Here is a 114,295-nt window from a genome sequence, read left to right on the forward strand (position 1 = left end):
AAAGGATGGGGAAAACATGAGCGAAAAGCGTGCCGAATTAAAAAAAGAGCTATTAAAGCTGTTTTTCAAACCGCTTAGTCATGCGTTAACAGTTAATCTCGAAGAAGGAGGAGTTCAAGTGGAAGAAAAATTGAACGATTTATTTAGTGAGGTAGCTGCTGAAGCATCACCTTCAGATTCTGCTACAACACTCGACGTATCTCAACCAGCAAGATGGATTTTCGCAAGACTTGCACCTGGAACAGTCATTAGCATTGTCATGGACTCAGGTGACTTAATCGGACCCGTTCAATTCGTATCATTCGATGCTTCAACAGGTGTTGTTTTCGTCACACAAGAAAGCTCTGTGACACCTACGGGCTCTGCAACGACTCTATTAGATGTAGATAAAGTAGAAAGTGTTACGTTCACATCTTAATGTGAGAGGGCCATCATGAAGCTTCTTTATATCAGCTCTGGCTACGGTGGAATCTATCGGATGTTCGATCAATGGATAGAAGATAGCTTCATTGATTCCCCCTTTTCATGCGTCAAGGTGGAAAGGGAAACTCTACCCGCTCATATGCACAAAATCCGGACATTTTCTCCGGATTTTGTTTTCATGATGATCGGTGATCATATTCCAACAGAACTGCTTCATCAATTCAAACAAGAAAAGATCCCCGTTGTACTGTGGATGACAGAAGACCCTTTTTATATAGATGTGTCAGCTGCATGTGTAAGTGATGCACAGCTGATCTTAACGATTGACGAAGGTGCTTTGTCATTTTACAAACAACTGGGCGCTGATCACACGCACTACTTTCCCATTCCAACCAATACACACGTATTTCAGAAAAAAAAATCACCACATGAGTCGTGCATCTATGACATTGCACTCATTGGCTACCCTTATCCAAACCGCATCAAAGCCATCAATACACTCTTACATCAAAACAAATGGCGCATTCTCGTAGCAGGAAAAGAGTGGCATCGCGTGTTGAATAAATCACGCAGACGATATCGTGATCTCTCACTGATGACCCACTGGCTGAGTCCCGAGCAGATGGCAAACATCTATCAAACATCAGCCATTGTTCTGAATCCGCACAGGCCCGCGCAATTTGCCTATAATCAAAACAAAGCCAATGTTCAAAATATGAGCCTCAACAACAGAGCATTTGATATCGCTGCAAGCGGAGGCTTTCAGTTGACAGATCTACAACCGTCACAGGCATTTTCAAGCTTCGCTTTTTACACACATGAAAACGATTTGATTAAGCAGGTCGAGCACTATGTAACAAACCCTCAACAAAGACAGTCGGTTGCAGAGAACAATTACGAGCAAGTCGTTCGCTGGAACACATTTGATACGCTGCCTTACAGACTTTATGAAATAGTCAAAAGCGCCCTATGACCGGGCGCTTTTTCTAATTGCCATCATCTTATGCCGTTCCTTCTGCATCTTGCCGAGCCAATAAATTCTTCTCTGCCTTTTTCCGATCTTCCTCACTTTTCACAACAAGCGATTGCGCATGATCCATCATATATGCACCAACAGATCCTTCTAAAAAGGAATGAATGCATTCTTTTGCATATGGAACATGAAACGCATAGACAGCTCCATTTAAACGTCCATACGTATAAGGGTGCTCCTGAGTTGGTACAAAAAAATAATGATTGTCCTTATACAGGCTGGCTTCATTGGTGTCATGAAGTGTCCAAGTTTCATTTGGATTTTCTAACGCCTCTGTAAAAGAAGCCGCACAATCATATCCACCCTCTACTAGAAGCTGTAAGCAGTTCTCAATATCTGCCGTCTGCCTTAGTGGTGATGATGGATGCAAATACAAAACAATATCAAACGTCTTTCCCTCTCGTTCTAAATAAGCAAGTGCATGCTTCACAGCTACTAAAGAAGGTGTTTGTTCCGTCACATGTGTGCTTGGCAGTTCAATCACATTTGCTCCGTAGTGAGATGAAATGATTTGAGTATTCACATCCTCTGAAGATACGATGACTTCATCTAATTCAATCATTTGTAATAATGGCTGAATGGTCCAATAGATCAGCGGCCGCTCCGCCAATACGCGAATGTGTTCAGCATGATGTTCCTGCTTGCTGCTAAAAGCTGGTATCATAGCTAAAATACGATTTCCCCTATACATGTATGATCTTCTCCCCTCGCGCAGCTCAGTATCAGAGAATAAATTCTGAGAGCTGAACTGATCACCGTACTGAAGTTCTTCAGGTGCCTCGCTATTCTACTTAATCTTCTATCTCTACATATTCTATTAAGTCGTCAAGCAGATGGTTATAATTGGTTCACCTAATTTATGCATGAAGTGGTTCTTTTCCTCAAACGTCTTCCACTCTTTCACATATGATGCAAAGTAGAGAAATGAGAGTTGGGGGATTAGATATGTCCAAACAAATAGAAACGAGTTTGAAGACCTTTTTTCGTGACAAAATCATCTTGGTCACAGGCGGTACGGGTTCGATTGGCCGGCAGATTGTGAAAAAATTAACAGCCTGCTCTCCTAAAAAGGTCATTGTCTTCAGTAAAGATGACAGTAAACAATACATGATGAAAAATGAATATGCGGCAAATCCAGAGGTTGTATTTGCACTTGGAGATGTGAGGGATGCCAGCCGCGTCAGGCAGCTTGCCAAAGGGGTAGATATCATCTTCCATGCAGCTGCACTCAAACAAGTACCCACCTGCGAAGATAATCCGTTTGAAGCTGTCCAAACCAACATCATCGGCGGACAGCATGTCATTGAAGCAGCACTTGAACATGAAGTTTGTCATGTTGTCAACATTTCAACCGACAAAGCGGTTTCTCCGACAAATGCCATGGGAGCTACAAAATTAATTTCAGAAAAATTGTTTTTTCAAGCGAATGAAAGTATTTCAAATCAGAAAACGAGGTTTTGCTCTGTCCGGTTTGGCAATGTGCTTGGATCAAGGGGTTCCGTCATCCCCATCATGCTTCAACAGTTGTTAAATGAACAACCTCTAACTGTAACTGATCCTAAGATGACACGCTTTTTTATGTCTATCGAAGAAGCTGTATCTCTCACGCTTGAAGCAGCTATCATGATGAAAGGCGGCGAAACATTCATCCTCAAGATGGAGTCATTACAGCTGGCTGATCTATTGAAAGCATTTCATGAATATGCCGGTCTGATCAATGTTCCTTCTCCTGATATTCTCGTTGTCGGAAAAAGACCTGGAGAAAAACTTCACGAGGAGCTCACATTCCCTCACGAGGCAGATGCACTGTTTGAACATGAACAATTTTATGCCATTTTACCAAGACCACATCTTCACCCTCATTTTCAAAAAGTTCATTTGACCCATTACACATCAAACGAAGCACCGCTCATTACAAAAGAGAAGCTGTTTCACATCATTGAACAATTACATCATACCCACCATAAAAAATAAAAAAATCGTCACACGGAAGCAGCTGACTTCCATGTGACGATTTTTAAAATCAATTATTGAAAGATGTGTTTCAAATGACCATAGCCTTCTTTTTCAAGATCATCCTTCGGGATAAACTTTAAAGCGGCAGAATTAATACAATACCTTAGACCGTTTGGCCCTGGGCCGTCAGGGAATACATGACCAAGGTGAGAGTCGGCCGTCTTACTGCGAACTTCAGTCCGCACCATGCCATGGCTCGTATCTACTTTCTCTTCTACCTCTTGATCTTCAATCGGCTTTGTAAAACTTGGCCAGCCGCAATGGGCATCAAATTTATCTAAAGAAGAAAACAATGGCTTGCCTGAAATGATATCTACATAAATGCCCTCTTCCTTATGATCCCAAAATTCATTTTGAAATGGCGGCTCAGTGCCATTATTTTGCGTCACTTCGTACTGCATTCGGTTTAATTCTTTGATGCGCTGCTCTTTTTCGTTAGCCATTATTTATCACTCCAATGAGATTGAATAAAACCTGCTCTGCCCGAACCGACATGGTATCGTTCGTAGTGCATTTTGTTCTTTTTATAATAATGCTGATGATATTCCTCAGCAGGATAAAAAGGACCAGCTTCTAAAATTTCTGTCACGATTGGCTTTTGGAAAATTCCGCTTTGGCTCAGCTGCTCTTTTGATGTTTCTGCAAGTTGCCTTTGTTTTTCATTGTGGACATAAATCCCTGTACGGTAGGACTCTCCTCTATCACCAAATTGTCCTCCATCATCTGTTGGGTCTATTTGCTGCCAATATAGTTCTAATAGCTTCTCATACGGAAAAACGTCTGGATCAAAGGTAATTTGAACGGCTTCTCTATGGCCTGTCGTATTTGTACATACTTCTTCATAGGTTGGATTCACTGTATGTCCGCCAGTATACCCTGATTCAACTTTGATAATGCCTGGCTGTTCATCAAAAGGTTTAACCATACACCAGAAACAGCCTCCAGCAAATGTGGCTAATTCTTGTTTTTCAGACATATTAGTGCCCCCTTCATTTAAAAAATGGTATCATCATATTATAACATGATAAAAAATAATGAAAATGATACGACTTGTATACCTAAAAACAAATGAAAGCATTCTGTCGTATCTTAAAATATAATGGGGGTTTAATGATTGGAACAAAGAAAACAAATGATGTATGAAATGGATACTTTACTGAGAACCGTATTTAAGCAAATACGTTATGAAATTAACAGCTTGCTTGAAAACGAATTATCTCGGAATGAATTTCTCATTTTAAATCTGCTGCGTGAACAAGGCGCAAAAAAAGTAACGGAATTCGCCTCAATTCTCGGTGTATCAGCAAGCCATATTACAGCTGTAACCGACACGCTTGTAGAAAAAGGCTGGATCACTCGTATCCGTTCAAAAGAGGATCGACGCATCATCAAAATCCACTTAACCGATAAGGGTAAGGAAATTACTGAGCATTTTGAGAAAAAGAAAACAGAATACTTCATGGAACGATTTGAATCATTTGATGATGAAGAACTGAAAACGATGATCAAATTATTTAAAAAGCTGGATAAAAGTCAAAAGGATTAAGCATAGATTTTAGCGTGGAGGACATGCTACGGATAAAAAGGTGGAATGAACCATGACAAGTCCATATCTTTGTCCGAACTGCAAAACCAACAGAACGCGTTTTAATCTCATCGAGCAGCATTCAGAACCTGTGAAACTTGATCCAGCAACTGGAGCTATTGTCGAAACATATGAAGGAGATCAGCTTTCTCCTTTTCACATGGACTATCAAGGACCGAAAATCAAAGTCCAGTGCGGCGTTTGCGGATTAATCGAGGATGAAAAAACGTTCATTAAGTTGGCTGAATATCATCAATATTCATCTCCTTCTTAATACGAGAGCCTGACACTTTTTGTCAGGCTTTTTTCTATGTTTCTTTTGCCTATACAGATCGTCCCTTTCTTGCATACGCTACAAAAAACACATTGCAGAGAAAGAAGGGATAAAGACGTGCAGCAGCTCTACGAGATGAATCAATTTCTATATCGTCCATTAGCTACCTTTCCCCCATACCATCCGAGAAACACCATTTCCAAAGCTGTTATTCGATTATTTCACGCTGCACCGGATTTAAGTGAGCTTGCTGTATTTGTAAATCAGCAGCCAATCCAAAAAAAGCTGCCATACGGTCAGCTGTCTGCTTATATGGAATGGGATGAGGGTGTTTATGAGATAGAAGTATTCAAGCTGGCTACAAAAGAAAGAATTCTTTCTTCTCGTATGATGATTAATGGAAACGAGACTTACACGCTATGTATCACAGGAGCTCGTACCGGCTTTGCGCTGCTCACAGAAAAGCAAGACTCGCTGATTAAGCAAGAAGAGCTATCAGCACTCACGTTTATCCAGCTGTCACCAGACCTCCCTTTCATTGATATATATGAACGAGATCAAGGCATGTTATCAAAGGAACTCGGATATGTGAACGGCACCCAAACCCACCACTTCTCTCCGAATAAGTATCACTTTGAATTAAAAGCTGCCGGTACTCAAAGTGTACTGCTTGATATTCCGAAAGTTCACCTGCAAACAAAGCGGGCCTATCTTATTTTACTTCATGGATTTGCAAACGGAGAGCCAGAGCTAATGGCAAAAGTCGTCTTGTCTCACCAAATGTAAAAAGAGCCTTTCCAAATGGAAAAGGCTATTTACGAGACATCTTCAGCTTTTTCTTGTTTTTGAAAATCAAAAGCAAGAATCATGGTACCTAAAAATAATGCACAATAGGCGATATTTAAGTAAAACTGGTCGATATTTTCTGCTTTTAAATGAGAGGCAGCTGTCATGCCAAAGTATGCAGCAAATAAGAGCGACAGTAAACTAAAATATTGATAGACTCGCTTCATAGTTTCACTCCTGACTTACACGTTCTATTGCTTTGGATGATAATATGAGAATTCAATTTCATCATTCTCAAGATCAATTTTGTTCGCTTTGACATACATATCATTCGTCAGCGGCATTTCTGAAAGGCGCACTTCCACCGTTTTTTGGTCTGGTTTCACATGAACGAAATCAGGCAGTTCATAGAATTGACCCATGTAGCTTAAAACAAAACTGATTGGGATGCTTAATTGTCCAATTGAAAAGTCATCTACTTTCAGCAGAACATCCCCATTATCTTCAACAGATGGTGTAAATGATACATTTGCATTAATCGTTGAAGAAAACGCTTTGATTGCACCTGTTACTTTCACATCTTGGTCAATCGCAACATGAAAGTCGGGCATATCGCTTGATCCTTGGTTTTTCAAATAATCATTGACAAAGCTGGTAAGCGACTCTTTTGAACTAGAAATGTTAAAAGCATACTCGCTGTTCACTTCTTTTTTCGAAGCGGATTGATCGCTCGGCAGCAGCATAAAAATACCGCATACAAGAACAATCAATAGATTAATTGACAGTAAAATAAAAAATAAACTCTTCCATTTTTTCATCTTTTCACCCTATTCCTTCGGCAGTCCTTCTTTTTTCACTTCTGAGAATAAACGATTTGCCATAAGAGAGTACCCCTTTTGGTTTGGGTGGAAATCATCATCTGCCAGTAATTTTTCATCTTTATCATCTTCAAATAAATCTGCTACATCGATCATATCAGCATTGCCGTCTTTTTTTAGTTCTTTTTCGGCAGCAGCATTCCAGTCTTTGACGACCTCATCAATATCTCTCAGCTCAGACAAGCTGAATTTAAAAGGATTGTACATACTGACATACATGATCTTTGCATGGTCATTATGCTCTCTTAATTGAGCAAGAATGGTCTTAAAACGCTCTTCAAAAGGACCTTGCTCTTTTTGAAAAGGAGCAAATGTCAAGTTGAGCACATTTTGTCGGACGACATGCATTAAGTCATTTCCGCCGATCGTAAAGAAAATATAATCAGCGTCTTTCAGTCCATCCTGCACTTTTTTTTCTTTTAATCTTTTTAATAAATCTACCGTTCTACTGCCTTTAATGGCATAGTTTTTTAATGTAACAGACTGTACACCGTCCACCGCTTCTATCTTGTCACGGGTGATGCCGGCATACCCTTTTTTATTTTGATCTCCGATTCCTTCTGTTAAGGAATCTCCAACCGCTGCGATCGTAATATGTTCTTTTACGTTTTGTGTGTCTTCTAGTTTATCCTTTATGCCAGCCTCTTGCGCGGAACATGCAGAAAGAACAAAAGCTAGAGACATCACAATCAAAATCAAACGAGCCTTCAAACGATGATGTCCCTCCTTTTTCTGATTAAAAAAGTGTATCATGTTTTCGCTCATTTGAACATCCTTATGCTAGCTTCGATTCAGTGTTTTGATGTCCTTGATGATTTCATCATATGGCGTATTTTGAACACCATCATAGTTTTTCATCACTTTTCCTTCTTGATCAACGAGGAAAAACAGAGATTGGTGTATCACTTGGTCTTCGTCTTCAGGTTTTTTCACAATCGTCTTAAAGCTTTTCATTGCAAATTTTTCAATCGCTGACTGCGAGTAACCAGTGAGAAAATCCCAATTTTTAAAGGATAATGGATATGCTTTTGCAAATTCCTTTAGCTTTTTCGGTGAATCCACCTCTGGGTCGACGCTAAATGAAATGATGTGCGCATCCAATTTTTCCTCTTTTAACCGTTTTTGTAGCTCTGTCATATGTGCGGTCATCGGCGGGCAAATCGTTTCACAGCTTGTGAAAATAAAATCTGCCACCCAGACTTTCCCCTTTAAATCGTCGAGCGACACCTTTTGACCATCCTGGTTTTGATACTCAAACGGCTGGATTTGATAATTTAACGCATCCTTGATTTGTCCATTTGAACATGAGACTAAAAGAAGCACGCTTATGATCGTAAGCGCACCAAATAAGGCTCCCCTTTTTGTATACATGACAATTACATCCCCTTTTCAATCAATCGGTATAAAAAGTAAAGCCTATAGCGCCCTTACCAGTATGACAGGAAATAATCGGTGTTGTATAAGCGATGTCAACTAGTGCATCAGGTGTGTGATCAAGCAGTGCTACTTTAAGCTTTTCTGCAAGTTCTAATGCGTCTGCATGTGCAATCCCAATTGCCTGAACGGTTTTCCCTTTCACCGCCTGTACATACTGTTTTGTCAAATAGCGGACAAGAGCGGAGTAACTTCTCACATTCGCTTCTGGTGTGTATATGCCGTCTGTTAAGCTGGCAATTGGTTTAATATGAAGAAGTGAACCGATCAGCGCCTTTCCTCTTCCAATTCGTCCACCTTTCACGAGATTTTCTAATGTATCGATTGTGACAAATAGCTTTGTTTTAAGACGAATTTTGTCCATTTCTTTGAGGATGTCATCACGGCTTGCCCCTTTTTTTGCAAGCTCTGCTGCTTTGGTGACTTGAAACCCTAAACCATAGGAAATAAAATTCGAATCGATGACAGTGATATTTCCGTCTACCATTTTAGAAGCGCTTTCAGCAGTTTGAACCGTACCACTCATCCCACCAGTTAAATGGATACTAATAACTTCGCTTCCATCTGCCGTCAGTTTTTCATATAATTCGACGAATTGACCGATCGCAGGTTGAGACGTTTTCGGCAGTTCCTCAGCGGCCTCCATTTTTTCAATAAATTCATCTGGTTGTATGTTCACTCGGTCAATATAATCAACCCCAGAAATGGAGATATTGAGCGGAATGACATGAATGGAAAGATCATTGATTTTTTCTTGCGGAAGGTCCACAGTTGAATCTGTTACAATTTTAATTTGTTTCACTATCGTCTCATCCTTGCTGTCTTAGTCTTTACATATGATATTACCTTATTTCGTGCATACTTGAAAACAACTGTCAGAACGTTTTTGAAATTGTCACATTTTCTTCTTTTCATGTAAAAAATCCTTGCCAAGATGAGTAGCCGCCATTTGAAAATGGCCGCTCACTCTCTTTGGCAAAGATTCCAATTTACGCATTGTGTTTTAGTGTAGGCTCTTGGTAGATCTGTTCATATGTGCTCCACTTGACGTTACGTTTCACATCCTCCCTGAAAGAGTACACATGCCTCTTTCCCTTAGATACATAGACTTTTTTCAAGAAAGCTTCAAGTCTAAAGGTGAGCATGAAACCATAGGATTCATCTCCCTTTAAAACAGGGACTTCTGTTACCTTGATCTGAGCTCCATCCATCCGTCTAAAACATATTGTTTTGAGCAGCACAAACGATCAATCCTCTTTTCCAATTATCTGTTAAGCCTAAATAAATAGGTGGAATAAATCTTGATCTTTATTCACTTCAACATAGTGGAAGCCTTTTTTATTCATTCGGTCAATCAGCGCTGCATAGTCATCTCTTTCTTTCAATTCGATCCCAACAAGCGCAGGTCCTTTGCTTCGGTTATTCTTTTTCGTATATTCAAAGCGTGAGATATCATCATTTGGCCCTAACACTTCATCTAAAAATTCCCTGAGAGCACCTGCTCTTTGCGGAAAATTAACGATGAAATAATGCTGGAGTCCTTCATAAATCATGGAGCGTTCTTTGATTTCTTGCATTCGGCCAATGTCATTATTGCCTCCGCTGACAATACAAACGACATTTTTGCCTTTAATCTCCTCGCGATGGGCATCTAAAGCCGCGATCGGTAACGCACCCGCTGGCTCAGCTACAATTGCACATTGATTATACAGCTCTAAAATGGTTGTACATACTTTTCCTTCTGGTACAAGACTAATCTTATCGACAACAGACTGAAGCGACGTAAACGTCTTTTCGCCAATCCGCTGAACCGCTGCTCCATCTACAAACTTATCTATTGAATCAAGTGTGACAACCTCGCCTTTCTCGTGGGAAGCATGAAGTGAGGCGGCACCAAGCGGCTCGACTGCAATAATTTCTGTTTCTGGTGCGATATTTTTCATATACGTGCCAACGCCAGATAACAAACCTCCGCCCCCAACACTTGCAAATAAAAAGTGAGGCTCCACTTCGATATCATTTAATATTTCTACAGCAGTTGTTCCTTGTCCTGCCATGACATCTAAATCATCAAACGGATGGATAAATTCCCGCTTTTCCTTATCTCCGCATTTGACTGCTTCATGATACGAATCATCAAAGGTATCTCCGGTTAAGATAATGTCAACATATTCTTTTCCGAAAAGCTCCACTTGCGATACTTTTTGCCTTGGTGTGGTAGCAGGCATAAAGATTTTCCCGTGGATACCTAAATATTTGCAAGAATAGGCAACGCCTTGTGCGTGATTTCCTGCACTGGCACAAACAATGCCGTTTTCTAGTTTTTCTTTTGGCAACTGGCTCATTTTATTAAAAGCGCCTCTTAATTTAAAAGAACGAACAACTTGCAGGTCCTCTCTTTTTAAGTAGACATTACATTCATATCGTTCAGAAAGTCGCTCATTTTTTTGAAGTGGTGTATGAATCACTACATCCTTCAAATTTTGATGGGCTTTTAAGATGTCTTTCACTTGAATTAGCGTGTTTTCTTTGAGCAACGGTTTCATGTACAAGATCCTTTCTCTTTAACCTTATTTAATTTGTCATTATAACATGAATATTCAAAAAATAAACCAATAGATCATGGATCGGAGATAAATTTCATGAACTTTTTCGTTTTTCTATACATTTGTTCTAATTGGGTGTTATAATAAAACCAATTAGAACCAAAAGAAAGGAATCGCTCGATGACCACACATCCGTTTGCTAATATATATGGAGAACACCAAGATATAAAACACGCCATTCATTTGGCAAAACAATTCACGAAAAACGATCAGCCTGTGTTGATCACAGGTGAAATTGGAACAGGCAAATCACGCTTTGCACAAGAAATGGCCCATTCATTTGCTGCGCAGGCTTCGATGAAATATATCTATTGCCCCATTGTAGATGAAGTGACTTTGCAGGAAGCATTTACTCATGCGGCAAATCATGTGCTTTATTTAGACGAAGTCAGCGCACTCAGTATTCCTATGCAGCATCAGGTCATTCGTTTTCTCGAAGATTCTCCTGCAACAAAAATCATTGCTTCTTCGTCTTTATCATTAGAGGCGATGAGCGTTTCGTCCAGTTTTTTACCTGAGCTGTTTTATCGGCTCAATGTGCTTCATATCCCTCTCCCGCCTTTAGAAGATCGAAAAACAGATATTCCTATTTTAACCGCTGCTTTCTTTCAAGAACTGAACATGACGCCTGATATCGACTCAAGTGTGTGGGAAGTCTTACAGCAATATTCGTTTGAAGGGAATGTCCAGGAGCTCAAAAATATCGTTCATTATGCAGCTGCGATCCTCGAAGGGCAAACAGTTTTCTTGCATCACTTGCCACCTTTTGTATTATTACCTCAACAAACAGCTGGTAAAGGAAAAAAAGAAGAACACCAGCTCACGCTTATGGAGAAACAAGAATTTGTTTTCTTACTCGAAGCCATTAAGTCTCTAAATGAAAAAGGAGAAGCAGCCAGCAGGCGTATCTTGTCTGAGTTAAGCAAACAAGGCGACATCCCGCTGACCCCTCAGCAAGTCAGGAGTCGATTAGATGATCTTGAGAAAAAAGCCTATGTGACGAAAGGGAAAGGCAGAGCTGGAACGAAGATTACACTTGAAGGTCTCTCATTTCTGAAGTCGCTTGATGGTTATATACCGGTTCAATAAAGGAGGACATCCATTGTTTACTGTAAAAGAAGAAATTGCCAACGCAATTACACATGGCATTGGCGTCATTTTATCCATTCCCGCCATTGTTTTTCTCGTTTTATTCGCTGTTCAATACGGTACTGTCACTGACATTATTAGCTTTTCGATATTTGGCGCGTCGATGCTGCTGCTTTATTTAAGCTCTACTTTGCTTCATAGCATTCGGCACAAAAAAACAAAAGATGTATTCGAAATCCTTGATCACTCTGCGATTTATGTATTGATTGCTGGTACATATACGCCATTTTTGCTTGGCCCATTAAAAGGCGCACTTGGCTATACTCTTCTTGCAATCGTATGGGCGCTTGCTGCAGGCGGTATCGTTTTTAAAATCTTTTTCGTCAAACGGTTTATCATTGTATCCACCCTTGTTTATTTATTAATGGGCTGGATGATTATTATCGCAATTAAACCTCTGTACGTTCAATTAACAGGAGCTGGATTCAGCCTCTTACTATTAGGCGGTATTTTGTATTCAGTCGGAACGATCTTTTATATTTGGCGGAAAATTCCCTATCATCATGCGATTTGGCACAGCTTTGTTCTCGGCGGAAGTGCATCCATGTTCTTCTGCATTCTATTTTATTGTGTCAACATCCCAGCATGATCAAAAAACCAGCATCCACATTCGGATGCTGGTTTTTTCTATGCGCGCTTTTGTGCGTAATCACTCATCTTGACCGGTGCTTTTATATGGATATCGACATTAACTGGACGAAGTCTTTTGACGATCTTCCCTGTTAAAAGACGGTCTGTGCCGCTTGTTTCAACCGGAACAAGTGAGCAGTTACATTCTTCAGCAAGCGTTTCTGCCATGACACGATACTGTTCAGAAAGCAACAGACTCTGGCCAGATAGAACTCTTTCTCTTGCTTCTTCTAATAACGCCTCATCAGATTGATTCTGCTTGATCACCGCCATCTTCTTCAACCATTGTTTTAAGATGGGATAGCGAAACAGATTCGGTTTTGCCATAAAAGCAAATGGCTTCTCTAAGTGACCAATCAGCAATGTCGTCGTCACTGGGTGATGTGCTTCTGTGACATAAATAACAGGACCATCTGGCAGCTTTTTTTGCTGATGAATGGTCATGACCGATCCTGATTGATCAATACACCCTCTGGCAAACCTTTTTGCATGCTCATGGATGAGATGCATTCGTTTCGTATAGGAAATGCGTGGATCTGTTAATTCATGATCATACAAATGCCTTATACTTTTAAAAAAGGATACAACAACATAAATCGTTAAAAACCAATAACGAAACAACCGTACTCCTCCTACTCACTTATCCTTCTTTTCTGTCATAGACGACAAATTCATAATTGTAGGGGTTCTTTTCGTCACGATGGCCTTTTTCACGTGATACAATCGTCCAATTCTCTTCATCGTAATAAGGGAAGAAACGGTCGCCTTCAAATGAATGATGGATGTGCGTGATATATAGACGATCTGCGTATGGCATCATTTCCTCATACAGCTTAGACCCGCCAATGATCAATAATTCTTCCTCGGTCTTCGCAATGTTTAAAATATCATCGATTGAATGAACTACCTCGCATCCTTCAGCTTGAAAAGAAGAACTTGTGGTTAACACGATATTCCGGCGGTTAGGCAGTGCTCGTCCAATTGATTCAAACGTTTTTCTGCCCATGACAATGGTATGGCCACTTGTGACTTTTTTAAAATACGCTAAATCAGCGGGTAAATGCCAAGGCATTTGATTATCTTTGCCAATGACTCTGTCTTTTCCTGTCGCCACTATCATGGAAATCATACACTGACTTCTCCTTTAATATGCGGATGTGGATCATAGTTCTCAAGCACAAAATCATCAAACGTAAAATCAAAAATACTTTTGACATCTCTAGTGATGCGAAGCTGCGGAAGTGTGCGCTCCTCACGCTCTAACTGCATTTTGACCTGCGGAAGATGATTTTGATAAATATGAGCATCTCCTAGCGTATGAATAAACTCTCCTGGCTCAAGGTTTGTCACTTTGGCAATCATCATCGTTAGAAGTGCATACGAAGCAATATTGAAAGGCACACCTAAAAAGATATCTGCCGAACGTTGATAGAGCTGGCACGATAATTTACCGTTTGATACGTAAAATTGAAACAAGCAATGACAAGGAGGCAGCGCCATCTGATCAATTTCTCCTGGATTCCACGCACTGACAATCAATCTTCTCGAATTAGGATGATTCTCAATATCATGGATCAGCTTGCTGATCTGATCTACTGTCTCTCCGTCTCCACTCGCCCATGATCTCCACTGCGCACCATACACACGCCCTAGCTCTCCATTTTCATCTGCCCATTCATTCCAAATACGGACACCATTTTCTTGAAGATATTTGACATTTGTATCACCTTTTAAAAACCACAGTAACTCATGAATGATTGATTTCAGGTGTAATTTCTTTGTTGTTAATAAAGGAAACCCTTCCTGTAAATCAAATCTCATTTGGTAACCGAACGTGCTGATAGTGCCTGTTCCTGTTCTGTCACCTTTTTCATCCCCGTGCTGTAATACATGACGGCATAACTCTTTGTATTGTTTCATTTTTTTCATCCTTTATTTATGTTCTTGTTGTAGTTTACCTTATTTCTGCTTTTGTTGAAACCAAAAAAACATGTCTGCAAGATGAGCAGACATGTTTTTTTTATGCTTGATTCACTCGATCCTGCTCTTCGTCCTTAATATCTTGGTGAGAGTGAGCTATGCGACTTGCTGCTGCAGCGGCAAGCGCAGCGACAAGGTCATCGAGGAAGGTGTGTACTTCACCAGGACGACCTTCATCTAATTCTCTAATAATACCAAATTTCTCTTTGTCTAGATAACCGAAGTTGGTCAAACCGATTGATCCATATACATTGACAATGGAAAGCGGAATAATCTCATCAATTCCATATAGCGGTTCATCTGTTTCAACTAAATGCTGCAAAGGTTCTGGCAAAAGCTTTTTTTCTGCCAGCTGATCAAGAGCAAGTCCTGTCAAAACTGCGTGGACAATTTCCCTTTTATTCAGCACTTTTTCAACATTTTCAATGCAGACACTAAGTGGAAGATTTGGGTTGTATTTCTCTTGGAGTTTCAGCACAATGTGTGCAATATCTTCTATTTTTACTCCACGCTCGTTTAACATCTGTTTTGTAATGCGAACCATTTCGTTCATTGTATACTTTTTCAATTGGCATGACATCTCCTTCTAGTGGCTCATCCAGCTCGGCGGGGTGTTTTTATCCCAGTAAATATTACCGAGTTCATGATGCGTCTGGAATCCATCTTCTGCTGTATGGTAGTGAAAGTTAAACCAATATCCGCTGTGAGGCGGCTGATCTCTCCTGACATGAAAACGAAGCAAATCTTCTCCAGTCTTTCTATTATAAATGTGGAAGATTTTTTCCCCATTTCCGCTTGAAGGCTGATCAGTTAAAACAACATCTTGAAATTTTTCGTCATCTTTGAAATTTGTTAAAAAGTCGGTTAACACTTGTTCAATTTTTGGTTGAATCTCTTCTCTATACTCGTCCTCAATGACAGGTGTGATTTTACGACCAAATTTGAGAAAGGATTGGTTTTCTGCACTTGATAGAACCTCTTGCTTATATTGCTCAAAGGGGTCTACCCGCTCTTTGTTGTCTTCTTGCGATAATTCCCAGCTGCGCGTATCATCTGATGTATCATAAACTGCTGTATAAGGTGATTTATCAGATGAAGAAAGTTCAGATGGCTTGTCTGTCATCAAAGCTGATGGAGGAGAGATTAAACCAAAAGTCGCAATCGTAAAGAGTGCAACGAGCGTTTTTCTCATCCACATTTTCATGATATCTAATTCCTTCCATAAGTTATCATACTGCTATTCTAGCATATAATGAATTTTCAGTCATTCAATTCGGTCATTGAGTTGAGACTTTCTTTTTCATGATAAAACGTTTACAATGACAGTAACGACGACTAAAATTTGGGAGGAATGGATATGCTTGAAGGGTTTTTCATCACAGCTTCCTTGCTGACGTTATTTTATTTTGTCTATATGGAGATCACCGATTAAAAGCCCTGAAATAGGGCTTTTTTAATTGTTAAGAGTGATTAAATTTTTGTTGATTTGTCTTCTTCTATTGAGATATATCCGTAATGGAATTGGGCGGTTTTACGTTTCATCACCTGAAATTGATAGGAATCAGTGGTAAATCGTGTGCTTTTCCAATGATCTTTTAAAACCACTCTTTTTCTAGCCACTCTCATTGCTTCTTTCACAGCGGTTTCATGGTCAAAATGATGCTCAGCTGCATGACGAAGCGGCATCATACTAGCAGACTCTTGTATGGTTTCTTCAAACATTGGGTCAAAATAGACGATATCATAGGATCGATCAGGGAGCTTCTTTAACTGCTCAATACTATCCCCGCTGATGACAGATATCCGTTTCATCGCTTCGTCTGCCTCTTTCACACCCGTTTCCCATGTGCTGAGTCCTTCTCGAACAAGCAATGCCGTCATTGGATTTTTTTCAATACCGGCCACTTTTCCATTGGCTCCTGTAGCGCAGCTTGCGGTAATCGCATCAGATCCTAAGCCAAGCGTACAATCTAAAAAGGAATCGCCCGGCTTTAATTGTGCTGCTTCTATTAATGGATCTTTTTCCCCTCGCAGAACCCGCTTCACCCTAAACATCGCTGAGCTTGGATGGAAAAAGAACTTTTCACCATTTGGCTGATACCATTCAAATCGTTCTTTCCCAACAACCAGTACATCCCCCCGCTTGATCGCAAGCTGTTTGACAGATTGTTTGCGCCGCTCGATATACTCACCATGCAAGTCCTTTGCAAGGGCCTTTGCCGTTTCAATTGTTTGTTCATTTGCTCTAAAGCTTGTTGTAATGAGCATGACGTTCCTCCATCATAATCAAGAAAAAATGCCCTGATGGATCACAGGACATTTCAACATTTGTATTAGCAATGTTTTTCAAATGCAGATAAGACGTTCTTCATAATATCTTCCATTTCATGACCTTCAATTTCGTCACGCGGGATAAAATGAACGAGTTCATTTCCTTTTAAAAGTGCCATAGATGGAGAAGATGGCTCCTCACCTGTGAAGTATTCTCTCATTTTAGCCGTTGCTTCCCGGTCCTGACCAGCAAAGACCGTCACCATTCGATCTGGTGCTTTTTCTGCTTTCATAACAGCTTGAGTAGCAGCAGGGCGTGCTAAACCGGCAGCACATCCGCATACGGAATTGACGACAACAAATGTTGTTCCTTCTGCTTCCTGCATCGTTTTTTCTACTTCTTCTTCAGTCGTCAATTCTTGAAACCCTGCACTTGTCAGTTCTTGGCGCATTGGTACGACGAGCTGACGCATATATTCTTCATATGCCATTGACATAAAAAAGCCCCCTCTATAATCCTTATGTTGTGAATAAAGGATACTATAGAGAGAGCCAATTTTCAAATGTTCAATTTCACATTAAATTTTCATGATTCCGCCTGTATTGGCTGATGTCACAAGTTTTGAGTATCTGGCAAGGTAACCTGTTTTTACTTTTGGCTCAAAGCCTTTCCAGTTTGCTTTTCTTTTTTCCCATTCTTCTTCCGGGACATCTACGCTTAAAATGCGTTTTTCGATATCGACAACGACATGATCACCATTTTCAACAAAGGCAAGCGGGCCGCCTTCTGCTGCCTCTGGAGAGACGTGTCCAATAGACAATCCGCGAGAAGCACCGGAGAATCGTCCGTCTGTAATTAAAGCAACCTTTGGACCAAGTCCCATTCCAACAATTTGTGAAGTTGGTGCAAGCATTTCAGGCATGCCTGGACCGCCTTTAGGTCCTTCATAACGAATAATGACAACATGTCCTGCTTCTACTTTTCGATTAATGATTCCTTCAAGTGCTTCCTCTTGGGATTCAAATACGATCGCAGGTCCTTCATGACGTGTGATGCCGTCTTGTACACCGCCTGTTTTAATGATCGCTCCATCTGGCGCAAGGTTTCCAAATAAAACGGCTAAACCGCCCTTTTCAGTAAATGGCTTGTCAATTGGATAAATGACGTTATAATCTTTTACCTCATGCCCCGCGATGTTCTCGCCTAACGTTTTCGCTGTGACGGTCATGGTATCTAAATGAAGAGCCCCCTCTTTTTTGGACAATTCATTTAGTGCAGCGGTCACTCCGCCAGCTTCATGTAAATCTTCAATATAAACATCTGAAGCTGGAGCAAGTTTCGATAAATGAGGCACACGTTCTGCGACTTCATTGATACGCTCAAGTGAATATTCAACGCCTGCTTCATTTGCAATCGCCAATGTATGAAGAACTGTATTGGTTGAACCACCAAGTGCCATATCTAAAGCAAATGCGTTATCAATCGCTTTTTCAGTGACAATATCACGTGGTTTAATGTCTTTTTTGATCAGCTCCATCAATTGTTTTGCTGACTTCTTCGCAAATTCTCTTCGTTCTGGTGAAGTCGCCAAAATGGTTCCATTTCCAGGAAGAGCAATCCCTAGCGCCTCTGCTAAACAGTTCATTGAGTTTGCTGTAAACATACCAGAGCAAGATCCGCATGTTGGACAGCCAAATTGCTCTAATTCGTTTAATTCCTCTTCATTAATTTTCCCTGATTGGTATGCGCCTACGCCTTCAAAGACAGAAGAAAGAGAAATTTTTCTGCCATCACTTGTTCTACCAGCTTCCATCGGTCCACCACTGACAAATACAGTTGGGATATTCACACGCATGGCAGCCATCATCATACCTGGCGTGATTTTATCACAGTTAGGAATACAAACCATGCCATCAAACCAGTGTGCAGACACCACGGTCTCTACTGAATCAGCAATGATTTCACGGCTTGGCAATGAATATCTCATCCCAATATGCCCCATCGCAATACCATCATCTACCCCAATTGTATTGAATTCAAATGGAACACCGCCAGCTTCACGAATGGCTTCTTTCACAATTTTTCCGAATTCCTGAAGATGGACATGCCCTGGGACAATATCAATATAGGAATTACATACGGCAATAAACGGTTTGCCAAAATCCTCATCTTTTACCCCAGCTGCTCTTAGTAAGCTTCGGTGAGGTGCTCTGTCAATTCCTTGTTTAATCATATTACTGCGAAGTTCTGCCATCTGTTTAAAAAGCCTCCTATACTACTAGTCTTGTTGACTGTATGATTTTGAGTTCATTTTATTTTACAAATTTTCTGTTTATTTAGCCACCTATAATAGATAGTGACTGATTTCTCTGCTGAAGCAAGTGCTCAGCAAGGATTGTGTCATAAAATCTGACCTCCAATATTCTATATTGGTACTACTATATAGAGTTTTTTCTCATATTTCAACAATATTCAAAATAATTTTTCTAAAAAAATTTTTCTGCCAATAAAAAAGCCATTTTCAGAAAACAAGCTGCCTTTTATTGGCAGCCTGCTCGTCTTTCTTATGATTCTGATGCATTTTTTCTACTTTCTGTCATTTGCTTCCACACAGAGCCTTTTGCTTCTTCTCCGTGCTCAATTCGTTCGATGGCCATTTTTACTTGAAGACTGACTTCAAATTCAGGGTCCTGCTCCGCTTCTTTTAAAGCTTCTAGTGCTGTTTCGTCACCTTCTTCATAAAGGAACATGGCCGCACGCCAGCGGACAAGCTTACTTGGGTCCTTTAAGGCTTGGATCATCGCTTCAATCGCACTAGGATCACCAAGATCCGAAATACAATCTCCTGCAGTTCTTCTAACTGTCACTGTTTTATCTTCAAGCCCTTTATACAAAATAGGCAAAATGGCTGGATCTTCAATCATGCCAGCATTCACAACAGCTTGTCTGCGAATCGATGTTTTTGGATCCTCCATCGCTTTCATTAAAACAGGTATATCTTTTTTCTCTGGCTGCATTTGCTCTAAATGAGCAAAACGTTTCTTCCAATCTTCATCGCGCAGCATCTCTTCTGTCACATCATATGCTTTTCGGTTCACTTGTTTATCTACAGCCTCTTGACCTTCCTTCACTGCCTCTGTTAAACGGGATAAACGCTCGTCGTCATATGCAGCTTGCAGCTCTTCTGTGACTTCTTGACCGATATCAGCGAATTCTCCAAAACGTACGCCATGTTCTTTCCACACACGTTCAAATACAACATTATCTGAACTGCTTCTTAGCTTTAAAATCGCTGCCTGGAAACGTTCAGGCATTCCAAATCGTTCTTCTCTTTCACCGTCTGTCAGCTTCACCTGCATCGGAATCCCATTAAACATTTGAACAAACACTTTGACTTCTCCAAATGTGTCATCACCTGACTGCGATTCTCCCTGAAGCCCTTCTGTTTCTTGTCCAAAGGCTTCTCTGACTTGCTGTAAAATACCTTGCCAGTCAAATTTCGCATTGCGCTCAACCGCTAAGAAATCAGCTACATGGTAAACACCTTTTACACCTTCAATGGTTAAAATGCGCTTAATCATCTCTGGCGCTTCGTCTTTTTGATCTTTTTTGTAGTTATTGCTTTTACCGCCTGCAAGCGCTTCTGTCAAAATGACTTTCATTGTATTCGGGCTTGGCGTTGGTTCTATGGCAGTTATTTTCATCTATACATCCTCCTTACACACATAAAGACCCTACTCATCTGTAAGGCCGCATTCTTCTTTCCATGTCTTAATAAATAGACACATAAACTCATGTCGCTCATGAGCCAGCTGCTTTCCAGCACGTGTGTTCATCAAGTCTTTTAATTGAAGCAGCTTTTCTTGCATATGCAAAAGTACTGTGCCTTGGTGAGCACCCTCTGTATAGTGAGGCTCCCCTTTTGCACCGGCATATGTAAACACCCTTGCAATCCCAGTTGCACCTATCGCATCCAGTCGATCTGCATCTTGAACAATGGCCCCTTCTAATGTCACTGGCTTATGCTGCATATGCCGGTGACGAAAAGACATCGTTGTAATGATATCCATGATATAGCGAATATCTCGCGTGTCCACTTCCCACAAAAGGAGCTGCTGCTTGAGATCATGCGGTGAAAGCTTCCATTCACTAGACAGCTTGTCATCAATTACATCATGGACAATCGCTGCCATTTCAATGACAAAAAGCGCCCCGCCCTCCTGTTGTGCAATATGGACGGCAAGCTGGCGAACACGATTGATATGAGCTTCATCGTGTCCAGTCGGTTCATTCTTTAGCTGTTTTGAAACAAAGGAGGCAGCTGCCTCCAATTGTTCTTGCTGCTTACTCGAATACATGCTTATTTCTCCAAAAGAGCGATAATGGAGCTTTCTAATTCTTTTGGTGGTGTTTTAGGAGAGAATCGTTCAGTCACTTCTCCGTTTTGGTCAACGATAAATTTTGTAAAATTCCATTTCACCGTTTTTGTACCAAGCACACCTTTCGCATGACTCGTTAAGTATTTGAAAAGCGGATGCGCATTGTCACCATTGACATCTACTTTTGCAAACATCGGGAAGGTCACACCATAGTTTAACGAACAGAATTCTTGAATTGCTTCTTCCCCTTCTGGCTCTTGATTCATAAATTGATTGCACGGAAATCCTAAAATTTCAAGGCCCTTTTCATGATATTGATCGTATAACTCTTGTAATTGTTTAAATTGAGGGGTCAGTCCACATTTGCTCGCTGTGTTCACGATGATCAGTACTTTCCCTTTGTAATCTGCCATTGATTTTTCCTGACCGTTAATGGTCTTGACCTGAATATCATAAATTGACATCTCATAGCCTCCTAGGATTCACTTTTTCCTATCGTAACATGCTTCTTTTAGAAAATCGCTTTTTATGCTTCCTGCTAAAAGAGTCCAGTCACACTGCCGTCTTCTAATAAATCCATCTCAAGTGCCGCAGGTTTTTTAGGGAGACCTGGCATGGTCAGGATGCTTCCCGTTAGTGCAATGATAAAACCTGCTCCTACAGATGGTTTTAACTCCCGAATCGTAACGGTGAAGCCTTTTGGTCTGCCGATTAAAGCCGGATCATCCGATAGTGAATATTGCGTTTTTGCCATACAAACCGGCAAATGGGCCCAGCCATTTTTCTCAATTGCAGCTAGCTGCTTTCTTGCTTTTGATGTAAGGTTGATGCCGTCTGCACCATAAACCACTTTGGCGACTTTTGACAACTTTTCTTCAATGGAATCTTGCTCCTCATATAAATAAGAAAAGCTGTTTTCATTCTTTTCAATGAGTGTCGTGAGCTCTTCGGCAAGTGCTACGCCGCCAGCTCCCCCTTCTTCCCATACATTGACGGCTTTGACTGGATGTCCATTCGTTTCGCACCAGTTTTCTATTGCTTGAATTTCTTCTTTTGTATCGGTAATAAAACGGTTCACTGCAACGATGTATGGTAGACCGAAGGCTTGCACTGTTTCAATATGCTTCTCTAAATTATGTATACCTTCTAATACAGCCTGTGCATTTGCTTCCTTGAGCTCTGTTTTCTGCATTCCGCCATGCATTTTTAGCGCCCTGACAGTTGCTACAATGACAACAGCGCCTGGTTTAAAATCACCGGCTCTTGTTTTGATGTGAAGAAATTTTTCCGCGCCGAGGTCTGCACCAAATCCCGCTTCTGTTACAACGTAATCTGCTAGTTTTGCCGCCATTTTTGTGGCAATTAAACTATTGCATCCATGTGCAATATTGGCAAAAGGACCACCATGAACAAGGGCTGGAGTTCCTTCAATCGTTTGAACAAGGTTTGGTTTCAGCGCATCTTTTAAAAGCAAGGTTAATACGCCTTCATATCCTAGATTTCCAACTGTGACCGGTTCACCTTCTTGATTGTAGGCAACAACAATAGAAGAAAGACGTTTTTTTAGATCGTTTAAGTCGTCTGCTAAACAGAGGATGGCCATCATTTCGGATGCAACCGTAATATCAAACCCATCTTCTCTAGGGTACCCATTTAATTGACCGCCAAGTCCTACAACCACTTGTCTTAGAGCACGATCGTTTAAATCTAACACTCGTTTCCATACAATTCGGCGTGCGTCGATCCCAAGCTCATTTCCGTGATGGATATGATTATCAATAAAAGCAGATAAAGCGTTATGTGCAGATGTAATCGCATGAAAATCCCCTGTGAAATGAAGATTGATTTCTTCCATAGGCAACACCTGTGAATATCCGCCGCCAGCTGCACCGCCTTTAATACCCATTGTGGGACCTAGTGAAGGTTCACGCATGGCAATGATCGCTTTTTTCCCAATTTTCTCGAAGGCTTGACCGAGGCCAACTGTTACGGTGGACTTCCCCTCACCTGCTGGCGTTGGGTTGATCGAAGTCACAAGAATCACATTTCCTTCTTTTTGTTCCTTTAAACGGTCAAAAATAGTCAAAGATATTTTCGCTTTTGTGAAACCATAGCATTCTAATTCTTCGTCATGTATTTGTAATTTTGCTGCGATGTCTTGAATCGGTCTCAGCTTTGCCTTTTGGGCAATGTCAATATCTGATAAATGCTTTGTGATCATGATTAATGGCCTCCTTTTTTGACAGAAACAGCTTTCTTTTTTGCTCTATTTTTCATTGTAACATAATTGAAACATTGAAATATCGCCAGAAAGTTCCTATAATGAAGTGAAATTAGCTTTGGTTCAGGGGGTGGCGAGTTGCCTATTAACATACCAGTTCATCTGCCGGCAAAACAAATACTAGAGAGCGAAAACATTTTCGTCATGGATGAGACAAGGGCATTCAAACAAGATATCCGTCCTTTGAATATCGTGATCTTAAATTTAATGCCAAAAAAAATACAAACTGAAACGCAGCTGCTGAGAATGCTCGGAAATTCTCCTTTGCAAGTGTATTTTACATTTTTGATTCCAAGTACACATACACCGAAGAATACATCGAGAGAGCATCTAGATGAATTTTATACGACCTTTGACTCGATTCGCCATAAAAAATTTGATGGCATGATCATTACAGGTGCACCAATTGAGCATTTAGCTTTCGAAGAAGTTTCCTATTGGAAAGAACTGCAGGACATTTTGGACTGGAGTAAAACGAATGTGACGTCTACTCTCCATATATGCTGGGGGGCACAGGCTGGTCTTTATCATCATTATGACATTGAAAAAATCAAGCTTCCAGAGAAAAAATTCGGTGTTTTTGAGCATCTTGTCAAAGAGAAAAAAGAAAGATTAGTAAGAGGTTTCGATGAAGTATACTATGTCCCACATTCTAGGCATACAGATATTAATACAGAACAATTAAAAAACACGCCGAATCTAAAAGTATTGAGCACGTCTGAGGAAGCTGGTGTTTGTTTAATTGTTTCAGATGATGATAAACAAGTATTTTTAACTGGACATCCTGAATACGATACAGATACATTGAAGCAGGAATATGAAAGAGATTTGTTGAAACATGATACAGTCAAAAAACCCGTCCACTATTTTATAGAAGATGGAGACACATTAGTCCCAGTGAACCGCTGGAAAGCCCATGCCACTTTGCTGTTTATGAATTGGCTTAATTACTATGTTTATCAAGAAACACCATATGTGTGGGAATAAAATAGACTGTAGTCTGATGATAAATGCTTAAAATGTGTTAAAATACAAATGGCTCTGTCTTCCATTATCAATTTAGTCTGTTTGTTTTTTAAAATTAGTTTAATTCTTTCGTAACGAATGATATGCTCTCGCTGTTTATATGTTATCTTTATGTATATGTAGACCTATGAGATTTATAGTTTCGTACGAAGTTTTGTTGTTGTTGATTACATTTGAGGTGAATATTCTTGAATACCAATAAAAAAATATTAATCTTGACCGCAAATTATGGAAATGGACATATGCAGGTTGCAAAAACACTGTATGATGAATGCAAATCCCAAGGGTTTGAACATGTGATAGTTTCTAATTTGTATCAAGAATCAAATCCCATTGTGTCCGAAGTGACTCAATATTTATATTTAAAGAGCTTCTCCATTGGGAAACAATTTTATCGCTTGTTTTATTACGGTGTAGATAAAATTTACAATAAACGCAAATTTAACATTTATTTAAAGATGGGAAATAAGCGTCTTGATGAATTAATTCAATTACACAATCCGGATATCATCATCATTACATTCCCGATGATTGTTGTACCTGAATACCGAAACAAAACAGGTAAAGTCATTCCAACATTTAATGTGATGACAGACTTTTGTCTTCATAAAATTTGGGTACATGAAAACATTGACCGATACTATGTTGCAACCGATTATGTGAAACAAAAGCTAGTAGAAATCGGCACACATCCAAGCGATGTCAAGGTAACAGGCATTCCGATTAGACCACAATTTGAAGTAGACGTGCCTAAATCGATCATCTATAAAAAATATGGATTATCATCAGACAAAAAAGTCCTTCTCATTATGGCGGGTGCCCATGGTGTACTAAAAAATGTGAAGGAACTGTGTGAAGCACTACTTCTTGACAGTGAAGTACAAATTGTTGTTGTGTGCGGTAAGAATGCAGCGCTGAAGCAATCGCTTAGCGAACTTGAACAAGCACACCCAAATCAATTGAAGGCGCTTGGATATGTGGAACAAATTGATGAATTGTTCAGAGTAACGGACTGTATGATTACAAAACCGGGCGGAATTACATTAACAGAAGCAACAGCAATTGGTGTCCCAGTTATTCTTTACAAACCTGTTCCAGGACAAGAAAAAGAAAATGCTCTTTTCTTTGAAGATTACGGCGCTGCCATTGTCATCAACAGACACGAAGACATTTTAGAATCTGTCACCAACTTGCTGCAAGACGAAGAAAAATTAGAATCCATGAAACAAAACATCAAAAAATTACACTTAAAACAGTCTTCTCAAACCATTTTAGAAGATATCGTCGAACAATCAGATCTGATCATGAGCAACAAATCGTATGCTCAAGCATTATCATAAAAGGTGTCCGTCATTGACGGACACCTTTCTTCTTTTAACCTTGATTCCCATTCGTTGTATACACTTCTTCAAACGGCTGCACGACAACAAAGCCACTTCCGCTAAACTTCATTTGAATGGACTCTCCGCTTCCCCTGCCAATAAACGTTTTGAACGATACATCTGTCACAAATTCAGTCTGCAAATCTCCTGACCATGCGACCGTCGCATTCGGATCTGTATAAACAGAATCACCTGGCTGAACAATCAGCGTCAGCGGTTCGTAATGACTTGTGATTGCCACAAGACCTGGTCCTTCAAGTTTGACATTAAATAATCCGCCTGCAAGCATGCCAGACACCTTTTTCATTAATTTAATATCCCACCGAACAGACGGTTCAAATGCGAGCAAGTCGTTTCCATTAACGAAAATAGACTCCCCTTGAGCCAATCGAAGAATCGAAATTTTTTTCCCTTGGTCTGCTACATATAATTTCCCATCACCTGTGGCCTTCATCAAAGAAGTTCCTTCTCCTGATAACATTTTTTTGAACATCTTTGACACACCGTGTTCAAACACACCTTCACGTTCAAACTTTATTTTCCCCCGATATGAAACCATGGAGCCTGTTTTTGCCCAAATGGTATCCGTTAAATTAATTTCTAACAATCTTGGTGTTTCAAGTTCAAAAACCCCTTCCCCTTTGTCTTCTTGCTGCGTATTCTGAACAAACTCCTCAATTGTGTAACGATTCATGACGCACCTCTTTCTGTATTTTTACTATATACGGACAAGTTATACGTTAGGTTTCATGAGATTAGGACGTTTTATAGATAAATGTCATTCACTAAAAAAACAAAAAAATCAAACATTCTGCTCAAAATTTGGCTTGCCTGCTTGACGCTTTACTTTTGATGGTGTATAGTGGAACCATCATTTAACAACTTCTTAAGTCGTTAGGTGATGAAAAATTTTTTTTAGTATGCCGAAAGGTGTGCTACAGTACTAGGAGGAAAAAGCAATATGCAAAACGGTAAAGTTAAATGGTTCAATAATGAAAAAGGTTTCGGCTTCATTGAAGTTGAAGGCGGAGACGACGTATTCGTTCACTTCACAGCTATCGAAGGTGACGGTTACAAATCTCTAGAAGAAGGACAAGAAGTTTCTTTTGAAATCGTTGAAGGTAATCGTGGACCTCAAGCTGCAAACGTAACAAAAATCTAATCAACTCAATCAATGATGAAACGACAAAATAAAGAGAGGCGTATGCCTCTCTTATTTGATTTTCAGCTGAATTTCAATCGCTAAAATATTTTGCTTTAATCTTTGTTCAATTTCAGAGATATCTTTTTCGAGAAAAGGTCTTCCCTTCTTTGCTACATCTACCAGTTGCTCTAGATCACTGTACACCTCTTGAAATGTCCGATGTAATACCGTTTCAAAATCCTTATTATCCATGCCGGCCTTCCCCTTTTCCTCTATTATCCGTCACTTAGTCAAAAAGTAACTCAACCAAAACTTTCTATAGTTATATCGGCTCATTTTTCAGAATATGTTCTTTTTTTACACATTCTATTCGTTTTTTTTTTCGTGAACGCGTGATACATCTAGGGGAAAACCGGAGTGTACGCTTATTTTTTGAGTAATTCATTCCCGTATTGTTTGATCTTCTCTCCTACCGTGCATTGCTGTATACAAAAGGAGTGCGCGTATTTTTTGCCAAATTCTTTACGAAAGTGCTTCTTAATCAAGCAATCTGAACAATACGTGTCTTGAAGATCTGTTAATTCTTTTACTGCTGTTTTTTTATCCACTTTATTCAGCTCCGTCTGCTTCTAATTTCAACTTACTTTCGATAGGGACGTCTGCAAGTATCTGTCTGGCAAGCTGATCTGCTTCTGCATTTTGTTTACGATCGATGACTTCATATGTTGGCGTGAGCTTCAGCTCTTTGATCGCAGCCTCAATTCGGTCGAGCCATTTGTTATGTATATCATCATAACAAGGCCATTCCCCTTTGAGCTGATTCATCACAACAAGAGAATCTCCTCTAATCGTAACAGAGTTTCTGCTGGCTCCCAGTTCTTTTAAAGCTTTTACCGCTTCAAATAAAGCCGCATACTCTGCCTCATTGTTCGTGGTGCTCTGAAAAGGGTGATTCTTCCTTAACCGGTATGCATCCTGTCCGAGCTGATAATACACGACAATTCCAAGCCCAGCATCACCTGTTTCTTTGCGAAAACTCGCATCAAAATAGACCTGAAGCTGATCGGGTTCAAGCCTAAGTTCTTCGTTTAGCTTTTCAAGTTCTTTCATCGACCACACCGCACCCTTTTCATCTTCAAATGATAGAAGTGACTGCGGTTCTTTTTTGTCTATATGTTTTGCTAAAAGCAAGGCCTCTTTGAGCTCCATCCAATCTTCTTGGAAAAAAGCAATGGACCCAATCGATTTCACTTTCATTGTATAGTGCGCTCTTAGTTTCATTGATCACATCGCCTTCCCATACTTTTAAGGTAAACGTTCGTTATGCTATAATCAAAAAGTTACATTTTACATTTAGAAAGGAAGTTCATGTCACTTGTTTAATGAAGGTATTTGGATCTTATTTGCGATCATTAATTTTATCATTGTTCTTCTATTTTATAAAGGATTTGGCAAGATGGGGCTTTTCGTATGGATTGGTTTTGCAACAGTTGCTGCCAATTTACAAGTGGTCAAAACCGTTGAATTATTTGGCTTAACAGCAACACTTGGCAACATTTTATATGGCAGTGTGTTCTTTGCAACGGACGTCCTAAATGAAAAATATGGACAAACCGAAGCGAAAAAAGCTGTCTGGATTGGCTTTGCCACCCTTTTAACATTAACTGTTGTCATGCAGGAGGCTTTGCTTTTCCATCCCGCTCCATCTGACATTTCCCAATCATCATTAGAAACGATATTTGGCTTTATGCCAAGGGTCGCTCTTGGTAGTCTTGCTGCTTATATCATCAGTCAAATGTTAGATGTTTATGTATATTCGTTTATTCGCCGGATATTTCCTTCAGACGGTGCGCTCTGGCTGCGAAATGCGGGGAGTACAATGATTAGCCAGCTACTTGATACACTCGTTTTCACAACCATTGCCTTTCTTGGGACCTACCCATTCCATATATGGATCGAAATTTTCATCACGACTTATGTGATTAAATTTATCGTCGCTGCCATTGGCACACCTTATGCCTATGCGGCGAAAAAAATGGTTCCGATTGATGAAAGGGGGAAATAAATTGCCAGCTGAAATATATATTGACGGTGCTAGTGCCGGAAACCCAGGTCCATCTGGCATCGGCATATTCTTGAAATATGACGGAAAAGCTGAGTCTTTCTCCATTCCTCTTGGCATCATGAGCAATCATGAAGCAGAGTTTTCCGCGCTCATTGAAGGCATGAAAATTTGCGTAGAAAAAGGATTACGGACCGTTTCATTCCGCACTGATTCACAAGTAGTGGATCGTGCAGCCAATGCAGGATTTGCTAAAAATCCATCTTTTCGTCATTTTATCGAAGAAATGCTGCAGCTTCAAAGCGAATTTGATTTATTTTTCATTAAGTGGATTCCGAGCAAGGAAAATCAAGTGGCTGATCAGCTCGCTAGAAAAGCGATTCACCTTTCAAAAGGATGAATCGCTTTTCTTTTGGTTATGCTAATGTGTGAGGTGATACGAATTGGATAAAGAGAACAGAGGCCGCGTGACAAACGGAACGACTCCTCAAGGTGATGCGCAGACAAAAGATAAACAGCCAATATCGCAATTAGAAAATAAGGCGAAAAAAAGCAACACAAAGGGCTAAAATGAACTTGATTTTAGTCCTTTCTTTTTTTTCTAAACTTAACTGATTCCTAATTGACTTAAGCGGTTAACCATTGGTTCGATCCCTTTAATTTGATGCAAGCGAAGCATTGCCGCTGCCCGCTCTGGGTCCATTTTTATTTTTGTTTCGTCAATCGGACAGCTGAGTGGTACATCACATTTAATTTCTGCCAGTATACGAGAAAGCTTCAGATCTTCTAATCCTGCTTGCATTTTCTTTTGCTGAGCTGCCGTTAATGCATGAACATTTTCTAACAGTCGATCAATCGTTTGATACGTTTGGATAAATTTCAATGCTGTTTTTTCGCCGATTCCTTTTACACCAGGGTAATTATCGCTAGCATCACCCATCAGCGCTTTCATATCAATCAGCGCCTTTGGAGATATGCCCATTTCCTCTTCAAAAAGGGCTTTTGTATAATGCTTATAATTCCCGATGCCTTTTTGCATTAAAGCCACGGTCACTTGTTCATTCAAGATCTGCAGCAAATCTTTATCTCCTGTTAAGACGGTCACATGTGCTTCGTTTTGATAGATTGATGCAAGCGTTCCAATACAATCATCTGCTTCAAAACCTTTCACACCAATGTTCATGATCCCCAGTTCTTCTGTCGCCTCTTTTGCTAAATCAAACTGCGGGATAAGCTCAACAGGCGCCTCGCCTCGATTGGCTTTATAATCTTGAAACAATTCGTTCCGGTATGTCTGGCTCCCCATATCCCAGCAGCATACGATATGAGTCGGCTCAAATGTTTGGACAGCTGTTAACAAATGCTTCAAATAACCATTCACTCCATTTGTCGGCACACCACGATCATTTATCATAAAATTGCGATGGACAGCCGTCGCATAAAACGACCTAAAAAGAAGTGCCATGCCATCTACAAGTAAGACGTGTTTATTCATTCATCTAAACTCCCTTTTTATAAACAATACTCCTATTCTATCATAGAACATCGAAACGAACATAAAAAAGGCGCCTTCTTCTTTTGATAAAGAAGAGGCAGCCCGATTACTTTTTACCATATTGCATTTTTTTCGTTTCCGCTTCTGCGTAGGATGGCATGCCTTTTTCCTTCGGCATGCGCTCCTCCTGCTGCTTTACGTTTTGCTTTTTTGCCATGATCATTCCCCTTTCTGGTTCATTTGTTAAGATGACCAAAAATGAGAAAGTTACTCTTTACTTCTGTTTACGCTGGGTGTATTCCTCCACCATCTCAATCGTGACATGTTTACGAAGGGGAACAATTCCGCCTCGGGCAAGCTCATTCATTTTAGACGTAATGGCGTTGATCTCATCTGTTGAAAATGGTTCATTGTGTTCACATTTTTTCACAGCCGATTCAATCGCCTGCTCTCTTTTTTGTTCAAGTGCAAGAAAAGATTGGATGTGGGCATGTTGTTTCTGTGAATGTGCAGAAATTTCTTCGTGTACGCTCGTCATCGTCTATCAACTGCTTTCTTTTTTATATAGTCTACCATGAATCATATCGTTTTCAACTGGTTCTTCCATTCATTTGTTTGTTCATAAACTTGTTCAATGACCGCCTGTTTTTCAGCATCTGTTGTAAGGCTCGTCATAAATGTCTGTTTTTGCTCATTGAGCTGTTGGAGAGCATCTTGTTCGTACCTTTCCGTATAGGTCTTCACTAGCTTTTCATATCTGCTCAGCAACTCTTCTTTTTCGTTATCTGCCCAACGTGTTGTCATTTGATGTAGAACATCTCGAATGGCTTCAATAAACGTAGCCTTTTCATTTTGTTCAAAGAAGGCTTTCGCTGATTTTTGTTTCTTTAAAAGCGGCTCAAATGGTGTAATCTCTGCTTCGACTTCAATTTGTTTTAGCTCAGCATTTTTCTCCTCAGGGGCTGACAGGCTGAGAGAAAAGTAAGGATCTTCCGCACATGCAGCCTGCATCCCTTTTTCCCACTCCTCCTGGAAATAATGGTGGATAAACGATTCCATTCGGATATCAAGTGCCTTGAGCTCCTGCACAAATTCAAATTCATACTCCTTTAACGCTTTCTCAAGTGCCATTTTTAACTGCTGACCAAAATTCCCTTGAGATATGCCAGGATAAAAAGCCGACTTTAATAGATCATTCGCAAATAATGAAAGCCGCTGTACAATATGATAGAGCTGTTCATGCACGTCTTTTTTTACGCTTTCGGTCACAAGTTTAGACCGTTTCACATCTTGCATTTTTTCGAGAATGGCTTCATAGGATGTCTTGATGTTTTTCTTTTCAGCTTCTTTCTCATCTTCTGATTGATGCAAGGTCGCACGTAGTCTATCGACCGTTGTACATAATGTACTAGCTTCAAAATGCAAAAGTTCATTGGCATCTTTCGTTAATTCTTCCTCAATAAAATAGTCGAGCTGTTTTCTCAGTGTTGCATATTGATTATAAGATGTCGGCTCTTTCCCTTCGATCTCTTCCTTACTAGACACATGATGCAGGTTTGGATTGCGGATGCCTTCTTTTGTGAGCTCGCTTCGTACATAGTCAAATACGGTTTCAAGCTCTGCTTGATCCTTAGCCAAATCAGCTGCATTGATGATAAAGAACATTTTATCCATGCTAAAGGAATCTTTTACGAGTCCAAGCTTCCGTAAAAATGAGCGATCAGCTTTTGAGAAAGAATGCTGATAATACGTTAAATAAAGAAGGGCGTCTGCATCCTTCATATACTGGAAGGCGATTTCTGTATGACGCTTATTCATACTGCTTGCACCTGGTGTATCGACAATCGTCAGCCCTTTATCTGTCAGAGGTGTACTTAAATACACCGTCACTTCCTTCACCACACAAGAAACAGATTCTTCCGCTACATAAGGCTTTAATTCTTGAAGTGTGACATGTAAATTGGTTTGGTTGTCAATGTCATCATGAAACTTGGCATAGGCTTGTAGAAAATGTTCTACAATGATTCGGTGATCCTGTTCGAGCTGCCGTTTTTTCAGCACTCTTTCCAGCTTTGCCTTAAACGAATCTCCTTTTTCTGTTGTGATCGAAAACCCAAGAATCTGATCGAGTTCCTCTAGAATGTCCTGCTTCGTTTTAAACACCACTTTGACACTTTCATGAGGATGATCTTCCGTAGGTCGTGTCAGTTTGTTAATTGTTGCAGTTGTTGGCGTAGGAGATGATGGTAACACCTTCCGTCCAACAAGCGCATTGGCAAAAGAAGATTTTCCAGAACTAAAAGCGCCAAATAAAGCGAGTGTAAATTCTTTTGCCTGCAGCCGTTCTGTTCGTTTTTCAAAGGAATCTCTTTGAGACTTTAGAATATCTAAAGGCGATAAAATGCGGGAAAGCTCTTTAAATTGTGCAATTGATTGTGCTGTTGTTAAATGCTGCGATTGGCGGTATTGATCGCGCTCTGTCCGTTCAGCAGCTTGATCGCTCTCATCAACATGAATTGATGCGCGATTCTTCTCCAGCTGGTCGTGCTGCATCCATTGCTTTTTCGCATAAAACCAGTCACCTGGGATAGGCTCATCCGTTCCGTTTTGCCAAATATCCCATAAATGCTGAATATCCTGTCTTATTTGTTCATTTTTTTCGTTATACTCCTCAAGGCTCTGAAGCTCTTGTTTCGCTTGCTCCCATTTTTCCTCTTGCTTCTCCTGTTCATTTTTGAGCTGGTCTTTCAAGGTTTCAATCATCTGTTCAATCAATTGAAGCGCTTGCTGTTTCGCCTGTCTTTTCAATGCTTCACCAGCATCTTTCGCATATTGAAGAACATATTCGTTAGAAAAAGTTGCCCCTTGGTGAATGACCTTTTCAAGCAAGGATTCTTCAATAGGTGTCTCAAATGCCATGGCTTTGTCTAATAACGCTTCCCCAAGCTGATGCTGTTTTATTTCTTTTTTGAGGAGCTCGGCAATGTGCCAGTCAACTTCCGCTTTCATTCTCTTTTTTACATCTGCTAAGAAATCATTTGCCCGCTTTTCCTTTTCCTGCTCGGTTTTATTTTTGGCAAAAAGTAAACCCACTTTAAAGCCAGGTGCTTTCGATTCGATATAGTCACTTGCAAGCTCTCGCATCTTAAATGGCGTGAGGTTTGCATTTTTTAAGATGTTCTCTACTTCAGAAGACACTTCATCTTCTACCTGCTTTGCACCATTTTCAATAAATCGGCGTTTCTCTTCTAGTTCTTTCACTTCATTCCTTTTTTCTTGAAGCTGCTTATCAAGGTCCTCTTCATGCAGTTCTTCTTTTAACGAGTCTATATGTTCTTTTAAAACATGTTCGATTTTCTGCTCTGTATAGGCTCGAAGTGATGCTTTAGGCATGGTTTGTAATTCTTGTAGTTTCTTCACTAAACGGATCATTTCGTTTTTTGGGTGTGCCTCATCCGTCACAGAAGTAAAATATAGATGTTCTTCTTCAATGCCTTCTTTTAAAAGCATCTCAACGACTTGTTTTTTGTAGTTTTCAAAAGTTGTCTCTTGTTCATCATGCCGATCCACTTGATTGACGATGAAATAAAGATTGGGCACTTTCTCTTTAATCGAGCGAATGAAGCGAATGTTTTCTTCAGAATGGACATGGTTATAATGAACGACATAAAAAAGAGCATCCGCTTGATGAAGAATAGAAGCAGCGGATAAAAAGTGCGCATGATCCGTTGAATCAATTCCCGGTGTATCAATGAGTGCCACTTTTTCTTCAAGTCCACTATAATCACCGCTAATTTCCACCATCTCAATTTGTTCCCCATCTTTACAAAAACGCTGCACCGCTTCTTTATCATAAGAACCGCTCATTTTTGCAAAACGTCCATCAGACGTATGGAGCTGAACTTCACTGACCCCTTTCCTGACAACAACCAAGTTTGCACTCGTTGGAATTGGGCTTGTGGGCAGGATGTGATCATGAAGAAGATGATTCACTAGTGATGACTTACCAGCAGAATAGTGGCCGGTAAATGCGATATATACTTCTTCTTCAGCTTCCTTTTTCATAATAGATGCAAGTTTGGCTGCGCGCTCGTGATCATCCCTTTTCAGAAGGCTTTGATATAAAGCACCTGTAGTTTGAACGAGCGAATCTCGAATAGACAAGTCTTTCATGACGATAAACCCCTTTGTTTTTAGAAAAGTCAGTTATGTATGTGTACCATTTTACACAAAATAAAGAGATTTTTCTTCTGATCTGAGGAAATAAAAAAATCTGCTACCCGATCAGTCACAATGGACTGCAATCAGGAAGCAGATTTTTTTGAAACACCTTTTAATACGAAGCCAATCAATAAGCTATATACACAGACCGTACCGAGTAAGAAAATCATTGTCATGTGATCACCGTCCATCCTTCATGATTGAGAATGTTTATCATTAATGAAAGTGTAGCACAATTGATAATGATTTTCAATATTAATTTAGTAAATACTGATTCAGTGCTTTTTCCTCTGTTTGTATTCTGACCATCATCATCCATCCATTTAAACACGTAAACAAAATGGCAGTAATAAATGCGTTAAATAACAGCGGAATGAACATCAGTTCAATCGCCACCACCATATAGTTAGGATGCTTTAACCAGCGATACGGCCCCTTTTTCACAATCATCGCATTTGGAACGACTAAGATTTTTGTATTCCAAAACGTTCCAAGTGAACATAGTGCCCAGTACCGAATCACCTGGGTCGCAAACAGAAACACAAGCAGCAATAGGAAAAAACGAGACGGTTGACGATGCAGCAGCCATGTCTCTCCAATAAGCGAGAGGAAAAAAGCTGCATGCATAGCGACCATATAAGGATAATGGCTTGCACCAAATTCAATCGCTCCGAGCGCCTTCACCTTCTTTTCATTTCTTTTCGCCACAAGCACTTCAATGAGGCGCTGACAAATGTAAATGCCAATCACTATCCAGAAAATCATCACGAGAGCCCCTCCCATTTCATGAGCAATAATTCTGACGAAAAGCCTGGACCAAGTGCTCCGCAAAGCCCCACCTGTCCTGCATCTAGTGACTGATGTTCAAGAAAATGCTTCATGACATATAAAACGGTGGCAGAGGACATGTTTCCATGCTGTTTCAGAACCTCTTTTGAAGAAAATAGCTGATGCTCTTGTAAAGATAGGCTTTCAAGATAAGCATCAATCACTTTTTTTCCTCCAGGGTGAGCAAGAAATACGGATACATCCTCTGTTGAAAATCCTAGCTGATGTAAAAATTGATCCACTTGCTCTTTTAACCATCCAGAAATGATGGACGGAATGTCACGTGAGAAGATGACCCGAAATCCGTCAGCGGTAAAATCCCATCCCATCACATCCTCAGAATCTTTCATGGTCACTGACTGCGTGCCAAGCACTTTAGGTACTGTTTTTAACCGCGTATACTTAGAGGCCGCCTTTTCTCCAGTTAAAAGAACGGCCGCAGTCCCGTCACCAAACAGCGAGGTTCCAATTAAATTGCTTTTTGATTGATCTTGCGGCTGAAAAGTGAGGCTGCAAAGCTCGCAGGCAACAACGAGCACTTTCGCTTCTGGATACGCCCTGATGTATTCATAAGCTCGGGATAAGCCTGCCGCCCCGCCCCCGCATCCTAACCCCCAAATTGGCACTCGTTTCGTATAAGGAGAAAATGGAAGAACATTCATCAGCTTTGCATCAAGACTTGGCGTTGATAACCCTGTACTGGAGATGAAAAACAAAGCATCAATCTCATCAAAAGGAACTGGCTTTGTAAGGAACGCTGTTTCATGCAGACAGTGAAAAACGGCTTCTTTCGCATGTGCCAATGCTTTTTCGATATAGAGGTTGTTTTTCTCTTCAAAAGAGTGATGTTCTTGATACCAATCAATAGGTTGTACAAACTGCCTGCTCTCTATTTCGCCATTATTAAAAGCTTTTAATAGCCGATCAATATCTTTAAACGATCGTTTAAATTGAGACCTTGCAAATTGAGCAGCTGCTTGCTGATCCACATGATGTTTTGGCAGACTTGTTCCAACTGAAAGAATGTATGCCATCGGCTTCACCTCTTTTTTCGGTTAATATCCCCAATCAAAAAAAGGATATACATGCCAAAACGACACAATTCAGTCAAAATATTTTCCTCCGTCTAACTTTTTGTCTTGACGACAATTGATAAATATTGGATAATATAGGTGAAAACATGATGTAGTTTTCCTCCTTCACAGGTTCGTTCCAAGCCAAGCGAACCTGCTTTTTTTTATGCAATTTATGTTCAAAAATAATGGTGATTTAATGAAAAAAAAGAACTCCGTTAATTGGGAGTTCCTCTGTGAATGACCTCTCTTATGAACATCTAAATAGCAAACCCTCACCTAAACCTTTTCAAGGATGGACTTAATAAAATAAGTTTTTTCATGTGCGTATTTGTGTTTGTCATTTCCATGTAATCTTGATAATTTAAGTTTAAGCTGTTGGTACTCACTTCTAGCTTGCTCATTATTTCTCAAGTAATCTCTGAAATTTAACTGTTCAAGTAAATACTTATTATGTCTTTGGTACATATGGATTTGATGTGTTCGTGGTTCTCCTTTATTAAAGTAGTGTCTTTCAGGTAATACGTTTGTTCCTTTATATGAGTAACCGAGTCCTTCCAACGCTATTACACATTTTTCTCCATCAAAAAAATGTTCTATTTCAATTGCAATATCAATAATTGGCTTAGCGCTTAAACCTTTTACTGCTGTACTTCCAATATGGTGTACATTGATTATGTATTGACCAATATCACCTATTATCTTTCGCTTTTCACTTTCAAATTCTTTTGTCCACTCAATAGACCAAGGAACTAAAAAGACTTCCCCTCTTGGTAATCCTAACATTTACTTATCCCACCTTTTAACACCCATTTGGAGAATGTTAATAAACCAACTTTATCATAAGTCCCATATGGAGAGAGCAGACAGATTTCAATAATCATCCTATTCGTTTAGATCTATTTCTTGGTTGATGTCATTCAATACGATTCTTAACCATTCACTCTCATCTTAGTTTTATATCTAAAGAACAAAAATGATTATTAATAGAGTTATTTAACATAGCTTTATGCAAAAAAACACCTCTCAAATGAGAAGGGCCTTAGACAAACCCCACCTTTACTTCAAGTAAAAGTGCTGTATGAAAGGAATAAGCAAATGACTTTTCACGTTCACCTTTTACATAGTAGCCAATCTCTGATTCAGTTGTACTGACTTTGCTTTCTTTTGTTTCTTCTTTATTTTGTAGGGTAAGAGCTTTTCTCTATGTATTTCGCGTTTGATAGCCTCTATCTCCAATATCCACATGAGCATCCTTTTTTCAATGAAATCGTCATTTTACAACACTTTCATACGGAATCTCCTTTCACTTCGCATTAATGGTTAAATCTGTTGCTATCTTAGCGTATAAATATCAACGTTTCGATCATTATTCAGAATTATTTCATTTAAACATGAATGGATCACCTTTTTTCTGATCAACACAAATAAATAACCATAAAATGCTAATTTATTTGATGATTATATATGAAAAGGTGTTTTTTTCCTGTATACTTAATCAATATGAACACCATGAAAAACAGTGAAAAAAGACAGAATCTACTACATGATTCGGCACAAAATTTAATTGACTGGAGTGATTGTCATGAAAAAGGTGTCCAAAAAACAGACACCCTACAACACGATATTTCTCTCGAAGATAATTGGTTTAGTGCTTCTTACACTGTTTCTCGTTTTTATCTGGGATATGTCTAAACCCCATTTGCAGGCGACAAATGGGCAAGCAAAAATTGTTACTAGCAGTGACTTCCGAGACACAAGTATCAGTCTGAAAGCAAAAGATCAGTCTACAAGAACATTGGATCAACAATTTAGGACAAATCCAAACCAACAGACAACGAATAAAACGGTCTTTTTAACATTTGATGATGGCCCTTCTGCTACATCAAATCAGCTGTTAAATGTCTTAAAAGCACATCAAGTGAAGGCGACATTCTTCATGCTTGGACCGCAAATCCAAGCTCACCAAGCAGCTGTGAAAAGACTTTATCAAGAAGGACATCAATTAGGGCTTCATGGCATGACGCATGATATAAACCGCTTTTATCAGAACAGTGAGTCTCCCGCAAATGAAATGAGAGAAGCTCAGCTCATTCTTGCTTCTGTTACAGGCGTTTACACCCGTCTTGTGAGAACACCTTATGGCAGTGTTCCAAATTTAACATATGATCAAAAAGTACGTTTAAACCAAAATGGCTTTATTTACTGGGATTGGACGATTGATAGCCTTGACTGGAGATATAAAAATTCACAATATGTTCCAGAGGTATTGAATCAACTGCAAATGTTTGAGAAAAATAAACCATGGGAACCAAAAGTTATTTTAATGCATGATCAACCCTCTACCACGAACTATTTAGATAGCCTGATTACACAACTAAAAGCAAGGGGCTATACATTTGCAGTCATTAACGAAACAATGCCGCCGGTACAACATTAATAGCACTAATCACAACAAGCCCGTATCCAAAGGATGCGGGCTTTCAGCTCTCCAAAGAGAAGTGATTACATAACAGATTGCTTAGGTTCTTCCATTAGCTCCTGCTCTGTTTCTTTTTTAAAAGGAATCATGTGATAAATAATATGAAGCAAAATAGCGGTAAAGCTTCCGGCGACAATTCCGTTACTTGTTAACAATTTAATCGATTCTGGCAAATGCTCAAACATTTGCGGCACAACCGTTACTCCGAGCCCGATGCCAACTGAGCATGCGACAATGAGTAAGTTTTCCTGTTTTGCAAAATCGACGCGTGAGAGCATTTTAATCCCATACGCAATGACCATGCCAAACATGGCGACCATTGCACCGCCTAGAACGGATTTTGGAATAATTGTTGTAAATGCCGCGATTTTAGGAAAAAGGCCAAATACCATTAATAATACACCTGTCACCACAATGACCTGATTTTTCTTCACACCTGTTAATTGGATCAATCCAACGTTTTGAGAGTAAGCTGTGTATGGAAAAGCGTTGAAGATACCGCCTAATAAGACGGCAATTCCCTCTGCACGATATCCTTTTGCTAAATCCTTCTCTTTTAATGAACGATTCGTTAAATCTCCGAGCGCAAAGTATACACCCGTTGATTCGACTAATGACACAATGGCCACTAATGTCATTGTCATGATTGGTGCAAATTCAAAAGTAGGCAACCCAAAGTAAAAAGGCTCAATGATGCGGAAAACTTGTGCATTCGCCACTTCTGCCGTCTCCACCTTCCCTAAGAAAGCAGCAACTGCTGTCCCAAGTAGAATGCCGATTAAGATGGCAATGGCTTTCATGAATCCCTTTGTAAATCGATAGAGAAGGACAATGATAAACAATACAAGAAAAGCAAGTCCAAGATTCTCAAAAGAACCATAGTCTGCACTTCCTTCACCACCTGCCATATTGTTCATGGCTACCGGAATTAAGGTAATTCCAATGATCGTGACGACGGAACCTGTGACAACGGGCGGGAAGAATTTCACAAGCTTCCCAAAGAAAAATGAAAGAGCAATGACAATACACCCTGCGGCGATAATACTTCCATATATAGACGAAATTCCATATTTAGAGCCAATCGCAATCATAGGAGAGACCGCAGTAAATGTACAGCCTAGTACAACAGGCAAACCGATGCCAAAAAAGCGGTTTTTCCATACTTGAAGCAGTGTGGCGGCACCGCACATGAAAATATCTGCCGAAATTAAGTACGTCAGCTGGGCTGGCGTGAGCCCAAGCGCATCTCCAACAATGAGCGGGACAAGAACCGCACCTGCATACATCGCCAGTACATGCTGTATCCCTAGCGAAAGGGTTTTGGCTTTTTTAGCGGCACTCATGATTGTACCTCGCGTACAAACGTGACTTTTCCTTCCTCGAGCGATTCGATACGTGCGAGTGACTCGACTCTATAGCCCATTTGCACAAGCTCTTTTCTTCCAGGCTGGAATGATTTCTCGATAACAATTCCAAAACCAGCTACTTTTGCTTTCGCTTGCTTTGCGATTGCGGCTAGTCCCTTAGCGGCTTCTCCATTTGCTAAAAAGTCGTCGATGATTAACACACAATCATCCTCACTAAGGTGCGTGTTAGAGACAGCGATCGTACTTTCTACTTTTTTGGTAAAAGAATACACACTTGCTGTCAAAAGGTTATCCGTTAAAGTCAGTGATTGCCGCTTTCGGGCAAAAACAACTGGCACATGAAGGGCAAGCCCAGCCATGACAGCAGGTGCAATACCAGAAGATTCGATTGTGATAATTTTAGTAATTCCATCATGCTTAAATAATCTAGCAAACTCTTGACCGATCTCATGCATTAACACAGGATCAATTTGATGATTTAAAAAAGCATCTACCTTTAGCACTTGATTTGACAGAACGATTCCTTCGTTCTCGATCTTTTGACGTAACAATTCCATCATTCTTCCTCCCAGCATATTAGCAACTTTCATTTTTTTGCATAAAAAAAGCATTGCTGTCCATTAAGGAGCAAGCAATGCGAAAACGATCCACGGGATCTTCAGCTCATACAAAAGCTGTTTCATTTTGCTCACTCATAGTCGGACGGTATCGGTGTCCGGTAGAAACTTGCGTGCCTTCATCACGCGATTATATGAGTGTTTCATAGTGTTCAAATTATAACAAGATTTCAGACGCTTGGAAAGCACTTTTCTAGAAAAATACCGAACTTAAATAATCATTAAGCTTTAAACGTTCGTTTTTAGAATATTCAAGCAGCAAAAAAGCACCCTTCTGATTAAAGGGTGCCTCAGATTGTTGACAAAGGGCTAAAATGAACTTTATTTTAGCCCTTTGTCTTCTTTTCAGCGTGATAGAAAACCTTTGCAGTCTAGGAGGGGCGAGCACCGGAGCAGAGCGAATTTAACATTCGTGAGCACCGGCGCGCAGACCCTGACAACGAATGCGAGGGTTTGTCTACACGCTGAAGCACCCTTCTGATCAAAGGGTGCCTTTCATTTATGATAAATACAGTTTCGTGTACTTATCTGTTAAATAATCAATTAAGTATTGAACATTTAATTCTTCACCAGTTGCGTCTTGAATGATTTCAGATGGCTTTTTCCGTTTTCCATGCTTGTGGACATGTTCCGTTAGCCATTCTTTTATCGGTGCAAAAGACCCATTTTGAATCAGTTCATCAAAATTCGGTAAATCTTTGATCATTTGCTGCTTTAATTGCGCCGCATACATATAACCAAGTGCATATGAAGGGAAATATCCAAAACTACCATCTGACCAGTGAACATCCTGCAAAATACCAAGCGCATCGTTAGGCGGCGTAATGCCAAGATATGCTTGGTATTTTTCATTCCATAACGCTGGCAAGTCTTCAACGGCTACTTCTTCATTGAAAATGGCTTTTTCAATTTCATAGCGAATAATAATGTGAAGTGGATACGTGAGTTCATCTGCTTCAATTCGAATGTAAGTCGGCTTCGATTCATTCACCGCATGCACAAATTCTTCTAAAGTGACATCTTTAAATTGTTCAGGAGATGCCTCTTGCAGCTTTTGATAATACGTTTTCCAGAAATCTTCATGTCTGCCGATAAAGTTCTCAAAGAAAAGAGACTGTGATTCATGAATACCCATTGATGTGCCGTCACATAAGAGCGTTCCGCTCAGTGCCTCATCAATATTTTGTTCATAAATGGCGTGGCCGCATTCGTGAATGGTGCCAAAGATCGCCATGCGAAAATCGTGCTCATCATAACGCGTCGTCACACGTACATCCCCTCTGCTTAATGTCACAGCAAATGGATGAACCGTTGTATCAAGTCGTCCTGCGTCAAAGTCATACCCTAACTCTTTTAAGAAAAAGAGACTCAGCTCTTTTTGTTTGTCGATCGGGAAGCTTTTCGATAAAAACGAAGTATCCGGTTTATTTGGCGAAGCTTCAATTTTTTTCACGAGAGGAACGATGGCGTCTCGAAGTGCACCGAATTTTTGATCGAGTTGTTCAACCGTCATATCCGGCTCGTAATTATTGAGCAGCACATCATATGGTGTTTTTTTCACGCCCCAGTACTGAATGAAACGCTTGTTAAAATTAATCAGCTGTTTTAAATAGGGTGCAAAGAGTGAAAAATCTGATTTCTCCCTTGCTTCTACCCAAACATGTTCAGCTTTTGATTGAAGAATGGAGTATTCTTTAAATTCTTCTTTTGGAATTTTACTGTTTTCATCATATTCTTTTTGCGATAATTCGAGTGCCTTCTGCGTGTCTTTTGACAGCTTTTCTTTCTCTTTATTTAATGCATCAAGAAGATCTCTCATTTCATCAGAAGTCTTCATATTAAAGATATCGCTGGATAATTGACCGATGGTTTCTGCTCTGAAATCAGCGCTTTTTTTAGGTGCTTGTGTTCGAGAGTCCCAATAAAGTAAATGAAGCGCCTCTGTATAATGGGCGATTTTTCCTAGTAATTGATAAAACGCTTTCTCTTTTGATTCAAGACTCATGCGTTCGTTCCCCCAATCATTAAAATATGTATGTACGTTTCAAGGCTACTTCAATAAATGTTCTTTTGTCAATGAAAAAGGAGGATACGCTGATCGTATCCTCCTCTTATTGAATGGTTTTCTATCATTAAGAGATCACTGGCCTTACTGGAAGAACGGATTCAATTTTACTTTGCAGCTCAATATCTTTCTGACTGCCAAAGTAAATATGAATGCTGCCAGCATCTTGGCTTGTCCGAATCAGTCTACCAATGCCCTGCCTTAGACGAAGCAACATGTACGGAAGATCCACTTCAGTAAATGCATCTTTCGCTTCATTCCGTTTTGCTTCAAATACTGGGTCATGCGGTGGATATGGAAGTCCCCAAATGACCACATTTGTTAGAGACTGTCCTGGAATATCCAGCCCTTCCCACAAGTGAACGGAACATAACACAGATGTTTCATCCGCTTGGAACTTTTGAACAATGGTACTGATCTCCTCGTCTCCTTCAAAATACACATGGAAAGGCAGTGATTCATTTGATGCATCAAGCTGCTTTCTAAATACATGCAGTTCATCAAATGAAGGGAATAAAATAAGAGATCGACCGCCATTTTCTTTTACCTGAGATAGCACGTGCTGACCTTTTACAGCTGACTCTGTCATTGGCTGCTGAATTCCGTGGAAATACATTTGCATTTGCTCCTCATAATCATACGGCGAAGCCACACTCATGGATAAATAATCTTTGATCCCAAGACTTTCAGCTAAATAATCAAATGATTGATTTTCAGACAACGTAGCAGATGAGAAAATATAAGGGATTTTTTGCGAAAATACCTTTTCACCGAGAACTTCTGCTACCGTTTTTGGCATGACGACAAAGGTTGTATCTAATTCCTGCTTCTCCAGCCAGCTAATGGCATTTTTCTGATAAAGCGACAAAGAATACGCCATCTGTTCAATGTACTCTTCCACAACAGACAATTCGTATTGATCAATTGTGTACATCTCTGATTCAAATACGAGCGCTTCTCCAATCTTCTCAAGCAAATCACATAATTCACTTGCTGAACGCTTTACCTCATCTACACGACCAATTTCAAGACGGTGTGATCCTTTGATTTCTTTGGCATTCGTTTTTAAGAGATAAAAGAACTGATCGTTTGTTGCAAGTGCATCTTCAACAAGCTCTGCAAACTCTTCACGAATATCATTTTGCAAAAGACGCTCCAAAAACGTCTCAAGTGTTGATTGTTTCACTCGGTATGTTAGCGCTTTTTGTGCTGCAAACTCAAGAAGATGCCCTTCATCAAATACAACAGAGCTATGCTCAGGAAGGAGCGGCAGCTGTCCTTCACGTTTACGTGACTCCTTTGTCCATACATGCTCCATGTAAAAGTCATGAGAACAAATGATGAGGTCTGTTGCTTTTCGGTAATGGTCTCTTGATAAATTCAAGCCACAGCGGTGCCGCATGTCGCACGTTAAGCAGTCCTGAAAAGAGTCATAACCAATTCTTGACCACTCATCATTTGTTAATTCTGGATACTCTTTTCGATCACCATACGGATAAAATGTCTGCATCCCATGAGATTCATGAACAAATGAAGGAAGCGATTCATAAATGTCGAGCCACTTCTCATCATCTTCACGTTGCATCGTTTTCTCTAGTTTCTTTAAGCATAAATATTGATCATGCGATTTACTTAATCTCGCATCTATTTGAATATCAAGGTGATTGGCAATTTTATAGATATCACCTTCTTGTTTGACCAGCTGTTCAATTAACGTTTCGTCTGCACATGCAATGATCGCAGGTTTCCCTGTATATCTTGCATATGTGACCGCAAATAAAAGATAAACGATTGTTTTGCCTGTGCCTACCCCAGCTTCGGCAAACATCACACTTTTTTCTTTAAAGGCCCTTTCTAACTGAAAAGCCATGAATATTTGTTCATCTCGAAGATCAAAGCCCTTTTCTGGCAAAATGTCATAAAACACATCACCAATCCAGTTGCCCAGTTCTTCGTAAAAATTATGTTCTTTTGTTAATGAAAAAGGCAAACGAGATGCTGTCACCTGCTTCAACCCCCAACTTTTGAATCATTCAGACATTCAATAGTAACATTTATGCTGGGGTATGACAATCTTTTTTTAAGAGCGCAGGCGATGCTGGTAGCTTTCCTTCATTAAAAATGCGTGCTCTGAATGGTCTATGTAGTTTTGAGCCATTGCTAAGTTCTCGATGGCTGCCGTAAGTTTAGCAGATTGTCCCGTTTCAATCCCTTCTATTTCTCGGGCTGTTGAAGCGAGTGCTTTTTGAATTAACTGAAATTGATCATAATGAATCATGAAGACACCTCTTTTTTTAAAATCAAGTTCAGTTTATTCCGTCCCGTCAAGACTTATACCTTTTTAGCATAAAAAAATCCACACCTTCTCGTGGTGTGGACATTTGTTACGATTCAGTTGTTTGCTTCCTAGGCCGGCGTTTTCCCCAGTATTGATAATAGTCTGTTTTAATAAATCCATTAAACAGTTTTCTCTTTTTCGTCGCTTTTCTTCCGAAACACTCTTCGAATTTTTCATGTGACGTTAAAATGTAAATGGACCACGTATCTAGGTTTTTCAATGCTTCGCCCATGCCTTGATACATTTTTTCCACAGCTGGCTTATCGCTCAGACGTTCACCGTAAGGCGGATTTCCGACAATCACACCATACTCATCTTTTGTTTGAAAGTCTTTCACTTGCATTTGCTTAAATTGAATCAGTTCACTAAGTCCAGCTTCTTCTGCGTTCAGTTTCGCAATCTCTACCATGCGATGATCAATATCGCTCGCGATAATGCGAAGCGGCTGATCATAGTTCGCCTTTTCTTCTACTTCAAGGCGTGCTTTGTTCCAAACGTCCTCACCGATCCATTCCCATGATTCAGATGCGAACTCACGGTTAAATCCAGGGGCAATGTTTTGTCCAATCATCGCTGCTTCGATGGCAATTGTTCCTGATCCGCAAAAAGGATCGACAAACGGACGGTCAGGTGTCCAGTTCGTTAATAAGACAAGCGCCGCTGCAAGGGTTTCTTTAATCGGCGCCCCGCCTTGATCTGCACGGTATCCACGTTTATGAAGACCCACACCAGACGTATCGAGCGTCAGCAATACTTTATCTTTTAAAAGCGCTACCTCGATTTTGTATTCAGGGCCTGTCTCTTCTAGCCATTCAGACTGTATGTTGTAAGATGATCTAAGCTTTTGCGCGATAGCCTTTTTGACGATGCGCTGACAATCCGGCACACTGGCAAGCTGAGATTTAACAGATTTACCAATGACGGGAAATGTGCTATTTTTCGGTAAAAATGCGGCCCAGTCAATGGCTTTAGTCTGCTCAAAAAGCTCGTCGAATGTTCTAGCCGAAAATTCAGCAACTTGGACCTTGATCCGGTCTGCTGTACGCAGCCATAGATTCGCACGGCAAATGGCAAGTGCATCTCCATGAAAAATGACTTTTCCGTTATCTACAGTGCACTCATACCCGAGGTCTCTTACTTCTTTTGCAACAATCGCTTCAATTCCCATTGGCGCTGTTGCGATGAGTGTATAGGTTTTCATTTGTTTATCACCTGTTTTCTCGTTCTTTTCTTAATCAAGATAAAAGCTCTCCATATGTAGAAATAGGAGAGCTTTGATTTCATCATGTTTATGATAACGGATATAACGTTCTGTAAGCCATGTTTTGTTCCATCGTACTGCAAACGGCAAAAGCCTCGTACTCAGGTGGTAATCATCTATCTACAGAATTCTCTGTCCTTCTCTCCGTTTGGTTCCTTTGAGAAAGTTCCCCTACCAAGTTTGGGTTTCTCGCTCGAGGGGTTTACCGCGTTCCACTCTCACCATTTCTAGTGAGACTTCGTCACTGTGGCACTTTCAAGGATACTTTGCCATATCCTAAAAGGACGTAGGCATTTTTCCTGCCGTCAGCCTTTCCCAGGCTGCCCTGGCTTATTTTTTCGCCAGGCACGAACACTACGGGCATCTCAGCACCGTGCGAGCATGGACTTTCCTCTGCAATGTCAAAGCATTACAGCGATTACCCGAACGTTAATCAACATGCGTTATTATAAACGACAATGTCATCTGACACAAGCTTTTTTGGTATTACTCAATCATAAAGTTTGCTGCCGAAAACGTGTTTCTCAAGATTAGATAGTCTTTTTAAAATATCAAAGTTTGTTGTATTGGACTGTGCAGGCTGTCTTTTCCCTTGCTCAACCGCTTCTTCAAGCTGTTTTGACAAGTGAAGGTTTTCTTGTTGGAGTTTTTCAATTTCTTGATGGAATGTCTCATAGTCTTTAATAACCATATCTAGAAATTTATCGACTTCTTCTTGTTTATACCCTCGGACACCTGTTTTAAATTCTTTTTCTAAAATTTCTTTCGCAGAAAGCTTTACTTTATCAGCAAGCATCTTTTTCACCTCATATCGTGAATTCATAGTATATTTTTTCAGAAATACGTGACGTTGTCAAATTTTCTCTTGCTTTTAGTCAAAAAACGGATCTTCCGCCTCAACCTGTGCTCTTAAATCATCCATTGTGATATACATAATTGGGTAGTCGGTATAGGTTTCAGCTTCTTTGATCATATATTTTGGCGAGCCTTCGTGCTCGGAATCATATAAGACGAGAAGGCCGTCCGTTTTTTCAATAAAAAAGCGGTTCTTTTGTTTAAATTGTGCCGGACTTTCATACGGTCTATGCGTGACACTTTCTACAAAATCAGCTTGTGCAAGAACGCCTTCATACAGCTCTTTATTTTGTTCATTCCAGCGCTCTTCCTGTTCATAAAATGGTGTAATGACAGCAAGTTTTAAATCTGGAAACTCCTCTTGAAGCTCAAAGACCACTTCAGCTGTCCATATTTCTGCCCCTAACTGACCTGAAATGAGCACCCATTCCAGCCCGTCTTCAATGAGTGCCGTCAGCCTTTTCCGAAGTTCCGCTTTTATGTATTGAAGTGCAGGCTCGTCTTGTTTGAAGATCCCAAGCTCAAATGGCTTGTACCCTGTGACAGCAATAATTTTCATTTTTTCACCTGCTTTTAAAAAAAGGGACTTATAAAAGTCCCATTTCACTTTATCTGTTACAGCAAGGTCCACCGCAGTTAAAGTGTTGATGTGTTGCCGGGTCCACCTGAGAAAACGTATGCGGGAAGTAGTGAACATGTTGGAAATTTTGGTGATGAACATTTGTTACATGCTGCGGGTGGATGTGCGGCACAATTGTAGTTGACTCACTGTGCGTACAGCAGTGATTCGTTGGATGTACAATTGGCTGTGTAACATTTGGATTGCAATGATGATGATGGTACATGTAGCATTCCCCTCTCCTTGATTTTCTTACATTAATAATGTATGAATCAAGAGGTGTACATGTACTAATGCATTAACCTATTTTAAAAGTTTGCAAGAAAAACATCTTTATAGTTTGAAAACACAAAAGCGACCAATATGACAACAAGAAAAAACAAGTAGAAAAGACCCTTATACATGCTCTACGCTCCTCATTCAATATCTAACGTTATTTTACAGGATTCGTGACTTTTCTACAATAAAAGTGCTAAACAATTTTTATTTTCGGCCGAGAGCCGAACGTTGTCATTTTTTGCGCTTTCCCAGGCAATAATTTCATTTCCCAGCTTTTCTTAAGAGCCTCTTTTCTCGCTTGTCAAGTTCCACAATGTCTCGTTCACTTAAAGACGATCGTGATAACAATGTTTGGGTAATGGAAAGGGCTGCTTTTGGATCTTTTTGACGGTGTTCTTCATACTTTGCAAGCTCTACACCCGCTTTTAATCTTAAATGAACATCACTTGATTCAAATAGACGTCTCCATATGCATGCCGCTTCATCCCATTGTTTTAATCGCTTGTACTGTAACGATAGAGCATAAGCTGCTTGATCCGCATGCTCAAACGCTGCTCCCGTTAATTCTTGCAGGTGCTTTGTTGCTTCCTGCACATCACGGTGAGCAAGATGCCACTTAGCTAATGCATATTTCTCATCGTCTTCCTTCACCGCATCTTTGGATAAGATTTTTTTAGACAAATGAATGTAGAGACTGATTAACGATAAGACATCAAGTTCATTGTGAGTCAAAATTCCTTCAATCAGTTTCGGGTTTTGTTCCTTTAAAAAGTGAAAATAGATCATTGGTGCGAGGAACCCCGGTGTATCTCCCTCTCGATTGACGTGCAGTTCCTTTTTTTCTACAACCGAAAGAGCCATACGCTCATATTTATGTTTCCACAATCTCCTTGACCCATGCAGAAGGTCAAAATGACCAAATTCAGGTAGAGCAGGTAACTGATCGCGTAATAATGTATGCCTCGTTTTGACTTGAGGCCAGTCAAATGATTTTCCATTATATGTCACGAGTGATTCAACATCCACCTCACTAAGAAAGCTTTTGTAAAGTGCCGCTTCATTTCCTGGATTTGTGAGCAAATGTTGCTTTACCACTACTTTATCTGAATAAACTCTCGCATGCCCAAGCAGAAAAATCATATTTCCCGTTCCGCCAGATAGTCCTGTTGTTTCTGTATCGAAGAAAAATAGCTCGTGAGGCTTGTAGCCTTTTGCAGAAAGAGAATGCTGAATCTCACTTTTGTTCCATGCACTCACCATCTCCGGCAGTTCTGCAAATGAATATCGCCCATGCTGATGGTCAAGTGGATAGGTCACTTCCCGAATGAGGCAGAAAGAGTCTTCAAAGTAGTAAGGAGCTGCACCTAATTCCCCCCACTCTTTTAGAAATGGAATGGTTTCAGCCGTCACAGTGGGCGTTTGTCCCTTTTTTACTGCCCCACGCTTTTCATCTGACTGATTGTGCGACAGGTGTTTTTTCATTCTGTTTAATTTTCCTTTTAATGACATGAGTACGTCTTTTCCCCCTTTCCTTAAAATCCTGCCATCAATTGAATGATACTGCTTTTTCCATCGATCTCTTTCATTTCCATGCCAATACAAGATGGACAGCCGTTCTCGCAGCTGCATCGCTCAATCAGCTGAGTGGCTGCACGGGCAATTTCATCAAAGCGAGCCTGGACCTCTTTACTTAAACCGATTCCACCTGGGTAATGATCATATAAAAATACAGTCGGTTTCCCGGTATGGGCTGCCTTTATTTGAGAAATGACATGAATGTCTGAACGGTCACACATGACAAACGCCGGAACAATATGCTGAAGAACATTGGCAATACCGAGCAAGAGCTGTTCAAGTGTTTTTTCTTCAAATGTCCGCTCTGCTTCATGTAATTCAAACCAAGCAGCACTCGTATGAATCTCTTCTTCAGGTAAGTGAATCGGGCCGGAACCGATATTTTCCCCGGTTGATAATCGAATTTTTTTGAAAATGGTCGGCATTGCATTGACGGTCACATCACCGTAGTGAACAGATACCGCCTCTTTCTCTGTTGTTTGATCAATTTCAAGCACCTTGAGCTGAACTGCTAAATTCGCATCTGTATAATATTCTACATCGACTTGTTTCACATAAGCCTTAAGATGCTCATAATCTAGCTTTTCCACTTGATACTGAACCCCTTCATGTAAATAAATCGCTTCATCATGAAGTAAAGTCATCGCACTGAATCGATCCATCTCCCCGATAATTCGAACGTTCGCTACATCGGATTGATCGACAATGACGACATTTTCCTGACTTGCAGATCTCAGACTGATGCCATGAGCCGGGAACGATTGATCTGACCAATAATAACGGTTCCCGCTGAAATGAAGAACCCCTTCTTCATGTAAGTATTGCAAGATTTCTTCTACTTCCATACCGCCAAACTGTTCATCTTCTCGAAACGGTAGCTCGTAGGACGCACATTTTAGATGATCGACTAGGATGATAAGGTTCTCAGGATTGATTCTTGCCGATTCAGGTGGTCTGTTAAAGAAGTATTCAGGGTGTCTGACAATATATTGGTCAAGTGGCGATGAGCTTGCGACCATGATAATGAGTGCTTCCTCATGACGCCTTCCAGCTCGTCCAGCCTGCTGCCATGTACTCGCTACACTGCCAGGATATCCGGTCATGATACAGACTTTTAGCTGTCCAATATCTACTCCTAATTCTAGTGCGTTTGTGCTGACAACACCGAGAATGTCTCCTTCCCTTAAGCCTTTTTCAATCATGCGCCGCTCTTTCGGCAAATAGCCCCCGCGATAACCACGGATCGATTTAGGACCAATTTCTTTTTTCACTAGTTCTTGAATATGACTTAGGATGACTTCAACTCTTACCCTACTTCTAGCAAAAACAATCGTTTGAATTTTTTCTTTTAAAAATGTTTTAGCGAGCTGATTCACAACAGTGGCCGCACTTTGTCTAATATTTAAAGGCTTATTGACGACTGGCGGGTTGTAAAAGACAAAATTCTTTTTACCGCTAGGTGCTCCGTTTCGTTCAATGAGATGCACCTTGCTTCCGGTCAGCTGCTCTGCAAGCTCTTTCGGATTCGCAATGGTCGCTGATGTACAAATAAAGGTCGGGTCACTTCCGTAAAATGCACAAATTCGCTTTAGTCTTCGAATGACATTGGCGACATGACTGCCAAACACGCCTCGGTATGTATGAAGTTCATCAATGACAATATACTTTAAGTTCTCAAATAAACTGACCCATTTCGTATGATGAGGCAAAATCGCTGAGTGCAGCATATCTGGATTTGTGATGACAATATGTCCTGCCTGTCTGACGCGCTGGCGAATCGCTGGGGAGGTGTCCCCGTCATAGGTTTCACTGTGAATTGGAACATCCATCTCATGAATGATTTCGTTTAATTCACTTTTTTGATCTTGCGCAAGTGCTTTTGTTGGAAATAAATAGAGGGAGCGGCTTGTCTGATCTTCTGCGATCGACTGAAGAACTGGCAGATTATAACAAAGCGTTTTACCTGAAGCTGTAGGTGTCACAGTCACCACATTCTCACCATCCATCACACGTTCAAAGGCTTCCTTTTGATGAATGTACAGTTCGCTCACACCTCTTTTTTCAAGCGCCACTTTGAGCCTGTCATTTACTCTTTCAGGAATTGGAGAAGTCAGTGCAGGCTTCGCTTCAATTTTATGCCAATGCTCGACCTGTTCGTCTTTTTTTAATTCTTCTATGAGTTCGTTCATTGTTTTCTTCTTCATCTGGTATCCACCTCTCATTCTAGTGTACCGAATATTTGTTTGCATGACTAGGCGGCAATTTTTTGATGCACCGCTTGTGAGCAAATATTTTGATGTGTTGTAACAATATCTATTACACTTCTATAGTGAAATGATTTTATCAAGGAAGAAGATGATCAGATTGAAAAACGAATTTAAGCCTTTATTTGAACCTTTTACATTCCCAGGGGGTGCCTCTATTGATGGCCGTTTAGTCGTTGCACCAATGACACACTTCGGTTCTCATGAGGATGGCACGATCTCAAAGGAAGAAATTGATTTTATTACCGCTAGATCAAGCGAAATGGGCATGGTCATCACCGCATGTGCAAACGTGACGCCAGATGGTAAGGCGTTTGAAGGACAGCCTTCTATTGCAAGGGATGAAGATATACCTGGCCTTCAAAAGCTTGCTTCTGCGATTCAAGCGAAAGGAACAAAAGCCATTATGCAAATTCATCATGGTGGCTCTCAGGCTCTCCCTCATTTAGTCCCAAACGGTGATGTCGTTGCGCCAAGTGATGTATTTAAAGATGGAAAACAAATTGCGAGAGCTTTGACAGAAGAAGAAATTCCTCACATCATCGACTCATTTAAAGAAGCAGCAAGGCGCGCAATCCAAGCAGGATTTGATGGGATCGAAATCCATGGAGCGAACGGATATTTATTACAGCAATTCTACTCCCCGCATAGTAATCAGCGTACAGATCAATGGGGCGGAAGCGAAGAAAAACGTCTCGCATTTCCAATTGCAGTTGTAGATGCGGTGAAAGAAGCAATCAAAGAGCATGTAACAAAACCATTTATCTTTGGGTATCGATTATCACCTGAAGAACCAGAAACACCTGGTTTAACCATGACAGAAACATTTACTTTAGTGGACGTACTTAAGACGAAAAACCTTGATTACTTGCATATTTCTTTAATGGAGATTGACGCTAAGGCAAGACGTGGTGCTGATACAAGTAAGACGCGGATGGAGTTATTAAAAGAGCGCTGTGGTGACACGCTTCCACTCATCGGCGTCGGTAGCGTCATTACAGCTGAGGATGCACTGAATGCATACAATCAAGGGATTCCACTCATCGCTGTTGCAAGAGAAGTCATTGTTGATCCCGATTGGGCAGTAAAGATTAAAGAAGGCAGAGAAAACGAGATTGAGACCGTCATTAAACGCAGTCAAAAAGACAAGTACATGATTCCAGAGGGTTTATGGACTGTCATGGAAGCAAGTAAAGGCTGGGTTCCAATGGAGGATTAATCCCCTCAATAAAAAAACTACCCTATCAACTCAGGGTAGTTTTTTTGGATTATTTCATTTTCACTGTAAAAAGCTTGGACGTCTGCTTTTCTACAGAGCCCTTAGGTTCTTTGTCAAGATGTTCTACTAAATCACCATTCATGATGACAATTGGTGTCACTGTGCTTGCCGCTTTTTCTTCAATCAGCGCTAAATCACATGTAATGAGAGGATCACCTGCTTTCACTTTATCCCCTTCTTTTATGTGTGCTTCAAAGCCTTCACCATTTAATCCAACCGTTTCAAGTCCGATATGAATCAGAAGCTCAAGCCCCGAGAGTGTTCGAATCCCAATTGCATGTTTTGTATGGAAGAGTTGAATAACTTCACCATCTACTGGCGACACAATGGTTCCGTTTTTTGGTTTTACAGCTACGCCGTCTCCCATCATCTTTTGAGAAAAAACGGGATCTGGTACATCGGTCATATCCATTAACTCTCCATCAACTGGAGAATAAATGACTTCTTCCTTTACATCATCTTGGTTTTTTCCGAAACCGAATAATTTTTTCAGCAATGTTCATTTGCTCCCTTCAAGCTTTGCTTCTAGATCTATTCAGCGTATAAACTTTCACGCCCATACACCTTGCTTCATTCAACACTATTTAATCATAATTTTTTCCTCTCATCAATTGATAACCGCCTGAGCCCCTTTTGCATAGGCTGTAGATGAGAGGTGATTCAAATGAAACATGAAAGTGAAAAGAAACACGAGTTGTTAGCAAATGAAGACATTCTATATGAAGCAATTGAACAATTTTTTGCATCATCGCCGTTTCACGACATTTTAAATAGTGCAGAGGCGCTGATGACCACGAGCCATTCACTTGCATCCATTACAACTGATGTGACAGAAGATGATCAATATGTATATATTGAGATTCGATTTCCAGACCATTTTGTCGAAGGTGATATCGCACTCGAAGTGAAAGCGCAATATTTACACTTATCGGTACAGGAAAAAATCAAAACAGACACGACTTCCTCCTATTCGAGCTTTACCAAAACCATTTTAATGCCTGCAAAAATAGATGAAACCAATATGAAGAGCGTTTGGAAAGATCAATCACTTCGTGTGACTGCGCCAAAACAAACAACCCAATAGATGTATATCTATTGGGTTTTGCTATGCTTTAAAAATACTAGTAAATCCTTTCGCCAATGAGCCCACTTGATTCATTGTACTCATCATTTGTCCAGCAGTATCAAACATTTTATTAAAATCGTATTGCCCATTCGTTTTTTTAAATTGTGACAGCACACTTTTAAATTGAGATGATTGCTGTTTTTGCGGCCTTGGCAAAGGATAAGGATTCATAGGCTGCTGCATAGGCATCATGCCCGGCGGCTGCATTTGCGGCTGATTCATTGCTTCAGGCTGCGGCTGATAAGGCTGGAAGTTTTCCTGATATCCAAAAGGCGGCTGATAGCCTGCAGACGGCGGCTGGTTCATTTCACCTTGATATGGGGGCATGAAATATTCTGGAGGCTGCGGAGGTTGCTGCATATCTGGATACGGAAAAGGCCGTTGCTGAAATTGATTCATTTCATAAGATGGTTGGTTTGAATAAGGGAACATGCATCTCGCTCCTCTCGCTCTGAAAACATATTGAAGTCAATGATATATTATGTTCAGGAAGCAGAAGATGTGCCTACAGCAGCCATAAGAAAAACGCAGCCTGTTTCATCAGCTGCGTTTGTTGATTTCTTCTATTAAAAGGTTCAGTGTATAAATCACTGACTCAACTAAATTTTTCACACGAGGTGCATGCTGTTTGCCAAAATAAGATTGCAGCACAACCTCTTTTCCATTTTCTTGGACGGCTTCAAGCTGTTCTTGATGTAAGTATCTAGGTTTGGCCTGATGAATAAATGAGGTAGCAGCAGTAAGCCACTCTTCCATTTGCTGATCAAATTTGACAACGGCCGGTTGAATATCGTTGTAAAAATCATAAACTGGGTATTCCTCTTCTGCCTTTCCCTTTAGGTACTGCTCGTATGCTTCTTCTATCCACGTGATCAACTCTTGTGTATGTTTAAGTAATGTTTGATTATCCAAAGTGTTCACCTCTATGAACCATCCTATCAAACGTTTACTTATTGCTCAAATAGAAAAGCTATCCGGCGTGATATGCGGGTCTTGCCTGCAGCTTATACTCTGCTGCATGAATTTTCAATTCACATTCCTTCACTTCAGATTCAAGACGGTCAATGATTTGTTCTTGCTCCTCTACGGCAGCGTTTTTTGTTTTTTTGACAGCTAAAGACAGTTCTTCTTCCACTGCATCAATCTTTCGCTCAATTTCCTCTAACAACTGCATAATGGATTCTTTTGATACAAATTCGCTCATCATCAGATTCCTCCTTTATCATCTCTCGTTACATTCTCTTTTCTTTTGCTCCCTCCTTCATACATGACAAAACTAGAACTAAATCGCCAATCTAAGTGAAGATAAGCGCAATTTCTTCCATTTCGACACGTGCTTGTCCTTCTTTGTATGATCGCGTCCGATTGTGTAAATTCTAAGGACAAAGGAGGTAGATGTCATGAAAAAGCAGCAAGCACCAAAAGAGCAAAAAACAAAAGGGAAAGAAAACAGTACAGATCAGCTTGATAAAAAGCTCGGCGGCCCTAACCGTCCATCCACGTAAAAAAAGCAGGTACCCCCTGCTTTTTATTTATGCAAAAAATAGTGTTCTAATGAGAAAAGAAAACGAAGCTGCCTTTTTTTATGAAAATACCAGTCGGTCAGCTCAATTTGTTTTGGTAAACGCTCTACTTCAAACAAGGATGGACTCAATTTCTTTTGAAACCAATCTTCCCTTTGATCGTCTAATGAATGTGTCATGACTGGATACACCGTTCTGAGGAAAGGGCTTGACCTTCGCGCAATCCCTAAAAACGGTTCAAAATCAAATCGAGATCCCGTATGCGGCACGGTATGCAAAAAGTGATAAAAATCCGAAAACAAATCGGCTCGAAACAATAGTTTTGCTAGCTTTTTCCCTAACGTAATGCGCTCTTTTACTTGGGAAAACTTTCGTATGGTTAACCCATACAAATGCCCGTCTACTGTCGGAAAAACGACGGTTTGAAAATGTGCCCACTCGCTGAAAAGATATTGAATCGAGTGAAAAACATTCTTTTTCAGGAGAGGATTTTGTATAATAGGAGATTGTATAGTATATTGTTCATTTATGATGAGTGCATGCAGCAGTCGCTCTGTGTCACGCGTTTGCCAAAATCGTTCCCACTCAGCGCTCATAAAACGAGACACACCGAAATGGGGCAGCAGATGAAATAAAGGTTTACGGCACCTTTTTGACCATTCATACAAGAGAAGCTGCGGGTAAGCATCTGAAAAGATCAACCAATTCGCTCTTTCATATGCTGTAAAGAACAGATGCCCTTGCTGATCCGTTAAACCCGGATGGAAGAGCTCGCCTTTTAAATCTGTCATCGACCATCCAGCATTTCTGGAGACAAAAGAAGCAAGCAGAGACCATTTCATCTCTGGATGACGGTCATAAAAGCGCTTGTACGCATTTGTCCTTGTCAGGTTATCCTTATTTTTCGCTTTCGTTTCATGTAAAATATGCTGGGTAATCATGTGCTCTTGTTGTGACAACATGGTGATCTCTCCAATACAAAATGCATTAAAAGGAGGCTGAAACTTGATGATTCGGTATCCTAACGGAAAATCGTATCAGCCCATTCAACAAATTGGGACAAAAAAAAGAATCAGCGGCGAATCATCTTATAGTAACCGCGGGATGACGCTTGAAGCTGACTTAAATGAAACGAACCAGTACTATTTGGTCAACGGGATCGCAGTCATTCATAAAAAGCCTACCCCTGTTCAAATTGTCAATGTGGATTATCCAAAAAGAAGCGCTGCTGTCATTAAAGAAGCCTATTTTAAACAATCCTCCACAACAGACTACAACGGGGTATACAAAGGGCGTTATATCGATTTTGAAGCAAAGGAAACCAAAAGCACCACCTCGTTTCCGCTCAAAAATTTCCACGACCATCAAATTGAGCATATGAAACAGGTTGAAAAGCAAGGCGGTATTTGTTTTGTTATTATATCCGCATTTGGTTCCGTTTATTATTTGTCCGCTACTGACCTCTTCTTCTTTTGGGAGCGGCAGCAGCAAAACGGCCGTAAATCCATTAGCAAAGATGAATTAATGGAAGCAGGTCACCTCATGACACTTGGATATTCGCCAAGAATTGATTATATTAAAGTAGTGGAGACACTTCATTTTTCGGATGACAGCAAGCAACATTTACGTTCGAAAAAGGTTTAACACGAAAGGTTGAGATGTGATGTCTGATCAATTTACAAGTCGTGAACAGCGACGTAAAGCAAGTCAAGAAAACAATAAGAAGCAAAAGAACAAAAAAGGCAAAAAGAAAGCAGGTCTATTTAAAAAAATATTTTTATCTTTACTCGTGATCGGTCTTCTTTGTTTAGTAGCCGGAATCACAACTTTTGCCGTTTTTGCATCAAGCGCTCCTTCTATTGATGATAGCAAGCTAAAAACGCCGTATTCTTCAAAACTTTACGATAAAGACAAAAAAGTCTTTGCAGAAGTCGGGGCAGAAAAAAGAACGTATGTCTCGATTAAAGATATACCCGATGTGGTAAAAGACGCGTTTATTGCAACTGAAGATGCACGTTTTTATAAACACCACGGGATTGATCCTATCCGTATTGGCGGTGCTCTTGTCGCAAACGTCGAGGACGGTTTTGGAGCAGAAGGTGGAAGTACGATTACACAGCAGGTTGTGAAGAACTCCCTGCTTAACAATCAAAAGACGTTAAAACGTAAAGTACAGGAAGTGTGGCTCTCGATTCAGCTTGAGCAAAAATACTCTAAAGATGAAATTTTAGAAATGTATTTAAACCGTATTTTCTTCTCTCCTTATGCTTATGGTGTTGGGAAAGCGGCTGAACAATTTTTCGGAGTGACAGATTTAAATAAACTAACTGTTGCACAGGCTGCCACACTTGCAGGTATGCCGCAAAGTCCATCTGCCTATAACCCAGTGAAACATCCAGAGGCAGCGGAAAAACGCCGTAATATCGTTTTAGGCCTAATGAAAAAACAAGGCTATATTTCAGAGAAAGAGTATGAGGAAGCAAAAGCAACACCTGTCAGCAAAACCGTTGTTTCAGCTGATAAATATAAGAGTCAAAACTCAAGTAAGTACTCTGCTTATATTGAAGAAGTCATGGAAGAAGTACAGAAAAAAGCCAAAGTAGATGTTTCAACAGATGGATTAAAAATCTATACTTCTCTTGATCGAAAAGCTCAGGATCATCTGGATGACATCATCAATGGGGATTCAGCCGGATTTACGAAAGGTATGCAAGCTGGAGTCACCCTGCTGGATACAAAAAATGGTGAAATTCGTGCCATTGGTGGTGGTCGTGATGTACCAGCCGGCGGCTTTAACTATGCCACTGATGCAAAACGCCAGCCGGGATCTACAATTAAACCAATTTTAGATTACGGTCCTGTAATTGAAAACAAAAAATGGTCAACATATCAGCAAATTGATGATGCGCCTTATACGTACTCTAACGGTACACCTATTAACAACTTTGACAGAAGACACTTAGGGAAAATGTCGATGAGAAGTGCTTTGGCACAATCACGAAACATCCCTGCTTTAAAAGCTTTCCAAGAAGCTGGTACAGATAATGCTGTTCAATTCGCCAATAACTTAGGTTTGGACTTACCTTCTGACATTCCTGAGTCTTACTCAATCGGCGGATTTGACGAAGGTGTCTCATCTCTTAAAATGGCTGGTGCATTTAGTGCATTCGGTAACAACGGATACTATAATGAACCGCATGCCGTAACGTCTGTTGAATTTAATGACGGGACGAAGCTTGACTTAACGCCAGACTCTAAAGCAGCCATGAGTGATTACACTGCATTTATGATCACAGATATGCTGAAAACTGCTGTACAATCTGGAACAGGTACACTCGCACAAGTACCGAATGTTCAAGTAGCTGGTAAAACAGGTACAACAAACTTTACACAAGATGATATTAATAAATACAACATCCCTTCTGGCGGGGCGAAAGATTCATGGTTTGTCGGTTACACGCCGCAATACACAGCAGCTGTGTGGACCGGAATCGGTAACTCAAAAGATGCAGACGGCAAAATGTGGCTCACGGATTATGAACAACGTGTTGCCAAAGTTGTCTTCCAGAAATTAATTTCTCAAATTGATGATGGAAGCGGCTCATTTGAAAAGCCAGACAGTGTCGTTGAAGCAACGGTTGAAAAAGGATCAGATCCAGCGAAGTTAGCTGGACCAAACACACCAAGTGATAAGAAGACAACGGAATACTTCGTCAAAGGAACTGTCCCAACAAAAGTTTCTGACACATATGAAAAGAAAGAAGCTGACAAACCATCTGACTTAAAAGCGGTGTATGATGAAGAGAAAAAGTCGATTACACTCACTTGGGGTTATGATGACGATGCAGATGCAACATTTAATGTGAAGCAAGCGGTCGATGATGGCGGCTATAAAGACATTCAAAACAGCTCTTCTAAAGAAGCCGTCATCTCTGATGTGAAGCCAGGATCCACCTATAAATTCCAAGTGACAGCGACTGTAGACGATGTCACAAGTAAAGCTGCTTCTACCTTCCTCACCATTAAAGATGACGAAGAAGAGGAAGAAAAAGCAGATGATGAGAACAAAGAAGAAGAAGAGCCACAGCAACCTGATGATGAGCAAACAGATCAAACAGATGATAATCAAAACCAAGGTGGCACTGATGAGCAGAAGCCTGATGATAAAAAAGATCAAGATCAAGGCGGAAATACCGAAAACGGCAATGGCGATTCAAGTGATGGCTCAGACAGTACAAATGGAAACAGCAACTCACAGAGCGATGCCAATAAAGATAAAAAGAAAGACGACGAGAAAGCCAATTCTCAAAGCTCAAATACTCAGTCAAATTCTACTTCTCGCAAAGAAGACGAATAACAAAAAAGCACTTGCCCTATGTGGCAAGTGCTTTTTTAACGATTTTGTTTTAACTTTCTGAGTGCTTCATATTTTCCATACTGCTTTTTGAGCTCTGTGTATAACTCGTCCAATTGAATAAAGCAATGATATTGAGTAGGTTTAAGCAAAATAAACTCTAATCGTTCTGTCCAGTTAATGGGGGCTACTGGAAACGTCTGTTGTTTAATTTCCTCCCAATCAATGGTTTGAAGCTTCTTTCCTTTGATCCAGTAAAACATTGCAATCATACTGACAATGCCTTGCAGCATATCATCCTCTTCACACCGAGATTTTCTCGTTTGAAAGCGAGGAAGCATGTTGTCTTTTAATTCATTCCACAGATCAAACATCAAAGGAACAAATTCTTCCGTTTTCTGCCACGGTTGCTCATCTAGTAAAGGTTCTGAAGATAGATCAAATGCGAGTGGATTGATTCTTAATATATCCTTTTTTTCGCCGCTTATCTCTACCTTTTTCTCTTTTAGCTTTTCGACATATGAGGTGAAAACAGCTGCTCCGCTCATGCCAGCTTCACCAGCCCTTTTTTCAGCCTCTTCTGCCCTTCTCTGCACATATCAAGAAGTGGACAAGATTCACACTGTGGCCGCTGCGCCTTACAGTGATATCTGCCGAAAAAGATGAGACGATGATGGGTCACGGACCAATCCTCTTTTGGCACCTTCTTCATTAAGGTTTGCTCTACCTCAAGAACAGAATCCTTCCAGCGGCAAATCCCAAGTCGTTTGCTGACGCGCTCGACATGTGTATCTACTGCAATGGCGGGAATTCCAAAAGCGACAGATACAACGACATTTGCTGTTTTCCGTCCAACCCCTGGGAGCTTGATTAGCTCATCTCGATCTCTTGGCACTTCACCGCCATAATCTTCAATCAGCATTTGGCTTAATTTTTGAATGTTTTTTGCCTTATTACGATAAAGACCGATCGAACGAATATCCTGCTGCAACTCTTCAAGCGGCACACTTAAATAGTCTTCTGGTGTTTTATATTTTTGAAATAGATGTTTGGTCACTTTGTTCACTAAAACATCTGTACATTGCGCTGAGAGTGCGACAGCAATCACTAGTTCAAAGGGATTGGAATGAACAAGCTCACACTCAGCCTCTGGAAACATATCCCCTATAATATCTAAACATTCATTGATTTGTTTTTTTGATAACATGCCTTCTCCTTTATTGGTTATTGTTCCAGCCAATTATAAAAAGGAACTTGTCTTTTATATGAAGATGTTTCTTCTTTTGAAGGTGGGGCTTTTTGCTGCGAACGGAAATGCTGGCTATGCTCTTTTGCTTCTTCTGCTGTTTTCAGCCCTTTCTTTTTCCACTCAAACAATATTCGATCGATATAGCGAAAATTTAATTTCCCTGATAAAACGGCTTCTCTTAGAGCAAGACGAATCATTTCAGCATCATGATGGTCTTGGTCCATCCAGATCGAGAGTGTTTCCCCTTCAAGAGGAGAAAGTGGTCTGCCAAACTCATCTTCAAATAGCGCATATAAAGATTTTTCAGCCTGCACATGATTCTTTTGCAGGTCTTTCGCCTGTTTTGCTTCTAAAAAGTCATACAGCACACCCCATAAGGGTTCTACCGAGTACCGGTCATGCTGAATACCAGACCTGTCTTCAAACGGCTGGATCGAAATAAACCCTTTTTGAATCAAATACTGCACCATATAAGCACATTCTTCGGCTGAAATGGTCATACCATGTGAAAGCTCTTCAAATGTCTGAAAAAAGACGCCTTGTTCTTCATTCATTTTAATCTTTAACATGACCATCATTTGTGATTCATTCAGTCCTAACTGCTCATAATGGGCAATCAGCAAATTAGGCAAACTGGTCGAACCCATTTTCTGCATATCTATAAATTGCTGCCTTTTCATCGGATACACCTCTTCACTTTCAGTATATCACGTTTTCTCATACGTGCTGCCCTTAAGACGTTTGAAAAAGCCTCCATATGTTGGAGGCTTTCACGTCTTAAGGATATAAACGGTTTAATAATCTTGGGAATGGAATGGTTTCACGCACATGCGGCGCTCCGCTAATCCAAGCAACTGTTCGTTCAAGTCCAAGACCAAAACCTGAATGTGGTACAGAACCATACTGTCTTAATTCTGTGTACCATTTGTACGTTTCTTGATCTAACCCATGTTCTTTTAGTCTTGCTTCAAGCAGATCTAAATCATGAACACGTTCAGAACCGCCGATAATCTCTCCATAGCCTTCTGGCGCAATTAAATCTGCACAAAGGACGACATCATCACGGTCTGGTGCAGGCTGCATATAAAATGGTTTTAATGAGGTTGGGTAATGAGTGATAAAGACTGGTTTATCATAGCTTTCGGCGATCGCTGTTTCATGCGGCGCACCGAAATCATCTCCCCATTCGATGTCATCAAATCCTTTATCCTGCAAGAATTTAATCGCTTCATCATATGTGATGCGCGGGAATGGTGCTTTGATGTTTTCTAATTTTGCTGTATCACGGCCAAGTGTGTGCAGTTCTACTTTACAATTTTCAAGTACACTTTGAACAACGTGAGACACATAATTTTCTTGGTACTCAAGGTTTTCATTAAATTCAACAAATGCCATCTCAGGCTCGATCATCCAGAACTCGATTAAATGACGTTTTGTTTTCGATTTTTCTGCTCTAAATGTTGGACCGAATGAGAATACTTTTCCGAGTGCCATCGCAGCAGCTTCCATGTAAAGCTGTCCACTTTGAGAAAGGTATGCATCTTCATCAAAATATTTAGTAGCAAACAGCTCTGTTGTTCCTTCAGGAGCACTTCCTGTTAAGATTGGCGGATCCACTTTCACGAAGCCTTCTTGATGGAAAAACTCATATGTAGCACGAATAATTTCATTACGGATTTTCATAATGGCATGCTGTTTTTTAGAACGCAGCCATAAATGACGGTGATCCATTAAGAATTCTGTTCCATGTTCTTTTGGTGTAATTGGGTAATCTGTTGCTTCGTGAATCACTTCAATGGATTTCACTTGTAATTCAAAACCAAGTGGTGAACGTTCGTCTTTTGTTACTTGTCCTGTGACATAGACCGATGTCTCTTGTGTCACTGATTTCGCAAGCTTAAAGACTTCCTCTTCCACCTCTGCTTTTACAACGACTCCTTGAATAAAGCCTGTCCCGTCGCGAAGCTGCAAGAATGCAATTTTTCCGCTTGAACGTTTATTGGCAATCCATGCGCCGATTGTTACTTCTTCATCGACGTGTTTGAACACTTGATTAATAGTTGTTTTCAACATATTTCCCTCCAAAGCCAGAAAGAAACTCACCTTGTTAAATAGGTGTGATTCTTTTTCATACATTTTATTATAACCGTTCTAAATCAGCATGGTCAACGCAAGACAGAAGAAACTACGGTGTTAAATTTTTTTCCACTCGTCCTGTCGTAAAATCAACATAGCTGAAACTATATTGGTTGTTCTCATTTAAGTACGTTACTTCCCAAAGGAGGACATCACCTTCTCGTGCTAATTGAACATTTTTTAGCTTAGAAATGGTGTTCTCCTTTTGAACGGCTTGTACTGCTTGGGTTGAAGTAATGCCTTCTTTTGCTTTTTTAGCAATGACTTTTTCTTTTTTGCTGGCAGGTACCCACACATAGACCGCTTCGTTTTGTTTGTTTTTACCTTCCACAATAAATTGCTTTTCTTTCCCAACAAAGGTATCCACTTGCTCTACTTGTGCTAATGATGCTTGCTTTTTTGCTCGTTCAATCGCTGCCTCATGACCTTCTTCTTTTTGACCCATGGCAATTTGATAAATCCACGAAAAGCTAATGATGCCAATGAGTAAAACGAGCGCAGCAATGGATGAAATAATCCAAACTATTTTTTTCATGTCAAGCTTCCCCTATGTGCGATATATGGTAAATATCGCTTGATTTTGATCTTCTTGATCTAATGCTAATCCAAACATAAGATCTTCCCTTTTAAGCGTTCTGTTCAGCAAATCGACGATTTTGTATAGGTCTTCTGAATGCTTAATTTGAACAGTTGAAAGTACCTCTATTTTACTTTCCACTTCTAATTCCTCCTCGGTACGTAAATATTGTTAGTCATACTTTTCAATGTGAGAACCGATACTATTTTTACAACGGAACATAAAAAGCCGTTACGATAAATTAACTCCAAACCCACACCAGTGAAAGGCCGCTTATGACAGCGGCTTTTCGTTGTTAAGCTTTTCTATATACGCCTCAAGCGACTCTTTGGACATCTCGTGAACTGGCGCATGATGAAGTGATTCTAAAAATAGTTTTCCATACGAAGCGGTTTTCACTCGGCGGTCTAAAATCAGCAATGTTCCGATGTCTTTTTCCGAGCGCAGCAAGCGGCCGGCTCCTTGCTTAAAAGTTAACACAGCTTCCGGGAGAGCGACGGCTTTAAACGGATTCTTCCCCTGTTTTTTTGCCGCTTCGCATTTTGCTTCAATGAGCGGTGAATCGGGCGGGCGGAAAGGAAGCCTTGCCATAATGACAGTCGTTAGCTCTGAGCCAGGAAAATCCACACCTTCCCAGAAACTCCCTGTTCCTAGCAAGATGGCCTGCTTCGCCAACTTGAACATTTTTGTCAATTTTACAGGGCTCCCGCCTGTCAAACCTTGAGCAAACAAGGCCGATTGCATACCTTCTGATTTCAGCTCTTCATACACTGCTTTTAACATCTCATGTGAATTAAATAACACCAATATTTTCGCTTGATCCTGCTTTTCCATGATCTTAATATATGTTGCAGCTTGCTTCACATATTCGCGTTCATCACGGTTTGTGATCGGCGGCATGTCAGCCGGTAGAACGACCTTAAGCTGTTTTTCAAGTTCAAAAGGTGAATCAATTTGGACAAGGTGTGGGTAAAAATCTTGCAGACCAAATCGTTCCAAGCAATAATCAAAGCGTTGATTGATGGTAAGCGTCCCTGATGTGAGGACAACGCTTTTTTTGTTCATGAAGAACCGATCAGCTAGCAGCTCCCCTGTATCCAGCGGCTGCGCGTGCATAAAGACAGCATTCTTGGCACCCTTTGCATCAATCTCAATCCAAACTGTTTCATCATTGTTTGGTTCAAAGATAAACCGGTACAGCGTACTGCAGAATGTCTGCATAAATGACATCACTTGATCGTATTCTTCTGCTTCAAATGCAAAGTGTTCTATGAACTGATCACTTTTGTGAAGTAACTCATTTTTTTGCTGCTCATACAGTTTCTCACAAGCAATCAATAATGAACAAAGCTTACTCGCTGATTCTTTAATTCGGACCCACTGAGCATGTTTTGAATGATGACGGACTCTATGAATGAGACGATTGATGTCCGCTTTTGGTTTTGTCCTTTTGACAAAAGAATGTACGGTACTAAAAAATGCGTCACTTTCCATCTGAAGCTGCTGAAGATACTCGTCCATTTCAATAAAGGTGTCAGTTGATAAACCTGCCCCATGAAATCTCTTTTTCAATTTCTTAAGCAGCCCGCCTTGCAAAGAGCCAAGCTGCGTTAATTTCGCATGAAGCTGGATATAAGACGCACTGTCACCTAGCGTTTCATTGGCTGTTTTTTCAAATTGGTGGGCCTCATCAATCACATAGACATCTGCATGTTGAAAGATAGAAGCTCCTTCCGTTTGAGATAAAAGCAGACGATGATTCGTCAAAATTAAATCAGCGGTTTGAGCCTTTCGTTTAGCCCGTTCATAAAAACAATGTTCTTTAAAACGGCGTTTTTTCGATGTAAATGGCATGTGCACACAAGAGATACGGTCTTTTATATTTGCAGCTCCTGACGGTAAATTCAGTTCAGACAAATCACCTGTTTCAGTGACAAGAAGCCACATTAAAATTTGCGCTTTTGTTAAGACAACATCATAGTTATCATCTTCCTCATGCAGGACATGCTCAAACTTATCTAAACAAATATAATGTGCCCGCCCTTTAAACACACAGGCGGCTGGCTCAAATGGGAGCAATTGCTTGAGTAGCGGAACATCACGCTGAAGCATTTGCTGCTGCAGTAAAATTGAATATGTACTGATAATGACAGGTTTTCCTGATTTCTTTGCTTCTAAAGCAGCTGGTATAAGATAAGCGAGTGTTTTCCCGATTCCTGGCGCCGCTTCAATTAACGCATAAGCTCTTTCATGGAACGCATCTCTTACTTTGTTCATCATCGTGAGCTGGCCTTCTCTTACTTCATAGCCTTCTAATGTTTGAGGAAGCTTCTCTTTTATCTCCTCAAACAGTTGCTCGTCGTCAGCGCCTACTGCATATGTCGATTCAGTGATAGGATTGGTCACATCTTTCACAGCAAAAGATCCTACTTCTACAAGCGAATCATCCTGACTAGAGTGATTGGTTTCAAGCTGCTTAATTAAAAGTCCTATATCACTTAGAAGATAAGAGGATAATCTGCGCAGCTGTTTTAACACATTTGGCGGTGTATTCCTTAATTGATGTAATAAGGTTAAAAATAACATGGCAGTAACTTCCGCATCACTATCCGCCCTGTGCGGGTGGTCATGTGGAAGCATGAGCTCTTCGCTTAATTCAGTTAGCTTATAACCTTCAAGCTCAGGATAAAGAATTCTAGAAATTTCAACCGTATCAATCGCTAGCACATCCAGCTCATTTTTCCCGCATGCTTTTAGTTCATCGTTTAAAAAGTTCAAATCAAAATGAACATTGTGCGCAACAAAATAAGCGCCCTGTATGAGATCATACACCTCTTGGGCAATGTCCTCAAAAAACACCGCGTCATCAACCATGTGCTGCTTAATACCTGTCAGCTGTTCAATAAATCCAGGAATCGTTTTCCCTGGGTTCACATATTTTGAATACCGTTCGACAATTTGTCCATTTTCAATGACCACCGCAGCAATTTGAATGATTTTATCACCTTTTTTTGGTGAATTCCCGGTGGTTTCAATATCAACGACAACAAACCTTTGATCGGTCATAAAATGGACACCTCAATTCCTCGTTCCACTCATAGTGAAACACACTCTGGGCAATATAGCTGAAACAGAACAGCTTCCTTATGATGAAACTGTTCTGTTTCCATGTGAGCGTGCGTTATAAAATCGTTCTCGCAGGCTCTTGCCCAATCATTTGTTCAATTTGATTTTGTTTATTTAACACGACCACTTTAGGTGTGTGCGATTTCGCTTCTTCCTCTGACAACATCCCATAAGCGATAATAATGACTTCATCTCCTGGCTGAACCAATCTTGCTGCCGCACCATTTAAACAAATGACACCGCTCTTTCTTTCTCCAGGGATGATATATGTTTCAAGTCTAGCACCATTGTGATTATTAACAATTTGCACTTTCTCATTTGCCATCATGCCTGCCGCATCAAGCAAATCTTCGTCGATGGTAATACTACCTACATAGTGTAAGTTTGCTTCAGTCACTGTCGCTTTATGAAGTTTCGAGGTCATAAAAGTTCTATACATGCTTTTCACCGCTTTCAGGAACCTGGAAAATCACATTATCAATCAGTCTTGCCCGGGAGAACTTCACAGCAGTGGCAATGATCACTTGGCCCGTTAAGTGCTGAAGAGGTTCAAGCTCTGGGTAGGAGTAAATGTCAATATAATCGATTTCTCCACTCGTTTGAAGAATCTCCTCTTCCACTAATTGATAAATACGATTTACATCATGTTCACCATTTTCTACAGCTGTCTGTCCTTTTTTTAATGCCCGGTATAAAGCAGGTGCTTCTTGCCTTTCTGTTTCAGACAGATACACGTTCCTTGAACTTTTCGCTAAACCGTCTTCTTCTCGAACAGTAGGAACAGACACAAGGTGAAGATCAAAAAAGAAATCCTTGATCATCGCATCGATAACAGCGACTTGCTGTGCATCCTTTAGCCCAAAGTATACATTGGTTGGTGCGACAAGGTGAAACAGCTTTGTCAGCACCGTGACAACGCCGTCAAAGTGTCCTGGGCGTTTCTTCCCGCATAAGACGTCTGTACGCTTTTGGACAGTCATCGTAATCGATGGCTCATCTTTGTACATTTCCTTCACATCAGGTGTAAATAATATATCTACTCCAGTTTCTTCGGCAAGACGCTGGTCTCTTTTCATATCTCTTGGATAGGATTCAAAGTCTTCATTCGGTCCAAATTGCAATGGATTAACAAAGATGCTCATCACCACAATGTCATTTTGATCTCTTGCTTCTTTTGCAAGCGTAAGATGTCCTTCATGAAGGAAACCCATTGTAGGGACAAATCCAATGGAATGCTGCTTCTTTTGATGCTGCTTGATCATTTCTTTTAATTCATGAATATGGGAGACAACCTTCATTCCTTGATCCCCCCATATAAACCATCAAGGACTTCTTCTTTCATATGAAAGGTATGAGCATCCTCTGGGAATGTGCGTGCTTTTACTTCTTTTGTATATTGTATGAGCGCTTCTTCTAATACAGCATCGATTTGCGCGTATTGTTTCACAAATTTAGGTGTTCTAGACACGCCGTACCCTACCACATCATGGTAAACAAGAACTTGTCCATCTGCTTCAGCCCCTGCCCCAATTCCGATCACAGGAATCTTTAGCATGTCAGTAATCCGTTTTGTCAGTTCACCAGGTACACACTCTAACACAAGAGCGATGGCGCCTGCTTCCTCACATTTCAGACTATCTTCAATCAATTTCTGTGCACTCTCTTTGTCTTTTCCTTGCACTTTATAGCCGCCAAGGACACCGACTGATTGGGGGGTGAGCCCTAAATGGCTTACAACAGGAATACCGCCTCTTGTAAGTGCTTGGATGGATTCAAATACTCCGTCTCCACCTTCAAGCTTTAAGGCATCAGCACCGCTTTCTTGCATAATGCGTGCTGCATTTTTCATCGTTTCTTCTAATGAATAATGATAAGACATAAATGGCATATCCGTCACAACAAATGTGTCTTTTGCGCCTCTTTTGACTGCTTTTGTGTGATGAATCATATCATCCATCGTCACTTGCACTGTGGAATCAAGTCCAAGGACAACCATCCCAAGTGAGTCACCAACTAAGATCATGTCGACTTCCGCTTTTTCCGCTTGCTTTGCAGCTGGATAGTCGTATGCTGTCAGCATCACAATAGGTTCGTTTTGTTCTTTCATTTTGAAAAAATCTAACTTTGTCTTCATTTGTTCCTCCTCATTCTGGAGAGGAGATGGCTTGTCTGATCTCACACGCTTTTATCTCTCATGTGCAGACGAATCATCCCTCTGTCCAAGTCCCTTAGGATCAAGGCAGAAATTTATCGAATTTTTCTTCCTAACAGGTACAGTTCTTTTTCAGATACTGCCCACACGAAGTATATCAAAAATGTGCCGGGTGTTCCACTTAAGTTGACTTGATCTCGATGTCAGCGGAGTAGATGTTTTGGATTCCGCCCTCCGTTTCGAGTAAGAGGACCCCTTCATCATTAATCCCAAGCGCCGTTCCAGCATATTGTCCATTGACGGTGCGTGCGATGATACGCTTTCCAATGGTCATCGCATACGATTCCCATAATTGTTTGATCGGAGCAAAACCATAAGTCATATATTCATCATACCTTTTTTCAAAGGTGGACATGATGGTTTGAATCAATGCCGCTCTGTCTACCTTTTCACCCAGCTCCATTTGCAAACTCGTCGCAACATCCTTTAATTCTTCAGGAAAATCATTTGCCGTCTGATTCACGTTAATGCCTGGACCAATAATGACTGCGTGAACTTGGTCAGCTTCTGCTTTTAATTCAGTCAAAATACCAACGACCTTTTTTCCGTTTAGCAAAATATCGTTTGGCCATTTGATTGATGGACTGAGACCCGTTTGCTGCGCTATGGCTTCAGCGATGGCGACAGATGCTAAAAGCGTCATTTGCGGCGCTTTGTGCAGCGGTATTTCCGGCCGGAGAATCAAACTCATCCAAATGCCTGTCCCATTTGGTGAATGCCACGTTCTTTGAAGGCGGCCTTTTCCGTTTGTCTGATGATCACTGACAACAAGCGAGCCGTGCGGGGCTCCTTTATTGACGAGGTCATGGGCAATGAGCTGAGTTGAGGTGACTTCTTCTTGAAAATAAATATGCCTGCCAAACAGCTCTGTTTCCAAACCAAACAGAATTTCGTCTTCACTAATTTTGTCCGGTTTACGAAGCAGCCGGTATCCTTTTCTTCTGACCGCTTCGACCTCATATCCCTCTTTTCGCAAATCCTCTATATGCTTCCATACTGCCGTTCGGGAGCAGCCAAGCTCATCACATATTTGCTGGCTTGAGACAAAATCTTGCTCAGATGCTGTAAATAGTTCAATTAATCGTTTTCTAATCGCTGATCGCACGCTATGAGCCACTCCTCTATGGCTTCTTTTCGGTTTTCAAGCTGGTTTTGCAAAACGGCTTTTTTTACAGAAGAAAGCTCTTCTGCAATCCATTTACCAGCTGGCTTTTGCCGAAAGGCCATTAAATCTTTTCCTGACACTGCAAGGTCTTGAAGCTGTTTAATCGGCAACGCATCATATGAACGTTTCGCCGCCTCCAGCTCATCAAAGAAAATGCGGCGCTCATGTTTGAGCTGCGTGATTTTCATACTAGAAAGCAGGACATGTTCACCAGCTTCAAACATTTTTTCCGCATCCCAGTCACAATCAACATATTTGCTAATGGCAACGGCTTCTTTTAAAAGTTTCGTTGATAACTTCCATTCTTTTAAAAAGGACACCGCCTCCGCCTCATCTAGACCAAGTAAATGGATAAAGGCTCCCCACACCTCATCTAACCCATCCAATAAATAATACGGGAAAGCTTGGAACGTTTCATTCAGCTGATCCTTTTTGAGGCCGGGCAATTCTTCATACAATTTGGTGGAGATGAGCACCTTGATGGCTTGCTCACAGTAGCGTCCTTTTAAAAGTTTTTCCATTTCGATTTTTTTGCGTTCAACAGATATATTAGCAAGCAGATGTTTATCTTTTTTCATTGCTTCTTCCGTCTCTTTAGAAAGCTCAAACCCGAGCTGGCTTAAAAACCGCACCGCTCTCATCATCCGAAGCGCATCTTCTTGAAAGCGGCATGCAGGATCTCCAACCGTTTGAATTCGTCTCCGCTTCATATCCCGCTTGCCGCCCACATGGTCAATGATGTCACCATGAATATCCATGGCCACTGCATTGATCGTTAAATCTCTTCTTAAAAGATCTTCTTTTAGTGATGAAATAAACGCCACTTCTTTAGGCCGGCGAAAGTCTTCATATTCTGATTCAGTCCGAAACGTAGTGACCTCATAGCTGACCCCGTCAAGTAACACAATAACAGTGCCATGCTCTTTGCCGACATCTACTGTTTTATCAAATAAAGACTCCACCACATCAGGTGTGGCATCTGTCGCAATATCGATATCCCCAATTTCCCTGCCTAAAAGGACATCTCTCACCGCACCGCCGACAAAATAAGCTTGATACCCATGTTCATGCAGTGTATGTAAAATAGGGATCGCATGTGTGAATGGTTCATTCATCTTCAACATCACCTTCGATCAATTCTAAGTAAAGCTCTTCATACTCTCTCACAATTTTGTCAGAAGAGAAATTGGCTTCAACACTAGACTTGGCTGCCATCGATATTTGCTTATGGAGCGCATTGTCTTTCAGAATAGAGATGGCATGTTTTGCTGCTCCATCTACATCACCAAGCGGAACAAGGAATCCTGTCTCTCCATGTGCAATCACCTCTGGAATTCCTCCAACGTCTGTTCCTATACAAGGTACTCCGCATGCCATTGCTTCAAGTAGTACAAGACCAAAACTCTCTTTCTCAGAAAGCAGCAGCTTCAAATCACTAATCGAATAGAGCTCCTCCACCTTCTCTTGCTTTCCTAAAAATAACACGCGGTCCGTTAATCCAAGCTTTTTCACAAGCTCGCAAACAACCGATTTTTCAGGTCCGTCCCCAATCAGTAGCAGTTTTGCATTCACCTGTTCAGAAATCTGTTTAAACACATGGATTACGTCATGCACCCGCTTCACTTTACGGAAATTTGATACATGGATGACGACCTTCTCATCCTGCAGAAGACCATAATGCGTCTTCAGCACTTCGTGATCTTCACGCAAATATACACGCTCATCGACGAAATTATGGATCGTATCAATTTTTTTATTCGGTTTAATCAGATCGTATGTCTGCGCAGCTAATGAATGTGATACAGCCGTTACGCGGTCAGATGATTCGATCGCAAACCGGATAACTTCCTTTAAAGATGGATCATAGCCTAAAACCGTAATATCCGTCCCGTGAAGGGTGGTGACGACTTTGACAGACTGTCCAGTCATTTGTTTGGCTAAGAACGCACAGACAGCGTGAGGGACCGCATAATGCGCATGAATAATATCAAGCTTCTCTCGTTTTGCGACTTCTGCGAGTTTACTTGCCAGTGCAAGGTCATAAGGCGGATATTGAAACACAGCATATTGAGTGACATCCACCTCATGAAAATAGATATTCGGATACACTTTATTGAGTCTAAACGGAATACTTGAGGTAATGAAATGAACATCGTGCCCTTTTTCAGCTAAACGTTTTCCAAGCTCTGTGGCAATAATGCCCGAACCGCCAACACTCGGATAACAAGTGATTCCGATCTTCAATTTTTTCATAATTACCCCCCAAGTAAGTCATCGTCCATCAAAAGTGGCTTCTTTGTCAAAAACCCTTCTGCAAAAGGTTTATTGACTTCCCTTCCATACATCGACTCTCTCATTTTGACAAAATCGATATAACCATTTACAAGCGGTGTCTCCACTGAACTCTCTGTTTTGACAAATTGGCTTTTATACGCATGTAAGCTATCAATTTTTTGCTTCATCTCGTCTGAAATATCGATCACAAAATCTGGACGATGGTGGCCATTAATCATGTAATAATACATCTGGCTTATTTTATGCGCTGGCTGCTTGTATGAATCTTCAAATTTATGTATACCTGCAGAAAAAGCGGCCTCTTCTACAAGTGAACCCGCATGACCATGATCAGGATGCCGATCTTGGTGGTGCGGGGCAAAAATAAGTCTCGGTTTGTATGTTCGGATGACACCTGCAATTTCTTTCATCGCTTCGTCATTCAGATAAAGTCCTCTATCTGGCAGCGTGAGCTGGATTCGAGTCGTGACGCCTAAAATGGCAGCGGCTGCTCTGGCCTCTTCTTTTCGGCTTTCAACCGTTCCATTTGAAGATAATTCAGCCTGAGTCAAGTCACAAATCCCAACACGTGCCCCTTTTTTTACGTATTTTGCAATCGTTCCACCCATACCGATCTCTACATCATCGCTATGGGCACCGAATGCAAGGATATCAAGTGGTTTCATGCGTTCCTCCGTTTTTTGCTACATCTCGAAAATCAAACGTACCTTTATTTAAATTCCTGACTAAAATTTCGGCGGTCCCCATATTGGTTGCTAATGGGATGGCATACACATCGCAAAGCCGGATGAGTGCAGATACATCCGGTTCATGCGGCTGTGCAGTGAGAGGGTCTCTAAAAAAGAGCACAAGATCCATTGCATTATCAGCAATCATAGCACCGATCTGCTGATCTCCTCCAAGTGGTCCTGATTGGAAACGATGAATGGGCAGCCCAGTCGCTTCTTTCACTCTTAAACCTGTGGTTCCTGTTGCATAAAGTGTATGATCTGCCAAAAGATCTCGATACGCAATGGCGAATTGAATCATGTCACTTTTTTTCTTATCGTGAGCGATTAAAGCAATGTTCATCAGGGATCCACTCCTTATTAGTCGATAATATTTTCTAAGCCATAGACGAGTTGATCAATATGCATCACCTGTTCAACAGAAAGCTTCACACCTGACATAAAGGATGCACGGTTATAAGAATCATGACGAATCGTGAGCGTCTGCCCGTCCATTCCAAACAGCACTTCTTGATGAGCAATCATGCCTGGAAGCCTTACGCTGTGAAGACGGATGCCATCATAATCTGCTCCTCGAGCACCTTCGATTAGTTCTTTTTCTTCAGGGTGCCCCTGCTTTTTGCTTTCTCTTACTTCAGCAATCATTTCAGCCGTTTTTAGTCCTGTACCGCTCGGAGCGTCCAATTTTTTATCATGATGAAGCTCAATGATTTCAACATCAGGAAAATAATTTGCTGCCATTTTGGCAAACTTCATCATTAAAACAGCACCAACAGCAAAGTTAGGCGCAATAATACAGCCTATCCCTTTTTCTTCTGTTAATTGCTGAAGTTCTTTTAGGTCGTCTTCTGAAAAACCTGTTGTGCCTACGACTGGACGCACGCCATGTTCAAGGGCTTTTTTTGTATGTACTTTCCCGATTTCTGGGGTCGTCAAATCAATTAATACATCCGGTGCTGTTTCTGAAAGACACACGTCAATATCCGTATAAATGGGCGCATCAGATGTTGTATGAAGCACATCTGATAGCTTCTTCCCCTCATGTGTGTGATCAAGTGCTGCTACTAGTTCAAAATGGCTTGTTTCTTCTGCCAGCTTGACAGCCTCTATCCCCATTCTTCCTCTTGCTCCAGCGATTACAACTTTGATGGTTTGATTCGTCATCTTCTCTACTTCCCTTCTTTTTTTGTCCAGCGGTCTTTGTCTCTTGTATTGAATTTATGCATCACACGATCATGGGCTTCTTCAAGTGATATATTGAGTGAATTGGCAAGGCATGTTAACACAAACAGCACATCGCCAATTTCTTCTTCCATGCTTTTTTCTGTTTCTGTTGTTTTTTTCGGCTTTTCTCCATAGTAATGGTTGACCTCTCTTGCCAGCTCACCTAATTCTTCTGTCAGACGGGCCATCATGGCAAGCGGGCTGAAATAGCCTTCTTTAAATTGTCCTATGTAATCATCGACTTCTTGCTGCACGTGACGCAGCGTTTTTTCATTCGTCATGAAGCTCATCCTCCTATCCATCTCTTACATGTTAGCGAAATCATAAATATTTGACAAATGTTTAAAACTCAGTTTGCTTGTTTCTCTTCCATACCATATAATATTATCGCTGTCTAAGCAAAAAAAGGAGTGATCTTTTGCTAAAAGAAATTCGTCTTAAAAATATCGTATTTATTTTAATAGGATCTGCGATTTTTTCTTTCGGCCTTGTTCATTTTAATATGCAGAACAACTTGGCGGAAGGCGGATTTACAGGTATCACACTGCTTTTATATTTTCTATTTCACATTGACCCATCTATTTCAAACCTTGTTTTAAACATTCCGATCTTTTTTATCGGCTGGAAAATGCTTGGCAGAACCATGTTTACATATACAATTGTCGGAACCGTCAGTCTTTCTGTCTTTCTAGCCATCTTCCAGCGCTTTCAAATACATATGCCTCTTCAGCACGATTTAGCCTTAGCCGCACTCTTTGCAGGTGTATTTATCGGAACAGGCCTCGGAATCATCTTTAAATTCGGCGGGACAACAGGCGGCGTGGACATTATTGCAAGACTGATCAACAAACATTATCAAGTCGCAATGGGAAGAACGATGTTTATCTTCGACGCATGCGTCATTACCATCTCTCTCACCTATTTAAATTACAAAGAAGCCATGTATACACTTGTTGCCGTATTTGTTGCTGCAAAAGTCATCGACTTCATGCAAGAAGGCGCTTACGCTGCCAAAGGAGCGATGATTATTTCTGAAAAGGATGACATCATTCAAAAGAAAATCACAGAGGAAATGGAGCGCGGAGTGACCATTTTAAAGGGTGTCGGCTCCTATACGAAACAGGAACGCAACGTCCTTTACTGCGTCGTTCCAAAAAATGAGCTTGTCCACCTCAAGAGCGTCGTAACTTCCGTCGATCCTCATGCCTTTGTATCAGTGAGTGACGTGCATGACGTACTTGGTGAAGGCTTCACATTAGATGAACATAAAAAGCCGCTCAATCCCCACTAAAAAAAGAAGCCCGATAACGGTGCTTCTTTTTTTATGATTTTGGATAATCGGCTTGTCGCTTTTGCTTTTTTTCTTTTTCAGCACGGTATTTCCTAAACCCAACATACGTTAGAGTGAGTAAAATCATACTTCCTGTTGTTAAGATGACCCATAAAAGCGATGGATCCGCTTCATCTTGATCAACGTTCGCAAACACACTTGATAAATCTTCTTCAAGTTTCGTGAGACGCTCAAGCTTTGTCCCACTCGATGCTTTTAAAAATTCACCTTGTTCAATTACTTCCATGTGCTGCTTAATTGTCTGCAGCTTTTCAGGCGAGATATCAATGGTTAAACTCGGATAAATCATATCATACAATGAAACCAGCTCATTCCAAGTTTCATAGAACGTCGTCGATTCTGGATCTTTTACTTCTTTCTTTAATGTCGGAAAAGACCCCATAATCGGCTTCTCGAGCGAACCCCAAAGAGGTTCCGAATTTGATTGTATCGCATCAAGAAGCATTCTAAACTGAGAGGCATACCGAAGTTTTTCGCGCTCATTTAAGTCTTCCTGCGGGAGTCCTTTAATGATATCTTGATAGCCAAGTGTAATTTGCCGAACCTGCGTATTCGTCAGAGTTCCACGCCAATTCTCAGCTTTAAATGTCTTTTCAGCATATAATGCGACTTGTAATGCCTCATCATATTTAGCTTGTCTCGTTAATTGAAAGATTGAATCTGATAGTTCCGTTAATTCTTGCAGCGCTTTAGCAGCTGTTGTTTCCTCACCTTTTGCAGCAGCTGGATGCAAGACGAGAAATAATAATAGAATCATCGCGATTGACTTTCGTTTCATGCAAGTCCCTCCTAGCCTTTCTCCATACAGCGTATGAAGAAAAGGACAAGGTTAGACCAACATTGTTAAGGGAGTTCAAGCTTGACCGATTTTTTCGAGAGGACAAGATAATACGAAACAAGAAGAACGGCAATACTTAACCAAAACGTCACGTAGCCGATCTCATTTGAATAGGCAGAAAGCATAGAATAACGCGGCATCATTCCAAACACATAATCAATCACATCATTATGTAAAATCCATATGCCTGCTACAACCAAATGACGCATGTGAAAACGATAATACGGCGCAAATAACACAGCCTGTACCGCCATCGCAAAGTGCGAACCAATTAACATATATCCTTCCCACGGAAAATCATCAACAGAAACGAGCACGAAAAGATTCATCCCTACAGCCCATAATCCATATTTGATCAAGGTGACAAGGGCCAGTGCTTCAAAATAAGGAGCGTGGCGTTTCATTAGAAAGGCTAGTAATACAAATAAAAAGAAAAAACTTGCCGTCGGACTGTCCGGTACAAAAGGTAAAAAGACAGCCGGCGTCTCTACGAGCTGCGGAATATACCAGTAATAGCCGTACGCAGTGCCAAGAAAGTTGACAATGAGCACGAGCACAAGCATGTAGCGTGTGGCTAGCAGATATTGAATCCATCTCATATTTCTCTTCACTCACGATCTGTTAAAATCAGAAAAAAGCTGACAGCGCCAGCTTTTTTCTCCTTTTGAGTATATCCTTGTACTTGCATTTAAACAACTGAATTATTTAGATTTGACCTCAGATAAATATTTCGAGAGCTTTTCAAGTTCTTCATCGCTGCCTTTAAAAATGCCCTTAGGCATGTTGCCTTTTCCTTCTACAGCGATTTTCGCAATTTCCTCTGGTGCTAAGCCATTGTCAACAAGTGACGGTCCAGCTGCCCCGCCTTGCATATTATCTCCGTGACAGGAGATACATGTCTGCTCTTGATAAATTTTATACTCTTCAGCTGAGGTATCAATCTCTGCTTCTTTCTTGATTTCACCTTGCTTCGCTGCTGCTTCCCAGTCATGAGTAGCAACAGACTCCCATGTTAAATAGGTTGCTGCACCAACTGCAAGAATCATCATCCCAACTGCAATTGGTCTTCGATATGGCCTGCGTTCAGGACCAGAATCAAGAAATGGTGCGAGTAAAAGAGCACCAAACGCAATTCCAGGCATAATCATTGCGCCAACTACCGTATAGCTCCCTGCAGCAAACTCATATTTTAACAACTGGTATAAAAATAAGAAATACCAGTCTGGCAGCGGAATATAGCCCGTATCTGTCGGATCAGCCATCCGCTCAAGCGGAGGTGCATGAACAACAGTTAGGACAAGAAATCCAATTAAAAAAACAGCACCTACAAGCCATTCCTTTAAAAGAAAGTTCGGCCAAAAGGCTTCGGTTTTTCCCGGATATTCGGAATAGTCTTTAGGTATGTTAGGTTTTCTTTCTGCCGGTATTCTGGAATCTCCGACAAACTTCATCCCTTTTCCCCTATGCAAAGTCATCCCCTCCTCATTGAACATTCATCAAACGCAAAATTTTACAGCGGTCCAGAAATTCCTTGCTTACGAATCATAATAAAGTGGGCAGCCATCAGCCCAAATAATGCCGCTGGCAAGAAAAAGACATGGATAGCGAAAAATCTCGTCAGCGTTTGTGCACCTACAATGTCAGGATGACCTGCAAGCAGCGTTTTAATCTCTTTCCCAATGAAAGGTGTCGCCTCTGCAATTTGAAGACCAACCTTCGTCGCAAATAGCGCCTTCATATCCCACGGTAAAAGATATCCTGTAAAACCAAGTCCAAGCATCACAAAGAAAATGAGCACACCGACAATCCAGTTTAGCTCTCTAGGCTTTTTATACGCCCCTTGGAAAAAGACCCTCAGCGTATGTAAAAACATCATAACAATGACTAGACTCGCACCCCAGTGGTGCATCCCTCTTACAATCTGTCCGAATGCCACTTCATTTTGCAAATAATAGACAGATTCCCATGCGTTTTTAATATCCGGTACATAATACATCGTTAAAAACATGCCCGAAAGGACTTGAATGACCGTCACAAAAAACGTTAAACCGCCAAAACAATACACAAAAGCAGAGAAATGATGTGCTGGATTGACGTGCTCTGGCACTTCATGATCCGCAATGTCTCTCCATATCGGTGTGATGTCCAGCCGCTCATCTACCCAATCGTAAATCTTGTTAAGCATCGTTACCCTTCCCCTTTCGGCACAGCTTTTCCAAGATAGAGGTATCCGTCCTTCACTTGCTGCTTATAATGGTCAAGCGGAGCAAGCGGCGGAGTTCCGGGTACGTTTGTACCATCCTTGTCGTACAGCCCATAATGGCATGGGCAGAAAAATTTGTTTGGATTTTTCGGATCACTGTTCCAGTTCACTGTACATCCTAAATGTTTACAGATTGGCGATAAAGCGACAATTTCATCCCCTTCTTTGTACACCCATGCAGACCTAGATTCCTTTGACTCATACCATGCATCTACTTGATCAATTTTAAAGTCAAAGCGCTTCGGTTCTTTTGTCAGTTCATCTACACTGACAACTTGAACCATATCCTGATCCTCTGTTCCTTTTAGCACAGGGTCAAGCGCAAAGCGAACCATAGGCATGAGCATTCCAGCGGCCATAAATCCCCCCACGCCGGTCAACGTGTAATTCAAAAATTGACGCCTGGACACTCCATGTCTCTTCTCGCTCATTTTTTTCTCCCCCCCTCAGGTCGTCAGCTACTTTATAACTGAATTAGAAAAAATTTCATAAAACTAGGACACCCTCATAATATATCAATCTATTCACAAGGTCAACAGCCTAAAAAGCTATGTACAATGCAAATGTAAGGGTTTTTATGACGGGTTCCATTTTTGTAACAAAAAGTTCAAAATTTGTTCTACACTGTCTTGAATGACTTTTTGCTTTAAATTGACCTTTAAATGCTCAAGCGGAACAGACTGCAATATAAATGCCGATTCGCTCACTTCTAGCTGTTCTTTCCATTTGTTATCAGATGTGATAAACACAACATGCTGAAAATGTTCTTGCAATGATTGTTTTAGTGCAAGTATGTCTTCTTGCTTCCGATTATTTACTTCTAAATATGTATATGGAGGAAAAAGAAACACTCTGCCTTTCAGTTGCCTTTCAAGATCCTCTGCCACAAGCATTGTAAACTCACCTAAAGACACGGTTTGTTTGATATGGCTTGCATTTATCCCAACTAATGGAATGATAGCAGTATCAATGTAATCTTTAGATTGTAAAAAGAGATCCGCGTCCTCCGCCTGAAACTTCATCTAGTTCCCCTCTTTCATCACATAAGCCCTGCCTGTATAGGGCAAGGCTTATTGGCTTGGTTTATGATAATAGGCTTAATTCTTTTGCTAACTTATTAAATGTTTCTTGATCATGACGGTCAAGCGCTTCATCGATTTCTTTCATCAGCCGTTCTTTTTGGAAAGTAGCGATAGAATGCTCTAGCACTTTCTCAGCAAGATCTTTATCTTTTTCATTTTCAAAAAGATCTTTAGGAATATGAGGGTTTGTTTCAAGTACAGCGGCATATTCCGGCGAACGATATGCAGAACGGAAATTCAATTGAATAAACAAATCTTGCTGTTTATTCAAACGAATATCATGAAATGATTTTTCTGCATCTGTCGTCATGATATTTTCTTTATAAAATCTAAAGGGAACTTCATCCACACAGTGTGTTGACATAATAATTCCCCTTGGGCAAAATTCTGCTTGCTCTACAAAATGAACCTTTTCCATCAAAGAGTCGTGACTCATTAAATAATTTAATATCCAAACACACTCTCTTCGCTTTAACTGATAATGGTTTAAGAACCACCGGATAAATTCCTTCTTTTCATTGACAGAAACAGGGGTCTGCATGTTATTCCCTCCTCTATCGTAAATTAAATTGCTATACATGAATTATTCAACAAACCAGTTCTTCATTCCTGCAAACTATAAGGAAATTTCGTCTTCAATTCTTAAAATCGTTTCTTCAATTTCTTCATTCGTGCCATCTTTCTGAAGAACTTTTCGTAATAACGGCAAGGCTTCTTTTTGTCTGCCTTCTTCTAAAAGGAACGAAGCATATTCATATAAAAAGTCACGTTCCTCATCAAAATCAGGCAGAGCAAGTTTGAAATACTCAGCGGCTTCATCGTATTCTTCTCGTCCGACAGAAGCAGAAGCAGCATACCAATTCCATTTTGGATCTTCTTCCCCAAAGCTTTTAACCTCTTTAATCACATCCAGAATTTCATCAAACAGCTCTTCATTTAAATAGATCGCAAGCAGCGTTTGAATCGCTTCAATATATCCTGGATCAAGAGCAAGTGCTTCTTGAAGCAATTTTTTCGCATCTTCCGAATGGCCATTTTTCAAATCAATCTTTGCCCCATATAAATATAACTCTTTGTTATACTCATCCACTTTAATTCCTTCTTTTACTATCTCTAAAGCTTCATGATATAGCCCTTCTTCCTCATAGCTTTTGGCTAAAGGCATATAAAGTGACGAATACGAAGGATCAATATCTTTTAGTTCAGAGAGCTGCTGAATAGCCGTTTTCGTTCTGCCAGCCCTCATCGCTGTAAATCCGTAGCCAAAAAGTGTATTTGGATCCACTTGATCCTTTACAGCCTTTTCATACCATTCAAGGGCATCTTCAAATTCTCCAGCTGTGCTTAATGATTCAGCGAGCCGCTGATATACATTGACACCACCAATTTCATTTTGTTGATCGGCCACTTTGTAGAAATAGTCGGCTGCTTTCTTTGAAAGACCTTGAGAAAAATACAATTCCCCTAAAGCAAAATCAATGACGGCTTCATGAGGTAGTAACTCTTTCGCTTTTAAAAGCTTTTGTTCACTAACTTCAAATAGTCCTTGCATTTGATACAAATCTGCCATTAACAATAAACTCTCTGGATACGCATCGTCATCTTCAGGAATCGTTTCAAGAACTGCTATTGCCTTCTCTTCTTCATCAGAGTCTATTAACAGCTCTGCATAAAAACAGGTTAATCCTGTTTCTTCTGGATATAAATCATGTAAATCACTAATGAGATTCCGTGCTTTATCAATATCTCCCCAGTCATAATATAATTGAGCTGCCTGCGCTTTTTCTTCATCATGAAGATGCTTCTCTGCTTGAGCAAGTGTTTGGAGTCCCTTTTCAGTCTCACCCGCCTCAACTAATTTTATGGCTTCTTGTAATGAACTATTCAAATCAAACCGTTCCTTTCTGTTTCCAAAAACCTAAACTGTTGTTACTTCATATCATAATCGACAGCTGCATATCCAGCAAATATGTTGCTCTTTTAACATGAAGCCATTTTTGTGTTTTGAAGACTCTTTTTCAATCAATACTTTACTAAACTGATGATTTGTAAACCGAATACGCTAAAAAATTGTTTTTGAATCAGCAAAATGCTCTTTTTCAAGGTTTCACCTTGAGACAAGCTATGCTATAGTTCTTTCAAATATGCAAAAGGAAAGAAAAAGCCTGAGGAAATCCTCAGACTGTTTGCGTTAAGTATTCAATGTGTTCAAAGAAATTTGGGTAAGATACACGTACTGCATCTGTATCTTCAATCTCGATTGCTTGCTCTGTTATACATGCCGCAATTCCTAACATCATACCAATTCGATGATCTCCGTAGCTTGAGACGAATGCACCGCCTTTAAGGCTCGTTTTACCATGAATCTTCATTCCATCATCTGTTGCTTCAATATGAGCACCTAGTTTTTTAAGTTCTGAAACGACTGTATCAATCCGATTGGTTTCTTTCACTTTTAATTCAGCAGCATCTTTAATGATCGTTGTTCCTTCTGCTTGAGTAGCTAGGAGCGCAATAATAGGAATTTCGTCGATCAGTCTAGAGATCATATCACCTGAAATGTCGATCCCTTTTAATGAAGAGGTAGAGATCGTTAAATCACCGTACGGTTCTCCGCCTTTAGCATCCACTTCTTGAATGTCGAGGTCTGCACCCATTTGTTTTAGCACATCTATAATACCAGTTCTCGTTTTGTTCAAACCGACATTTCTCAATACAATCCGGCTGTTTGGAACGATAGATCCAGCCACTAAGAAAAATGCAGCGGAAGAAATATCTCCAGGGACAAATACATCTGTTGCTTTTAACGTTTGTCCACCTTCAATTGAAACATTTTGTGCATCTTCATGTAGCGAGACACCAAACATTGATAACATTCTTTCGGTATGGTCTCTTGATTTATGCGGTTCAGTTAACGTCGTTGTTCCTTCTGCCTGCAGTCCAGCTAGAAGGACAGCCGATTTAATTTGCGCACTTGCAACCGGAGACTCATAAGAGATAGCTTTTAAATTGCCCCCACGTATAGAAAGCGGTGTATACTCGCCATTTGCTCTGCCATCGATCTTGGCTCCTAATTGTCTTAGCGGACCTGTTACCCGTTTCATCGGTCTTTTGGCAATACTTTCGTCTCCGATCAGCGTACTGTGGAACTCACAGCCAGCCAAGATTCCCATCATTAAACGAATGGTCGTGCCAGAGTTACCAACATCGAGAATATCGCTCGGCTCTTTAAGTCCTTTTAGTCCCTTACCATGAATGACAACATCTGTACCTTTTTGTTCGATGTCGACACCCATTTTTCTAAAACAATCAATCGTGCTTAAACAATCAGCGCCAGGAAGAAAGTTTTTTACTACTGTAGTCCCATCAGCAATAGCGCCAAACATCACAGATCTATGAGAAATGGATTTATCTCCTGGAATATGAATTTCTCCATTCATAGGAGCACTTTTATGAATTTTCATGTTCCTCACCTCAATCAGCATAAAATGTATCGTAATTTGCTCTATTTTTTATACAGAGTTCTGCCCGCTTTCGATCGTCATCTGTTTGAAAACTAATGCGTAAAATCCCGTTAATGTCTTCTCGCGTTTCAATAATACGGATATTTGTAATACTGATGTTTTCATTTGCTAGATATCCTGTAATTTCCGAAATAACACCAGGATGATCCGGCACATCGACATAAAGATCATAAAAAGCAGGGATCGCTCCTTTTTTCCTCAGAGGCAGGCCGTCGCGATATTCCTTGGCCTCTTGGAAATAAGAGAATAACCCCTCAGCATCTTCTTGTTGCACAAAGGATTCAATGCGGTCAATCTCTTTTTTCCATTCATGAAATCGGTCTAAAATCTTGTTTTTATTGTGCAAAAGGATATCGCGCCACATTGCAGGATTACTTGATGCAATACGGGTAATATCTCGAAAGCCTCCAGCAGCAAACCGTTTTACAAGAGGAAATTCTTCTTCAAAATGATGCGCTTGATGCACAAGACTGGCAGCGACGATGTGTGGAAAGTGACTAATCACACTTGTCACAGCATCATGTTCTTCGGGTGTCATTTCAATGAAATGAGCATTGGTTCCCTTCAGTAGATCCTTCAAACGGTCAACAGCTTGACGACTTGTTACTTTTGCTGGCGTTAAAATGTAGAATGCATTTTCAAATAAAAAGTCTTTCGCTGCAATGACACCTGATTTATGAGACCCTGCCATCGGATGCCCGCCAATAAATTGGTAATGATCAGGCAACGTTTTTTCAGCAAAATGAACGACCTTTTGCTTTGTGCTCCCTACATCCGTAATCGTGAGCTCTCTTTCAATTCCAGATGCCGCAATATCACTTAACATTTTGACGGTTTGTTGTACTGGCGTTGCCAAAATAATCGTTGCTGATGCTTTTAAGCCTTCCATCAAGGACTCGGCAGTCGCGTCGATGATTCCTAGTTTTGTTGCAGCAATCATTTGTTCTTTAGAGACATCATAGCCTACAATTTTTTTATGTGGAAATTCTTTTTTAATCGACAGTGCAATAGAACCACCAATTAAACCGAGCCCAGCAATTAATATGGTTTCGTTTGCTTCATTCATGTTCATCACCTGATTTTTCGCGTAAATTAAACAAGCTGTTTCAATAGCTTATATGTATATTGGATGAGTTACAACGAAAGCCATATCCGATAAACAGGATATGACTTCATTGTTATGCTACGCACGAATGCCTTGTAATAAATCGGCAAGTGTAGTTAGGATTTCTTCATTTTGCTCCTTTGTTCCAACAGTAATACGTAAAGAGGTTGGGAATCCGAGAGCTTGACCAGATCGAACGATATAGCCCTTTTTCAAAAGTGCATTGAACAGCTCATCTGCGTCTCTTTTAAAATCAATCAGCACAAAGTTTGTTTGAGATGGATAGATAAATAATCCAAAACGGTCTGCAAAATCTTGATATTGTTTGAGACCTGCTTCATTTTTTTGTCTGCACGATTGAATGAAGTCTTGATCTTTAATGGCTGCACGTGCAGCTGCCTGAGCGATACGACTTGTATTAAAGGGCTCTCTCGCAGGTTCAATGGCGGTAATCAACTCCTCTGAGGCAACCCCATAACCTACTCGAAGTGCCGCAAGTCCATATGCTTTAGAGAACGTGCGCAGTACAATGACATTTTGATAGGCTTTTAATAGAGATAAACTGTTCGGAAAGTCTTCCGCGCGAACATATTCAAAATATGCTTCATCTAGAACGACAAGCACGTGAGCAGGCACTTGATCTAAAAACGATACGAGCTCAGACTCTGACAAATGATTTCCTGTTGGATTGTTCGGGTTACACACCCAAACGACTTTTGTGTTGTCATCCATCGCATCCAGCATTCCCTTTAGATCATGAGCTCCACCATTTAGAAGTGGTACTTCTCTAATCTCTGCATGCTCAATCACTGCATTGTGACGGTATTGCGGGAATGACGGGGATGGGATCACCGTATTTGTATGTTGATCAAGGAATGCCCTAGCAATAATTTGCACAAGTTCATCTGAGCCATTCCCGAATATTAATTGTTTTTCATTTACTTGAAGAAACTCAGCCAGTTCCGTTCTTAAACTTGCGCTGTATCCGTCTGGATAAATCGCTAAATGTTCAAGTTCAGCTTGTATGGCCTCTCTTGCATGTGTGGAACATCCAAAAGGGTTTTCATTTGAAGCCAATTTCACAATTTTGTCTAATTGATATTCTTTTTTGACCTCTTCAATTGGTTTCCCAGGTTGATACGGTTTTAGCTGTTTTAATTGATCTTTGATTTGCAAAATGTTTCACCTCATTTGAATGAATAGAGGGGACTAAATGTTTTTGCATATGTTTCAAATTCTCTTAAAGCCTCTTGGCGTGTATCACTTGCTACTAATTGTTCTTGAAGCTCTTCAATTTTTTTGACAAGCGCACTGCCGACAACGACACCATCACTCATTTTATTCATTGAGTCTACTTGTTCTCTTGTTGAAATACCAAAACCTACAGCAACTGGTATTTGACTCAACTGTTTTACTTGTTGAATAAAATCTGTAATCGATGCGTCGAAAGATTGTCTGACACCTGTGACGCCGAGAGATGAAACACAATACACAAAACCTTCTGCCTGCTCTACAATTTTTTCTAATCGTTCCTTGCTTGTTGGTGCAACGAGTGATATATATGAAATGTCGTGTACTTGACAGTTCTTCTGCAGCTCGCTACTCTCTTCAAAAGGCAAGTCGGGTGTTAAGAGCCCCGAAATATGATTTTTGCGCAGTAAAGCGAAAAAGTATTCTGTGTCTAATTGTAACACAGGATTATAATACGTAAATAGAATTACAGGAATTTTTACGCCGTTTTTTTTCATCTTTCCTGCTAATTCTATCGCTTTTACGATATTCATACCATGATGAAGTGCTCTTTTAGAAGCTCTTTGAATGACGGGGCCGTCCGCTAACGGATCGGAATACGGAACACCTAGTTCAATCGCATGTGCCCCTGCTGCTTGAAGCGCGAGGGCTAAATCAATGGTGATCTCTTCTGATGGATCACCCGCTATAATAAATGGAATAAATAATTTCTGACCTTGCTCTAATTGAAATGTGATCATTTTGTTTCACCCTCACTTTCAAGCACATTCATTAATGTATGCACGTCCTTATCTCCTCTGCCTGACAAGCAGACAAGGACAATGTCGTCTTCACTCATGTTCTGGCTCATTTCAAACGCTTTTGCTAAAGCATGTGCAGATTCGATCGCTGGCAGGATTCCTTCGTTTTCTGTGAGCAGCTTTAACGCATCTAGTGCTTCTTGATCTGTCGCACTCACATATTGAACCCGGCCGCTCGCATGCAAATACGCATGCTCTGGTCCGATCCCCGGATAGTCTAATCCAGCTGAAATCGAATAAGGCTCAATAATTTGACCAAATTCGTCTTGGATCAAGTATGTCAAAGATCCATGTATGACACCTTTTGTCCCTTTCGTGATGGTCGCTGCATGAAGCGGAGTGTCGATTCCTTTCCCAGCAGCTTCTACACCAATGATATCGACCTCTTCATCTAAGAACGCCCGGTACATTCCTATCGCATTGCTCCCTCCGCCAACACAGGCAACGACTTTATGAGGAAGCTGCCCTTCCTTTTCAAGTATCTGCGCTTTTGCCTCATCTCCGATCATCCGCTGAAATTCACTGACGATTTGAGGATACGGATGAGGTCCAACGACTGAGCCGATCATATAAAAGTGGTCACTGCAATGCTGGACCCAATAGCGGATGGCTTCATTGGTTGCATCCTTTAATGTTCCATTCCCGCTTGTGACAGGTATGACTTCAGCGCCGAGCAGTTTCATTCGGAACACATTGAGTGATTGTCTTTCCACATCTTCTTTTCCCATAAATACAGTGCAGGATAAACCGAATTTTGCGGCCACTGTTGCAGCAGCTACACCGTGCTGACCTGCTCCTGTTTCGGCGATGATATTTGATTTCCCCATTTTTTTCGCTAGCAGTGCCTGCCCAAGCGCATTGTTAATTTTATGAGCGCCTGTATGGTTTAAATCTTCTCTTTTTAAATAGATTTTAGCACCACCGAGATATGCCGATAATTGATCAGCGTATGTGAGTGCAGTTGGTCTGCCTGAATAGTTTTTCAAAAGCGATATATATTCCTTTTGAAAAGCAGGGTCTTCTTTTAATTCACGAAAAGCTTGTTCGATCTCTTCTAGTGGCTGCATGAGCGTTTCAGGAACGAATTTCCCTCCAAATTCTCCATATCTGCCAATCTCATTTGGATATGCGTACATGGTTCAACATCCTTTCTTCGAGCACTTTCATCTTTGTACTGCTTTTCTTTCCGTTTTCTTCTATACCGCTTGAAAGGTCTATGGCGTCTGGACCAAAAGCAAGCAGATCTATTATGGTGTCTGGCGTGATCCCGCCAGCAATGGCGCAAGTTTTTCCCAGTTGTTTTGCATGCTGAACATATGAAGGCACCGCCTCCCATGCAAAAGCTGTTCCAGAACCGCCTCTCATGCCTTTTACTTTCGCATCAATGAGAAAGCCGTCGACACTTGGAGCAAATGCCGTCATATGTTCAAGTGTGTCGTTTACATCGGGCTCGTGATGGAACACTTTCCAAACGAGCGCCTTCGTTTGTTGTTTGATGTCGCTTGCATCTTCTGGCGTCTCATCGCCATGAAGCTGCACAATATCTAAGGGGAGGTTGTTTGTGATCTCGCACACTTTTGGTGTTTTTTCATTCACAAATACCCCCACTATCTCTTTTTTGCATTTTACTTTTGACAGCCAGTGTTTCACTTGATCTGGATCAACTCGTCTTTTACTCGGCGCAAAAATAAAACCGATGGCATCCGCTTGAGATTGCGCGATGCATGCGACATCCTCTTGTGAGACAGCCCCGCAATATTTTAAGTAAGGCTTACTTTTCTTCATTCTCCGAACAATGCCTGAACGGCTTTCTCCTGTGATTGTTCCCTCATTAAAGATTCACCAACAAGAACGGCATTTGCTCCGTGCTGTTTCACAAAGGTCAGATCATCAAATGTCTTTATCCCGCTTTCACTTACTAGTAATACGTCTTTTGGAACAAGTGGCGCGATCTCTTTTGTTTGTTCAACAGTTGTTGTAAACGTATTGAGATTCCGGTTGTTCACACCGATAATCTCAGGAGTGAATAGGTGTAAGATCTTTTCTAGTGTATGTGCTGCATGTACTTCAACGAGGATATCCAGTCCTTTTTCTTTCGCTTCTGTATAGAGCTCATACAGCTTTTGCGGCTCAAGCACCTCTCCAATTAATAAAATGGCATCTGCCCCTATCCGTTTCGATTCTTCTACTTGTATAGAGTCAATAATGAAATCTTTTCTTAAAATAGGACGTGTGATGTGTTCTTTAATAAGAGACAAATATTCGTTTTTCCCTTGGAAAAACGGTTCATCCGTTAAGACAGATAAACAATCTGCATTTGATGCTTCGTATGCTTTTGCTGTCTGTAAAGGATCAAAATGAGGCTGAATGATGCCTTTGGAAGGAGACGCTTTTTTCACCTCAGCAATCAGTCCGATCGAGCGGTGAGGATTCATAAGGGCTTCTTTAAATGATTGTCTTTCATAATGTCCTTCCTCAGGTAATTGCAAGGTTTGCACATGTTCTTTTTTACGGGCGATAATTTGATTAAGCATAGATCTCTTCCTCTTTCGTTTTTTGTTTTAGACGGGCTAATTGTTCTTTAGCTGATCCGTTTTTGATCGTTTCTAATGCTTTCATTGTGCCAGCCATCAGACTCTCTGCTTTTCCTGCCACATATAATGCGGCCCCAGCATTAAGCGCTGTAATATGAAGCGGTGCTCCACCCGCTTGATAATTCAATATATTCTGAATCAATTTGGCGCTTTCTTCTGGTGATTGAACCTGAATGTCTGATAAATGCCCTTTTTCAAGTCCGAAGTCTTCTGGGTTTAACGTATATTCTGTCATGACACCTTTTTTGAGTTCAATGATGTATGAATTTGCTGTAATGGTTAATTCATCCAGCCCATCATCTCCGCAAACAAACAGGACATGTTCTGGCTCTAAAGGAGCAAGAGCTTTCGCCATGAGCTTTGCCTTTTCCTTTGCATACACACCGATGATTTGCTTTTTGGCCTGCATCGGGTGGCAAAGCGGTCCTAATAAGTTAAATACCGTCCGAAATCCGAGCTGCTTGCGTACGGTGGCTACTTGTTTCATAGAAGAATGATAGAGCGGTGCAAATAAAAAGCCCATGTTTTTCTGCTGTATTTGCCGTCTTGTTTCTTCAGGTGTGGATTGAATTTGAATACCAAGACATTCTAGCACGTCAGCACTCCCGCTTTTAGAGGAGACAGAACGATTTCCATGCTTGGCGATTTTCGCCCCAGCAGCCGAAGCAACGATGGCAGCGGCTGTTGATATATTAAATGTTGATAAACCGTCGCCTCCTGTCCCGCACGTATCAACGACATCAAGTGACCTTTCTACTGGTGCTGCATGCTGCCTCACGGCTTTCACGAAGCCTGTCATTTCTTCGGCGGTTTCTCCTCGATGCGCTAAAATAGATAGACTAGCAGCGACTTCAGCATCTGTTAACGAGCCGCTCATCATATCATGCATCAGGCCATTCGCTTCTTTTTCTGATAGTTTTCCTCCATTAACAAGAGCTGATAGTCGTTGATTCATTTGGCACACTCTCCTTTTCTGAGAAAATATGTTCAGCAAGCTGAATGGCTTTTAGAAGTGCTCCTGCCTTATTACATGTCTCTTCCCATTCGTTTTCTGGAACGGAATCAGCGACAATGCCGGCACCTGCTTGTATAGAAGCAGTCTGATGTTTGACGCTCATTGTACGAATAGTAATACAGGAATCGATATTGCCGTCGAAACCAATATAGGCAATACAGCCGCCATACGTCTCTCTTGGCTCAGGCTCCATTTCGTTTAATAATTGCATCGCCCTAATTTTTGGGGCGCCTGTCAATGTGCCTGCTGGAAAAGCGGACATAAGCGCGTCTACTGGATGTGTATCCTGCTTCAGCTTCCCTGTCACAATAGAAATAATGTGCATGACGTGCGAAAAGTTCACGACTTTTGTAAAAGTTGGGACAGACACACTGCCGTATTCTGCCACACGTCCCACATCATTTCGAGCCAGATCCACCAGCATGTAATGTTCTGCTTTTTCTTTTTCATCATCGAGCAACTCTCTTGCTAGTGCATCATCTTCTTCTTTTGTCATTCCTCGTTTTCTTGTACCAGCAATTGGATGGATTTCTAAGTGGCCGTTTTTCGCATGGATTAATCGTTCTGGCGAGCTTCCGACTAAGTCTCGATCTTTTAATTTCATAAAATACATATACGGTGATGGATTGACGATCCGAAGCACACGATATAATTCAAATGAGCTCACTGTCACTGGAATGTCAAAACGCTGAGAAAGTACACCCTGGAAGATATCACCCGCTCGAATATACTCCTTGATTTTTTCGACATCCTTTAAAAATTTTGCTTTTTCATAGGTAGACGTCACCTGTTCAAAAGAAGGGGATTCATTCATATTCCCTGAGATAATCAGTTCTTTCATATCAATTTTTGTATGAAGCTGCTGTATCATCAGTTCAAGCTGCTTTTGATTTTCTCGATAAACCAGAATTTTTTCTTCCTCTGTTTCATGACCGTTCAGCTGCGTGTACTGAATAAAATGAACTTGGTTTGTTTCGTGATCAAATGCGATCATTGTTTGGCAAACAAATAATGTGCAATTATCTGTTGTTGATGCATTCGGATGCGGCTTGACAGACGGCTCAATGTTTGGAATGAGGTCGTAACTTAAGTACCCTACGGCTCCGCCAGTAAATGGGATATCAATTTCAGGTGTCTTGATTTGATATTGCTCTTTCATCCAGTCAAGCAACTCTTTCAGCTCCGCTTTTTGCATCACTGACTTTCCCGCAGCGTCACGAGCAATATAATGGTCTTGCTCGTCATGTAATGTTAAAAAAGGATGTAATCCGATAAAGGAATATCTCGACCAGCTAGAAGATTCGTCTTTGCTTTCTAGCAAATACACAATATCCTGTTTCAGTTTCTCAACAATTTGAATGGGTGAGAGCGTATCAACTGTAATGGTTTCAACAATCGGGATGGTTTTGTAAAACTGACTGTCTCTTAAAAATTGGGTAAGGTTTGATTGGGATTTCATAAGCACACTCCTTAAATGGAATTAAGGAGAATGAGGGGACATCTTGAGGATTTGTTTGAGTATACGAAATAAGCCTAAAAGAGGCTTCGCTCTTTTAGGCAGTATGATTAAATAGAAGTATCGTATCTCTGCTCAACTCTACTCTACTCATCTCAACTACCCTAGTCTCATTCTCATCTTCTCTAAGCTTGCAATGCCGTTCACACCTGTGTGTAAACTTCGGCTGTTCATATCGTATTATAATTCCTTGTTTTTTGTCAACTGTAAATCAGGCCGAAGCGTGACAGCCTCTTCCAAGTATACGTGCTGGATGTCTTCCTGCTTGACATCTGTCTGAACGGTCATTAAAACGCGAATACACTTCTTTAGACCTCCATCAATGTCAAGCTCTTGCATACAAGTAACAGGCACATAGGTCCATCCTTCAAACTGCCTGAGTGCTTTTGCTGGAAAAACAGAGTGAATATCTTGTGTAGCTGAAATCAAGATCTGCACGACACGCTCTGGATCTACTTGATTTTTTGAAATGATCGCTTCTAGCAGCTGCTTCGTTTTGGTTAACACTTCTGTTTCTGTATCTTCTGTCACAGTTGTAGCCCCGCGTATCCCGCGAAACATCATAGACAGCCCTCCTCCCGTTTCCATTCTTCGAGCCAGTGATACAGCTCATCTTTTGTGAAAGATTGCAGGGTGACGTCTCCAACTTGTTTTAGCAAAACAAACTGAACACTCCCGCCTCTTGCCTTCTTATCACCAATCATGCGATCGACAAATGTTTTGGTTGAAATCGTTTGTGTGACTTGTACTGGGAACCCTAGTTCTTTCATCCACACTTTAAGTTTCTCGCGATCTAGGCTGAGTCCTTGCTCTTTTTCACTGACATATAAAGCAAACTGCATGCCAATTGCAATGGCATCTCCATGCGTGATCGCACCGTATCCATACTCCGCTTCAATGGCATGCCCTAGTGTATGACCTAAATTCAAATATGCCCGCACACCTTGTTCTTTTTCATCTTCTTGAACAATGGATGCTTTCACTTGAATCCCTTGATAAAGCATATGTGCCAGTTCATCCTTTGATAATTCTGTCAACGAACGAATGGACATCAGTTCTGATAAAAAGACTTCACTTGAAATCAGTGCATGTTTTATCACTTCTGCAAAGCCTGATCTCAGCTCTATTGGTGAGAGTGTCTCTAGCATACTTGTATCATAGATGACAGCAGCCGGTTGATGAAACGCACCAATTAAATTTTTGCCGAGCGGATGATTGATTCCGGTTTTTCCGCCGACTGCACTATCATGTGCAAGCAGCGTGGTCGGTACTTGAATAAAATCAATGCCTCTCATATAAGTGGCAGCAGCAAAGCCAGCCAAGTCTCCAATCACCCCGCCTCCTAATGCAATGATGCATGAGGAGCGGTCGAGTTGAAATTGGATGGCTTTCGTATGAATCTGCTCAAACTGCTCAAAAGATTTTGATTGTTCTCCGTTTGGCACCACTACTTTTTGTACAGACCATTTCTGTTTAAGTAATTGAACCATTTCATCTCCATAAAGGGCATCGACGGCTGAATCTGTCACGATAAAGAGCTTCGTGTAGGATCGCCCAGTGGAAGTAATCAAGTCTACGATATTTTGTCTAATCCCATCACCGATATATACAGGATAAGTGGCTGAAGACGTCTTCACTTCCAGTGTTTTCATTAAAACTCCCTCTGAAGCTGGCGCATTTTGTCCACATTTTCTTTAATGCGGTCAATTTGATCAAGACCAAACTGCTCAACCACTGCATTGGCGATTTCCCATGCAACGACTGCTTCTGCCACAACACTTGCGGCTGGTACAGCACAGCTGTCAGAACGCTCAATACTTGCAGAGAAAGGTTCTTTTGTCTCAATATCCACGCTTTGCAATGGTTTGTATAAGGTTGGGATTGGTTTCATAACCCCTCTTACGACGATTGGCATGCCAGTTGACATTCCGCCTTCAAGACCACCTAAGCGATTTGTTTTTCTCGTATAGCCTTTTTCTTCATCCCAGATGATTTCATCATGAACTTCACTGCCATTTTTAGAAGCCGCCTCAAAGCCAATACCGAATTCAACTCCTTTAAAAGCGTTGATACTCAGTACTGCGCCCGCAAGCTTGCTATCCAGTTTGCGGTCATAGTGCACATAGCTGCCGACTCCAACTGGCATCCCTTCAACGATGACTTCGACAATACCACCAATTGAATCGCCGTTTTTCTTCGCTTCGTCAATGGCATCCATCATTTTTTGACCAGCTTCACTGTCATAGCAGCGAACAGGTGATTCTTCTGTTACTTTTTGCAAATCTTCAATAGATTCATAAGCGGTATGGGAAGCTTTTACTCCACCAATTTCAAGGACGTGACCAGCCACTTTGATTCCAAGGTGAGCCAAAATTTGTTTCGCTACTGCGCCTGCTGCTACACGAACCGTTGTCTCGCGTGCTGATGAGCGCTCTAATACGTTTCTCATATCACGGTGACCATATTTAATCGCACCATTTAAATCCGCATGCCCTGGTCTTGGACGAGAGATTTGACGCTTCATTTCACTCTCTTCTTCTTCAGTAATCGGCTCTGCACCCATGACCTTTGTCCAGTGCTTCCAATCATTATTTTCAACAACAAGTGCAATAGGAGAACCTAATGTTTTCCCGTGGCGGACACCACTTAACACTTTCGCTTGGTCTTTTTCAATCTGCATTCTTCTTCCGCGGCCATGACCTTTTTGTCTTCTAGCCAGTTCATAATTGATGTCATCCTGCTCTATGTAAAGTCCCGCTGGAACTCCTTCAATAATTGTGGTCAGTTGTGGACCATGTGATTCACCTGCTGTTAAGTACCTCATGACTTATTCTCCCTTCATCGCATTAACGCTTTTAAGTAAAACTATGATAACACACTTCCTACTAAAAAGTCAGCTACTACCCCTTCTTTTGATAAAAGAAAGTATCAGCAGAGGTTAGTCCAAACTTTTCTGGGTGAAAAATTTGTTCTGTAGAACCAACAAATAATACGCCGTTTTGCTTTAAACTGCTGCTCATTTTTAAGTAAATTTCTTCTTTCGCCTCTTCTGTAAAGTAGATGAGGACATTTCTGCACACGATGAGATCCAGCTGTTTTTCATATGGATCTGCTAAAAGGTTGTGTTTCTTAAATTGAATGTGCTTTCGAATCTCATCCTTCACCGTGTAAAATGAAGAATCTTCTTTGGTGAAATATTTTTGCTTGATTTGATCTGGCACCTCTTGCAAAGATCGTTCATGATATCTTCCTTTTTGCGCGGATTGCAGGACTTTATCATCTATATCTGTTGCAATAATTTGGAAGTCCTTCACAAGCGGATGGCTTGATAGCAACATTGAGAGTGTATATGGCTCTTCTCCAGTAGAGCAAGCTGCACTCCATATTTTTAGGGTGCCGCTGTTTTTTGAAAGCAGCGGCAGGATTTTTTGATCAAGTACTTCCCAGCGCTGATAATTTCGGTAAAATTCTGACACATTGATCGTCATTCGATCCATCGTTTCATCTAATAGCGCTTTGTCCTTTTCAAGAGCAGACGCAAATGCCTCAAAATCTTTATATCCTTTTTTATCATAAAGAGATGTTAATCTTCGTTTCATTTGTGCTTCTTTATATAAATTCAGATCTACCCCAGTTAGTTTTTTCCATTTTCCAACAAATACTTGATACTGATCCATCAATGTCCTCTCCTGTCTCATCTATCTTTGTCCTAGTATAGCTGTTTTTATCATAAATTTGTATCATCTCATGCGAAAAATCGTATAGAAATCTCAATATAAAAAAGCCAAAGTGATCATTTGATGAACACTTTGGCTTGAACATTAATAAATCCAGCTTGAGATCGTTTGATCCCAGTTTGTCAGTTCTTCTTGTTTGAAGAAAAGGTTGATTTCTCTTTCGGCACTTTCTGGTGAGTCTGAGCCATGGATAATGTTTTTGCCAACAGTTAATCCATAGTCGCCTCTTATTGTTCCTGGAAGCGCTTCCTTCGGATTTGTCTTTCCAATTATCTGCCTTGTTACGTCTACGACTTGTTCACCTTGCCATACCATCGCAAATACAGGTCCTGACGTAATAAAGTCAACCAATTCACCGAAAAATGGTTTTTCTTTATGCTCTCCGTAATGTGTTTCTGCTACTTCTTTTGGAATGCTAATGAGCTTTGCTCCAACAAGCTGAAGCCCCTTTTTTTCGAATCTTGACACAATTTCACCGATTAATTGTCTTTCCACACCATCAGGCTTGACCATAAGAAATGTTTTGTCCATATACGTTTTCCACCCCGTCGTTATGTATGTATAGGCTTACATTGTTACAAAGTGATCGTATCATTTTTTTTTATAATAATCAATTTTTGACAAAAAATTTCACAAAAAAACCAATCAACGAAACGTTGATCAGAATTTTCGTTTACCTATATATTTTGCAATCGACGCTAATGAAGATTTAGCCCGCCCGCGCGGAAGTTGATCGAGCTGTTCAAATGCTTTTTTCAAATACATTTCACTCACTCGAATGGAACGGTCAATCGCATCTGTTTGCTTGAGATGTTCAATCACAGGTTTCAGCTGCTTTTCCGTCGTTTCACTATTGATCAGCTTCAACTGACCTTCTAACGTCGGGTTCTGAAGCGCATATAAAACAGGAAGAGTGACATTTCCTTGTAAAAGGTCCCCGCCAACAGGTTTGCCTAATTCTTCTTCAGTTGATGTAAAATCAAGGACATCATCAATGATCTGGTACGACATACCAACATAGTACCCAAACCAGTAAAGGGCTTTATGTGTTTTTTCATCTGTTCCAGCTGCAATCGCACCTAATTGGCAGCTGCCTGCAATAAGCAAGGCTGTTTTTCGTTTAATTCTTCTTAAATATGTACGAAGGTTTTGGTCCATGTTGTATTTATCTTTGACTTGTTCTATTTCCCCAAGACAGAGCTCGACGACCATTTTTGACAAAATTTCATGTGCCATTGGGTGATTGATTTTCGTCATGTACTCGAGTGACCTTGCAAATAAGTAATCCCCCGTGTACATCGCAATTCTGTTGTCCCATTTTGCTTTAATCGTCGGTTTTCCTCTTCTTAGTTCTGCATCATCAATGACATCGTCATGGACAAGTGATGCCATATGAATTAATTCAAGCGCTACGGCTACATATTTAATTTTATTAATATCATAGTCACCAAACATGCCTGAAAGGAGAACAAAAACGGGGCGGATTCGTTTTCCGCCCGCTTGCAGCAAATGAAGACCGGCTTCACTTAATAATGCATAATCAGAGCGAACGGTTTGTTCAAGCTCTTTTTCAATTATATCGATATCATGATTTAGAAAAGAAATCATTGCTTTTAGTTTCATTATTTTCACCCAAATATCGTTTATTCAAAGCTTCTTTCCGATATGTGTTGCTGCTACACCGCCTGTAAATGGATGATACGAGACATCAGACAGACCGGCCTCTTCAAAAAGAGACGCCAGTTCTTTCATGCCAGGGAACGTTTTGGCTGATTCTTGAAGCCATGAATACTCCTGATAGCTTTTGGCAAACAGCTTGCCAAAGAGCGGCATGATGTATTTGAAATAGACATAATACCCTTGTTTAAACCCAATCATCTCAGGCTGTGATGTTTCAAGGCAGACAACCATTCCACCGGGTTTTACCACTCGTGTCATTTCCTTTAGCACTGTTAAGTAATCAGGGACATTTCGAAGGCCAAAACCGATTGTGACATAATCAAATGAGTTGTCCTCAAAAGGAAGCTCCATTGCATTGCCGTGGAGCAGCTCAATTTGATTGTAGCCGCCTGTTTTCACCTTCGTTTCGCCAACACTCAGCATATTTTTACTGAAGTCAAGGCCTTTGACCTCGCCTGTTTCTCCAACAGCGTCTGCAAGTGCAATCGTCCAATCGGCAGTTCCGCAACATACATCTAGCGCTGTGGCTCCTTTTTGAACATTCATGAGCTTCATTGTTTTATCGCGCCATTTTTTATGCTGTTTAAAGCTAATGACAGAGTTCATTTGGTCATAGTTTTTATAAATTTTTTCAAATACACCGTGTACTCGCTGTTCTTTTGATTGCTGCATGACTTACCCTTCTTCCACTTTCTGATGGTACGCAGGTTCATTTTTCATATGATCCAAGCGATTTAATAGCTCTTTTTGAACGATCGGAGATGAAACTAGATGCTCCTTGATTGATCGTTTGGCCTTTTCATAGCCTTCATTCTCAAAGTTGTCAAAACATGTATAGGCGTCCGTATAGCTATCGTTCAAAAAAAGTTTTAAATGTTTGTCGTCTTCTGCTTGTTTCATAAAACGTTTATAAACAAGGAAGCGACTTGCAATTTCATTCCAATGCGTCAATTGAAAGTGCTCAGAAATTCTTTGGAATAGCGCAGATTCCACTGTAGCAACACTTTTATAAAAGTGGGCTGCATCTTGAATGGATCGATCATATAGTCTAATTTTATGTTCATTAATCTCTTTGATCGCCGTGGCGAGAGTACGGATCATGTAAATATCTTTCATGTCAGAGAGAAGAGAGTAATAGAGACCGCTGAAATAGTCTCCTGCTAGGATGGTCAACTGACGATTTTTGAACTCGTCTTGTTTGATGGCTGCAGCAGTTGTGACTTCGTCATGGGTATCAAGGGCAATTTGCACAAGCATCGCCGTTAAAATATAATTTTCTTTTTTCTCAGCATCGATTTGAGCTTCATCAAACATTGCATGAAAAAGAAGGAGCTTATCTTCATCGATGAGCGGCGCACGCAAATGCTTCGCCAAATAAGGATGAGAAAGCTTTTTGTTTAATTTTATATTCAGATTAGATAAAATTCCGTAGATGTCTTGCAAAGATATCACCCTTGTCCCAAAAATTACAGTTTCATATGTAGCTCTCTACATTGTATAGAGATTTATTATACCATATCAGGCCTGACTTTCATGCTATCAAGTGCATAGTCGTTCGTTATTTCTTTGCTTCGCTTTGAATTTCACCGAAGCTTGTTTGAATGACAGCATCGCCCCGCACTTTGATGGCTGATGTGTGCTCAGTAAATTGTGCGATAATGACTTCACCTTTATCGAGCTTTTCGGAATGGTGAAATCTTGTATCGGAACCTCTAGTTAAGCCGATCACATTGACACCATTATCAATGGCTTTAATCACCACAAAATCAGATGCTTTATTTTCACTCAATCTGTTCACCTTCCATCTATGGATTAGTCGTTTTTAATAAATGAAAGCACTTCTGCTCTTGCTGCCGCATCATTTGCAAATGTACCGCGTACGGCTGAAGTGACGGTTTTAGCGCCGGGCTTCTTCACTCCGCGCATCGTCATACACATATGCTCTGCTTCAACGACAATCATCACACCATGTGGATTTAAAGTTTCCACCATACTATCTGCAATCGTTGATGTAATGCGCTCCTGAAGCTGCGGGCGCTTTGCCACGGCTTCTACTGCTCTCGCCAGCTTGCTGAGTCCCGTTACTTTTCCGCCGCGCGGAATATAAGCGACATGGGCTTTGCCATAGAATGGCACAAGATGGTGTTCACACATTGAATGAAAAGCAATATCTTTGACAAGAACAAGTTCTTCATGATCTTCACCAAAAATGGTTTTAAAATGTTCTTTTGGATCTTCATTTATTCCCGAGAACACTTCTTCATACATTTTTGCTACTCGTTTTGGGGTATCAAGAAGTCCTTCACGATCTGGATCTTCTCCGATTGCTTTTAATATATCGCGTACCGCGTGTTCGATTAATTCTTTATTTATTTCACTCATGTATTATATCCTCCAAAGGCGATTACATTTCATTCAGATTCTAGCACACTTCAGATCCTAAAAGCAAAGGAGAGCGTTCTAAACAAACCATTTGATTCAAAAGGAAAAGCCCCTTATCAAAGGGGCTTTTCTAGACCAGTGTGAAACTGTATATGTATAACTCCTTCAATAGGATCATTACACATAACGATTATTTACCTGCCACCGCGTCTTTAAGTGCTTTACCTGGTTTGAAAGCAGGTACTTTGCTTGCAGGGATTTCGATCTCTGCACCAGTTTGTGGGTTACGTCCTTTACGAGCTGAACGCTCACGTACTTCAAAGTTACCAAAACCAATAAGTTGGATTTTGTCACCATTTTTAAGTGCATCTAAAATTGTATCAAAAACAGAATCAACTGCTTTTGTCGCGTCTTTTTTAGATAACTCGCTTGCTTCAGCAACCGCGTTAATAAGTTCTGTCTTGTTCATGCCTTTCACCTCCTCCCAAAAATATGCATTCAATAGATTGTTATCATTTCTTCACAATTCATCTTCTTTCTATACACTTTTTTTGAAAAAAAGAGCGTATAGAAAGCGTCATACATGGCTTTTCATTAGAAAACTTCTCTTTGAAGGAATGTTTGTCCAACAAAGTGAAGATTTTCTGTAAGTAGATTAACACATATGAAATACCATATCAAGCATTTTAAAGGGAAGAATCCTTATTCGTCAAGGATTAAGGGCACTTTTGCGAACGAATATTCCTAATTTCAGCCTGAATCTGACTAATCTTTATACAATTGTCTTTTTATGACTTCACCCGCACGCAAAAAAAGACCCCCATCAATGAGAGGTCTCACATCCTATAGAATAATCGCGATCAGACCGCCTGATCCTTCGTTAATAATTCGTTCAAGCGTTTCCTTTAGTTTATACCTTGCATTTTCCGGCATTAGCGAAAGTTTTGCTTGAATGCCTTCTCTGACAAGCGAGCTGAGTGAGCGTCCAAATATATCGGAATTCCAGATAGAAAGCGGATCATCTTCAAAGTCTTGCATTAAGTATCGGACAAGCTCTTCACTTTGTTTTTCTGTTCCGATAATCGGCGCAAACTCACTTTCTACATCTACCTTAATCATATGAATAGATGGCGCGACTGCTTTTAATCTGACGCCGAATCTTGATCCTTGCCTAATGATTTCCGGCTCATCTAAACTCATATCCGACAAAGCTGGTGCCGCAATTCCATAACCAGTCTGCTTCACCATTTTTAAAGCGTCAGACACTTGATCATACTCCGTTTTCGCATGTGCAAAATCTTGCATGAGCTCAAGAAGGTGATCTTTGCCCCTAATTTCCACACCAACCACTTCTTTTAGGATATGATCATATAGATCATCCGGCGCATACAGATCAATTTCTGCGATCCCTTGACCCATTTCAATGCCTGCTAAGCCCGCTCTTTCGATAAAATCGAATTCACTGAACTGACCTACCACTCGGTCAACATCTCTTAATCTCTTAATATCCTTGACGGTTTCTTTCACTGAATCCTGATAACTCTCTCTTAGCCAATGATCTTCTTTTAGTACCATGACCCAGCTTGGCAGGTTCACATTCACCTCAAGCACTGGGAATTCATATAATGCTTCACGAAGTACACTGAGGACGTCTTGTTCTCTCATACTTTCGACACTCATCGCGAGTACAGGAATATCATATTTTTGACTAAGTTCCTGCCGCAGTGCTTCTGTTTCAGGGTGATAAGGTCTCACAGAGTTGATCACCATAATAAACGGCTTTCCAACTTCTTTGAGTTCATCAATGACACGTTCTTCTGATTCAATATAGTCATGTCTTGGGATTTCCCCAATGGATCCATCTGTTGTAATCACAACACCAATGGTTGAATGCTCTTGAATGACCTTGCGTGTACCAATTTCCGCTGCTTCATGAAACGGGATTGGCTCTTCATACCACGGCGTATTAATCATTCTCGGACCATTTTCATCTTCATACCCGCGTGCACCAGGCACGGTGTAGCCTACACAATCGACAAGCCTAATGTTGACATCCAGGCCGTCACTCACGTGAATGGATGCCGCTTGATTTGGCACAAATTTTGGCTCTGTGGTCATAATGGTTTTTCCTGCTGCGCTTTGCGGCAATTCATCCTGTGCTCTTGCACGGTCTGCCTCATTATTGATATTCGGGAGCACCACGAGCTCCATAAACTTTTTAATAAACGTAGATTTCCCTGTACGAACAGCTCCAACGACTCCTAAATATATATCGCCTCCTGTTCGTTCAGCGATATCCTTGAAAATATCGACTTTTTCCAAGTGATCCCCTCCCGGACTTGCTATCCTCGTTTTCAAATAAAATACTCTATACTTCAATCAAACGGTGCTTGAAAGGTGTCAGGACAATATATGTGTATGACGTTGTCCTATTTGAATATGACACCTTTTTTGTTTTGAGAGTATGTTTAGCCATAAAAAAACCTTTCTCCTCATTTATATGCAGAGGAGAAAGGTTCATTCTTGTTTATGACGTCTTTTTTTCTAAAAAAGCCGGCTCACCTTTTTTGTTGATCGTATATGGAACAGAAAACGCTGGTACAAACGGGGTTTCCTGCCAATAGACATCTTGAATATTTTCACCTGGTTTCAGCTTTTGTTTCGTATTTTTCAAAATCTGGGCAAAATCACTGCGATAGTCAACATAGATTTCGCCATTTGAGGAAATCAGTAATGGAAGTGATTCACCCGTGACAGGGCTCGTCACTGTAGGCGGTGCTTTTAACCCTAGTTTTTTTTCATTTAACGTATATAAATCTTTGGATACTACTTTGCCATATGGCGGATATGTATGTTCATCTTGATATATTTTGATCCTTAGACGTAATTCACTGATCGTTTGTGTCATTTTGACATCAAGCAGTTTCACCGTTGGGTTTTGTTCGACGTCTGTGAGGACATAGATATATTCGCCCCCGCCTTCAAAAGATGTCGACGGTACATCGTGTAAATATCTTGGTGACAGACGCTTAAAGTCAATGACATACTTCTGATAAATAGGTGTGTCGCCTTCTTTTGTTTCAATCGGTAAAAGGCCGTTTGTCGCTTTTTGAAAATCTTCAATCGCTGTCTGCACACTTTGCAGCTGCTCTTTATATGGCACGCGGTTTTCAGCTTTGCGATTCTCTGGATAGAGGCACCCCGTAAGTAAAATAAGTGTTAACAGCATGACACTGATTTTTGCTTTGATCATCACATTCTTCCTTTTTCTTTATTCATTGACCGGCCCGCTAACTACAACTAAAAACACAATGATACCTGATATGAGCATTAAGCTGTACGCGACAGTTGAGGCTGTTATTTTCAGAAATCGACTCTTCAGCTTAAACCTACTCAGATAAATGGTTACAACGGCTAAAAACATGAGCCCCATTGAACCAAGCGCAAACCACATCTTGATTAAAGCAAAACTCATCGTGCCTGTCCCCCTTTAATATAAACGAATTGTAAGCGTTTATATTTCATTCTAAACCAAAATTAAGTAAAATATCAATCATTTTTCCAATCATTCAGAAAAAATTGAATAAAAAAACTGAAGCAAAGAGGGGGACTCTGCTTCAGTCATTAGGTCGACTATTTTTCCTCATTCTGTAGAGGCAAAGCTCTATTCAAACTTCATTGTTATGTTATGCAAGTCTTCCCCTTCTTGCATCCTCTACACGCCTAAGTTCAGTCTTCCAATTACTTTGTTTGGTTTTCGAACATGTTCACAAGGTCTTCCATCTCATGTGTTTTCACACGTGCCATCAAGGATTCTACAGCATCGTCAACCTTTTTCCCTTCAAATAGGACGCCGTAAAGAGCCTCTGTAATCGGCATGCTGACCTTGTATTCTTTGGAGAGCTGATAAGCGCCTTTTGTTGTGCGGACGCCTTCGACAACCATCCCCATTTTTTCAAGCACTTCTTCGAGCTTATATCCTTTACCGAGTAAATTACCGCAGCGCCAGTTACGCGAATGAACACTTGTACATGTGACAATCAAATCTCCAACACCTGTTAATCCGGCAAACGTAAGAGGGTTTCCTCCCATTTTTGTGCCGAGGCGGGCGATTTCAGCAAGCCCCCTTGTGATGAGCGCTGCTTTCGCATTATCGCCATATCCGAGTCCATCTGTGATCCCTGCCGCAAGAGCGATGATGTTTTTCAGCGCCCCGCCAATTTCCACCCCAATCACATCAGGGTTGGTGTACACTCTAAAATGATTGTTCATGAACAAATCTTGAACAAATTGAGCTGCTTCAATATGTTCTGACGAGACAGTCACAGTTGTCGGATGACGCAAGCCAACTTCTTCAGCGTGACTTGGTCCTGACAGGACAACCACTGCTTCCCTTTTCGCTTCTGGGACTTCTTGTTCAATCATTTGAGAAATTCTAAGAAGCGTATCTGGTTCAATTCCTTTACTGACATGAACAAATGGCACCTTTGACGTAATGAACTCATTGGCCTGTTTCAATACTTCTCGAATAGCCTTTGTTGGCACAGCGACAATAATCGCATCTGTCCCTTCTAGTGCCTGTTTCATATCTGTTGTCGCTTGAATAGACGCTGGCAATGCAACATTAGGCAAGTAATCATGATTTTCATGTTTCTCGTTGATTTGATCAATTAATTCTTGTCTATGTCCCCACATGTGTACATCATGATGATTATCAGCTAATACAAGCGCAAGAGCTGTTCCCCAGCTCCCTGCTCCAAGTACTGAAATTTTCTTCATCCTGCTCACCCTTTTTATTTTCTCGCTCTCGCAAATATTTTAATTGGTGTTCCTTCAAAACCAAATGCATCTCGAATTCGGTTTTCTAGGAAACGCTCATAAGAAAAGTGCATAAGTTCTGGATCATTTACAAACACAACAAAGGACGGCGGTTTGATCGCCACTTGTGTTGCATAGTAAATTTTCAGACGCTGTCCGTTATGGGTCGGCGTTGGGTTCATTGCTACGGCATCCATGATAATATCATTTAGAATGTTAGTTTGAACGCGCATCGCATGATTTTCACTAGCGGTAATAATTGTTGGCATTAACGTGTGAATTCTCTTTTTCGTAAGAGCAGACATGAATAAGACAGGTGCATAATCAAGGAATTGAAAATGCTCGCGAATGTTTTGCTCAAATTCCTTCATTGTACGCTCGTCTTTTTCAACAGCATCCCACTTGTTCACAATGATCACAACGGCTTTACCCGCTTCGTGTGCGTAGCCGGCAATACGTTTATCCTGTTCAATAATGCCTTCTTCACCATCAAGAACAACAGCGACAACATCCGATCGATCAATGGCTTTCAACGCACGGAGTACACTGTATTTCTCTGTTGTTTCATATACTTTCCCTTTTTTTCTCATACCGGCTGTGTCGACAATGACAAAGTCACGTTGATTGTACGTAAACATTGTATCTACAGCGTCTCTTGTTGTACCAGCGATGTTGCTGACAATGACACGTTCTTCACCGAGCATCGCATTCACCAAAGAGGATTTCCCTACATTTGGGCGGCCGATTAAGCAGAACTGGACCACTTCTTCATCATACTGTGTATCTGGTAAGTTTTTGAAATGCTCTGCGACAGCATCAAGCAGATCACCTAGACCGAGCCCGTGCGTTCCAGAAATCGGATACGGTTCGCCAAATCCAAGTGCATAAAAGTCATACACGTCGCTTCTCATTTCAGGGTTGTCCAATTTATTGACAGCAAGTACGACAGGTTTTTTCGTGCGATATAAAATTTTTGCGACTTCTTCATCCGCAGATGTGACGCCATCTCTTCCATTGACCATAAAGATAATAACATCCGCTTCATCCATTGCGATTTCAGCCTGATGGCGAATTTGCGCCAAAAACGGCTCATCTCCAATATCAATTCCACCAGTATCTATTAAATTAAAGTCATAATTTAACCATTCAGCAGAGCTATAGATTCGATCTCTTGTTACACCAGGTGTGTCTTCTACAATCGATATTCTTTCGCCTGCGATTCGATTAAAAATTGTAGATTTTCCAACGTTGGGCCTTCCAACAATGGCTACGACAGGTTTACCCATAGTACCCTTCCTTTCAATCCAGCCGCGATTCAATATGTTCATCATCATGTTTCAACCGGGATTTATAATTTTCATTCAGTTTTATGAAATAAACCCTTCAAACATGAAGGGTTCAACTTATATATTATATCAATTTTTAATCAGACCACAATGAATAACTTAAAAATGTTTGACGATCAAGTAAAGATCTTCTCCAATGCCGTGTGCAATTCCATCTAAAATGGCCTCTAAATTCATGGCATACATGTCGAGCTCTTCTCTATTTTCACAGAAAAAAACGGCTGTTCCGCCAATGACCCGCTCTTTATTTGTTGTCGCCACAGCCAATATAAATTGTTCAATGGTGTTCGCCATGCCCTATTACCTCACTTTCTTTTTAATGAAATCTGTCGGCATTCTAATGGCATTTTCTAAAATAGGCACCTCTTCTAATACACGGACAGCTAAATCTTCACGCTGCCATTGCGGTAAAATGAATACGCCAAGTGTGCCATTATTCAGATCACGTTTTGCGAGCGGACAAAGCGATGGTTCACCAGAATCTCGGTATACACCAAGCACGTTGGATAAATCAAATAAGATAGCTTGCCGCTGCCCAAGGTTTGCGATGGTTGTGGCCGAGTTAAAATTCTTCGGAGTCAAGATGAACCCCATTCCATGCTCTAAAATCAATTTTTGCTTTTCAGGCAGCCCAATATTCATAATGTAAATATCATTTACGTAAAGTCCTGCGCCGTCAAAGCGAAGTTCCCCTTTTTGAATATTCACGATATCCTTTAATTGGCTCCCTGACATTAATAGTTTTGCCATGAAAAAACAAAGAATACCGACCACGGTCCCAACGACGAGCGAAAAGAAAATACAGGCGGTCGTTGTAATAAGGGCAGTAAGAATGGCAATATAATTTCGACTTTCAAAGGCGATCGCAATGCCTTCGATATATGTACTGCCTCGTGAGACAAGCTCATACGAATCCATTTGGGTCAATGTATTTCTTTCCATATTACGCACATCACGAAATTGCGTGGCTGCAAGCGTCAGAAAGGTAATGGCAGTGAATTCTTCCTGGATCAGCGCAGGCATAATAATAGCACCAAGCCCTGATGCGATAAAACCTAGCGCAATGTGAATCACTTGTCCATGAATATATGTGGGATATTGCCGATAATCAGTTCTTAGCATATAAAGCCTAGCCGTCATCCCAAAGATGACACCAATAATCACAGGAAACGTGTAATCCGTCATGTTGATTTTGCAGCCCCTTTTACTGGTTTTCTAGATGAACGGGTGTTCAAGAGTTTTTCAAGCTGACCTATACCTAATAGAAAGACAGCTCCTTGAACAGCCATGGAAAGAAACGAGAGATCTCCTATGACAATGGAAGATGTGAGGCGATGAATCGTAAGCGCATAAAGGGCTTCCCCCAGACATATAGCCATCATCCATAAAGTGATCCGTTCCGTTAACTGATGCCCATATGTTAAACACATCAAGATCAGCAAGGCAAATACAACCCAGTCCACCTTTATTATCGTGAACCAAACTGGATCATATAATGCAAAAATCATAAAAAAGGCATACGCACTGACCATGGAACCTAATTGCATGATTCGCATGATTCGATGAGCAGGCCGAAAGATCACGAATGACATGCAAGCATATAAAAAGGTCATCAAAAATCCTGCATTGATCCTAATGTCTAAAATAGAAACCATGACATGACTGCATATAATATGAATGAGAACACATACGCCCAGCACATTGCGCCACGTGCTTTTCTCCATGATAAATGTCACCATAATCCAAACGAACCATATTGACCAATAATAGTACAATGCCTCCAACCCTCATCACCTCAATTACATTATGGGAAAATCTCCAATTTTTAAACATATGAGAAGGTGCGGGATTTGCATGAAATAAACAAGAGGTGACACCCTAATAGTTGAGGAGGGATGTATGATGGGTAAGGATAGACAGGAAAAACGCCTAAAGGCATCAAGAAGAGTTGAATCTGATCGCGATCAATCCATTCATCACAAAGGGGCAACAACTTTAGAAGGCCCGGAAGACGCTCGCAAAAGAAATCAATAAAAAAAGACATGTGATTACCACATGTCTCAGCGTGCAGACAAACCCTCGCATTCAGTGTCAGTCCTGCGCATTGGTGCTCACGAATGTCAAATTCGCTCCGCAAAAAGTAGCTGTCTTTCATAGACAAAAAAAGTTTTCTTTCACGCTGAAAAGAAGACAAAGGGCTACATTTCATTTAGTCCTTTGTCTTCTTATTTCTTAAACTATAGTACGTAGTATCCACGCCTCTTTCTTTTAGCCAATGACTTGTTTCCCCTGTAAGCACAATCGGAGCTTGCCTTAGCTCCTCCATTGTTTTCATGCCAAGTACTGTCATCAACATCTTCACATCATCTTGTAGATCAATGATATCAGAGATGAGGCCCTTTTCTCCTTTACTCGTCAGGGATTTTAAGAAAAAGCCGGCTAATCCAACGGCAGACGCACCAAGAGCAATTGATTTTGTCACATCAAGTGCATCTTGAATGCCTCCAGAAGCTAGGACGGTTTGATCTGGAAAGGCTGTATGTACTTCAGCCAGACTCGCTGCAGTTGGAATTCCCCACTGGTCAAAATAGCGAAGTGCTTTTTGACGGCGCAAGTTCTCGATTTTAGAAAAATTCGTTCCCCCAAATCCACCTACATCAACAGCAGCAACTCCAGCATCAAATAATTTCTTTGCTGTTTCCTTACTCATCCCAAATCCAACTTCTTTGACGACAACAGGCACCTCAATTGATTCAGCAATGGCTGAGATCCGCTCAACAGCACCTCTGAAATCACGATCTCCTTCAGGCATGACAATCTCTTGAATCACGTTTAAGTGAATTTGAAGCATGTTTGCCCCCAGCATGTCAACGGCATCCCGTGCTTGCTGAATTGTCGCCTCACTGCCCAAATTGGCAAAAACGAGTCCATCTGGATTCACCTTTCGAACCACTTCATACGTACGACGTTCGTCTGCATCTTTCAGTGCAGCCATTTGTGATCCGACTGCTACTGGAATATTGGTTTCCTTCGCTGCGATAGATAAAGAGCGATTAATCTCATAGGTCGATTCTCCGCCTCCACCAGTCATTGCATTGATAAAAATTGGCGAACCGAAAGTCAGTCCGCCAATTGTCGTATGTGTATCAATTTGTGATGTCGCAAGATCTGGTAAACTGGCGTGAACGAAGGAAACATCTTGTAAACCTGTTGCTGCATGCTGGCCAGTCGACAAAGCATGCTCAATATGCTGTTTCTTTCTTTCTGCTCGCGTCAATTTTGATCACCAAATTATTTTAGTTTATTGAGTTTATCACCAATCAGGTCACCAAGCTGGAATCCGCTTGTATTTTCTTCTTTCGCCTGATATTGACGGTAATCCTCTTCGATTTGTTTTTCAGGATTCTCTTCTAATTCACGAATGCTAAGTGAAATGCGCTCTTCATCTTCATTGACATCAAGCACTTTCACTTTCACAGTCTGCCCTTCTTCAAGGACTTCTTGAGGAGTACCGATATGTTTGTGTGAAATTTGGGAAATATGCACAAGTCCTTCTACACCTGGCAGAATTTCAACAAATGCTCCAAAGCTCACAAGGCGTTGAACGGTTCCTTCAAGAACATCACCTTGTTTTACCTTTTCGCCAATTTGGCTCCAAGGTCCTGGTAATGTTTCTTTAATAGATAGTGAGATACGTTCGTTATCGCGGTCAACAGCAAGAACTTTGACTTTCACTTCCTGTCCTTCTTCAACTACGTCAGATGGCTTTTCGACATGCGCATGGGATAGTTGAGAAATGTGAACTAATCCATCAATGCCGCCAATGTCAACAAATGCACCAAAGTCAGTCAGGCGCTGCACTTTTCCATCAATCACACTGCCTACTGCAAGCTTTTGCAGGAAGTCTTGCTTCTTGTCTAATTGTTCTTGCTCAACGACTGCACGATGCGATAGAATCACGCGGTTTTTTTCGCGGTCAAGCTCTACCACAACAAGCGAGAGTGTTTTTCCTTTGTAGTCAGTGAAGTCTTCTACATAGTGTGCCTCAACAAGAGACGCAGGAATAAATCCGCGAACACCAATGTCGACCACTAGACCACCTTTGACAACGTCTTTTACTTCTGCTTCAAATACTTCTTTTGTTTCAAACTTTTTCTCTAGGTCTTCCCAAGCGCGGTCTGCATCAACAGCACGTTTCGATAAAATCAAAGCATCGTCTTCGACCTTTGTTACTTTAAGCTCTAACTCGTCGCCATCTTTCACGACATCTGATGCTTTTTCAACGTGAAGACTTGATAATTCACTGATTGGGATGATCCCAGGTTGTTTCACATTGACGATATCTACATTGACATGCTTGTCCTCAACTTTAGAAACAACCCCTTTCACTACATCTCCAACCTCTGGTACCTGAACATCGATTTGATTCATTTCCTCTGTCATTTCGATAACCTCCTTGGTCCAAACCTACACAGCTTAGTTAAAACGACTGGGTGAATATGTGTCCTTAGCATGATGATTGCCAGCCGAATATGTATTATAGAAACATTCAAATCAACAGAATTGCTTGAATGATCAATAAAAATAGTATTAGTATAAACTTCTAATAAAAGACCTTGTTTGTCAAGAGATAAACCTCTAACTTATAAAAGTTTTCTAAAATTTCTTACTGTTTTTCTACACGCTCTGCTGCATCTAAAATTTTACCTGCAACCTCTTGAATAGAAAGGGAAGTCGTGTCAATTTCGATGGCATCATCTGCTTTCTTCAGCGGTGATACCTCCCGCTCAGAATCAAGCTTGTCACGTCTTGCAATCTCTTCGATCAGCTGATCGTAGTTGACATCATAGCCTTTTTTCTGATTTTCTTCAAAACGACGTTTTGCTCTTTCCTCTACTGACGCAAGCAAGAAAATTTTCACTTCTGCATCTGGAAGAACATGCGTGCCAATGTCTCTTCCATCCATGACGACACCGCCTCGGTTCCCCAGCTCTTGCTGCCTGCGGACCATTTCTTCCCTAACAGCTCGATGCTTTGCAACAACAGAGACTTGATTGCTTACGCGGTCTGTTCTGATATCTTCTGTGACATCGATCGTGTCTAAATGTACTTTTTGACCTTCGTCAGTTGACACAAGTTCAATGACTGTGTTTTTCAATAACGCATCAAGTGCCTGTTCGTCTTCAAGGTCTACGCCTTGATTGAGTGCTGCAAGTGTAATTGCGCGGTACATCGCACCTGTATCGATATAAATATATGATTTTTTCGCTGCGACAATTTTTGCCACAGTGCTTTTTCCTGCTGCAGCAGGACCGTCAATTGCGATAGATAATTTCTTTTTCATAATACCTCTCCTTGATTGAATCTCCCTTATGAATTGTAACACGATCACCGCTCAAACGGGGGAATTTTCTATCAATCCTTTTGCTTAAATGTCTCAATCCAATCTTCAATGCTCATGTTATTCACACCCTCGTATTGTACGACTTTTGACAAAAATAGTTCTCCTTTCGTCAAGTGAAGGGTGACCTGAACCGCCAAAAGCAGAATGAGCTGAATGAGCACTGCTTTGAATAGCCATCTTTCCATTGTTTTCATACAAAAAGCCTCCAACGCTAGATTCTTTCTCTCTAGTATGGAAGCTTTTGACAACCTTTATTCTTATACTTTTTTCACACGTGTTAGAAGCTGCTGCTGGAAGCAATACTTCATGATGTGTTGCTGGTGGTCGTTTGTGATTTCAGTAAATTCCATGATCGCTCTTGTTTTCCCCGTCTGTTCATCTTGATAAACACGATTCATTTCTGCAATCGCTTTAATTTTCACTGGTTCTTTAAGTGAAAGTTCAAACTCTGTGACGACCTCGCCATATTCTTTTAGTGAGACACCTTCTGGAACAGCAATTGCTACACCGCCAGCACTCATATTGACAATAAATGTGTCGAAGGTTTCTTCACCATTTTGCGTAATGGACGCTTTCACCATCGTATCCACTCGAAGATATTCTCTTCGCTGAAGCCGAATCATTTCTTCTTTTGGCGGAATCGAAACGACAATCATCGGGATATCTTCTTTTCTTTTCCCAATGACTTTGCTTGTACATTTGTATGGAATTTGATTTTCATCGAAAAAGAAGACGGTGATTTCTGTTTCTTGATTTAAATAGATCGTGCGCCCCGTTTCTTTATCAGCTGGATAATTAATGCAAATATCATCGTTATTATTTTCCAAAACTTTCGATTTTGCGGTTTTCACTTCTTTGTTCTCATTGACATACTCAATTGTGATTGCATCCCCTATTTGTAACATTCCTCATCACTCTTTTCATCTGTGAAATCGTATCCTCTCTTATATTAAACCATGTATAAAACAAAAGGAAAAGGCTTATTCGCCTTTTCCTCGCTTCCTTTTCTATAGGTCTTTATATATAGGTTCTGCATTTTTTAGTTTATCTACTCTTTCTTCTTTTCCAGTATCTGCATTAATGAACATTCGGTATGTGTCGTTTTTAATGGTTCCTAAAAACTCATAGCAGAGAACTTCCTCTGACATATCATTTTGAACAAGAGCTACATGTGTATCCTCGATCTTCACATGTTTATTTAAGGTCTTTTCAGCTTCTTTTCGAGAAATCTTTGGTGCTTTTATGTCACGTTTTCTGTGATTCATTAAATAGTCTTTCGCTGAGAATCCCACAACCTCACCATCATCTAAAGCGACTTTCATTCGAATACTATCTGGATAAAGCAATATGTTATTCTGTAAAGGTACATAGGTAAATACGCCGATATTATCAAATTGCGCACTCTCATCTAAATGAAATGATTCAGTATCGAATCCATGCTTCTTTAAGAAACTTAGTGCTTTTTCTGAGGCATCATTTAAACTGATTTTTTGTTTTTTCACTTCACGGTTCTGAAGAAGATAGACAGGATGGCCGCCTTTTTCAGTCAAGTCTAAATAAAAGTTTGCCCGGTTGTCTGGGTCAGACATTGACAGGCTGTAGACATCACGGTTCGTTTTACTCCCACTTTTTCTCACCTTAAAATCTTTGTTGTGGTCAGGCGCAAATTGCTGGGCGATACGGATCGCTTCTTTTTTTGAAATCTTTTGCCCTTTTAAGTGATTGTAGCCTTGCGTTTCTGATTCAGTTGACACATTTGTAGGGCCAAGATCAACATCTGCAAACGCATCAGCATTTCTTTCAACGGTTTTTAATCCGTCAATGATGGTGTTGTCGTTTTTTTGATCTCCATCAGCCAGTGCCATTTCAACATCCATCCATTTTAAATTTTTGTTGAGTACGAGATGCTGCACTTG

Annotated in this window: 130 protein-coding genes, 1 other RNA gene and 1 riboswitch (1 of these 132 only partly in view); of the genes, 22 read left to right on the forward strand and 109 right to left on the reverse strand. The window is 40.7% G+C overall.

What is annotated here, in order from left to right; genetic code table 11:
• The first annotated feature begins 16 nt into the window (after positions 1-16).
• Together NSQ70_RS09760 and NSQ70_RS09765 are read left to right on the forward strand one after the other, a co-directional pair.
• Positions 17-418: a hypothetical protein gene (locus tag NSQ70_RS09760; RefSeq protein WP_007500770.1), complete on the forward strand. Its 402-nt coding sequence runs from the start codon at positions 17-19 to the stop codon at positions 416-418.
• A gap of 183 nt (positions 419-601) precedes the next feature.
• Positions 602-1,396: a DUF3880 domain-containing protein gene (locus tag NSQ70_RS09765; RefSeq protein ID WP_234925056.1), complete on the forward strand. Its 795-nt coding sequence runs from the start codon at positions 602-604 to the stop codon at positions 1,394-1,396.
• Positions 1,397-1,424: 28 nt separating this feature from the next.
• Here NSQ70_RS09765 and NSQ70_RS09770 read toward each other — a convergent pair whose 3' ends face one another.
• The gene (locus NSQ70_RS09770) at positions 1,425-2,147 is read right to left on the reverse strand and encodes an acylneuraminate cytidylyltransferase (RefSeq protein ID WP_138278649.1); all 723 of its coding nucleotides are present in this window, start codon (positions 2,145-2,147) and stop codon (positions 1,425-1,427) included.
• A 254-nt stretch (positions 2,148-2,401) separates the two neighbouring features.
• Here NSQ70_RS09770 and NSQ70_RS09775 point away from each other — a divergent pair, with 254 nt between their 5' ends.
• Positions 2,402-3,430 (forward strand): SDR family NAD(P)-dependent oxidoreductase, encoded by a 1,029-nt coding sequence (locus tag NSQ70_RS09775; protein WP_342502135.1) that lies wholly within the window; start codon positions 2,402-2,404, stop codon positions 3,428-3,430.
• Between the two features lie 53 nt (positions 3,431-3,483).
• Here NSQ70_RS09775 and msrB read toward each other — a convergent pair whose 3' ends face one another.
• Positions 3,484-3,915, reverse strand: coding sequence for a peptide-methionine (R)-S-oxide reductase MsrB (gene msrB, locus NSQ70_RS09780; RefSeq protein ID WP_007500777.1), 432 nt, complete (start codon positions 3,913-3,915; stop codon positions 3,484-3,486).
• Positions 3,915-4,448 (reverse strand): peptide-methionine (S)-S-oxide reductase MsrA, encoded by a 534-nt coding sequence (gene msrA / locus NSQ70_RS09785; RefSeq protein WP_017367464.1) that lies wholly within the window; start codon positions 4,446-4,448, stop codon positions 3,915-3,917. The genes msrB and msrA overlap by 1 nt, the downstream gene beginning before the upstream one ends.
• A gap of 138 nt (positions 4,449-4,586) precedes the next feature.
• Between msrA and NSQ70_RS09790 the strand changes: the two genes are divergently transcribed.
• The 3 genes from NSQ70_RS09790 to NSQ70_RS09800 all read left to right on the forward strand — a co-directional run bounded on the left by NSQ70_RS09790 (position 4,587) and on the right by NSQ70_RS09800 (position 6,117).
• Positions 4,587-5,018, forward strand: coding sequence for a MarR family transcriptional regulator (locus NSQ70_RS09790; RefSeq protein WP_007500780.1), 432 nt, complete (start codon positions 4,587-4,589; stop codon positions 5,016-5,018).
• A gap of 52 nt (positions 5,019-5,070) precedes the next feature.
• On the forward strand, positions 5,071-5,331 hold the full coding sequence (locus tag NSQ70_RS09795; RefSeq protein WP_024718558.1) for a hypothetical protein: 261 nt from the start codon (positions 5,071-5,073) through the stop codon (positions 5,329-5,331).
• A gap of 117 nt (positions 5,332-5,448) precedes the next feature.
• A complete protein-coding gene (locus NSQ70_RS09800) occupies positions 5,449-6,117 on the forward strand; it encodes a DUF4397 domain-containing protein (RefSeq protein ID WP_024718557.1) in 669 nt (222 codons plus the stop codon).
• 29 nt (positions 6,118-6,146) lie between these two features.
• On the opposite strand, the gene ypmT is transcribed toward NSQ70_RS09800, so the two are convergent.
• The 7 genes from ypmT to ilvA form a co-directional block, all read right to left on the reverse strand.
• Positions 6,147-6,344, reverse strand: coding sequence for a protein YpmT (gene ypmT / locus NSQ70_RS09805; RefSeq protein ID WP_008346409.1), 198 nt, complete (start codon positions 6,342-6,344; stop codon positions 6,147-6,149).
• A 24-nt stretch (positions 6,345-6,368) separates the two neighbouring features.
• Positions 6,369-6,935 carry a YpmS family protein gene (locus NSQ70_RS09810; protein ID WP_024718556.1) on the reverse strand — a complete coding sequence of 189 codons (567 nt, stop codon included), beginning with the start codon at positions 6,933-6,935 and terminating at the stop codon, positions 6,369-6,371.
• A 9-nt stretch (positions 6,936-6,944) separates the two neighbouring features.
• Positions 6,945-7,706 (reverse strand): SGNH/GDSL hydrolase family protein, encoded by a 762-nt coding sequence (locus tag NSQ70_RS09815; RefSeq protein ID WP_017359696.1) that lies wholly within the window; start codon positions 7,704-7,706, stop codon positions 6,945-6,947.
• A gap of 69 nt (positions 7,707-7,775) precedes the next feature.
• On the reverse strand, positions 7,776-8,366 hold the full coding sequence (locus NSQ70_RS09820) for a cytochrome c oxidase assembly protein (protein ID WP_007500791.1): 591 nt from the start codon (positions 8,364-8,366) through the stop codon (positions 7,776-7,778).
• Between the two features lie 22 nt (positions 8,367-8,388).
• On the reverse strand, positions 8,389-9,231 hold the full coding sequence (locus tag NSQ70_RS09825) for a DegV family protein (RefSeq protein WP_268373069.1): 843 nt from the start codon (positions 9,229-9,231) through the stop codon (positions 8,389-8,391).
• A 187-nt stretch (positions 9,232-9,418) separates the two neighbouring features.
• On the reverse strand, positions 9,419-9,670 hold the full coding sequence (locus tag NSQ70_RS09830) for a YpmP family protein (RefSeq protein WP_008346400.1): 252 nt from the start codon (positions 9,668-9,670) through the stop codon (positions 9,419-9,421).
• A gap of 36 nt (positions 9,671-9,706) precedes the next feature.
• A complete protein-coding gene (gene ilvA / locus NSQ70_RS09835) occupies positions 9,707-10,975 on the reverse strand; it encodes a threonine ammonia-lyase IlvA (protein WP_008346398.1) in 1,269 nt (422 codons plus the stop codon).
• A gap of 180 nt (positions 10,976-11,155) precedes the next feature.
• Between ilvA and NSQ70_RS09840 the strand changes: the two genes are divergently transcribed.
• Both NSQ70_RS09840 and NSQ70_RS09845 read left to right on the forward strand, forming a co-directional pair.
• The gene (locus NSQ70_RS09840) at positions 11,156-12,124 is read left to right on the forward strand and encodes a sigma 54-interacting transcriptional regulator (RefSeq protein ID WP_024718555.1); all 969 of its coding nucleotides are present in this window, start codon (positions 11,156-11,158) and stop codon (positions 12,122-12,124) included.
• 13 nt (positions 12,125-12,137) lie between these two features.
• A complete protein-coding gene (locus NSQ70_RS09845; RefSeq protein ID WP_039165595.1) occupies positions 12,138-12,773 on the forward strand; it encodes a hemolysin III family protein in 636 nt (211 codons plus the stop codon).
• Positions 12,774-12,811: 38 nt separating this feature from the next.
• On the opposite strand, the gene NSQ70_RS09850 is transcribed toward NSQ70_RS09845, so the two are convergent.
• The 12 genes from NSQ70_RS09850 to NSQ70_RS09905 all read right to left on the reverse strand — a co-directional run bounded on the left by NSQ70_RS09850 (position 12,812) and on the right by NSQ70_RS09905 (position 23,666).
• Positions 12,812-13,435, reverse strand: a complete 624-nt coding sequence (locus NSQ70_RS09850; RefSeq protein ID WP_342502136.1) for a 1-acyl-sn-glycerol-3-phosphate acyltransferase — start codon at positions 13,433-13,435, stop codon at positions 12,812-12,814.
• Positions 13,436-13,454: 19 nt separating this feature from the next.
• Entirely contained in the window at positions 13,455-13,943 is a 489-nt protein-coding gene (gene folA / locus NSQ70_RS09855; RefSeq protein WP_041507056.1) for a type 3 dihydrofolate reductase, read from the reverse strand.
• Positions 13,940-14,734, reverse strand: a complete 795-nt coding sequence (locus NSQ70_RS09860) for a thymidylate synthase (RefSeq protein ID WP_017367468.1) — start codon at positions 14,732-14,734, stop codon at positions 13,940-13,942. The genes folA and NSQ70_RS09860 overlap by 4 nt, the downstream gene beginning before the upstream one ends.
• A gap of 100 nt (positions 14,735-14,834) precedes the next feature.
• Entirely contained in the window at positions 14,835-15,362 is a 528-nt protein-coding gene (locus tag NSQ70_RS09865; RefSeq protein ID WP_008346387.1) for a phosphatidylglycerophosphatase A, read from the reverse strand.
• An 18-nt stretch (positions 15,363-15,380) separates the two neighbouring features.
• A complete protein-coding gene (locus tag NSQ70_RS09870) occupies positions 15,381-15,998 on the reverse strand; it encodes a YpjP family protein (RefSeq protein WP_024718552.1) in 618 nt (205 codons plus the stop codon).
• Between the two features lie 266 nt (positions 15,999-16,264).
• Complete coding sequence (locus NSQ70_RS09875; RefSeq protein ID WP_284725381.1) at positions 16,265-17,062, reverse strand: class I SAM-dependent methyltransferase; 798 nt, start codon at positions 17,060-17,062, stop codon at positions 16,265-16,267.
• A 65-nt stretch (positions 17,063-17,127) separates the two neighbouring features.
• The gene (locus tag NSQ70_RS09880) at positions 17,128-17,562 is read right to left on the reverse strand and encodes a BrxA/BrxB family bacilliredoxin (RefSeq protein WP_008346384.1); all 435 of its coding nucleotides are present in this window, start codon (positions 17,560-17,562) and stop codon (positions 17,128-17,130) included.
• 81 nt (positions 17,563-17,643) lie between these two features.
• Positions 17,644-19,320, reverse strand: coding sequence for a dihydroxy-acid dehydratase (gene ilvD / locus NSQ70_RS09885; protein ID WP_007500822.1), 1,677 nt, complete (start codon positions 19,318-19,320; stop codon positions 17,644-17,646).
• 310 nt (positions 19,321-19,630) lie between these two features.
• Positions 19,631-20,770, reverse strand: a complete 1,140-nt coding sequence (locus NSQ70_RS09890; protein WP_017367471.1) for a conserved virulence factor C family protein — start codon at positions 20,768-20,770, stop codon at positions 19,631-19,633.
• A 30-nt stretch (positions 20,771-20,800) separates the two neighbouring features.
• The gene (locus NSQ70_RS09895; RefSeq protein WP_144665659.1) at positions 20,801-21,424 is read right to left on the reverse strand and encodes an HD domain-containing protein; all 624 of its coding nucleotides are present in this window, start codon (positions 21,422-21,424) and stop codon (positions 20,801-20,803) included.
• A 2-nt stretch (positions 21,425-21,426) separates the two neighbouring features.
• A complete protein-coding gene (locus NSQ70_RS09900) occupies positions 21,427-21,909 on the reverse strand; it encodes a glutathione peroxidase (RefSeq protein WP_007500827.1) in 483 nt (160 codons plus the stop codon).
• 74 nt (positions 21,910-21,983) lie between these two features.
• Positions 21,984-23,666, reverse strand: a complete 1,683-nt coding sequence (locus tag NSQ70_RS09905) for a formate--tetrahydrofolate ligase (protein WP_326378871.1) — start codon at positions 23,664-23,666, stop codon at positions 21,984-21,986.
• Positions 23,667-23,804: 138 nt separating this feature from the next.
• Here NSQ70_RS09905 and metA point away from each other — a divergent pair, with 138 nt between their 5' ends.
• Complete coding sequence (metA, locus tag NSQ70_RS09910; RefSeq protein WP_342502137.1) at positions 23,805-24,713, forward strand: homoserine O-succinyltransferase; 909 nt, start codon at positions 23,805-23,807, stop codon at positions 24,711-24,713.
• Between the two features lie 227 nt (positions 24,714-24,940).
• Complete coding sequence (locus tag NSQ70_RS09915; protein WP_007500831.1) at positions 24,941-26,092, forward strand: diglucosyl diacylglycerol synthase; 1,152 nt, start codon at positions 24,941-24,943, stop codon at positions 26,090-26,092.
• A gap of 34 nt (positions 26,093-26,126) precedes the next feature.
• Here the strand turns inward: NSQ70_RS09915 and NSQ70_RS09920 are convergent, their stop codons facing one another.
• Positions 26,127-26,828 carry an AIM24 family protein gene (locus NSQ70_RS09920; RefSeq protein WP_007500832.1) on the reverse strand — a complete coding sequence of 234 codons (702 nt, stop codon included), beginning with the start codon at positions 26,826-26,828 and terminating at the stop codon, positions 26,127-26,129.
• A 267-nt stretch (positions 26,829-27,095) separates the two neighbouring features.
• On the opposite strand from NSQ70_RS09920, the gene cspD reads away from it, so the two are divergent.
• Complete coding sequence (gene cspD, locus NSQ70_RS09925) at positions 27,096-27,296, forward strand: cold-shock protein CspD (protein WP_003215784.1); 201 nt, start codon at positions 27,096-27,098, stop codon at positions 27,294-27,296.
• A 51-nt stretch (positions 27,297-27,347) separates the two neighbouring features.
• On the opposite strand, the gene NSQ70_RS09930 is transcribed toward cspD, so the two are convergent.
• The 3 genes from NSQ70_RS09930 to NSQ70_RS09940 form a co-directional block, all read right to left on the reverse strand.
• Positions 27,348-27,530, reverse strand: a complete 183-nt coding sequence (locus NSQ70_RS09930; RefSeq protein WP_008346368.1) for a hypothetical protein — start codon at positions 27,528-27,530, stop codon at positions 27,348-27,350.
• A gap of 173 nt (positions 27,531-27,703) precedes the next feature.
• Positions 27,704-27,886, reverse strand: a complete 183-nt coding sequence (locus tag NSQ70_RS09935; RefSeq protein ID WP_008346366.1) for a zinc-finger domain-containing protein — start codon at positions 27,884-27,886, stop codon at positions 27,704-27,706.
• A gap of 1 nt (position 27,887) precedes the next feature.
• Positions 27,888-28,559 (reverse strand): ribonuclease H family protein, encoded by a 672-nt coding sequence (locus NSQ70_RS09940; protein WP_327861719.1) that lies wholly within the window; start codon positions 28,557-28,559, stop codon positions 27,888-27,890.
• 94 nt (positions 28,560-28,653) lie between these two features.
• Here NSQ70_RS09940 and NSQ70_RS09945 point away from each other — a divergent pair, with 94 nt between their 5' ends.
• The 3 genes from NSQ70_RS09945 to NSQ70_RS09955 are packed head-to-tail and all read left to right on the forward strand — an operon-like array spanning position 28,654 to position 29,909.
• Positions 28,654-29,343, forward strand: coding sequence for a queuosine precursor transporter (locus NSQ70_RS09945; protein ID WP_007500834.1), 690 nt, complete (start codon positions 28,654-28,656; stop codon positions 29,341-29,343).
• 1 nt (position 29,344) lies between these two features.
• A complete protein-coding gene (locus tag NSQ70_RS09950) occupies positions 29,345-29,740 on the forward strand; it encodes a reverse transcriptase-like protein (RefSeq protein WP_017359712.1) in 396 nt (131 codons plus the stop codon).
• 43 nt (positions 29,741-29,783) lie between these two features.
• The gene (locus NSQ70_RS09955; RefSeq protein WP_008346357.1) at positions 29,784-29,909 is read left to right on the forward strand and encodes a hypothetical protein; all 126 of its coding nucleotides are present in this window, start codon (positions 29,784-29,786) and stop codon (positions 29,907-29,909) included.
• A 38-nt stretch (positions 29,910-29,947) separates the two neighbouring features.
• Here NSQ70_RS09955 and NSQ70_RS09960 read toward each other — a convergent pair whose 3' ends face one another.
• The 7 genes from NSQ70_RS09960 to NSQ70_RS09990 form a co-directional block, all read right to left on the reverse strand.
• Complete coding sequence (locus tag NSQ70_RS09960; RefSeq protein ID WP_047946659.1) at positions 29,948-30,835, reverse strand: 5'-3' exonuclease; 888 nt, start codon at positions 30,833-30,835, stop codon at positions 29,948-29,950.
• A gap of 274 nt (positions 30,836-31,109) precedes the next feature.
• On the reverse strand, positions 31,110-31,373 hold the full coding sequence (locus tag NSQ70_RS09965; protein ID WP_008346351.1) for a YpbS family protein: 264 nt from the start codon (positions 31,371-31,373) through the stop codon (positions 31,110-31,112).
• A 41-nt stretch (positions 31,374-31,414) separates the two neighbouring features.
• Positions 31,415-35,008 (reverse strand): dynamin family protein, encoded by a 3,594-nt coding sequence (locus tag NSQ70_RS09970; protein ID WP_327861718.1) that lies wholly within the window; start codon positions 35,006-35,008, stop codon positions 31,415-31,417.
• A gap of 131 nt (positions 35,009-35,139) precedes the next feature.
• A complete protein-coding gene (fbpC, locus tag NSQ70_RS09975; protein ID WP_306172627.1) occupies positions 35,140-35,247 on the reverse strand; it encodes a Fur-regulated basic protein FbpC in 108 nt (35 codons plus the stop codon).
• A 64-nt stretch (positions 35,248-35,311) separates the two neighbouring features.
• The gene (locus tag NSQ70_RS09980) at positions 35,312-35,821 is read right to left on the reverse strand and encodes an isoprenylcysteine carboxylmethyltransferase family protein (protein WP_327861717.1); all 510 of its coding nucleotides are present in this window, start codon (positions 35,819-35,821) and stop codon (positions 35,312-35,314) included.
• Positions 35,821-36,918 (reverse strand): 3-oxoacyl-[acyl-carrier-protein] synthase III C-terminal domain-containing protein, encoded by a 1,098-nt coding sequence (locus tag NSQ70_RS09985; protein WP_135009185.1) that lies wholly within the window; start codon positions 36,916-36,918, stop codon positions 35,821-35,823. Before NSQ70_RS09985 ends, NSQ70_RS09980 begins: the two co-directional genes overlap by 1 nt.
• Positions 36,919-37,236: 318 nt before the next feature.
• Positions 37,237-37,743: a GrpB family protein gene (locus NSQ70_RS09990; protein ID WP_251185266.1), complete on the reverse strand. Its 507-nt coding sequence runs from the start codon at positions 37,741-37,743 to the stop codon at positions 37,237-37,239.
• Between the two features lie 799 nt (positions 37,744-38,542).
• Between NSQ70_RS09990 and NSQ70_RS09995 the strand changes: the two genes are divergently transcribed.
• The gene (locus NSQ70_RS09995; protein WP_047946663.1) at positions 38,543-39,397 is read left to right on the forward strand and encodes a polysaccharide deacetylase family protein; all 855 of its coding nucleotides are present in this window, start codon (positions 38,543-38,545) and stop codon (positions 39,395-39,397) included.
• A gap of 65 nt (positions 39,398-39,462) precedes the next feature.
• Here NSQ70_RS09995 and pbuX read toward each other — a convergent pair whose 3' ends face one another.
• The 12 genes from pbuX to NSQ70_RS10055 all read right to left on the reverse strand — a co-directional run bounded on the left by pbuX (position 39,463) and on the right by NSQ70_RS10055 (position 52,619).
• Complete coding sequence (gene pbuX, locus NSQ70_RS10000; protein ID WP_007500846.1) at positions 39,463-40,782, reverse strand: xanthine permease PbuX; 1,320 nt, start codon at positions 40,780-40,782, stop codon at positions 39,463-39,465.
• On the reverse strand, positions 40,779-41,363 hold the full coding sequence (xpt, locus tag NSQ70_RS10005) for a xanthine phosphoribosyltransferase (RefSeq protein ID WP_008346333.1): 585 nt from the start codon (positions 41,361-41,363) through the stop codon (positions 40,779-40,781). The genes pbuX and xpt overlap by 4 nt, the downstream gene beginning before the upstream one ends.
• Positions 41,364-41,481: 118 nt before the next feature.
• Positions 41,482-41,581, reverse strand: a riboswitch (purine riboswitch).
• Between the two features lie 341 nt (positions 41,582-41,922).
• The gene (locus NSQ70_RS10010) at positions 41,923-43,428 is read right to left on the reverse strand and encodes a carboxypeptidase M32 (RefSeq protein WP_047946664.1); all 1,506 of its coding nucleotides are present in this window, start codon (positions 43,426-43,428) and stop codon (positions 41,923-41,925) included.
• A gap of 127 nt (positions 43,429-43,555) precedes the next feature.
• Positions 43,556-45,493, reverse strand: coding sequence for an ATP-dependent DNA helicase (locus tag NSQ70_RS10015; protein WP_045035048.1), 1,938 nt, complete (start codon positions 45,491-45,493; stop codon positions 43,556-43,558).
• A 75-nt stretch (positions 45,494-45,568) separates the two neighbouring features.
• Positions 45,569-45,766: a hypothetical protein gene (locus tag NSQ70_RS10020; RefSeq protein WP_017359721.1), complete on the reverse strand. Its 198-nt coding sequence runs from the start codon at positions 45,764-45,766 to the stop codon at positions 45,569-45,571.
• A gap of 106 nt (positions 45,767-45,872) precedes the next feature.
• Positions 45,873-47,027, reverse strand: a complete 1,155-nt coding sequence (locus NSQ70_RS10025) for a class I SAM-dependent RNA methyltransferase (RefSeq protein WP_251185265.1) — start codon at positions 47,025-47,027, stop codon at positions 45,873-45,875.
• A 108-nt stretch (positions 47,028-47,135) separates the two neighbouring features.
• Positions 47,136-47,517: RNase P RNA component class B (rnpB, locus tag NSQ70_RS10030), an RNA gene on the reverse strand.
• A gap of 60 nt (positions 47,518-47,577) precedes the next feature.
• Positions 47,578-47,883, reverse strand: coding sequence for a cell division regulator GpsB (gene gpsB, locus NSQ70_RS10035; RefSeq protein ID WP_008344631.1), 306 nt, complete (start codon positions 47,881-47,883; stop codon positions 47,578-47,580).
• A gap of 75 nt (positions 47,884-47,958) precedes the next feature.
• Positions 47,959-48,501 carry a DUF1273 domain-containing protein gene (locus NSQ70_RS10040; protein ID WP_342502138.1) on the reverse strand — a complete coding sequence of 181 codons (543 nt, stop codon included), beginning with the start codon at positions 48,499-48,501 and terminating at the stop codon, positions 47,959-47,961.
• Between the two features lie 49 nt (positions 48,502-48,550).
• Entirely contained in the window at positions 48,551-48,787 is a 237-nt protein-coding gene (cotD, locus tag NSQ70_RS10045) for a spore coat protein CotD (RefSeq protein ID WP_072368252.1), read from the reverse strand.
• Positions 48,788-49,101: 314 nt separating this feature from the next.
• On the reverse strand, positions 49,102-50,349 hold the full coding sequence (locus NSQ70_RS10050) for a ribonuclease H-like domain-containing protein (protein ID WP_251185264.1): 1,248 nt from the start codon (positions 50,347-50,349) through the stop codon (positions 49,102-49,104).
• 23 nt (positions 50,350-50,372) lie between these two features.
• Positions 50,373-52,619 (reverse strand): DEAD/DEAH box helicase, encoded by a 2,247-nt coding sequence (locus NSQ70_RS10055; protein WP_217967039.1) that lies wholly within the window; start codon positions 52,617-52,619, stop codon positions 50,373-50,375.
• Positions 52,620-52,779: 160 nt separating this feature from the next.
• Between NSQ70_RS10055 and NSQ70_RS10060 the strand changes: the two genes are divergently transcribed.
• Positions 52,780-53,898, forward strand: a complete 1,119-nt coding sequence (locus NSQ70_RS10060; RefSeq protein ID WP_024718533.1) for an NADH-dependent flavin oxidoreductase — start codon at positions 52,780-52,782, stop codon at positions 53,896-53,898.
• Between the two features lie 49 nt (positions 53,899-53,947).
• Here the strand turns inward: NSQ70_RS10060 and NSQ70_RS10065 are convergent, their stop codons facing one another.
• The gene (locus NSQ70_RS10065) at positions 53,948-54,454 is read right to left on the reverse strand and encodes a PTS glucose transporter subunit IIA (protein WP_058336717.1); all 507 of its coding nucleotides are present in this window, start codon (positions 54,452-54,454) and stop codon (positions 53,948-53,950) included.
• Between the two features lie 168 nt (positions 54,455-54,622).
• Here NSQ70_RS10065 and NSQ70_RS10070 point away from each other — a divergent pair, with 168 nt between their 5' ends.
• Positions 54,623-55,042, forward strand: a complete 420-nt coding sequence (locus NSQ70_RS10070; protein ID WP_007500867.1) for an Hsp20/alpha crystallin family protein — start codon at positions 54,623-54,625, stop codon at positions 55,040-55,042.
• 21 nt (positions 55,043-55,063) lie between these two features.
• Here NSQ70_RS10070 and NSQ70_RS10075 read toward each other — a convergent pair whose 3' ends face one another.
• The 3 genes from NSQ70_RS10075 to NSQ70_RS10085 form a co-directional block, all read right to left on the reverse strand.
• Positions 55,064-55,516, reverse strand: coding sequence for a YppG family protein (locus NSQ70_RS10075; RefSeq protein ID WP_017359729.1), 453 nt, complete (start codon positions 55,514-55,516; stop codon positions 55,064-55,066).
• Between the two features lie 108 nt (positions 55,517-55,624).
• The gene (locus tag NSQ70_RS10080; protein ID WP_017359730.1) at positions 55,625-55,996 is read right to left on the reverse strand and encodes a YppE family protein; all 372 of its coding nucleotides are present in this window, start codon (positions 55,994-55,996) and stop codon (positions 55,625-55,627) included.
• Positions 55,997-56,054: 58 nt separating this feature from the next.
• Complete coding sequence (locus tag NSQ70_RS10085) at positions 56,055-56,288, reverse strand: DUF5446 family protein (protein WP_224558417.1); 234 nt, start codon at positions 56,286-56,288, stop codon at positions 56,055-56,057.
• A 196-nt stretch (positions 56,289-56,484) separates the two neighbouring features.
• On the opposite strand from NSQ70_RS10085, the gene sspM reads away from it, so the two are divergent.
• Positions 56,485-56,589 (forward strand): acid-soluble spore protein SspM, encoded by a 105-nt coding sequence (gene sspM, locus NSQ70_RS10090; protein ID WP_017359731.1) that lies wholly within the window; start codon positions 56,485-56,487, stop codon positions 56,587-56,589.
• 23 nt (positions 56,590-56,612) lie between these two features.
• On the opposite strand, the gene NSQ70_RS10095 is transcribed toward sspM, so the two are convergent.
• Positions 56,613-57,569 (reverse strand): DUF2515 domain-containing protein, encoded by a 957-nt coding sequence (locus NSQ70_RS10095; protein WP_041507037.1) that lies wholly within the window; start codon positions 57,567-57,569, stop codon positions 56,613-56,615.
• A gap of 46 nt (positions 57,570-57,615) precedes the next feature.
• Between NSQ70_RS10095 and recU the strand changes: the two genes are divergently transcribed.
• Together recU and NSQ70_RS10105 are read left to right on the forward strand one after the other, a co-directional pair.
• Positions 57,616-58,251 carry a Holliday junction resolvase RecU gene (gene recU, locus NSQ70_RS10100; protein WP_017359733.1) on the forward strand — a complete coding sequence of 212 codons (636 nt, stop codon included), beginning with the start codon at positions 57,616-57,618 and terminating at the stop codon, positions 58,249-58,251.
• Between the two features lie 19 nt (positions 58,252-58,270).
• Positions 58,271-60,964 carry a PBP1A family penicillin-binding protein gene (locus NSQ70_RS10105; RefSeq protein ID WP_217967038.1) on the forward strand — a complete coding sequence of 898 codons (2,694 nt, stop codon included), beginning with the start codon at positions 58,271-58,273 and terminating at the stop codon, positions 60,962-60,964.
• 35 nt (positions 60,965-60,999) lie between these two features.
• On the opposite strand, the gene NSQ70_RS10110 is transcribed toward NSQ70_RS10105, so the two are convergent.
• From NSQ70_RS10110 to NSQ70_RS10190, 17 genes are all read right to left on the reverse strand, one after another.
• Positions 61,000-61,509: a YpoC family protein gene (locus tag NSQ70_RS10110; RefSeq protein WP_342502139.1), complete on the reverse strand. Its 510-nt coding sequence runs from the start codon at positions 61,507-61,509 to the stop codon at positions 61,000-61,002.
• Positions 61,506-62,168 (reverse strand): endonuclease III, encoded by a 663-nt coding sequence (nth, locus tag NSQ70_RS10115; RefSeq protein WP_008344602.1) that lies wholly within the window; start codon positions 62,166-62,168, stop codon positions 61,506-61,508. Before nth ends, NSQ70_RS10110 begins: the two co-directional genes overlap by 4 nt.
• Before the next feature lie 17 nt (positions 62,169-62,185).
• Positions 62,186-62,890, reverse strand: coding sequence for a DnaD domain-containing protein (locus NSQ70_RS10120; RefSeq protein WP_007500879.1), 705 nt, complete (start codon positions 62,888-62,890; stop codon positions 62,186-62,188).
• A gap of 97 nt (positions 62,891-62,987) precedes the next feature.
• Positions 62,988-64,280, reverse strand: coding sequence for an asparagine--tRNA ligase (gene asnS, locus NSQ70_RS10125; protein WP_024718525.1), 1,293 nt, complete (start codon positions 64,278-64,280; stop codon positions 62,988-62,990).
• Positions 64,281-64,395: 115 nt separating this feature from the next.
• Positions 64,396-64,881, reverse strand: a complete 486-nt coding sequence (gene tseB, locus NSQ70_RS10130) for a cell wall elongation/penicillin-binding protein regulator TseB (protein WP_024718524.1) — start codon at positions 64,879-64,881, stop codon at positions 64,396-64,398.
• Between the two features lie 12 nt (positions 64,882-64,893).
• Positions 64,894-65,064 carry a YpmA family protein gene (locus tag NSQ70_RS10135; protein ID WP_008344594.1) on the reverse strand — a complete coding sequence of 57 codons (171 nt, stop codon included), beginning with the start codon at positions 65,062-65,064 and terminating at the stop codon, positions 64,894-64,896.
• A 132-nt stretch (positions 65,065-65,196) separates the two neighbouring features.
• Positions 65,197-67,989: an ATP-dependent DNA helicase DinG gene (gene dinG / locus NSQ70_RS10140; RefSeq protein ID WP_285527046.1), complete on the reverse strand. Its 2,793-nt coding sequence runs from the start codon at positions 67,987-67,989 to the stop codon at positions 65,197-65,199.
• A gap of 115 nt (positions 67,990-68,104) precedes the next feature.
• A complete protein-coding gene (gene panD, locus NSQ70_RS10145; RefSeq protein WP_017359738.1) occupies positions 68,105-68,488 on the reverse strand; it encodes an aspartate 1-decarboxylase in 384 nt (127 codons plus the stop codon).
• Positions 68,481-69,347, reverse strand: coding sequence for a pantoate--beta-alanine ligase (gene panC, locus NSQ70_RS10150; RefSeq protein WP_251211229.1), 867 nt, complete (start codon positions 69,345-69,347; stop codon positions 68,481-68,483). The genes panD and panC overlap by 8 nt, the downstream gene beginning before the upstream one ends.
• Positions 69,344-70,183: a 3-methyl-2-oxobutanoate hydroxymethyltransferase gene (gene panB / locus NSQ70_RS10155; protein ID WP_008344587.1), complete on the reverse strand. Its 840-nt coding sequence runs from the start codon at positions 70,181-70,183 to the stop codon at positions 69,344-69,346. Before panB ends, panC begins: the two co-directional genes overlap by 4 nt.
• 199 nt (positions 70,184-70,382) lie before the next feature.
• Positions 70,383-71,366 (reverse strand): biotin--[acetyl-CoA-carboxylase] ligase, encoded by a 984-nt coding sequence (locus NSQ70_RS10160; RefSeq protein ID WP_203143392.1) that lies wholly within the window; start codon positions 71,364-71,366, stop codon positions 70,383-70,385.
• Positions 71,339-72,541 (reverse strand): CCA tRNA nucleotidyltransferase, encoded by a 1,203-nt coding sequence (locus NSQ70_RS10165; protein WP_047945931.1) that lies wholly within the window; start codon positions 72,539-72,541, stop codon positions 71,339-71,341. Before NSQ70_RS10165 ends, NSQ70_RS10160 begins: the two co-directional genes overlap by 28 nt.
• Positions 72,534-73,679 (reverse strand): N-acetyl-alpha-D-glucosaminyl L-malate synthase BshA, encoded by a 1,146-nt coding sequence (gene bshA / locus NSQ70_RS10170; RefSeq protein WP_024718520.1) that lies wholly within the window; start codon positions 73,677-73,679, stop codon positions 72,534-72,536. The genes NSQ70_RS10165 and bshA overlap by 8 nt, the downstream gene beginning before the upstream one ends.
• Positions 73,680-73,681: 2 nt before the next feature.
• Positions 73,682-74,386: a bacillithiol biosynthesis deacetylase BshB1 gene (bshB1, locus tag NSQ70_RS10175; RefSeq protein ID WP_024718519.1), complete on the reverse strand. Its 705-nt coding sequence runs from the start codon at positions 74,384-74,386 to the stop codon at positions 73,682-73,684.
• Positions 74,373-74,792, reverse strand: coding sequence for a methylglyoxal synthase (gene mgsA, locus NSQ70_RS10180; RefSeq protein ID WP_035702930.1), 420 nt, complete (start codon positions 74,790-74,792; stop codon positions 74,373-74,375). The genes bshB1 and mgsA overlap by 14 nt, the downstream gene beginning before the upstream one ends.
• A 17-nt stretch (positions 74,793-74,809) precedes the next feature.
• A complete protein-coding gene (dapB, locus tag NSQ70_RS10185) occupies positions 74,810-75,613 on the reverse strand; it encodes a 4-hydroxy-tetrahydrodipicolinate reductase (protein WP_017359745.1) in 804 nt (267 codons plus the stop codon).
• Between the two features lie 5 nt (positions 75,614-75,618).
• Positions 75,619-75,954, reverse strand: coding sequence for a nucleotide pyrophosphohydrolase (locus NSQ70_RS10190; protein WP_008344575.1), 336 nt, complete (start codon positions 75,952-75,954; stop codon positions 75,619-75,621).
• Positions 75,955-76,091: 137 nt separating this feature from the next.
• Here NSQ70_RS10190 and NSQ70_RS10195 point away from each other — a divergent pair, with 137 nt between their 5' ends.
• On the forward strand, positions 76,092-76,964 hold the full coding sequence (locus NSQ70_RS10195; protein WP_003215598.1) for a YitT family protein: 873 nt from the start codon (positions 76,092-76,094) through the stop codon (positions 76,962-76,964).
• Between the two features lie 31 nt (positions 76,965-76,995).
• Here the strand turns inward: NSQ70_RS10195 and ypjB are convergent, their stop codons facing one another.
• The 36 genes from ypjB to NSQ70_RS10375 form a co-directional block, all read right to left on the reverse strand.
• Positions 76,996-77,802: a sporulation protein YpjB gene (gene ypjB, locus NSQ70_RS10200; protein ID WP_008344572.1), complete on the reverse strand. Its 807-nt coding sequence runs from the start codon at positions 77,800-77,802 to the stop codon at positions 76,996-76,998.
• 65 nt (positions 77,803-77,867) lie between these two features.
• Positions 77,868-78,461: a DUF1405 domain-containing protein gene (locus NSQ70_RS10205; protein WP_007500909.1), complete on the reverse strand. Its 594-nt coding sequence runs from the start codon at positions 78,459-78,461 to the stop codon at positions 77,868-77,870.
• A 102-nt stretch (positions 78,462-78,563) separates the two neighbouring features.
• Positions 78,564-79,331, reverse strand: a complete 768-nt coding sequence (locus NSQ70_RS10210; protein ID WP_008344567.1) for a menaquinol-cytochrome c reductase cytochrome b/c subunit — start codon at positions 79,329-79,331, stop codon at positions 78,564-78,566.
• 41 nt (positions 79,332-79,372) lie between these two features.
• Positions 79,373-80,047, reverse strand: a complete 675-nt coding sequence (qcrB, locus tag NSQ70_RS10215; RefSeq protein WP_003215804.1) for a menaquinol-cytochrome c reductase cytochrome b subunit — start codon at positions 80,045-80,047, stop codon at positions 79,373-79,375.
• Between the two features lie 2 nt (positions 80,048-80,049).
• Positions 80,050-80,556, reverse strand: a complete 507-nt coding sequence (locus NSQ70_RS10220; protein ID WP_007500911.1) for a ubiquinol-cytochrome c reductase iron-sulfur subunit — start codon at positions 80,554-80,556, stop codon at positions 80,050-80,052.
• A gap of 144 nt (positions 80,557-80,700) precedes the next feature.
• Positions 80,701-81,147 (reverse strand): YpiF family protein, encoded by a 447-nt coding sequence (locus NSQ70_RS10225; protein ID WP_024718515.1) that lies wholly within the window; start codon positions 81,145-81,147, stop codon positions 80,701-80,703.
• Positions 81,148-81,208: 61 nt separating this feature from the next.
• Complete coding sequence (locus NSQ70_RS10230; RefSeq protein WP_327855410.1) at positions 81,209-81,748, reverse strand: ReoY family proteolytic degradation factor; 540 nt, start codon at positions 81,746-81,748, stop codon at positions 81,209-81,211.
• A gap of 75 nt (positions 81,749-81,823) precedes the next feature.
• Positions 81,824-83,095, reverse strand: coding sequence for a tetratricopeptide repeat protein (locus NSQ70_RS10235; protein WP_342502140.1), 1,272 nt, complete (start codon positions 83,093-83,095; stop codon positions 81,824-81,826).
• Positions 83,096-83,384: 289 nt separating this feature from the next.
• Positions 83,385-84,671 (reverse strand): 3-phosphoshikimate 1-carboxyvinyltransferase, encoded by a 1,287-nt coding sequence (gene aroA / locus NSQ70_RS10240; protein WP_342502141.1) that lies wholly within the window; start codon positions 84,669-84,671, stop codon positions 83,385-83,387.
• A gap of 10 nt (positions 84,672-84,681) precedes the next feature.
• A complete protein-coding gene (locus NSQ70_RS10245) occupies positions 84,682-85,797 on the reverse strand; it encodes a prephenate dehydrogenase (RefSeq protein WP_045034315.1) in 1,116 nt (371 codons plus the stop codon).
• Positions 85,798-85,914: 117 nt separating this feature from the next.
• The gene (hisC, locus tag NSQ70_RS10250) at positions 85,915-87,012 is read right to left on the reverse strand and encodes a histidinol-phosphate transaminase (protein ID WP_024718511.1); all 1,098 of its coding nucleotides are present in this window, start codon (positions 87,010-87,012) and stop codon (positions 85,915-85,917) included.
• A gap of 11 nt (positions 87,013-87,023) precedes the next feature.
• Positions 87,024-87,827, reverse strand: coding sequence for a tryptophan synthase subunit alpha (trpA, locus tag NSQ70_RS10255; protein WP_160757563.1), 804 nt, complete (start codon positions 87,825-87,827; stop codon positions 87,024-87,026).
• Positions 87,824-89,023, reverse strand: a complete 1,200-nt coding sequence (trpB, locus tag NSQ70_RS10260; protein ID WP_342502142.1) for a tryptophan synthase subunit beta — start codon at positions 89,021-89,023, stop codon at positions 87,824-87,826. The genes trpA and trpB overlap by 4 nt, the downstream gene beginning before the upstream one ends.
• Positions 89,004-89,672: a phosphoribosylanthranilate isomerase gene (locus tag NSQ70_RS10265; protein ID WP_058336700.1), complete on the reverse strand. Its 669-nt coding sequence runs from the start codon at positions 89,670-89,672 to the stop codon at positions 89,004-89,006. The genes trpB and NSQ70_RS10265 overlap by 20 nt, the downstream gene beginning before the upstream one ends.
• Positions 89,669-90,421: an indole-3-glycerol phosphate synthase TrpC gene (trpC, locus tag NSQ70_RS10270; RefSeq protein ID WP_058336699.1), complete on the reverse strand. Its 753-nt coding sequence runs from the start codon at positions 90,419-90,421 to the stop codon at positions 89,669-89,671. Before trpC ends, NSQ70_RS10265 begins: the two co-directional genes overlap by 4 nt.
• Positions 90,414-91,436 carry an anthranilate phosphoribosyltransferase gene (gene trpD, locus NSQ70_RS10275; RefSeq protein ID WP_342502143.1) on the reverse strand — a complete coding sequence of 341 codons (1,023 nt, stop codon included), beginning with the start codon at positions 91,434-91,436 and terminating at the stop codon, positions 90,414-90,416. Before trpD ends, trpC begins: the two co-directional genes overlap by 8 nt.
• Entirely contained in the window at positions 91,408-92,955 is a 1,548-nt protein-coding gene (gene trpE / locus NSQ70_RS10280) for an anthranilate synthase component I (RefSeq protein ID WP_024718508.1), read from the reverse strand. Before trpE ends, trpD begins: the two co-directional genes overlap by 29 nt.
• A 237-nt stretch (positions 92,956-93,192) precedes the next feature.
• A complete protein-coding gene (gene aroH, locus NSQ70_RS10285) occupies positions 93,193-93,576 on the reverse strand; it encodes a chorismate mutase (protein WP_008344549.1) in 384 nt (127 codons plus the stop codon).
• Positions 93,573-94,664 carry a 3-dehydroquinate synthase gene (gene aroB / locus NSQ70_RS10290; RefSeq protein WP_138278683.1) on the reverse strand — a complete coding sequence of 364 codons (1,092 nt, stop codon included), beginning with the start codon at positions 94,662-94,664 and terminating at the stop codon, positions 93,573-93,575. The genes aroH and aroB overlap by 4 nt, the downstream gene beginning before the upstream one ends.
• Positions 94,664-95,836, reverse strand: coding sequence for a chorismate synthase (gene aroC / locus NSQ70_RS10295; protein ID WP_007500947.1), 1,173 nt, complete (start codon positions 95,834-95,836; stop codon positions 94,664-94,666). Before aroC ends, aroB begins: the two co-directional genes overlap by 1 nt.
• 76 nt (positions 95,837-95,912) lie before the next feature.
• Positions 95,913-96,689, reverse strand: coding sequence for a protein-glutamate O-methyltransferase CheR (locus NSQ70_RS10300; protein WP_008344547.1), 777 nt, complete (start codon positions 96,687-96,689; stop codon positions 95,913-95,915).
• A gap of 144 nt (positions 96,690-96,833) precedes the next feature.
• Positions 96,834-97,280: a nucleoside-diphosphate kinase gene (gene ndk / locus NSQ70_RS10305; protein WP_342502144.1), complete on the reverse strand. Its 447-nt coding sequence runs from the start codon at positions 97,278-97,280 to the stop codon at positions 96,834-96,836.
• A gap of 129 nt (positions 97,281-97,409) precedes the next feature.
• Positions 97,410-98,372, reverse strand: coding sequence for a heptaprenyl diphosphate synthase component II (gene hepT / locus NSQ70_RS10310; protein ID WP_007500951.1), 963 nt, complete (start codon positions 98,370-98,372; stop codon positions 97,410-97,412).
• Between the two features lie 24 nt (positions 98,373-98,396).
• Complete coding sequence (locus NSQ70_RS10315) at positions 98,397-99,101, reverse strand: demethylmenaquinone methyltransferase (RefSeq protein WP_338703463.1); 705 nt, start codon at positions 99,099-99,101, stop codon at positions 98,397-98,399.
• A gap of 3 nt (positions 99,102-99,104) precedes the next feature.
• A complete protein-coding gene (locus tag NSQ70_RS10320; protein ID WP_007500958.1) occupies positions 99,105-99,872 on the reverse strand; it encodes a heptaprenyl diphosphate synthase component 1 in 768 nt (255 codons plus the stop codon).
• Between the two features lie 115 nt (positions 99,873-99,987).
• The gene (gene mtrB, locus NSQ70_RS10325) at positions 99,988-100,218 is read right to left on the reverse strand and encodes a trp RNA-binding attenuation protein MtrB (RefSeq protein ID WP_008344541.1); all 231 of its coding nucleotides are present in this window, start codon (positions 100,216-100,218) and stop codon (positions 99,988-99,990) included.
• A gap of 23 nt (positions 100,219-100,241) precedes the next feature.
• Positions 100,242-100,811, reverse strand: a complete 570-nt coding sequence (gene folE, locus NSQ70_RS10330) for a GTP cyclohydrolase I FolE (RefSeq protein ID WP_113767082.1) — start codon at positions 100,809-100,811, stop codon at positions 100,242-100,244.
• A 190-nt stretch (positions 100,812-101,001) separates the two neighbouring features.
• Positions 101,002-101,280 carry a non-specific DNA-binding protein Hbs gene (gene hbs / locus NSQ70_RS10335; protein WP_003215863.1) on the reverse strand — a complete coding sequence of 93 codons (279 nt, stop codon included), beginning with the start codon at positions 101,278-101,280 and terminating at the stop codon, positions 101,002-101,004.
• Between the two features lie 374 nt (positions 101,281-101,654).
• Positions 101,655-103,133 carry a stage IV sporulation protein A gene (spoIVA, locus tag NSQ70_RS10340; RefSeq protein ID WP_008344534.1) on the reverse strand — a complete coding sequence of 493 codons (1,479 nt, stop codon included), beginning with the start codon at positions 103,131-103,133 and terminating at the stop codon, positions 101,655-101,657.
• 205 nt (positions 103,134-103,338) lie between these two features.
• Positions 103,339-104,064 carry a hypothetical protein gene (locus NSQ70_RS10345; protein ID WP_007500961.1) on the reverse strand — a complete coding sequence of 242 codons (726 nt, stop codon included), beginning with the start codon at positions 104,062-104,064 and terminating at the stop codon, positions 103,339-103,341.
• A gap of 18 nt (positions 104,065-104,082) precedes the next feature.
• Positions 104,083-104,286: a DUF2768 domain-containing protein gene (locus NSQ70_RS10350; protein ID WP_024718503.1), complete on the reverse strand. Its 204-nt coding sequence runs from the start codon at positions 104,284-104,286 to the stop codon at positions 104,083-104,085.
• A 266-nt stretch (positions 104,287-104,552) separates the two neighbouring features.
• Positions 104,553-105,590 (reverse strand): NAD(P)H-dependent glycerol-3-phosphate dehydrogenase, encoded by a 1,038-nt coding sequence (locus tag NSQ70_RS10355; protein ID WP_035702907.1) that lies wholly within the window; start codon positions 105,588-105,590, stop codon positions 104,553-104,555.
• 14 nt (positions 105,591-105,604) lie between these two features.
• Positions 105,605-106,915, reverse strand: a complete 1,311-nt coding sequence (gene der, locus NSQ70_RS10360) for a ribosome biogenesis GTPase Der (RefSeq protein ID WP_008344528.1) — start codon at positions 106,913-106,915, stop codon at positions 105,605-105,607.
• 159 nt (positions 106,916-107,074) lie between these two features.
• Positions 107,075-107,269, reverse strand: coding sequence for a hypothetical protein (locus NSQ70_RS10365; protein WP_342502145.1), 195 nt, complete (start codon positions 107,267-107,269; stop codon positions 107,075-107,077).
• A gap of 6 nt (positions 107,270-107,275) precedes the next feature.
• Positions 107,276-108,160, reverse strand: a complete 885-nt coding sequence (locus NSQ70_RS10370) for a YIEGIA family protein (protein ID WP_243824257.1) — start codon at positions 108,158-108,160, stop codon at positions 107,276-107,278.
• On the reverse strand, positions 108,157-108,699 hold the full coding sequence (locus tag NSQ70_RS10375; protein ID WP_160757557.1) for a hypothetical protein: 543 nt from the start codon (positions 108,697-108,699) through the stop codon (positions 108,157-108,159). Before NSQ70_RS10375 ends, NSQ70_RS10370 begins: the two co-directional genes overlap by 4 nt.
• A 178-nt stretch (positions 108,700-108,877) precedes the next feature.
• Here NSQ70_RS10375 and NSQ70_RS10380 point away from each other — a divergent pair, with 178 nt between their 5' ends.
• Positions 108,878-109,009, forward strand: a complete 132-nt coding sequence (locus tag NSQ70_RS10380; protein WP_008344525.1) for a YpzI family protein — start codon at positions 108,878-108,880, stop codon at positions 109,007-109,009.
• 175 nt (positions 109,010-109,184) lie between these two features.
• Here the strand turns inward: NSQ70_RS10380 and fni are convergent, their stop codons facing one another.
• From fni to ypeB, 6 genes are all read right to left on the reverse strand, one after another.
• On the reverse strand, positions 109,185-110,252 hold the full coding sequence (gene fni, locus NSQ70_RS10385) for a type 2 isopentenyl-diphosphate Delta-isomerase (RefSeq protein WP_342502146.1): 1,068 nt from the start codon (positions 110,250-110,252) through the stop codon (positions 109,185-109,187).
• Between the two features lie 14 nt (positions 110,253-110,266).
• Entirely contained in the window at positions 110,267-111,418 is a 1,152-nt protein-coding gene (rpsA, locus tag NSQ70_RS10390) for a 30S ribosomal protein S1 (protein ID WP_342502147.1), read from the reverse strand.
• Positions 111,419-111,641: 223 nt separating this feature from the next.
• Positions 111,642-112,319, reverse strand: a complete 678-nt coding sequence (gene cmk / locus NSQ70_RS10395; RefSeq protein ID WP_017359766.1) for a (d)CMP kinase — start codon at positions 112,317-112,319, stop codon at positions 111,642-111,644.
• A gap of 71 nt (positions 112,320-112,390) precedes the next feature.
• Positions 112,391-112,573, reverse strand: a complete 183-nt coding sequence (locus tag NSQ70_RS10400) for a YpfB family protein (RefSeq protein WP_008344514.1) — start codon at positions 112,571-112,573, stop codon at positions 112,391-112,393.
• A gap of 63 nt (positions 112,574-112,636) precedes the next feature.
• Complete coding sequence (locus NSQ70_RS10405) at positions 112,637-113,284, reverse strand: flagellar brake domain-containing protein (protein ID WP_007500975.1); 648 nt, start codon at positions 113,282-113,284, stop codon at positions 112,637-112,639.
• Positions 113,285-113,386: 102 nt separating this feature from the next.
• Positions 113,387-114,295 carry the 3' portion of a germination protein YpeB gene (ypeB, locus tag NSQ70_RS10410; protein WP_342502148.1) on the reverse strand. It continues 441 nt past the right edge of the window, so the window shows 909 of its 1,350 coding nt (coding positions 442-1,350); the start codon falls outside the window, past its right edge; it ends in the stop codon at positions 113,387-113,389.

The organism is Bacillus sp. FSL R5-0397, from assembly GCF_038593395.1.
Lineage (GTDB): Bacteria > Bacillota > Bacilli > Bacillales > Bacillaceae > Bacillus > Bacillus altitudinis.

What these genes read in the sequence shown, in the direction of transcription:
- sspM (WP_017359731.1), top strand. Translation starts at nt 56,485, where the DNA reads ATGAAAAAGCAGCAAGCACCAAAAGAGCAAAAAACAAAAGGGAAAGAA.
- aroA (WP_342502141.1), bottom strand. Translation starts at nt 84,671, where the DNA reads ATGAAAATTCATAAAAGTGCTCCTATGAATGGAGAAATTCATATTCCA.
- NSQ70_RS09890 (WP_017367471.1), bottom strand. Translation starts at nt 20,770, where the DNA reads ATGAAAATAACTGCCATAGAACCAACGCCAAGCCCGAATACAATGAAA.
- NSQ70_RS10315 (WP_338703463.1), bottom strand. Translation starts at nt 99,101, where the DNA reads ATGCAGCAATCAAAAGAACAGCGAGTACACGGTGTATTTGAAAAAATT.
- NSQ70_RS09920 (WP_007500832.1), bottom strand. Translation starts at nt 26,828, where the DNA reads ATGAATCGTTACACAATTGAGGAGTTTGTTCAGAATACGCAGCAAGAA.
- trpC (WP_058336699.1), bottom strand. Translation starts at nt 90,421, where the DNA reads ATGCTTAATCAAATTATCGCCCGTAAAAAAGAACATGTGCAAACCTTG.
- cspD (WP_003215784.1), top strand. Translation starts at nt 27,096, where the DNA reads ATGCAAAACGGTAAAGTTAAATGGTTCAATAATGAAAAAGGTTTCGGC.
- msrB (WP_007500777.1), bottom strand. Translation starts at nt 3,915, where the DNA reads ATGGCTAACGAAAAAGAGCAGCGCATCAAAGAATTAAACCGAATGCAG.
- NSQ70_RS09840 (WP_024718555.1), top strand. Translation starts at nt 11,156, where the DNA reads ATGACCACACATCCGTTTGCTAATATATATGGAGAACACCAAGATATA.
- gpsB (WP_008344631.1), bottom strand. Translation starts at nt 47,883, where the DNA reads ATGCTTGCTGATAAAGTAAAGCTTTCTGCGAAAGAAATTTTAGAAAAA.
- ypmT (WP_008346409.1), bottom strand. Translation starts at nt 6,344, where the DNA reads ATGAAGCGAGTCTATCAATATTTTAGTTTACTGTCGCTCTTATTTGCT.
- panB (WP_008344587.1), bottom strand. Translation starts at nt 70,183, where the DNA reads ATGAAGACAAAGTTAGATTTTTTCAAAATGAAAGAACAAAACGAACCT.
- NSQ70_RS09895 (WP_144665659.1), bottom strand. Translation starts at nt 21,424, where the DNA reads ATGTATTCGAGTAAGCAGCAAGAACAATTGGAGGCAGCTGCCTCCTTT.
- NSQ70_RS09860 (WP_017367468.1), bottom strand. Translation starts at nt 14,734, where the DNA reads ATGAAACAATACAAAGAGTTATGCCGTCATGTATTACAGCACGGGGAT.
- NSQ70_RS10025 (WP_251185265.1), bottom strand. Translation starts at nt 47,027, where the DNA reads ATGAAAACCTATACACTCATCGCAACAGCGCCAATGGGAATTGAAGCG.
- NSQ70_RS10205 (WP_007500909.1), bottom strand. Translation starts at nt 78,461, where the DNA reads ATGAGATGGATTCAATATCTGCTAGCCACACGCTACATGCTTGTGCTC.
- NSQ70_RS10230 (WP_327855410.1), bottom strand. Translation starts at nt 81,748, where the DNA reads ATGCAGACCCCTGTTTCTGTCAATGAAAAGAAGGAATTTATCCGGTGG.
- recU (WP_017359733.1), top strand. Translation starts at nt 57,616, where the DNA reads ATGATTCGGTATCCTAACGGAAAATCGTATCAGCCCATTCAACAAATT.
- NSQ70_RS09810 (WP_024718556.1), bottom strand. Translation starts at nt 6,935, where the DNA reads ATGAAAAAATGGAAGAGTTTATTTTTTATTTTACTGTCAATTAATCTA.
- aroC (WP_007500947.1), bottom strand. Translation starts at nt 95,836, where the DNA reads ATGAGGTACTTAACAGCAGGTGAATCACATGGTCCACAACTGACCACA.
- NSQ70_RS09880 (WP_008346384.1), bottom strand. Translation starts at nt 17,562, where the DNA reads ATGTCAATGGCATATGAAGAATATATGCGTCAGCTCGTCGTACCAATG.
- NSQ70_RS10400 (WP_008344514.1), bottom strand. Translation starts at nt 112,573, where the DNA reads ATGAAAACAATGGAAAGATGGCTATTCAAAGCAGTGCTCATTCAGCTC.
- NSQ70_RS10355 (WP_035702907.1), bottom strand. Translation starts at nt 105,590, where the DNA reads ATGAAGAAAATTTCAGTACTTGGAGCAGGGAGCTGGGGAACAGCTCTT.
- NSQ70_RS10190 (WP_008344575.1), bottom strand. Translation starts at nt 75,954, where the DNA reads ATGACGAATGAAAAAACGCTGCGTCACGTGCAGCAAGAAGTCGATGAT.
- rpsA (WP_342502147.1), bottom strand. Translation starts at nt 111,418, where the DNA reads ATGACAGAGGAAATGAATCAAATCGATGTTCAGGTACCAGAGGTTGGA.
- NSQ70_RS10120 (WP_007500879.1), bottom strand. Translation starts at nt 62,890, where the DNA reads ATGAAAAGGCAGCAATTTATAGATATGCAGAAAATGGGTTCGACCAGT.
- NSQ70_RS10370 (WP_243824257.1), bottom strand. Translation starts at nt 108,160, where the DNA reads ATGACGGATTACACGTTTCCTGTGATTATTGGTGTCATCTTTGGGATG.
- NSQ70_RS09995 (WP_047946663.1), top strand. Translation starts at nt 38,543, where the DNA reads ATGAAAAAGGTGTCCAAAAAACAGACACCCTACAACACGATATTTCTC.
- NSQ70_RS10265 (WP_058336700.1), bottom strand. Translation starts at nt 89,672, where the DNA reads ATGAAGAAAAGTAAGCCTTACTTAAAATATTGCGGGGCTGTCTCACAA.
- NSQ70_RS10405 (WP_007500975.1), bottom strand. Translation starts at nt 113,284, where the DNA reads ATGTTACAAATAGGGGATGCAATCACAATTGAGTATGTCAATGAGAAC.
- dapB (WP_017359745.1), bottom strand. Translation starts at nt 75,613, where the DNA reads ATGACGAATCAAACCATCAAAGTTGTAATCGCTGGAGCAAGAGGAAGA.
- NSQ70_RS09770 (WP_138278649.1), bottom strand. Translation starts at nt 2,147, where the DNA reads ATGTATAGGGGAAATCGTATTTTAGCTATGATACCAGCTTTTAGCAGC.
- aroB (WP_138278683.1), bottom strand. Translation starts at nt 94,664, where the DNA reads ATGAAAACACTGGAAGTGAAGACGTCTTCAGCCACTTATCCTGTATAT.
- NSQ70_RS09900 (WP_007500827.1), bottom strand. Translation starts at nt 21,909, where the DNA reads ATGTCAATTTATGATATTCAGGTCAAGACCATTAACGGTCAGGAAAAA.
- trpD (WP_342502143.1), bottom strand. Translation starts at nt 91,436, where the DNA reads ATGAATCAACGACTATCAGCTCTTGTTAATGGAGGAAAACTATCAGAA.
- cmk (WP_017359766.1), bottom strand. Translation starts at nt 112,319, where the DNA reads ATGAAAAAGAAATTATCTATCGCAATTGACGGTCCTGCTGCAGCAGGA.
- NSQ70_RS10350 (WP_024718503.1), bottom strand. Translation starts at nt 104,286, where the DNA reads ATGAGTTTTGCTTTAATCAAGATGTGGTTTGCGCTTGGTTCAATGGGG.
- trpB (WP_342502142.1), bottom strand. Translation starts at nt 89,023, where the DNA reads ATGTACGCATATCCAAATGAGATTGGCAGATATGGAGAATTTGGAGGG.
- NSQ70_RS10040 (WP_342502138.1), bottom strand. Translation starts at nt 48,501, where the DNA reads ATGAAAATTATTGCTGTCACAGGGTACAAGCCATTTGAGCTTGGGATC.
- panD (WP_017359738.1), bottom strand. Translation starts at nt 68,488, where the DNA reads ATGTATAGAACTTTTATGACCTCGAAACTTCATAAAGCGACAGTGACT.
- NSQ70_RS09960 (WP_047946659.1), bottom strand. Translation starts at nt 30,835, where the DNA reads ATGAATAAACACGTCTTACTTGTAGATGGCATGGCACTTCTTTTTAGG.
- qcrB (WP_003215804.1), bottom strand. Translation starts at nt 80,047, where the DNA reads ATGCTTAACAAGATTTACGATTGGGTAGATGAGCGGCTGGACATCACA.
- NSQ70_RS09795 (WP_024718558.1), top strand. Translation starts at nt 5,071, where the DNA reads ATGACAAGTCCATATCTTTGTCCGAACTGCAAAACCAACAGAACGCGT.
- NSQ70_RS10050 (WP_251185264.1), bottom strand. Translation starts at nt 50,349, where the DNA reads ATGTCATTAAAAGGAAAATTAAACAGAATGAAAAAACACCTGTCGCAC.
- nth (WP_008344602.1), bottom strand. Translation starts at nt 62,168, where the DNA reads ATGTTATCAAAAAAACAAATCAATGAATGTTTAGATATTATAGGGGAT.
- NSQ70_RS10345 (WP_007500961.1), bottom strand. Translation starts at nt 104,064, where the DNA reads ATGATCAAAGCAAAAATCAGTGTCATGCTGTTAACACTTATTTTACTT.
- NSQ70_RS09990 (WP_251185266.1), bottom strand. Translation starts at nt 37,743, where the DNA reads ATGTTAGGATTACCAAGAGGGGAAGTCTTTTTAGTTCCTTGGTCTATT.
- bshA (WP_024718520.1), bottom strand. Translation starts at nt 73,679, where the DNA reads ATGAAAAAATTGAAGATCGGAATCACTTGTTATCCGAGTGTTGGCGGT.
- NSQ70_RS09765 (WP_234925056.1), top strand. Translation starts at nt 602, where the DNA reads ATGATGATCGGTGATCATATTCCAACAGAACTGCTTCATCAATTCAAA.
- fbpC (WP_306172627.1), bottom strand. Translation starts at nt 35,247, where the DNA reads ATGGACGGTGATCACATGACAATGATTTTCTTACTCGGTACGGTCTGT.
- NSQ70_RS10165 (WP_047945931.1), bottom strand. Translation starts at nt 72,541, where the DNA reads ATGAATGAACCATTCACACATGCGATCCCTATTTTACATACACTGCAT.
- NSQ70_RS10055 (WP_217967039.1), bottom strand. Translation starts at nt 52,619, where the DNA reads ATGAAGAAGAAAACAATGAACGAACTCATAGAAGAATTAAAAAAAGAC.
- NSQ70_RS10085 (WP_224558417.1), bottom strand. Translation starts at nt 56,288, where the DNA reads ATGAGCGAATTTGTATCAAAAGAATCCATTATGCAGTTGTTAGAGGAA.
- tseB (WP_024718524.1), bottom strand. Translation starts at nt 64,881, where the DNA reads ATGAAAAAAATAGTTTGGATTATTTCATCCATTGCTGCGCTCGTTTTA.
- NSQ70_RS10300 (WP_008344547.1), bottom strand. Translation starts at nt 96,689, where the DNA reads ATGGATCAGTATCAAGTATTTGTTGGAAAATGGAAAAAACTAACTGGG.
- NSQ70_RS09940 (WP_327861719.1), bottom strand. Translation starts at nt 28,559, where the DNA reads ATGAAACTAAGAGCGCACTATACAATGAAAGTGAAATCGATTGGGTCC.
- NSQ70_RS09820 (WP_007500791.1), bottom strand. Translation starts at nt 8,366, where the DNA reads ATGTATACAAAAAGGGGAGCCTTATTTGGTGCGCTTACGATCATAAGC.
- NSQ70_RS10225 (WP_024718515.1), bottom strand. Translation starts at nt 81,147, where the DNA reads ATGAAGTTTCAGGCGGAGGACGCGGATCTCTTTTTACAATCTAAAGAT.
- NSQ70_RS10375 (WP_160757557.1), bottom strand. Translation starts at nt 108,699, where the DNA reads ATGGAGAAAAGCACGTGGCGCAATGTGCTGGGCGTATGTGTTCTCATT.
- trpA (WP_160757563.1), bottom strand. Translation starts at nt 87,827, where the DNA reads ATGATCACATTTCAATTAGAGCAAGGTCAGAAATTATTTATTCCATTT.
- mgsA (WP_035702930.1), bottom strand. Translation starts at nt 74,792, where the DNA reads ATGAACATTGCTTTAATCGCTCACGATAAGAAAAAAAGTGACATGATT.
- NSQ70_RS09965 (WP_008346351.1), bottom strand. Translation starts at nt 31,373, where the DNA reads ATGACGAGCGTACACGAAGAAATTTCTGCACATTCACAGAAACAACAT.
- msrA (WP_017367464.1), bottom strand. Translation starts at nt 4,448, where the DNA reads ATGTCTGAAAAACAAGAATTAGCCACATTTGCTGGAGGCTGTTTCTGG.
- NSQ70_RS09930 (WP_008346368.1), bottom strand. Translation starts at nt 27,530, where the DNA reads ATGGATAATAAGGATTTTGAAACGGTATTACATCGGACATTTCAAGAG.
- hbs (WP_003215863.1), bottom strand. Translation starts at nt 101,280, where the DNA reads ATGAACAAGACAGAACTTATTAACGCGGTTGCTGAAGCAAGCGAGTTA.
- hepT (WP_007500951.1), bottom strand. Translation starts at nt 98,372, where the DNA reads ATGAAACTAAAAGCAATGATTTCTTTTCTAAATCATGATATCGATATA.
- ilvD (WP_007500822.1), bottom strand. Translation starts at nt 19,320, where the DNA reads ATGGCAGAACTTCGCAGTAATATGATTAAACAAGGAATTGACAGAGCA.
- ypjB (WP_008344572.1), bottom strand. Translation starts at nt 77,802, where the DNA reads ATGAAACGAAAGTCAATCGCGATGATTCTATTATTATTTCTCGTCTTG.
- xpt (WP_008346333.1), bottom strand. Translation starts at nt 41,363, where the DNA reads ATGGAATTGTTACGTCAAAAGATCGAGAACGAAGGAATCGTTCTGTCA.
- folE (WP_113767082.1), bottom strand. Translation starts at nt 100,811, where the DNA reads ATGAGTGAAATAAATAAAGAATTAATCGAACACGCGGTACGCGATATA.
- NSQ70_RS10220 (WP_007500911.1), bottom strand. Translation starts at nt 80,556, where the DNA reads ATGAGCGAGAAGAGACATGGAGTGTCCAGGCGTCAATTTTTGAATTAC.
- NSQ70_RS09760 (WP_007500770.1), top strand. Translation starts at nt 17, where the DNA reads ATGAGCGAAAAGCGTGCCGAATTAAAAAAAGAGCTATTAAAGCTGTTT.
- NSQ70_RS10365 (WP_342502145.1), bottom strand. Translation starts at nt 107,269, where the DNA reads ATGGCGAACACCATTGAACAATTTATATTGGCTGTGGCGACAACAAAT.
- panC (WP_251211229.1), bottom strand. Translation starts at nt 69,347, where the DNA reads ATGAAGGTTGTCTCCCATATTCATGAATTAAAAGAAATGATCAAGCAG.
- pbuX (WP_007500846.1), bottom strand. Translation starts at nt 40,782, where the DNA reads ATGAGTGCCGCTAAAAAAGCCAAAACCCTTTCGCTAGGGATACAGCAT.
- NSQ70_RS09970 (WP_327861718.1), bottom strand. Translation starts at nt 35,008, where the DNA reads ATGAAAGACTTGTCTATTCGAGATTCGCTCGTTCAAACTACAGGTGCT.
- dinG (WP_285527046.1), bottom strand. Translation starts at nt 67,989, where the DNA reads ATGACCGATCAAAGGTTTGTTGTCGTTGATATTGAAACCACCGGGAAT.
- NSQ70_RS09875 (WP_284725381.1), bottom strand. Translation starts at nt 17,062, where the DNA reads ATGCTCATTACAACAAGCTTTAGAGCAAATGAACAAACAATTGAAACG.
- NSQ70_RS10245 (WP_045034315.1), bottom strand. Translation starts at nt 85,797, where the DNA reads ATGAATGAAGCAAACGAAACCATATTAATTGCTGGGCTCGGTTTAATT.
- ilvA (WP_008346398.1), bottom strand. Translation starts at nt 10,975, where the DNA reads ATGAAACCGTTGCTCAAAGAAAACACGCTAATTCAAGTGAAAGACATC.
- folA (WP_041507056.1), bottom strand. Translation starts at nt 13,943, where the DNA reads ATGATTTCCATGATAGTGGCGACAGGAAAAGACAGAGTCATTGGCAAA.
- NSQ70_RS09775 (WP_342502135.1), top strand. Translation starts at nt 2,402, where the DNA reads ATGTCCAAACAAATAGAAACGAGTTTGAAGACCTTTTTTCGTGACAAA.
- NSQ70_RS09870 (WP_024718552.1), bottom strand. Translation starts at nt 15,998, where the DNA reads ATGAAAATGTGGATGAGAAAAACGCTCGTTGCACTCTTTACGATTGCG.
- NSQ70_RS09905 (WP_326378871.1), bottom strand. Translation starts at nt 23,666, where the DNA reads ATGATCACAAAGCATTTATCAGATATTGACATTGCCCAAAAGGCAAAG.
- NSQ70_RS10070 (WP_007500867.1), top strand. Translation starts at nt 54,623, where the DNA reads ATGAAACATGAAAGTGAAAAGAAACACGAGTTGTTAGCAAATGAAGAC.
- ndk (WP_342502144.1), bottom strand. Translation starts at nt 97,280, where the DNA reads ATGGACAAAACATTTCTTATGGTCAAGCCTGATGGTGTGGAAAGACAA.
- NSQ70_RS10095 (WP_041507037.1), bottom strand. Translation starts at nt 57,569, where the DNA reads ATGTTGTCACAACAAGAGCACATGATTACCCAGCATATTTTACATGAA.
- trpE (WP_024718508.1), bottom strand. Translation starts at nt 92,955, where the DNA reads ATGAAATCCCAATCAAACCTTACCCAATTTTTAAGAGACAGTCAGTTT.
- cotD (WP_072368252.1), bottom strand. Translation starts at nt 48,787, where the DNA reads ATGTACCATCATCATCATTGCAATCCAAATGTTACACAGCCAATTGTA.
- der (WP_008344528.1), bottom strand. Translation starts at nt 106,915, where the DNA reads ATGGGTAAACCTGTCGTAGCCATTGTTGGAAGGCCCAACGTTGGAAAA.
- NSQ70_RS10020 (WP_017359721.1), bottom strand. Translation starts at nt 45,766, where the DNA reads ATGATTCATTATGATCAATTTCAGTTAATTCAAAAAGCACTCGCTTCA.
- NSQ70_RS10075 (WP_017359729.1), bottom strand. Translation starts at nt 55,516, where the DNA reads ATGTTCCCTTATTCAAACCAACCATCTTATGAAATGAATCAATTTCAG.
- aroH (WP_008344549.1), bottom strand. Translation starts at nt 93,576, where the DNA reads ATGATGTTTCGCGGGATACGCGGGGCTACAACTGTGACAGAAGATACA.
- NSQ70_RS10380 (WP_008344525.1), top strand. Translation starts at nt 108,878, where the DNA reads ATGGGTAAGGATAGACAGGAAAAACGCCTAAAGGCATCAAGAAGAGTT.
- NSQ70_RS10105 (WP_217967038.1), top strand. Translation starts at nt 58,271, where the DNA reads ATGTCTGATCAATTTACAAGTCGTGAACAGCGACGTAAAGCAAGTCAA.
- NSQ70_RS09980 (WP_327861717.1), bottom strand. Translation starts at nt 35,821, where the DNA reads ATGATTTTCTGGATAGTGATTGGCATTTACATTTGTCAGCGCCTCATT.
- NSQ70_RS09985 (WP_135009185.1), bottom strand. Translation starts at nt 36,918, where the DNA reads ATGGCATACATTCTTTCAGTTGGAACAAGTCTGCCAAAACATCATGTG.
- bshB1 (WP_024718519.1), bottom strand. Translation starts at nt 74,386, where the DNA reads ATGAAACCACTTGATATCCTTGCATTCGGTGCCCATAGCGATGATGTA.
- NSQ70_RS10110 (WP_342502139.1), bottom strand. Translation starts at nt 61,509, where the DNA reads ATGAGCGGAGCAGCTGTTTTCACCTCATATGTCGAAAAGCTAAAAGAG.
- NSQ70_RS10010 (WP_047946664.1), bottom strand. Translation starts at nt 43,428, where the DNA reads ATGAGTCTTGAATCAAAAGAGAAAGCGTTTTATCAATTACTAGGAAAA.